At 37.2% G+C, this 103,141-nt stretch carries 94 protein-coding genes and 2 tRNA genes (1 of these 96 cut by a window edge); 58 read left to right on the top strand and 38 right to left on the bottom strand.

All coding sequences use genetic code 11. The annotated features are described in order from the left end of the window. Positions 1-2,181, top strand: a 2,181-nt coding sequence (locus ACY2RT_RS11890) for a T9SS type A sorting domain-containing protein (RefSeq protein WP_490156133.1), incomplete at its 5' end; no start/stop codon positions are given. A gap of 143 nt (positions 2,182-2,324) precedes the next feature. On the opposite strand, the gene ACY2RT_RS11885 is transcribed toward ACY2RT_RS11890, so the two are convergent. Beyond that, on the bottom strand, positions 2,325-4,073 hold the full coding sequence (locus ACY2RT_RS11885) for an aromatic amino acid hydroxylase (protein ID WP_490156132.1): 1,749 nt from the start codon (positions 4,071-4,073) through the stop codon (positions 2,325-2,327). A 208-nt stretch (positions 4,074-4,281) separates the two neighbouring features. Between ACY2RT_RS11885 and ACY2RT_RS11880 the strand changes: the two genes are divergently transcribed. From ACY2RT_RS11880 to ACY2RT_RS11790, 19 genes are all read left to right on the top strand, one after another. After that, entirely contained in the window at positions 4,282-4,860 is a 579-nt protein-coding gene (locus ACY2RT_RS11880; protein ID WP_490156131.1) for a TetR/AcrR family transcriptional regulator, read from the top strand. Between the two features lie 53 nt (positions 4,861-4,913). Further along, positions 4,914-5,987, top strand: a complete 1,074-nt coding sequence (locus tag ACY2RT_RS11875; protein WP_490156130.1) for a 2Fe-2S iron-sulfur cluster-binding protein — start codon at positions 4,914-4,916, stop codon at positions 5,985-5,987. 28 nt (positions 5,988-6,015) lie between these two features. After that, positions 6,016-6,972 (top strand): 1,2-phenylacetyl-CoA epoxidase subunit PaaA, encoded by a 957-nt coding sequence (gene paaA, locus ACY2RT_RS11870; protein WP_490156129.1) that lies wholly within the window; start codon positions 6,016-6,018, stop codon positions 6,970-6,972. A 10-nt stretch (positions 6,973-6,982) separates the two neighbouring features. After that, on the top strand, positions 6,983-7,267 hold the full coding sequence (paaB, locus tag ACY2RT_RS11865; protein ID WP_490156128.1) for a 1,2-phenylacetyl-CoA epoxidase subunit PaaB: 285 nt from the start codon (positions 6,983-6,985) through the stop codon (positions 7,265-7,267). Positions 7,268-7,269: 2 nt separating this feature from the next. After that, complete coding sequence (gene paaC / locus ACY2RT_RS11860) at positions 7,270-8,025, top strand: 1,2-phenylacetyl-CoA epoxidase subunit PaaC (RefSeq protein ID WP_490156127.1); 756 nt, start codon at positions 7,270-7,272, stop codon at positions 8,023-8,025. Position 8,026: 1 nt separating this feature from the next. Next, positions 8,027-8,530, top strand: a complete 504-nt coding sequence (gene paaD / locus ACY2RT_RS11855; RefSeq protein WP_490156126.1) for a 1,2-phenylacetyl-CoA epoxidase subunit PaaD — start codon at positions 8,027-8,029, stop codon at positions 8,528-8,530. 267 nt (positions 8,531-8,797) lie between these two features. Further along, complete coding sequence (locus ACY2RT_RS11850) at positions 8,798-9,583, top strand: enoyl-CoA hydratase-related protein (RefSeq protein ID WP_490156125.1); 786 nt, start codon at positions 8,798-8,800, stop codon at positions 9,581-9,583. After that, the gene (locus ACY2RT_RS11845; RefSeq protein WP_490156124.1) at positions 9,584-10,747 is read left to right on the top strand and encodes a 3-hydroxyacyl-CoA dehydrogenase NAD-binding domain-containing protein; all 1,164 of its coding nucleotides are present in this window, start codon (positions 9,584-9,586) and stop codon (positions 10,745-10,747) included. A gap of 32 nt (positions 10,748-10,779) precedes the next feature. Further along, entirely contained in the window at positions 10,780-11,160 is a 381-nt protein-coding gene (locus ACY2RT_RS11840) for a four helix bundle protein (RefSeq protein ID WP_490156123.1), read from the top strand. Between the two features lie 19 nt (positions 11,161-11,179). Continuing rightward, complete coding sequence (locus tag ACY2RT_RS11835; RefSeq protein WP_490156139.1) at positions 11,180-11,587, top strand: PaaI family thioesterase; 408 nt, start codon at positions 11,180-11,182, stop codon at positions 11,585-11,587. Positions 11,588-11,618: 31 nt separating this feature from the next. Further along, the gene (locus tag ACY2RT_RS11830) at positions 11,619-11,984 is read left to right on the top strand and encodes a four helix bundle protein (RefSeq protein WP_490156122.1); all 366 of its coding nucleotides are present in this window, start codon (positions 11,619-11,621) and stop codon (positions 11,982-11,984) included. A gap of 64 nt (positions 11,985-12,048) precedes the next feature. Then, positions 12,049-13,260, top strand: a complete 1,212-nt coding sequence (pcaF, locus tag ACY2RT_RS11825; RefSeq protein WP_490156121.1) for a 3-oxoadipyl-CoA thiolase — start codon at positions 12,049-12,051, stop codon at positions 13,258-13,260. A gap of 4 nt (positions 13,261-13,264) precedes the next feature. Further along, positions 13,265-13,867, top strand: coding sequence for a short chain dehydrogenase (locus ACY2RT_RS11820; RefSeq protein WP_490156120.1), 603 nt, complete (start codon positions 13,265-13,267; stop codon positions 13,865-13,867). A 1-nt stretch (position 13,868) separates the two neighbouring features. After that, entirely contained in the window at positions 13,869-16,364 is a 2,496-nt protein-coding gene (paaZ, locus tag ACY2RT_RS11815; RefSeq protein WP_490156119.1) for a phenylacetic acid degradation bifunctional protein PaaZ, read from the top strand. Between the two features lie 11 nt (positions 16,365-16,375). After that, on the top strand, positions 16,376-17,128 hold the full coding sequence (locus tag ACY2RT_RS11810; protein WP_490156118.1) for an enoyl-CoA hydratase/isomerase family protein: 753 nt from the start codon (positions 16,376-16,378) through the stop codon (positions 17,126-17,128). Next, positions 17,128-17,727 (top strand): acyltransferase, encoded by a 600-nt coding sequence (locus tag ACY2RT_RS11805; protein ID WP_490156117.1) that lies wholly within the window; start codon positions 17,128-17,130, stop codon positions 17,725-17,727. Before ACY2RT_RS11810 ends, ACY2RT_RS11805 begins: the two co-directional genes overlap by 1 nt. A gap of 1 nt (position 17,728) precedes the next feature. Beyond that, the gene (locus ACY2RT_RS11800; protein ID WP_490156116.1) at positions 17,729-19,009 is read left to right on the top strand and encodes a dihydrolipoamide acetyltransferase family protein; all 1,281 of its coding nucleotides are present in this window, start codon (positions 17,729-17,731) and stop codon (positions 19,007-19,009) included. A gap of 1 nt (position 19,010) precedes the next feature. Next, on the top strand, positions 19,011-21,071 hold the full coding sequence (locus ACY2RT_RS11795) for an alpha-ketoacid dehydrogenase subunit alpha/beta (RefSeq protein WP_490156115.1): 2,061 nt from the start codon (positions 19,011-19,013) through the stop codon (positions 21,069-21,071). Between the two features lie 33 nt (positions 21,072-21,104). Beyond that, complete coding sequence (locus ACY2RT_RS11790; protein WP_490156114.1) at positions 21,105-22,718, top strand: T9SS type A sorting domain-containing protein; 1,614 nt, start codon at positions 21,105-21,107, stop codon at positions 22,716-22,718. Between the two features lie 87 nt (positions 22,719-22,805). Here the strand turns inward: ACY2RT_RS11790 and ACY2RT_RS11785 are convergent, their stop codons facing one another. The 4 genes from ACY2RT_RS11785 to ACY2RT_RS11770 all read right to left on the bottom strand — a co-directional run bounded on the left by ACY2RT_RS11785 (position 22,806) and on the right by ACY2RT_RS11770 (position 26,958). Next, on the bottom strand, positions 22,806-23,903 hold the full coding sequence (locus ACY2RT_RS11785; protein ID WP_490156113.1) for a T9SS type A sorting domain-containing protein: 1,098 nt from the start codon (positions 23,901-23,903) through the stop codon (positions 22,806-22,808). Positions 23,904-24,204: 301 nt separating this feature from the next. Then, positions 24,205-24,741 (bottom strand): DUF4136 domain-containing protein, encoded by a 537-nt coding sequence (locus tag ACY2RT_RS11780; protein WP_490156112.1) that lies wholly within the window; start codon positions 24,739-24,741, stop codon positions 24,205-24,207. 10 nt (positions 24,742-24,751) lie between these two features. Next, entirely contained in the window at positions 24,752-26,731 is a 1,980-nt protein-coding gene (gene hutU / locus ACY2RT_RS11775) for a urocanate hydratase (protein ID WP_490156111.1), read from the bottom strand. 53 nt (positions 26,732-26,784) lie between these two features. Then, positions 26,785-26,958, bottom strand: coding sequence for a C1orf53 family protein (locus tag ACY2RT_RS11770; protein WP_490156110.1), 174 nt, complete (start codon positions 26,956-26,958; stop codon positions 26,785-26,787). 33 nt (positions 26,959-26,991) lie between these two features. Here ACY2RT_RS11770 and ACY2RT_RS11765 point away from each other — a divergent pair, with 33 nt between their 5' ends. Then, a complete protein-coding gene (locus ACY2RT_RS11765) occupies positions 26,992-27,318 on the top strand; it encodes a hypothetical protein (protein ID WP_490156109.1) in 327 nt (108 codons plus the stop codon). A 17-nt stretch (positions 27,319-27,335) separates the two neighbouring features. On the opposite strand, the gene ACY2RT_RS11760 is transcribed toward ACY2RT_RS11765, so the two are convergent. The 4 genes from ACY2RT_RS11760 to ACY2RT_RS11745 are packed head-to-tail and all read right to left on the bottom strand — an operon-like array spanning position 27,336 to position 33,145. After that, a complete protein-coding gene (locus ACY2RT_RS11760; protein ID WP_490156108.1) occupies positions 27,336-30,485 on the bottom strand; it encodes a choice-of-anchor B family protein in 3,150 nt (1,049 codons plus the stop codon). A 45-nt stretch (positions 30,486-30,530) separates the two neighbouring features. After that, a complete protein-coding gene (locus ACY2RT_RS11755; RefSeq protein WP_490156107.1) occupies positions 30,531-31,415 on the bottom strand; it encodes a phage tail-like protein in 885 nt (294 codons plus the stop codon). Positions 31,416-31,438: 23 nt separating this feature from the next. Beyond that, on the bottom strand, positions 31,439-32,293 hold the full coding sequence (locus tag ACY2RT_RS11750; protein ID WP_490156106.1) for a phage tail-like protein: 855 nt from the start codon (positions 32,291-32,293) through the stop codon (positions 31,439-31,441). A gap of 15 nt (positions 32,294-32,308) precedes the next feature. Next, complete coding sequence (locus ACY2RT_RS11745) at positions 32,309-33,145, bottom strand: phage tail-like protein (RefSeq protein ID WP_490156105.1); 837 nt, start codon at positions 33,143-33,145, stop codon at positions 32,309-32,311. 277 nt (positions 33,146-33,422) lie between these two features. On the opposite strand from ACY2RT_RS11745, the gene ACY2RT_RS11740 reads away from it, so the two are divergent. From ACY2RT_RS11740 to hemL, 3 genes are read left to right on the top strand one after another with little or no spacing between them, the layout of a single operon-like run. Beyond that, the gene (locus ACY2RT_RS11740; protein ID WP_490156104.1) at positions 33,423-34,361 is read left to right on the top strand and encodes a 1-aminocyclopropane-1-carboxylate deaminase/D-cysteine desulfhydrase; all 939 of its coding nucleotides are present in this window, start codon (positions 33,423-33,425) and stop codon (positions 34,359-34,361) included. A gap of 1 nt (position 34,362) precedes the next feature. Next, positions 34,363-35,223, top strand: coding sequence for a glucosaminidase domain-containing protein (locus tag ACY2RT_RS11735; RefSeq protein ID WP_490156103.1), 861 nt, complete (start codon positions 34,363-34,365; stop codon positions 35,221-35,223). An 8-nt stretch (positions 35,224-35,231) separates the two neighbouring features. Then, entirely contained in the window at positions 35,232-36,521 is a 1,290-nt protein-coding gene (gene hemL, locus ACY2RT_RS11730; protein WP_490156102.1) for a glutamate-1-semialdehyde 2,1-aminomutase, read from the top strand. 49 nt (positions 36,522-36,570) lie between these two features. Here hemL and ACY2RT_RS11725 read toward each other — a convergent pair whose 3' ends face one another. The 3 genes from ACY2RT_RS11725 to ACY2RT_RS11715 form a co-directional block, all read right to left on the bottom strand. Next, positions 36,571-36,921: a hypothetical protein gene (locus ACY2RT_RS11725; protein WP_490156101.1), complete on the bottom strand. Its 351-nt coding sequence runs from the start codon at positions 36,919-36,921 to the stop codon at positions 36,571-36,573. Between the two features lie 79 nt (positions 36,922-37,000). Continuing rightward, positions 37,001-37,453, bottom strand: coding sequence for a DUF4890 domain-containing protein (locus ACY2RT_RS11720; protein WP_490156100.1), 453 nt, complete (start codon positions 37,451-37,453; stop codon positions 37,001-37,003). Positions 37,454-37,596: 143 nt separating this feature from the next. After that, positions 37,597-38,856 carry a fibronectin type III domain-containing protein gene (locus tag ACY2RT_RS11715; protein ID WP_490156099.1) on the bottom strand — a complete coding sequence of 420 codons (1,260 nt, stop codon included), beginning with the start codon at positions 38,854-38,856 and terminating at the stop codon, positions 37,597-37,599. 176 nt (positions 38,857-39,032) lie between these two features. Here ACY2RT_RS11715 and ACY2RT_RS11710 point away from each other — a divergent pair, with 176 nt between their 5' ends. Then, positions 39,033-40,337, top strand: coding sequence for a hypothetical protein (locus ACY2RT_RS11710; protein ID WP_490156098.1), 1,305 nt, complete (start codon positions 39,033-39,035; stop codon positions 40,335-40,337). A gap of 62 nt (positions 40,338-40,399) precedes the next feature. Here ACY2RT_RS11710 and ACY2RT_RS11705 read toward each other — a convergent pair whose 3' ends face one another. Then, positions 40,400-41,860, bottom strand: coding sequence for a hypothetical protein (locus tag ACY2RT_RS11705; protein WP_490156097.1), 1,461 nt, complete (start codon positions 41,858-41,860; stop codon positions 40,400-40,402). A 156-nt stretch (positions 41,861-42,016) separates the two neighbouring features. Between ACY2RT_RS11705 and yiaA the strand changes: the two genes are divergently transcribed. The 3 genes from yiaA (at position 42,017) to ACY2RT_RS11690 (ending at position 44,379) form a co-directional block, all read left to right on the top strand. Then, on the top strand, positions 42,017-42,499 hold the full coding sequence (gene yiaA, locus ACY2RT_RS11700; RefSeq protein ID WP_490156096.1) for an inner membrane protein YiaA: 483 nt from the start codon (positions 42,017-42,019) through the stop codon (positions 42,497-42,499). Between the two features lie 61 nt (positions 42,500-42,560). Then, positions 42,561-43,841 carry a DUF2157 domain-containing protein gene (locus tag ACY2RT_RS11695; RefSeq protein ID WP_490156095.1) on the top strand — a complete coding sequence of 427 codons (1,281 nt, stop codon included), beginning with the start codon at positions 42,561-42,563 and terminating at the stop codon, positions 43,839-43,841. After that, positions 43,834-44,379, top strand: a complete 546-nt coding sequence (locus tag ACY2RT_RS11690) for a GDYXXLXY domain-containing protein (RefSeq protein WP_490156094.1) — start codon at positions 43,834-43,836, stop codon at positions 44,377-44,379. The genes ACY2RT_RS11695 and ACY2RT_RS11690 overlap by 8 nt, the downstream gene beginning before the upstream one ends. 99 nt (positions 44,380-44,478) lie before the next feature. On the opposite strand, the gene ACY2RT_RS11685 is transcribed toward ACY2RT_RS11690, so the two are convergent. Next, complete coding sequence (locus tag ACY2RT_RS11685) at positions 44,479-44,682, bottom strand: SymE family type I addiction module toxin (protein ID WP_490156093.1); 204 nt, start codon at positions 44,680-44,682, stop codon at positions 44,479-44,481. 137 nt (positions 44,683-44,819) lie between these two features. On the opposite strand from ACY2RT_RS11685, the gene ACY2RT_RS11680 reads away from it, so the two are divergent. Continuing rightward, positions 44,820-45,032: a helix-turn-helix transcriptional regulator gene (locus ACY2RT_RS11680; protein WP_490156092.1), complete on the top strand. Its 213-nt coding sequence runs from the start codon at positions 44,820-44,822 to the stop codon at positions 45,030-45,032. A gap of 63 nt (positions 45,033-45,095) precedes the next feature. Here the strand turns inward: ACY2RT_RS11680 and ACY2RT_RS11675 are convergent, their stop codons facing one another. The 14 genes from ACY2RT_RS11675 to ACY2RT_RS11610 form a co-directional block, all read right to left on the bottom strand. Further along, entirely contained in the window at positions 45,096-46,028 is a 933-nt protein-coding gene (locus ACY2RT_RS11675; protein ID WP_490156091.1) for a DUF4238 domain-containing protein, read from the bottom strand. Between the two features lie 204 nt (positions 46,029-46,232). Then, a complete protein-coding gene (locus ACY2RT_RS11670; RefSeq protein WP_490156090.1) occupies positions 46,233-47,096 on the bottom strand; it encodes a DUF5694 domain-containing protein in 864 nt (287 codons plus the stop codon). A 70-nt stretch (positions 47,097-47,166) separates the two neighbouring features. Beyond that, entirely contained in the window at positions 47,167-47,994 is an 828-nt protein-coding gene (locus tag ACY2RT_RS11665; RefSeq protein ID WP_490156089.1) for a helix-turn-helix domain-containing protein, read from the bottom strand. Between the two features lie 204 nt (positions 47,995-48,198). Continuing rightward, positions 48,199-48,642: a nuclear transport factor 2 family protein gene (locus ACY2RT_RS11660; RefSeq protein WP_490156088.1), complete on the bottom strand. Its 444-nt coding sequence runs from the start codon at positions 48,640-48,642 to the stop codon at positions 48,199-48,201. Between the two features lie 22 nt (positions 48,643-48,664). Continuing rightward, positions 48,665-49,342, bottom strand: coding sequence for a hypothetical protein (locus ACY2RT_RS11655; RefSeq protein ID WP_490156087.1), 678 nt, complete (start codon positions 49,340-49,342; stop codon positions 48,665-48,667). 325 nt (positions 49,343-49,667) lie between these two features. Next, positions 49,668-50,285: a T9SS type A sorting domain-containing protein gene (locus ACY2RT_RS11650; protein WP_490156086.1), complete on the bottom strand. Its 618-nt coding sequence runs from the start codon at positions 50,283-50,285 to the stop codon at positions 49,668-49,670. Positions 50,286-50,458: 173 nt separating this feature from the next. After that, positions 50,459-52,474 (bottom strand): serine hydrolase, encoded by a 2,016-nt coding sequence (locus ACY2RT_RS11645; RefSeq protein WP_490156085.1) that lies wholly within the window; start codon positions 52,472-52,474, stop codon positions 50,459-50,461. A gap of 6 nt (positions 52,475-52,480) precedes the next feature. Further along, a complete protein-coding gene (locus ACY2RT_RS11640; RefSeq protein WP_490156084.1) occupies positions 52,481-53,563 on the bottom strand; it encodes a C45 family autoproteolytic acyltransferase/hydrolase in 1,083 nt (360 codons plus the stop codon). 47 nt (positions 53,564-53,610) lie between these two features. Continuing rightward, positions 53,611-54,429 (bottom strand): helix-turn-helix domain-containing protein, encoded by an 819-nt coding sequence (locus ACY2RT_RS11635; RefSeq protein WP_490156083.1) that lies wholly within the window; start codon positions 54,427-54,429, stop codon positions 53,611-53,613. 280 nt (positions 54,430-54,709) lie between these two features. Then, positions 54,710-55,357, bottom strand: a complete 648-nt coding sequence (locus ACY2RT_RS11630) for a hypothetical protein (RefSeq protein ID WP_490156082.1) — start codon at positions 55,355-55,357, stop codon at positions 54,710-54,712. A 302-nt stretch (positions 55,358-55,659) separates the two neighbouring features. Then, positions 55,660-57,999: a S8/S53 family peptidase gene (locus tag ACY2RT_RS11625; protein WP_490156081.1), complete on the bottom strand. Its 2,340-nt coding sequence runs from the start codon at positions 57,997-57,999 to the stop codon at positions 55,660-55,662. Between the two features lie 177 nt (positions 58,000-58,176). Then, on the bottom strand, positions 58,177-59,865 hold the full coding sequence (lysS, locus tag ACY2RT_RS11620; protein ID WP_490156080.1) for a lysine--tRNA ligase: 1,689 nt from the start codon (positions 59,863-59,865) through the stop codon (positions 58,177-58,179). 72 nt (positions 59,866-59,937) lie between these two features. Further along, positions 59,938-60,834, bottom strand: a complete 897-nt coding sequence (locus ACY2RT_RS11615; RefSeq protein WP_490156079.1) for a thioredoxin family protein — start codon at positions 60,832-60,834, stop codon at positions 59,938-59,940. A 106-nt stretch (positions 60,835-60,940) separates the two neighbouring features. Then, positions 60,941-62,002 carry a response regulator transcription factor gene (locus ACY2RT_RS11610; RefSeq protein WP_490156078.1) on the bottom strand — a complete coding sequence of 354 codons (1,062 nt, stop codon included), beginning with the start codon at positions 62,000-62,002 and terminating at the stop codon, positions 60,941-60,943. A 105-nt stretch (positions 62,003-62,107) separates the two neighbouring features. Here ACY2RT_RS11610 and ACY2RT_RS11605 point away from each other — a divergent pair, with 105 nt between their 5' ends. Genes ACY2RT_RS11605 through ACY2RT_RS11590 form a run of 4 tightly spaced genes read left to right on the top strand, consistent with a single transcriptional unit; the run spans position 62,108 to position 64,311 of the window. Further along, on the top strand, positions 62,108-62,266 hold the full coding sequence (locus ACY2RT_RS11605; protein WP_490156077.1) for a YqaE/Pmp3 family membrane protein: 159 nt from the start codon (positions 62,108-62,110) through the stop codon (positions 62,264-62,266). Continuing rightward, entirely contained in the window at positions 62,266-63,006 is a 741-nt protein-coding gene (locus tag ACY2RT_RS11600) for a hypothetical protein (protein ID WP_490156076.1), read from the top strand. Before ACY2RT_RS11605 ends, ACY2RT_RS11600 begins: the two co-directional genes overlap by 1 nt. A 3-nt stretch (positions 63,007-63,009) precedes the next feature. After that, positions 63,010-63,732, top strand: coding sequence for a lipoyl(octanoyl) transferase LipB (gene lipB / locus ACY2RT_RS11595; protein ID WP_490156075.1), 723 nt, complete (start codon positions 63,010-63,012; stop codon positions 63,730-63,732). A gap of 6 nt (positions 63,733-63,738) precedes the next feature. Next, a complete protein-coding gene (locus ACY2RT_RS11590) occupies positions 63,739-64,311 on the top strand; it encodes a hypothetical protein (RefSeq protein WP_490156074.1) in 573 nt (190 codons plus the stop codon). Between the two features lie 70 nt (positions 64,312-64,381). Here ACY2RT_RS11590 and ACY2RT_RS11585 read toward each other — a convergent pair whose 3' ends face one another. From ACY2RT_RS11585 to rnhB, 7 genes are all read right to left on the bottom strand, one after another. Further along, on the bottom strand, positions 64,382-65,074 hold the full coding sequence (locus ACY2RT_RS11585; RefSeq protein WP_490156073.1) for a TapB family protein: 693 nt from the start codon (positions 65,072-65,074) through the stop codon (positions 64,382-64,384). Positions 65,075-65,100: 26 nt separating this feature from the next. Beyond that, the gene (locus ACY2RT_RS11580) at positions 65,101-66,633 is read right to left on the bottom strand and encodes an OmpA family protein (protein WP_490156072.1); all 1,533 of its coding nucleotides are present in this window, start codon (positions 66,631-66,633) and stop codon (positions 65,101-65,103) included. A 1-nt stretch (position 66,634) separates the two neighbouring features. Further along, entirely contained in the window at positions 66,635-67,972 is a 1,338-nt protein-coding gene (locus ACY2RT_RS11575) for a hypothetical protein (protein WP_490156071.1), read from the bottom strand. 5 nt (positions 67,973-67,977) lie between these two features. Next, positions 67,978-68,130 carry a T9SS type A sorting domain-containing protein gene (locus ACY2RT_RS11570; RefSeq protein WP_490156070.1) on the bottom strand — a complete coding sequence of 51 codons (153 nt, stop codon included), beginning with the start codon at positions 68,128-68,130 and terminating at the stop codon, positions 67,978-67,980. A gap of 138 nt (positions 68,131-68,268) precedes the next feature. Next, the gene (locus ACY2RT_RS11565; RefSeq protein WP_490156069.1) at positions 68,269-71,208 is read right to left on the bottom strand and encodes a hybrid sensor histidine kinase/response regulator transcription factor; all 2,940 of its coding nucleotides are present in this window, start codon (positions 71,206-71,208) and stop codon (positions 68,269-68,271) included. 90 nt (positions 71,209-71,298) lie between these two features. After that, positions 71,299-73,749, bottom strand: coding sequence for a hypothetical protein (locus ACY2RT_RS11560; RefSeq protein ID WP_490156068.1), 2,451 nt, complete (start codon positions 73,747-73,749; stop codon positions 71,299-71,301). A gap of 74 nt (positions 73,750-73,823) precedes the next feature. Further along, complete coding sequence (gene rnhB, locus ACY2RT_RS11555) at positions 73,824-74,423, bottom strand: ribonuclease HII (protein ID WP_490156067.1); 600 nt, start codon at positions 74,421-74,423, stop codon at positions 73,824-73,826. A gap of 62 nt (positions 74,424-74,485) precedes the next feature. On the opposite strand from rnhB, the gene ACY2RT_RS11550 reads away from it, so the two are divergent. Next, positions 74,486-76,372, top strand: a complete 1,887-nt coding sequence (locus tag ACY2RT_RS11550; protein ID WP_490156066.1) for a putative porin — start codon at positions 74,486-74,488, stop codon at positions 76,370-76,372. Positions 76,373-76,463: 91 nt separating this feature from the next. Here the strand turns inward: ACY2RT_RS11550 and ACY2RT_RS11545 are convergent, their stop codons facing one another. Further along, positions 76,464-77,606: an acyl-CoA dehydrogenase gene (locus ACY2RT_RS11545; protein ID WP_490156065.1), complete on the bottom strand. Its 1,143-nt coding sequence runs from the start codon at positions 77,604-77,606 to the stop codon at positions 76,464-76,466. 92 nt (positions 77,607-77,698) lie between these two features. Here ACY2RT_RS11545 and ACY2RT_RS11540 point away from each other — a divergent pair, with 92 nt between their 5' ends. After that, positions 77,699-78,763, top strand: a complete 1,065-nt coding sequence (locus ACY2RT_RS11540) for an anhydro-N-acetylmuramic acid kinase (protein ID WP_490156064.1) — start codon at positions 77,699-77,701, stop codon at positions 78,761-78,763. A gap of 52 nt (positions 78,764-78,815) precedes the next feature. On the opposite strand, the gene ACY2RT_RS11535 is transcribed toward ACY2RT_RS11540, so the two are convergent. After that, positions 78,816-79,808 carry a DUF1028 domain-containing protein gene (locus ACY2RT_RS11535; protein WP_490156063.1) on the bottom strand — a complete coding sequence of 331 codons (993 nt, stop codon included), beginning with the start codon at positions 79,806-79,808 and terminating at the stop codon, positions 78,816-78,818. Positions 79,809-80,091: 283 nt separating this feature from the next. Between ACY2RT_RS11535 and ACY2RT_RS11530 the strand changes: the two genes are divergently transcribed. From ACY2RT_RS11530 to ACY2RT_RS11490, 9 genes are all read left to right on the top strand, one after another. Beyond that, positions 80,092-81,318 (top strand): Glu/Leu/Phe/Val dehydrogenase dimerization domain-containing protein, encoded by a 1,227-nt coding sequence (locus ACY2RT_RS11530; RefSeq protein WP_490156062.1) that lies wholly within the window; start codon positions 80,092-80,094, stop codon positions 81,316-81,318. Between the two features lie 28 nt (positions 81,319-81,346). Further along, a complete protein-coding gene (gene nhaD, locus ACY2RT_RS11525) occupies positions 81,347-82,723 on the top strand; it encodes a sodium:proton antiporter NhaD (RefSeq protein ID WP_490156061.1) in 1,377 nt (458 codons plus the stop codon). Positions 82,724-82,770: 47 nt separating this feature from the next. Continuing rightward, positions 82,771-83,472 carry a MotA/TolQ/ExbB proton channel family protein gene (locus tag ACY2RT_RS11520; RefSeq protein WP_490156060.1) on the top strand — a complete coding sequence of 234 codons (702 nt, stop codon included), beginning with the start codon at positions 82,771-82,773 and terminating at the stop codon, positions 83,470-83,472. After that, positions 83,472-83,864: an ExbD/TolR family protein gene (locus ACY2RT_RS11515; protein ID WP_490156059.1), complete on the top strand. Its 393-nt coding sequence runs from the start codon at positions 83,472-83,474 to the stop codon at positions 83,862-83,864. The genes ACY2RT_RS11520 and ACY2RT_RS11515 overlap by 1 nt, the downstream gene beginning before the upstream one ends. Before the next feature lie 93 nt (positions 83,865-83,957). Beyond that, entirely contained in the window at positions 83,958-84,779 is an 822-nt protein-coding gene (locus ACY2RT_RS11510) for an energy transducer TonB (protein WP_490156058.1), read from the top strand. A gap of 58 nt (positions 84,780-84,837) precedes the next feature. Then, positions 84,838-87,327: a T9SS type A sorting domain-containing protein gene (locus ACY2RT_RS11505; protein WP_490156057.1), complete on the top strand. Its 2,490-nt coding sequence runs from the start codon at positions 84,838-84,840 to the stop codon at positions 87,325-87,327. Between the two features lie 18 nt (positions 87,328-87,345). Next, the gene (locus tag ACY2RT_RS11500) at positions 87,346-88,563 is read left to right on the top strand and encodes a bifunctional folylpolyglutamate synthase/dihydrofolate synthase (protein ID WP_490156138.1); all 1,218 of its coding nucleotides are present in this window, start codon (positions 87,346-87,348) and stop codon (positions 88,561-88,563) included. Positions 88,564-88,628: 65 nt separating this feature from the next. Further along, a tRNA-Val gene (locus ACY2RT_RS11495) sits at positions 88,629-88,703 on the top strand. Between the two features lie 61 nt (positions 88,704-88,764). Further along, positions 88,765-88,839: transfer RNA gene (locus ACY2RT_RS11490), tRNA-Val, on the top strand. 163 nt (positions 88,840-89,002) lie between these two features. On the opposite strand, the gene ACY2RT_RS11485 is transcribed toward ACY2RT_RS11490, so the two are convergent. Continuing rightward, on the bottom strand, positions 89,003-89,215 hold the full coding sequence (locus ACY2RT_RS11485; RefSeq protein ID WP_490156056.1) for a hypothetical protein: 213 nt from the start codon (positions 89,213-89,215) through the stop codon (positions 89,003-89,005). Positions 89,216-89,352: 137 nt separating this feature from the next. Between ACY2RT_RS11485 and ACY2RT_RS11480 the strand changes: the two genes are divergently transcribed. The 14 genes from ACY2RT_RS11480 to ACY2RT_RS11415 form a co-directional block, all read left to right on the top strand. After that, on the top strand, positions 89,353-89,568 hold the full coding sequence (locus ACY2RT_RS11480; RefSeq protein WP_490156055.1) for a helix-turn-helix domain-containing protein: 216 nt from the start codon (positions 89,353-89,355) through the stop codon (positions 89,566-89,568). A 31-nt stretch (positions 89,569-89,599) separates the two neighbouring features. After that, positions 89,600-90,013, top strand: coding sequence for a very short patch repair endonuclease (locus ACY2RT_RS11475; protein ID WP_490156054.1), 414 nt, complete (start codon positions 89,600-89,602; stop codon positions 90,011-90,013). Next, positions 90,006-91,244, top strand: a complete 1,239-nt coding sequence (gene dcm, locus ACY2RT_RS11470; RefSeq protein ID WP_490156053.1) for a DNA (cytosine-5-)-methyltransferase — start codon at positions 90,006-90,008, stop codon at positions 91,242-91,244. Before ACY2RT_RS11475 ends, dcm begins: the two co-directional genes overlap by 8 nt. Beyond that, positions 91,201-92,382, top strand: coding sequence for a type II restriction endonuclease (locus tag ACY2RT_RS11465; RefSeq protein ID WP_490156052.1), 1,182 nt, complete (start codon positions 91,201-91,203; stop codon positions 92,380-92,382). Before dcm ends, ACY2RT_RS11465 begins: the two co-directional genes overlap by 44 nt. A 204-nt stretch (positions 92,383-92,586) precedes the next feature. After that, positions 92,587-93,291 carry a hypothetical protein gene (locus tag ACY2RT_RS11460; RefSeq protein WP_490156051.1) on the top strand — a complete coding sequence of 235 codons (705 nt, stop codon included), beginning with the start codon at positions 92,587-92,589 and terminating at the stop codon, positions 93,289-93,291. A gap of 181 nt (positions 93,292-93,472) precedes the next feature. Next, positions 93,473-94,072, top strand: coding sequence for a hypothetical protein (locus ACY2RT_RS11455; RefSeq protein WP_490156050.1), 600 nt, complete (start codon positions 93,473-93,475; stop codon positions 94,070-94,072). A gap of 193 nt (positions 94,073-94,265) precedes the next feature. Then, positions 94,266-94,748 (top strand): Cif family virulence factor, encoded by a 483-nt coding sequence (locus ACY2RT_RS11450; RefSeq protein WP_490156049.1) that lies wholly within the window; start codon positions 94,266-94,268, stop codon positions 94,746-94,748. 158 nt (positions 94,749-94,906) lie between these two features. After that, entirely contained in the window at positions 94,907-95,974 is a 1,068-nt protein-coding gene (gene rsgA, locus ACY2RT_RS11445) for a ribosome small subunit-dependent GTPase A (protein WP_490156048.1), read from the top strand. A gap of 137 nt (positions 95,975-96,111) precedes the next feature. Next, a complete protein-coding gene (locus ACY2RT_RS11440) occupies positions 96,112-96,600 on the top strand; it encodes a hypothetical protein (RefSeq protein ID WP_490156047.1) in 489 nt (162 codons plus the stop codon). A 141-nt stretch (positions 96,601-96,741) separates the two neighbouring features. Then, complete coding sequence (locus ACY2RT_RS11435) at positions 96,742-98,220, top strand: alpha/beta fold hydrolase (RefSeq protein ID WP_490156046.1); 1,479 nt, start codon at positions 96,742-96,744, stop codon at positions 98,218-98,220. Between the two features lie 180 nt (positions 98,221-98,400). After that, the gene (locus tag ACY2RT_RS11430; protein WP_490156045.1) at positions 98,401-100,080 is read left to right on the top strand and encodes a tetratricopeptide repeat protein; all 1,680 of its coding nucleotides are present in this window, start codon (positions 98,401-98,403) and stop codon (positions 100,078-100,080) included. A gap of 204 nt (positions 100,081-100,284) precedes the next feature. Next, entirely contained in the window at positions 100,285-100,641 is a 357-nt protein-coding gene (locus tag ACY2RT_RS11425) for a hypothetical protein (protein ID WP_490156044.1), read from the top strand. A gap of 463 nt (positions 100,642-101,104) precedes the next feature. Beyond that, the gene (locus ACY2RT_RS11420) at positions 101,105-102,253 is read left to right on the top strand and encodes an FAD-dependent monooxygenase (RefSeq protein ID WP_490156043.1); all 1,149 of its coding nucleotides are present in this window, start codon (positions 101,105-101,107) and stop codon (positions 102,251-102,253) included. A 104-nt stretch (positions 102,254-102,357) separates the two neighbouring features. After that, positions 102,358-103,141 carry the 5' portion of a serine hydrolase domain-containing protein gene (locus ACY2RT_RS11415; RefSeq protein ID WP_490156042.1) on the top strand. 611 nt of this gene lie beyond the right edge of the window, so the window shows 784 of its 1,395 coding nt (coding positions 1-784); the start codon lies at positions 102,358-102,360; its stop codon lies off the right edge, out of view.

The following is a 103,141-nucleotide window of genomic DNA, read 5'->3' as shown; positions in this document are numbered from 1 at the left end:
CAATTGGATGCAACAGGAAATGCTTCTATTACAGCAGCAGATGTAGATAACGGATCGAATGATGCCTGTGGAATTGCTTCATTGGCGGTATCACCAAGTACATTTGATTGTAGTGATGTAGGAGCCAATACGGTAACCTTAACAGTAACCGACAACAACGGAAACACTTCTACCTGTACTTCAACAGTTACAATAGAAGACAATGTAGCTCCTGTAGCACTTTGTCAGGATATTACTGTTCAATTGGATGCAACAGGAAATGCTTCTATTACAGCAGCAGATGTAGATAATGGATCGAATGATGCTTGTGGGATTGCCTCACTGGCTGTATCACCGAGTACCTTTGATTGTAGTGATGTAGGAGCTAATACGGTAACCTTAACAGTAACCGATGTGAATGGAAATTCTTCTACCTGTACCGCTACAGTTACTGTGGAAGATAATGTAGCTCCTGTAGCTATATGTCAGGATATTACTGTACAATTGGATGCATCAGGTAGTGTAACAATTGGTGCTGCCGATGTAGATGGCGGTTCAACAGATGCCTGTGGAATTGCTTCTCTGGCTATCGATATTGATACCTTCACTTGTGAGGCAGATTTAGGGCCAAACAATGTTACCTTAACTGTAACTGATGTGAACGGAAACGTGAGTACTTGTGTGGCAATTGTAACTGTAATTGATGACATCGATCCACTAATTGCTTGTCCTCTGGATAAAGTTGCAGATACAGATCCCGGTCAGTGTAGTGCTGAAGTGTTTTTCCCGGATGCTATTGCGCTTGACAATTGTACGGTAACTGTAGCTCAAACGGGTGGCCTTCCAAGTGGTAGTGCCTTCCCGGTAGGAGTATCTACAATTGAATATACAGCAACAGACTCTAGTGGAAATACTACAGTATGTACTTTCGATATCACAGTAACCGATAACGAACTGGCTATGGCTGTTTGCCAGGATATCACCATTCAACTCGATGCCAATGGAGATGCAACGATAGTAGCCGGCGATGTAGACGGTGGTTCAACAGATAATTGTGGCATAGCATCATTGAGTATTGATATTGATACTTTTGATTGTAGTGATGTTGGAGACAATCCTGTAGTACTTACCGTAACCGATGTCAACGGGAATGTATCTTCCTGTACTGCTATCGTTACCGTAGAAGATGTAACAGCACCTGTGGTAGCATGTATGGATATTACCGTACAATTAGATGCTGCCGGAACGGTAACTATCTTAGGTAGTGATGTTGACGGTGGTTCTACAGATGCTTGTGGTATTGCCAGTTATGATCTTGATGTCGACACTTTCGATTGTGATGATATAGGTGATAACACGGTAACTCTTACCGTAACGGATGTCAATGGAAACTCATCTACCTGTACCGCTACAGTAACAGTAGAAGATATAACTTCTCCGGACCTTGTCTGTATGGACATTACTCTGGAACTGGGAGCTGATGGTACCGCTACTATTACTCCTGCTGATGTGATCGCTTCTAATGATGATGCTTGTGGTATTGATACCTCGGCAGTAGATATTACTGACTTTGATTGTAGCGATATTGGAACTCCGGTAACCGTACAGGTATTTACACAGGATGTAAACGGAAACCTAAGTACTTGTACTGCTGTAGTAACTGTAGTGGATATGCTGGAACCAGAACTTACCTGTCCGGCCGATCAAACTGTTGATCCGGGACCAGGAAATCTGTTCTATACAGTACCGGATTATTTTGCTACAGGACAGGCTACAGCAACAGACAACTGTACCGACCCTGTAACGATCTTTACTCAAGATCCGGCTCCGGGTACACTGCTACCTGACGGTACTTATACCATCACACTAACTGCTACAGATGATGAAGGAAATACAGCTACCTGTACTTTCGAGCTCACTGTAGATACTACTTTGGGTATTGGTGATAGCAATGCAGATATCTCAAGTGTGGTATTATATCCAAGTCCTGCAACAGACTATGTGATGCTTAGCAATCCGCAGAGTCTTGATCTGGAAAATGTAGCTATTTATGACCTTATGGGGAGATTGATCAAAACGGTCAACCTTACTAATATGGGTGTAGAAAAAGAGCTTGATATTTCTATGTTAAGTTCAGCTACCTATGTAGTATTGATCCAAGGGCCGCAAGGTCAGGTTACAAAACAATTAATCAAAGAATAGTTGTTTTAACACGATAGATTAAACCTAAATAAAAGCCTCTCTCAAATAAATGAGAGAGGCTTTTTTAATGATAGCTGCTTCTTTCTAAAAGACTCCGGCTTTTTTGTTCTTATTTTCAAATAAAAAACCGAATATTCCCATAATTACAATAAAGGCTTTGTAGCTTGTTTTTCAATAAGTAAAAGGCCGTCATCAATTAAATGAGCCACTTTTGGCCAACGGGTTTTTAGATCTGTCAAATACGCTAAAACGGTTTCTGAATGTGTTAACTCATAGATTTCCAGTGGTAATAACCAATCATCGGGGTGTGAAACTTTTATCTTTTCGAAAACTTCTAACGCCTTTGGAATGTCAAGTCGGTTTTCTCGGTTTTCCCTAATCTCTTTATACATTCCGTTCAACTCTTTTTCTTTTTCAGATAGTTTTACTCTAATGGTTTTATTACTACTCACATGATTTACCAGATCAAAGGACAGATAATCTGCCGCACCTGCAAATGCCGAGACTATTTCTTTCCCTACCGCCATATCAAAACCTCCCATTTCAGGAGAGAATAATATTTCATCGTTATATTTTACGGTACAATCTGTAAACTGGATCAACATCAATTCTCCTCTCAGGTTTCGCATTCCTGTAACATTAAGCCCTTCCACGGTAATTCCGCTTTCAAATTCAAAAGCAATAGGTTTTCCGTCATAAAAATCATAGGCTTGTAGATCTCTGGGGCCCATATTTTCAATGGCCAAATTAATGCCCTTCAATTTTCCCAATGGAGACCGAAATCCGTTCGTATGCCTGCTTACACCATGGCCAATCACTTCTTTTTCCCGGTAAGAAAGTGCCGTTTTTCCTTCTGTTTCAAAATACACCACCTCATTATCTTCATTTTGGATCATTCTTTTAAAATGACCACTTACCTGCAAACCGGTACTCAGCTCTATGGTACCCAACTGCCTGGACTCTATAAGTTTTTTTAATCCGCGCCACCCACCTTTTCGCACTGCCATAGTATTGGCGAATTCTTCCAGAACTTCCTGTAAATAAGCAAAATCCGGAGTAACATATAGTTGAGGTTGAGGTTTGGTAATATCAAAATCCTGATATGCAGCGTTGATGGAATAGGGAATTTTTTTCACTTCTTTCTTCATACACCATTTACTTTCACCAATAGAAGAAAGCAACCCCGCACCATAGATCTTTGGATTTTCAACACTTCCAACCATTCCGTATTCTACAGTCCACCAATGTAGATTCCGGATCAAAGATATTTCGGAAGATTCCACTTTTTTATTTTGTAAGGCTTCCACTTTTCGTTCGGCTGCATCAATTTTTTTCTGAGGGATTCCATCTGCTTCTTTCAAAATAGATAATTCACGTACTGCTTCATACATGTCTGTATCATGAGCACTCGAAATGGCCTTAGCGCCTACTTCCCCAAACCGTCGCAAATATTCAGCATAATCAGGACTGGCAATAATGGGGGCATGCCCTGCACCTTCATGAATAATATCCGGTGCCGGGGTGTATTCAATGTTTTCCAATTGACGAATATCACTGGCAATTACCAAAACTTTATATGCCTGAAATTCCATAAAAGCATTTGGAGGAATAAACCCATCTACAGCAACAGCTGCCCAGCCAATCTCTTTCAGAATACGATTCATTCCATACATAGACGGAATTTCATCAATAGAAATACCTGTTTTTTCAAGCCCTTCCAAATAGCTTTCATGAGCTACCTGGCTTAGGTAATCAACATTTTTTCGCAATACAAACCGCCACACAGCCTGATTAATGGGCGTGTATTGCTCATAATCCTGAGGTTTAATATATTGCTTCAGATGCGGGGGGAGTCGTTCCAGCAATTCGTTGGTTTCTATTTGCGTTTTCATAAGCTTTCAAAAGTAGCAACTTATCTTTAAACCGAATAATAAATAGTAAAGTTTTGGGCGTTTCCTCTGTTTGTTTTAAAAAAACAAAAACAGAGGACCGGGCTTTCAGTACTACGCGTCTGTCTGGCTGCATCCTTTCTGTGAAGACGGGTAGTTTACTTCAATCCCTAACGCAAATTTCGTCGTAGAATTAGTATCTTGCATATCCATGAAAACGCAATCTAGAAAAGAAGAAATAATTAAAATTGCTTCCCATCTTTTTAAAGAAAGAGGATATAGTGCTGTTTCAATGAGGGATATCGCCCAGGCAATGGGAATTAAAGCTGCAAGCCTTTATAATCATATAAACAGTAAGCAAGAAATTCTTTCTACATTGGTTTTAGAAGTGGCTCATGAATTTACAAATGGAATGAACACAGTTGTAGAGGAAAAGACTTTTCCAATTCAAAAGATCAAAAAGATCATAGAGCTACATATCGATATTACGGTAAATCATTCAGAAGGATTAGCCGCACTAAACAATGATTGGATGCATTTGGAGAATGAAGATTTAAAGGCCTTTGTGAAAATGCGGGAAGATTATGAAGAAAACTTCCGGAATATTATCAGGCAAGGGATCAAAACAGGTGATATTAAACCATGTCATCCCGAAGTGATCCTTTTCTCTATCCTTTCAACATTGCGAACGTTATACCTTTGGTGCCAAAAACGCGGAAAGCTTGATGTCAATGTCTTAAAGAAGGATATGGTGTCTGTTTTTTTAAACGGAATCGTTAACAAACTTTAACTTGCAAATCTAACTAACAAACGTTAGTTTTGTGTTCCAAACAAAAAAATAAAGTGGCAAAATTTCATAAAATAAAAGTCAAGGAAATCTACAAAGAGACCAGTGACTGCTCGGTAGTTACATTCGATATTCCCGAAGAACTTACTTCAGAGTTTAAATTCCGCCAAGGGCAACACCTTACTTTAAAAGCGGATATCGATGGTGAAGATACCCGGCGTTCCTATAGCTTGTGTTCAAGTCCGCTGGAAAATACATGGCAGGTCGCCGTAAAACAAATCCCGGAAGGTAAGTTCTCTACTTACGTGAATACTAAATTACAGCCCGGTGACAGTTTGGAAGTGATGTCTCCTAGTGGGACCTTTGGGGTGGAAACACAATTGGGAAAGCCTAAGAATTACTTGTTTTTTAGTGCAGGAAGCGGAATCACTCCTATACTGTCTATGATTAAGACACATTTGGCAGTAGAACCAAATGCAACTTGTAAGTTGTTTTATGTAAATAAAACAGCTAAATCGATTATCTTTAAAGAAGAATTGGAACAGCTCCGAAATACCTATTTCGGAAGGCTGGAGATTTATTATTTCTTAACAAAAGAAAAAAGAGATATAGATCTGTTCAATGGACGTTTTGATGATGAGAAGATGCAAGTGTTAACTAAAACATTTATTGATATTCCGGATACCAGTGAGGTGTTTTTATGTGGGCCTGAGGATATGGTAAATTATGTGAGTGACTATTTGGTAAAAGCAGGATTGCCTAAGGACCTAATTCATTTCGAATTATTCATTACAGGACTTTCCGAAGAAGATAAAAAGAGAGCAGAACGTCTGGCGCAGCAGAATGTGGAAGGTGTTAAGGTGACCATTGTAGACGGAGGGAAAGACTTCCATTTTACTATGACCAAAGAGTATGATAACATTCTGGATGCAGCTTTAGGAGCAGGGGCAGATCTGCCTTTTGCCTGTAAAGGAGGCGTTTGCAGTACTTGTAAGTGTAAAGTTGTAGAAGGTAGTGTAGAGATGAAAATTAATTATGCGTTGGAGGAAGACGAATTGGCACAAGATTTTGTGCTAAGTTGTCAATCGGTTCCAACATCTGAAAGTGTAAAAGTAGACTACGACGTCTAAGAAGTAAAAAGTTCTAAATAATAGGATTATGAGCGAAAAAGAAGTAAAGAATTTAGAAGAGATCTTTGAAGCACGGATTGCACGTGATGAAAAGATCGAACCAAAAGACTGGATGCCAGAGAAATACAGACAGACTCACATTCGTCAAATATCACAACATGCCCATTCAGAAGTAGTAGGGATGTTGCCAGAAGGTAATTGGATCACGAGAGCCCCTTCATTAAGAAGGAAAGTCGCTCTTTTGGCAAAAGTGCAAGATGAAGGTGGCCACGGCTTGTACTTGTATTCTGCAGCTGAAACTCTGGGAATTTCCAGAGAAGAAATGTATGAACAACTTCATACGGGTAAGGCAAAATACTCCTCTATTTTTAACTATCCGGCAATTACGTGGGCAGATATAGGTGCTATTGGGTGGTTGGTAGACGGTGCAGCTATTATTAATCAAGTTGCATTATGTAGTACATCATTTGGCCCCTATGCACGGGCAATGGTTAGAATATGTAAAGAAGAAAGTTTTCACCAACGTCAGGGATATGAGATTATGCTGACACTTTGTAATGGAACTCCAGAACAAAAAGCAATGGCGCAAGATGCACTCAATCGTTGGTGGTGGCCGAGTTTAATGATGTTTGGTCCAAGAGATGCAGAATCGCCTCATACAGCGCAATCGATGAAATGGAAATTAAAACGTAAAACAAATGATAAATTACGTCAACAATTTATCGATCAAACAGTTCCGCAAGCAGAAATATTAGGAATTACAATCCCAGATCCGGACCTAAAATGGAATGATACATCAAAGAAGTATGACTTTGGAGAAATTGATTGGGATGAATTCTGGCAAGTAGTAAAAGGACATGGTCCCTGTAATAAAGAACGCATGAATGCACGTGTAAGTGCTTGGGAAAATGGAACCTGGGTACGCGATGCAGCAATGGCCCATGCCGAAAAACAAGAAAAGAAAAAAGTAGCAAAAGCAAGTTAAAATATAAATTATGAAAAAAAACTGGCCTTTATGGGAAGTATTTGTTCGAAGCAAAAATGGTTTGGAACATAGGCATTTTGGAAGCCTGCATGCTACCGATGCAGAAATGGCATTGGAAAATGCCCGTGATGTATATACACGTCGTAACGAAGGAGTAAGCATCTGGGTAGTGGAAAGTAAACATATTACTGCTTCAAATCCGCAGGATAATGGAGAATTATTTGAACCTGCACAAGATAAAATATATCGCCACCCTACCTTTTATGAATTACCGGATGAGTTAAAACATATGTAATTATGAAAAACGGAAATTTATATAATTACATTCTGGGTATAGCAGATAATTCATTAATCCTGGGCCAGCGTTTAGGTGAGTTATGTGGTCATGGCCCTAATCTGGAAACAGATATTGCTTTAACCAATATTTCCCTTGACTTATTTGGACAAACACGAAGTTATTATCAGTATGCGGCTAAAATAGCTGGGAATAATAAAACCGAAGACGATGTTGCTTTTTTACGCATTGAAAGAGAATATAGAAATGTTTTGTTGGTGGAGCAGCCCAATACTCATTTCGGTTATGTAATAGCACGCCAATTTTTGTTTGATACTTTCCATTTGCTATTGATGGAGAAACTACAAAATAGTAGCGATGAACAATTAGCGGCCATTGCCAAAAAAGGAATTAAAGAAGTAAGTTATCACCATCGTTTTTCGGGAGATTGGATCAAACGATTAGGAGATGGTACTGATGAGAGTCATGAAAGAATGCAGGAGGCTATTGATGAATTATGGCGTTATACAGACGAGCTGTTTCAGGTGACAAATGATGATGCGATTGTGATTGAAGCAGGAATAGGAGTGAATGTCTCTCAACTCAGGGAAGAATATTATAAACAAGTTTCAGAAATACTTACAGAAGCCACGCTTACGGTGCCTGAAAATAAATATTTTGCTAAAGGAGGAAAAGAAGGTGTGCATACAGAGCAGATGGGCTATATATTAGCCGAATTACAATATATGCAACGAACATACCCAAATATGAATTGGTAATATGACGATCGATCTACAGCCAAATATAGACACGACATTGATTCCTGTTCTTGAAACAGTTTCAGACCCGGAAATTCCGGTGTTAACGGTCCTGGATATGGGTGTTATTCGTGAAGCTATTGAAATTGACAAAATTGTATATATAAAATTAACGCCTACCTATTCCGGATGTCCGGCTATGGATGTGATAGGAGATGACCTAAAAGCAGCTTTTGCCAAAGTGGGGAAAGAGGCTAAAGTTGAATTGGTGCTTTCTCCTGCCTGGACTACAGACTGGATGAGTGAAGCAGGTAAGCAAAAAATGGAAGCATATGGAATTGCCGCTCCTTTAGAGGAGACAGCAGATAAAGATGCTTTACTCAGAAACGCAAAAATTGTAAAATGTACCAATTGTGGAAGTACAAATACTCGATTGGTAAGTCAGTTTGGTTCAACAGCATGCAAAGCATTGTTCCAGTGCAATGAGTGTCAGGAACCTTTTGACTACTTCAAATGTTTGAAATAGTCATAAGCCACTTTGTTGTTAGATTTGTATCTTATCAATAGAAGGTTAAAATCAAATCCAATATATGTTGGTGTTATAATTTGAAATTTTGAAACCCTTTTCCACAGAATAAATGTGCAAAAGCTCCGAGATTCAGGAAACAAAGCAACGCGGAGTTTTGGAATTGGTTTTTTCAGAAGTAATTCTGAAAAAAATTCCTTGGAAAAGATGTCCTTTTTTGATTCATTTTTTGGACAAGCAAAAAATGAATAAAGAAAAATAATAGGTATGAGCAATAATTCAATTGAACTTAGAATTGAAAACAAAACAGCGTGGATAACACTCAACAGGCCGGAGGTATTCAATAGCTTCAATCGTGAGATGGCATTACGACTTCAGGATGAACTGGATACTTGTGAACTCAATCCCGAAGTAAGAGCAATAGTGATTACAGGAAGCGGAAAAGCATTTTGTGCAGGTCAGGACCTTAAAGAAGTTACTTCACCCGAACTTAATCCCGGCTTTAAAAAAATACTTGAAGAACATTACAATCCTATTATAAAAAGGATCAGGGCCATTGAAAAACCTGTCATTGCAGCAGTGAATGGAGTTGCAGCCGGTGCGGGAGCCAATATAGCTTTGGCATGTGATGTAGTGGTAGCTTCAGAAAGAGCAAGTTTTATACAGGCATTTAGTAAAATAGGGTTAATTCCCGATAGTGCCGGGACGTTCTTTTTACCTAGACTGGTGGGCCTTCAAAAAGCATCTGCACTTATGATGCTGGGAGACAAAGTCTCTGCAGAAGAAGCCGAAAAATTTGGGATGGTTTACAAAGTTTTTAGCCCGGAAGATTTTAATGCTGAAGTTCTGGTTCTTGCAGAAACAATGGCATATATGCCTACCAAAGCATTGGGAATGACCAAAAGACTGTTGAATAAATCATTGACAAATGACCTGAATACACAATTGGAAATGGAGTCAAAACTTCAAATTGAAGCAGCTCAAAGTGACGATTACACAGAAGGCGTTACAGCATTTGTTGAGAAAAGAAAACCTGTTTTTAAAGGCAAATAAATGATCAAAAACATTGGAATAATTGGAAGCGGAACTATGGGAAGTGGTATTGCACAAGTGGCTGCTACTGCAGGATGTTCAGTTAAAATATACGATACCAAAACTGAAGCCTTAGACAAAGCAAAAAAGAGTTTGGATAAAATTCTGAACCGCTTGGTCGAGAAAGAGCGTATTGACTCTACTGAAAAAAATCGTATTCAAAACAACATTCAATACGTAGATGCATTGAGAGAACTGTCAGATTCTGACCTCACAATAGAGGCCATTGTTGAGGATTTAGATATCAAAAGAGAAGTATTTCAGGAATTAGAAAGTTATGTCTCTACAAATTGTATTATAGCTTCCAATACTTCATCATTATCAATAGCTTCTATTGCTTCAGTATTACAGAAACCGGAACGCTGTGTGGGAATTCATTTTTTTAATCCTGCTCCTTTGATGAAACTGGTTGAGGTAATTCCTGCTATTCAGACTTCTGAATCTGTTTTGAAAACTTCAGTGGAAACTATTAAGAATTGGGGTAAAACAGTGGCTGTGGCTAAAGACACTCCCGGGTTTATTGTAAACCGGGTAGCACGACCTTTTTATGGAGAATCCTTACGAATTTATGAAGAAGGGATTGCAGATTTTGCTACTATAGATTGGGCCTTAAAGACTAAAGGAGGTTTTAGAATGGGGCCTTTCGAATTGATGGATTTTATTGGGAACGATGTGAACTATACCGTTACCGAGACCGTATTTAAAGCATTTTATTATGACCCGAGGTACAAGCCTTCATTCACTCAAAAGCGGTTTAGTGAAGCAGGCTATTTAGGAAGAAAAACGGGAAGAGGTTATTATGATTATTCAGAAGGAGCATTAAATCATCAGCCAAAAGAAGATAATTTATTGGCAAAAAGTATCTTTGATAGAGTTTTAGTAATGCTCATCAATGAAGCGGCAGATGCTTTATTCTTGAATATTGCTTCAGCAGAAGATATTGATAATGCCATGACGAAAGGGGTTAATTACCCGAAAGGATTGTTAGCTTGGGCAGACGAAAAAGGAATTGATTGGTGTGTATCAAAAATGGACGAATTATACCATGAATATCATGAGGATCGATACCGTTGCTCTTCGTTACTTCGAAAAATGAATAGTGAAGGAAAAACTTTTTTTAGTTGAGGAGTTATTGAGTTTTTAGTTTGTGAGGAGTAATGAAGAGTAAATATTATTTTAAATTCGAAGAACTAAAGATATACCAAAAGGCTATTTATTTTGGAGAATTAGTAAATGATCAAATAAATACTTTTCCGAAGGAAGAGAGGTATAGATTAGGTTCTCAATTTATTAAAGCAGCTGATTCTATCGCTAATAATATAGCCGAAGGCTCTGCAAGTTCTGATGCGAATTTCAATCGTTATTTGCAAATGGCATGGGATAGCGCTCATGAATGTGTTGTTTGTAGTACAAAAGCGAGGCTTAGAAATTTTATTACTGAGGAACAAGATGAACAGAATCGAGAATTAATAACAGAGTTGTCAAAAATGATAACCTCATATAAAAATTATTTGAAGAAAAAATTAAATGGAAGATGACTCAAAGGCTAAAAAACTAATGGACCCAAAGGCTATTCCATATAGAATGTTGTCTCAGGACGCTTTTAGTCAGTGGTTGGGAATAGAGATTTTAGAATGTGAGATTGGGCGATGCAAGGTGGGAATGGCCATCAGGAAAGAAATGCTAAATAGTATGTACAAGGCCCATGGAGGTATTAGTTATTCATTGGCAGATACAGCTTTCGGTTTTGCAGCAAATACTCATGGAAAGTATGCGGTTTCCATTGAAACTTCTGTAAATCATATAGAAGCCCTGGAAGAAGGAGATTATCTTACTGCAGAATCGGTTATTGAAAAAGTAAATAATAAATTGGGCTTTAATGTAATCGAAGTAAAAAGAGGAGAAGAGTTAGTGGCTTTGTTTAAAGGTATTGTATATAGAACCAGTAAAGATTGGGAAGATTGAACGCTAAACCGAAAAATGTAAAATATACTAAGTGAAAAGTAGTAAAAAATATGATTTGCAAGATAGATTGGTGAAGTTTTCAGCAAGCATTATTTTGAATACAGAAATGCTTAAAAAAAATTTTGCAACAGAACATTTGATCAAACAGCTTATTCGTTCGGTTACTTCTGCGGCGTTGAACTATGGAGAAGCTCAGAGTGCAGAATCACGAAGAGATTTTATTCATAAGATGAAGATTTCTTTGAAAGAGCTAAGAGAATCTCAGGTGAATTTACAAATATTAGCAGAGGCTAATTTGATAGATGAAAAGACTATATTTAATAGTATAACAGAAGAATGTAAAGAGCTTGTTGCTATTTTTACAGTGAGTATAAAAACAACTAATAAAAGACTCTAAAATTTAAAACTTTAAAGTGATTTATAACTTTGACCTTTTAAATTTTACATTTAAAATTTAGGATTTGAAGAAAGCATATATTATAGATGGAGTACGAACTCCAATAGGAAATTATAAAGGTACTTTGAGTACCGTACGTACAGATGATCTGGGCGCTTTGGTGATTTCTGAAATTGTAAAAAGAAATCCGAATATTCCCAAAGAAGCATTTGAAGATGTGATCATGGGATGTGCCAATCAGGCCGGTGAAGACAATCGCAATGTTGCACGTATGGCGCTGCTGCTGGCAGGACTGCCATTCACCGTTCCCGGTGAAACAGTCAATAGACTGTGCAGCAGCGGACTTTCTGCTATTATTCATGCCAATAGAGCCATTAAAGCAGGAGATGGAGATTTATTTATTTCGGGTGGAGTAGAGAATATGACACGTGGTCCTTATGTTATTGCCAAGCCTACATCTGCCTTTGGGAACGATTCTAAAATGTACGATTCCAGTTTCGGATGGCGTTTTGTAAATCAAAAGATGCACGAACTCTATGGAACGGATGGAATGGGGAATACAGCTGAAAATTTAGTGGAGAAATACAATATTTCACGGGATGACCAAGATGCCTTTGCATATTGGAGCCAGATGAAAGCAGCTAAAGCGCAACAAAGTGGAAGATTGGCAAAGGAAATAGTTCCGGTTGAGATTCCGCAGCGTAAAAAAGACCCGATCATTTTTAAAGATGATGAATTTGTTAAACCGGGCACAACAAAGGAAATATTGGGAAAATTGCGTCCGGCCTTCAAAAAGGAAGGAAGTGTAACTGCAGGAAACAGTTCAGGATTGAATGATGGCGCTGCAGCAACAATTATTGCTTCTGAAGAAGCTGTTAAAAAATACAATCTGAAACCATTAGCAAGGATAGTAACTTCAGCAGTTGTTGGAGTAGAACCTCGCATTATGGGTATTGGTCCTGTAGAAGCTTCAAATAAAGCCTTGAAAAAAGCGGGATTGACGATCAATGATATAGATATAATTGAGTTGAACGAAGCCTTTGCTTCACAAGCCTTGGCGTGTATTCGCGAATGGGGGCTGGCTGATAATGACCCTCGCATTAACCCTAATGGTGGCTCGATTGCCATTGGGCATCCATTGGGAGTAACAGGTGCGCGTATTGCCTATTCAGCAGCTTTAGAGCTTCAGGAAACGGGAAAACGCTATGCCTTGATTACCATGTGTGTTGGTGTTGGACAAGGCTATGCTTCCATAATTGAAAATGCAAATCTGTAAAAAAATGAAGATTCTGATCATTGGCGGGAATGGAACTATCGGGAAAAAAGTGACACAACATTTTTCCGAAAAGCATGAGGTGATTGTAGCAGGAAGAACTTCGGGAGATGTCACAGTGGATATTGCATCTTCAGATTCGATCAAAGAATTATTTCAGAAGACAGGAAAAATTGACGCTATTGTCAATGTTGCAGGAGATGCCAAGTGGGATAAATTTGATAATCTTTCAGAAGAAGATTTTTACATTGGGATAAAAAGTAAAATGATGGGGCAGGTAAACCTGGTTCGTTTAGGTCGCGCTTACCTAAATCAGGGAGGTTCAATCACTTTGACCACCGGAATTTTAGCCGATGAACCTGTAGATATGACTACAAGTGCGGCTATGGTAAATGGGGCAATTCAAAGTTTTGTGAAAGCAGTGGCTTTGGAGCTTGAAAGTGGTATTCGGGTGAATGTAGTATCAGCAGACCTGGTAGAAGATGCCTATGAAAAGTATAAAGACTATTTTCCCGGTAATACCCCTGTTTCTATGCGAAAAGTGGTAGATGGCTATGTGAAATCTGTAGAAGGAAAAATTAATGGTGAAATTATTAGAATAAGAGCTTAGTATGGACAAAACACAACATTACGTAACAGGACAGTGGCTGGACGGTAAAGGTGATGGCGCTCCTGTATACGATTCGATAACAGGAGAGCAATTTACCTCTGTTACTGTTGAAGGATTAGATATTCCTTCTATTTTACAATATGGTCGGGATAAAGGTGAAGCCCTTCGGAAGATGACCTTTCAGGAACGTGGAAATATGCTTAAAAAATTGGCATTATACCTGGTCAAAAGAAAAGATGCTTTTTATGAATTAAGTTATCGCACCGGAGCCACTAAAATTGATAGCTGGATTGATATTGAAGGAGGTTTTGGAAATTTGTTTGCCAATGCATCCCTCAGAAAATTATTTCCTAATCAATCATACCACGTAGAAGGCGATCCTATTGATCTCTCACGGGGAGGACGTTTTATGGCACACCATATCATGGTGCCTAAAGAAGGAGTAGCAGTTCATCTTAATGCATTTAATTTTCCGGTATGGGGTATGTTGGAAAAATGCGCGGTGAACTGGATGGCAGGAATGCCGGCAGTAGTGCTACCTGCTCCACAAACAGCCTATTTAGCTGAAGCGGTTGTGAAAGAGATTGTAGCTTCAGGAATACTTCCGGAAGGTGCTATTCAATTAATTAGTGGCACTGCCCGAAATATTTTGGATACCGTACAATCACAGGATGTAGTAACATTTACAGGCTCAGCAAGTACCGGAAAGATATTAAAGAATCATCCACAACTTATTGAAGAATCGGTGCCATTTACAATGGAAGCCGATTCGCTGAATGCTTCTATCCTGGGAGAAGATGCAGTCCCGGGAACCCCGGAATTTGATATATTCATTAAAGAAGTACGGAAGGAAATGACCGTGAAGTGCGGACAAAAATGTACCGCGATCCGAAGAATTATTGTGCCCGAAAAACTAGTCGAAGATGTTCAGATCTCTCTTGGAAAAGAATTGGATAAAGTTACCATTGGAGACCCACGTTTAAAGGAAGTTAGAATGGGTTCTCTGGTAAGTGATGCACAACGCAATTCAGTAAGAGAACAGGTAGGGAAAATTGCTAAAACCGCACAGATCGTCTATGGAAGCTTAGATGATGTGGAAACCATAGGGGCAGATGCTAAGAAAGGGGCATTTATCAAACCTATTTTACTTCGGGAAGACAATCCGTTGACAAATGAAGCGGCTCATATAACCGAAGCTTTTGGACCGGTAAGTACTATTATGCCTTATAAAAATCTGGAGGAAGCTGTTCAGCTTTCAAAAATGGGAAAAGGATCTCTGGTAAGTTCAATTATTACCAATGACAATGTGATTGCCAAAGACTATACAGTTTCAGCAGCTACCCATCATGGACGAATATTGATCCTCAATCGAGAAAATGCAAAGGAAAGTACCGGGCATGGTTCGCCTTTACCCGCATTGGTCCACGGTGGCCCCGGACGTGCCGGAGGGGGTGAAGAAATGGGTGGAATGCGTGGAATAAAACATTACTTACAGCGATGTGCAGTACAAGGAACACCCACCACTTTGACCGAAGTTACAGGAATTTATCAAGCCAAAGGCGCATATAAAGAAATAAGCAATCATCCGTTTGCATATCACTGGGAAGACATCCAGCCGGGAATGTCTTTAAGAACACATAAGCGTACCATTACCGATGGCGATATAGTGAATTTTGCAAATCTCACCTGGGATCATTTTTATGCCCATACCGACATTACTTCACTCGACGGAAGTATTTTCGAAAAACGTACAGCTCACGGATATTTCATTCTGGCAGCAGCAGCGGGATTGTTTGTATATCCTAATAAAGGGCCGGTAGCAGCCAACTACGGATTAGAAGAATGCAGATTCTTACGTCCAATCTATCATAACGATACGGTATACGTCCGTTTAACGTGTAAACAAAAAATTGACCGAGATCAACGAGGAAAAGAACTACCAAGCGGAATCGTGAAATGGTATGTAGAGGTTTTTGATGTGGAAGATGAATTGGTAGCTATTGCCACTATTTTGACGATGGTTCAGAAAAAGCAAATTGTTTTTACTGAAATGACTTTGGAAAAAATAACAGAATGTTTAGGAAAACTTACTGAGGATAGTAAAACTCAATGGGGCACAATGAGTGCTCAGCATATGATTGAGCATTTGGAATATACCTATAGGATATCAGCAGGACAGATTCAGGATTTTGAATTTTCCACACCTGAAAAATATATGGATAAGGTACAGGAAACACTCTATAATTACAAGCCAATGCCAAAGGAATATGATTTTCCCTTAGCTGAAAAATCAAAAATAGAAGAGTTGAAACATCCAGATATGGAAACTGCAAAAAAGATGATGTTGGAAGCCAGAGAAGAATACCTTCAGTTTTTTAAAGACAATCCAGAAGCAACAACTAAAAATGCTGTTTTTGGAAATCTAGGAAAGTTTGATTGCTATTTGCTGGAGCGAAAACACCTCAATCATCACTTCGGACAATTTGGTTTAATTTAAAATAAAATACATTGACAAAACCTTACGTAACACAAGACATACAAAATGGAATTTCAACCATAGAGTTTTTTCATCCTGCACATAACAGCTTACCTGGTGATATTTTGGAAAAATTGGTAACTGCTATCAATGAAGCCGGAGCTAATGAAGAAGTAAAGGTTATCATTTTAAAAAGTGGTGGAGACAGGACCTTCTGTGCAGGAGCAAGTTTTAAAGAACTCATCAATATTAATGATCCTGAAACGGGACGGGTTTTCTTTAGCGGATTTGCCAATGTGATAAATGCTATGCGTAAATGTCCAAAGTTTATCATAGGCCGTATTCAGGGTAAAACAGTTGGAGGAGGAGTTGGAGTGGCTTCGGCAACGGATTACTGTATGGCTTCAAAATTTGCTTCCATCAAGTTAAGTGAGTTGAATGTAGGTATTGGACCTTTTGTTGTAGGACCTGCCGTTGAACGCAAGTTAGGTTTAACAGGAATGTCACAGATCGCTATTGACGCTAATAGTTTTTACGATGCTGAATGGGCACGCCAGAAAGGGCTATATGCACAAGTATATGATTCTACAGAGGAACTCGATGAAGCTGTTCAAACATTTGCTGAAAATTTGTGCAATTATAATCCTGAAGCGATGAAAGAGATGAAAAAAGTGATGTGGCAGGGAACTGAAGATTGGGATCAATTATTAGCTGAAAGAGCTGCTATTAGTGGGCGGTTAGTGCTTTCAGAGTTTACCAAAGAAACCTTGAAGCGATTTAAATAATGATATATTCATTCAAAGGACATATTCCCGTTGTACATGAGAGTAGTTTTATACACCCTCTGGCAGCAGTAACCGGAAATGTTATTATTGGAAAGAATTGCTATATAGGGCCCGGCGCTGCCATACGTGGTGACTGGGGGGAGATCATTTTAGAGGATGGTGTGAATGTACAGGAAAACTGCACAGTACATATGTTTCCGGGGAAGTCGATTATACTTAAAGAAGGTGCACATGTGGGTCATGGAGCAGTAATTCATGGTGCCAACCTGGGAAAAAACTGTTTGATAGGAATGAATAGTGTTGTTATGGACGATGCTGAAATTGGTAATGAATGTATTGTAGGTGCCATGAGTTTTGTAAAAGCTGAAACTGTTTTTCCGAAGCGAAAACTAATTATTGGAAATCCGGCGAAAGTCATCAAAGATGTTTCAGACGAAATGATCACATGGAAAACTGCCGGAACCAAGCTATATCAGCGATTACCCAGTGACTGTCATGAGACTTTACGAGCGGTAGATGCACTTCGGGAGATTCCGAAGATTAGACCCTTACAGGAAGATTTTTATAAAACACTACAGGAGATTAAGAGAAAAGAATAGGATGTCAGAATTTGAATTTAAAATGCCCAGAATGGGCGAAAGTATTACTGAGGCTGCCATTATTACTTGGTTTAAAAGTGCTGGAGATACTATAGAGATTGACGAACCCTTATTGGAAGTTGCAACAGACAAAGTTGACTCTGAAGTTGCTTCAACGGTTTCAGGAGTAGTTGAAAAACTCCTATACAACCCCAATGATGTAATACAAATAGGAGAGGTAATTGCAATTATAAGGACAGATGCAGAGGCAAGGTCCTCACGAGGACAGAAACCTGATAGTAAAAAAGAAGTTGTAAAGATACCTTCTAAAAGAAAAGAAGTAACCACTTTAAGTGATATAAAGGAAGCAAAACAAAATTCAAACTTGTTTTTCTCTCCATTGATAGTAAGTATTGCAAAAGAACATCATATTAGTTATGATGAGTTGGCCCGTATACCGGCTAGTGGCAAAAAAGGACGATTACGTAAAAGTGATGTAATGACCTACATCACTGATGGACGCCCCTACAAATTTGCAACACCTGTTACGGAATCGTCAGGACTTAAAATTCCGGACCTAAAATTTGATAAAGGAAAAGGAAAAGTTGTGGAGATGGACCGTATGCGACAAATGATCGCTGACCATATGGTATTCAGTAAGCATACTTCGCCTCACGTAACGGCCTATGTAGAAGCAGACCTAACCGAAATGGTAACCTGGAGAAATGCAGTTAAGAGTGATTTTCAAAAAAAATACAACGAAAAACTCACCTTTACACCGTTGTTTATTGATTGTGTTGCAAAGGCAATTAAAGATTTTCCAATGATCAACTCCTCTTTAGATGGAAAGAATATCATTGTTAAAGAGGAAATCAATATAGGTATGGCAACTGCTTTACCTTCAGGAAATTTGATTGTTCCGGTTGTTAAAAATGCAGATAAAAAGACCTTATACGAACTTACAGTAGCAACGAATGAGCTTGTTAGAAAATCAAGAGATAACAAATTGCAGGCAGATGACACCTCCGGAAGTACTTTTACAATTAGTAATGTAGGAACCTTTGGGAGCTTAATGGGAACTCCAATTATCAATCAGCCGGAAGCAGCAATTCTCGCAACAGGAACCATTAAGAAACGAGCTGAAGTAATGGAAAAAGAAGATGGAGATACTATAGAGATCCGCCATATGATGTATTTATCATTGTCGTTTGATCACCGTATTGTAGATGGTTACTTGGCAGGCTCTTTTTTGCGAAGGATTGCAGATTATATGGAACAGTTTGCTATTGACAGAAAAATTTAGAATGAGCAAAAAGATCAACAAAGACATACTTAAAAAAGCGTTTACAAATCTTTGTACCGCAAAAGCGATTACTGAGGTCTATGAAGAAAATTTCAAAGTAGTTTCAAAATATGTACATGCTACTTCCCGTGGCCATGAAGTAATTCAAACTGCATTGGGGATTCAGCTACTGCCTCAGGATTATGCTTTTCCATATTATCGGGATGATGCTATGTTATTGTCCATAGGGATGAAGCCATATGAGTTGATGCTTCAGGTATTGGCAAAACGAGATGACCCTTTTTCCGGTGGAAGAACCTATTATTGTCACCCAAGTTTACGGGATGATGATAAACCTAAGATTCCACATCAAAGCAGTGCAACGGGAATGCAAGCCATTCCGGCGACCGGAGTAGCTTTGGGGTTTTGGTATAAAGAATCTGAAAATTTACACAATACTAAAGAAGAACAACCTTTTGTTGTTTGTTCTCTTGGTGATGCTTCAGTGACGGAAGGAGAGATTGCAGAGGCTTTTCAAATGGCGGCGTTAAAACAGTTGCCTATACTTTATTTGGTGCAGGACAATGGCTGGGATATTAGTGCTAATGAAGCAGAAACCAGGGCGCAAAATGCTTATGAATATGCAGCAGGTTTTCATGGTTTGGAAGCCGTTTCAATTGATGGAACCGATTTTGAAGAAAGTTATACCACTCTTCAAAGCATCATTCAAAAAATTCGTACAGAGCGAAGGCCATTTTTGGTACACGCCAAAGTTCCTTTGCTCAACCATCATACTTCAGGAGTCCGAATGGAATGGTACCGGGATGATCTGGATGAAGCTCGAAGTAGGGACCCATACCCAAAACTGAGAAAGTTGTTACTTCAGAATGGTTTTTCAGATAAAGAACTTTCAGTAATTGAAAATTCAGCTATAAAAGAAGTAAAAAACGCCTTGGATAAAGCATTACAGGCGGAAGATCCTAAACCTGAAGATTTATTCACTCATGATTTTGCTCCTACCAAAATTACTGAAGAAGTAGGGACCCGTACTCTGGAAGGAGCAGAAAAGGTAGTTATGGTAGACTGCGCTTTGTTTGCCATTGAAGAATTGATGGCAAAACATAAGGAATGTTTATTATATGGACAGGATGTTGGTGGAAGACTTGGCGGTGTGTTCCGTGAAGCAGCAACCTTAGCACAAAAATTTGGGGATAACAGGGTGTTCAATACACCTATCCAGGAAGCTTTTATTGTTGGTTCTACGGTTGGGATGAGTGCTGTTGGATTAAAACCTATTGTTGAGGTTCAGTTTGCGGATTATATTTGGCCGGGACTCAACCAATTGTTTACAGAAGTTAGCCGAAGTTGCTATCTCTCTAATGGAAAATGGCCTGTATCAATGATTCTGCGTGTACCAATTGGAGCCTATGGAAGCGGTGGTCCTTATCATTCATCTTCTGTAGAAAGTGTAGTAACAAATATTCGTGGATTGAAAATTGCTTATCCAAGTAATGGAGCAGATTTAAAAGGCTTACTGAAAGCTGCTTATTACGACCCAAATCCGGTGGTGATATTTGAACACAAAGGTCTTTATTGGAGTAAGGTGCCGGGCACCAAAGGAGCTACTTCGGTTGAACCGGCAGAAGATTACATACTACCTTTTGGGAAAGCGTGGGTATTACAGGAAATTTGGAAACAAGAAGAAGCGGAAACATTATCTATAATTACCTATGGCATGGGGGTACATTGGGCATTAAATGCTTCTGAAGAATTAGGAATGAACGACAGTATTGAAGTTGTTGATCTTAGAACTCTGCACCCATTGGATTATGATACTGTTTTTAAAAGTGTGAAAAAATGCGGAAAATGTTTAGTAGTTACTGAAGAGCCTTCAGAAAATAGTTTTTCAAGAGCACTGGCGGGTAAAATCCAAGAGGAGTGTTTTCAATCTTTGGATGCGCCAGTGATGGTAATCGGTTCAGAAAATATGCCTGCGATTCCATTGAACTCAACTTTAGAACAAACCATGATTCCTTCCGTAGAAAAAGTGAAGATGAAAATAACTTCCTTATTGGAATATTGAGTACATTACATCTCATAATCAGAAAATAGGCTTATGAAAACATTAATTACACTTTTTGCATTGTTTGCATTTATTATTGCAAATGCTCAATGGACTACGGATACAGCCGCTAATATACTGGTTGTTGATTCTGCAGGAGGCGATATGAAAGCAATTGGAACCTCAGATGGAAAGACATATGTTGTTTTTTGGAAAGCTTTATCATTACCAACTAACTTCGAATTGAGGTTACAAATATTGGATGTAGACGGAACGCAAATGCTTGGAAGTGATGGGATGCTTGTTAGTGATACTGTTCCTATGAGTACTTTTACCGTTATATGGAGTATTGTAACTGATGAAAATGACAATTTGTATATAGGTGTTACAGGAACAGGAGGGGGTGACCCTGCTTATGTTTTTAAATTAGATAGTAACGGGAATCACTTATGGGGTCCAAACGGGGTTAATGTGGGTTCCGGATTTGCAGTTACAGTACTGCCATTATCCTCTGGTGAAGCGATTGTATCCTGGTTTCCTTCAGGAGAAAGTGTCATGCAGAAATATGATGCTTCCGGAAATGCTGTTTGGGGGGCAACTCAACCGGTAGTAAATGGAGGTAATGATACAGTTCCGGCGAATATGTTCGAATTATCCAATGGAGATTATATTATGGTTTTCCATAGCCTCACCTTTGGTATAAACTCTAATCTTTACGCACAACGTTATAATAGTGATGGAGTACTTCAATGGGGTACGCCCACACAGCTATCAGATAAAGGAACTGTATTCAATACTACGTATAGTGGTTTGCAAGATGGAGATGTAGTATATATGGGGTATAAGGCATCACCGGGACTTCGTTTTGATTCCTACCTGCAACGCATAAATGCAGATGGAACTTTACCATGGGGGATAAACGGGGTGGATTTTGATACAAATGAAACTGATTACGAAATGGATACCGAGATTGCATTTAGCCCGGGCTCTCAATACATTTGGGCAATTTGCACCTATACAGATACTTCTCAAAGTGACAAAGGCGAACGAGTACAGAAATTTGATAAGGATTCTGGTGCTCGCCAATTTACTGACAATGCAAAAGTAGTATACGCATTAGGAGAAGATAAAGTTCATACGGGGCCTCTTCATTTAAAAAATGAGACTCCTTTATTCTTATTGAAGAGTGGAATTGACAACGGAGTCTCTCCTGTAGAACTTGGTGTAGTGTATTTAGACGATAGCGGAAATTTTGTTTGGTTGGAAGAATCCAGACCTGTTGCTACTTTTGCTGCAAGTAAAAGTAGAATTCATTATACAAAACCGGTAAACAATCAGAGTGTAGCAGTTTTTATTGAAGAAAAAAGTGTTGAGCCTAAAATTTATGCTCAAAACTTTATAGATGAAGTTCTTGCTGTAGACGAATTTGGACTGAATACATCTATCTATTACAATAACCCTATAAGTAATGAATTGCGGATTGAAAGTAATACAGAAATAATATCTGTTTCAGCTTATTCTATGATAGGGCAGCAGCTCTTTTCTGAAAATTATAACAACCAACTACAATTAACAATGGAAACATCTAATTGGAATAGTGGTATATATCTTGTAACAATTACTACTGAAAACGGTTTCAAAAGAGCAGTTAAAGTTGTAAAGAAATAATGTATTGGTTTTAGGCTAATATAATTGTAATAAAAAAGGAGTGCCATGGCACTCCTTTTTCTTTGGTTAGTTAGTCAATTTGCAAAATTATATTTTGATGAGTTTAACTGTTTTAACAGTATCTCCTACCTGAACTTTTGCAAAATAGCTCCCAGAAGTATAACTTGATAGGTCAATAACCATTCTGTTACTGTCACCTTCTATTTGTGCAACTTCTTGTCCAAGAACATTAAATATGGATACTTGCGTAATCTCATCCTGAGTTTCGATATTTACCTCATTTGATACTGGATTAGGATAGTAACTAAATCCTTCTATGGTAACATCGTCAACTCCTAAAGAAGGATCATATATCATTAGATCAAATTCTGCATCTACCGGCATAGCAGATGAGTCTTCAGTATAAATAGCCCAATTAGTACCTGTATACCAAACTCCTAATGCTTTATCTAGTATAACATTTGAAGTATTACCTGAAACACCCCAGTTGTGAGACATTACAAAAACAGCATTTGGATTCCCGTCTAACAGTGGATGAGAAATATTTGTCCAATTACTATTAATGTTTCCAGCGTTGGCCTGGTGACGCATTGTTTGAACTCCTGAACCTCCAACTGCTACAAAAAATGCTGCATCTGTTGGAATAGGAGAAAGGTCTTCTGTATAGATAATCCAATGATTATTTCCTCCTGTATCATCATACCAGAAACCATAATTAAAAGGATTGTAAATACTATTGGGGTTGTAGTAACTGGTTAAAACAGCAGAGGCATTAGGATTGCCATTAAGTATAGGGTCATTTAAAATTGTATATGCTGGCGAGGAACCTTGATTGCCGACATTAGATATGTGTGTCATAACCTCTGTTCCCTGAGCAATATAGATATTGAAAGACACATCAGGCTGCATTGCAGTACCATCCTCGTTAAATACAGACCATTTATTTTGCGTAGTACTGTAAAACGCTCCTGTTACCTTATTGTTAAATACGCCTGGACTTCCGGGCGGATTCCAGTTATGGGTTACAATAATCTTTGCAGCAGGATTATTGTTTAGGTCGGGATGATCAATGTAAGTTACCGCGGCGGATATATTTCCCGGAGTTGCGGTATGTACAAACATATGTGCTTGTGCAAATACTATTGTTGTAAATAATATTAAGCAAAAAGTAAAAATTGTTTTCATAAAATGTAGTTTTAGTTAGTAAAAGGCTTTAATTATTAATATTAAACAAAACTATGATTCAACTTACTGGTAATCAAGGGTAAAAAACCTAATTCTATATGGGGTATATACCCGTTAATTTACTTGGGTAAAAATTTCTTTAGGTAAAATTAAGCAGCTTGTAAAATGGAGAATAGTACTATTGTAACAAAAGATATAAATTATGTAACAGAAGCTATATTTGTAGTTATTCTATCTATTAAAATGTGCCGGGAATAGTTTTAGGGCATAAAAAAACCCTCAATATATGAGGGTTGTAAACTTATTTTTCTATCATACCGGGAGGGTATTTGGCTAGAATTTCCCGAACTATTTCTCGAATGCGTTCTTCTTTTTTTTCAATATTATGAGTGACCAGATTTGCGGTACCCATTCCTTGCCAGACTAATTCGTTAGTTTTAGCGTCAATGAGGTCAATAAATAGAGTGCCTTCGGTTTTGGTAGAAACCGAACTTCCGTAGTAACCGCCATACCACCAGGGATTCCACCCCCAACCATAACCAAAGTTCCTTTGGTAAACATCAACACGTTCCCGTTCTTTTGTAAAAATACTTATTAATAAATCCGGAGTTTCAGATTTGGTCATTCCTTTTACAGATAGTTCGCTATCGATCGATCGAAGAATACGTTTTTTGTCTAGATCAGAAATTTGTGCTTTATCAATTCCCGGCTTATAAAAAGCATAAGAATCGTAAGCACTAAAATTTGCTTCACGGTCATAGTCTGCTGCCACACGGACGGTAACACACGATGTAAATACCAGAAGTAAAAGGACAGGTAAAAATTTGATGATTTTCATAGCGTTACTTTTAATTGAATAATCTTTTATCAACGAAATTTGGAAGTGTAACTTGTAACTGAGAATTGTTTTTCATCGCTCTTTTAATAGCGAAGACAGCTTCTTCATTTCGTGCCCAACCACGACGTGCAATTCCATTATTTACATCCCAGAAAAGCATTGATTCTAATCGTCTTTGCGCATCATTACTACCATCAAGAACCATACCAAATCCACCGTTTACAACCTCTCCCCAGCCAACACCACCACCGTTATGAATACTTACCCAGGTAGCACCTCGAAAACTGTCTCCAATTACATTCTGTATTGCCATATCTGCTGTAAAACGGCTACCATCGTAAATGTTTGAGGTTTCCCGGTAGGGAGAATCTGTTCCCGAAACATCGTGATGATCCCGTCCCAGAACAACCGCTCCAATTTTACCTTCAGCTATTGCTTTGTTAAAGGCGGAGGCAATTTTTATACGTCCATCACTATCTGCATACAGAATACGTGCTTGCGATCCAACCACCAGTTTATTTTCCTGAGCACCTTTGATCCATTGGATATTATCTGCCATTTGTTGCCGGATTTCTTCAGGAGAATTTTTCATTATCTCTTCTAAAATTTCACAGGCAATAACATCTGTTTTTAGCAGATCTTCCTGTTTTCCCGAAGTACAAACCCATCGAAAGGGGCCAAAACCATAATCAAAACACATAGGGCCCATAATATCCTGAACATAACTCTGGTATTTAAAATCGATGCCATTTTCAGCCATAATATCTGCTCCTGCACGGGAAGCTTCCAGAAGAAAAGCATTTCCATAGTCAAAGAAATAAGTGCCTTTTGCTGTATGTCTATTTATTGCTTCAGCATGGCGACATAATGTTTTTTGTACTTCTGTTTTAAAAACTTCAGGTTGATTTGCCATCATCTCATTAGCTTCTTCATAGGTCATCCCAACCGGATAATATCCACCGGCCCAGGGATTATGTAAAGAGGTTTGATCACTTCCCAGATCAATATGGATGTTATCATCAGCAAAACGCTCCCAAACATCAACGACATTTCCATTATAAGCAATAGAAACGGTTTGTTTTGTTGCTACAGCCTTTTTCACACGGGCACTCAATTCATTTAGATCAGAAATGATTTCATCTACCCATCCTTGAGAATGACGGGTATGTGTAGCCTTTTTGTTTACTTCGGCACAAACTGTAACACAGCCGGCAATATTCCCTGCTTTGGGCTGTGCACCACTCATTCCTCCTAAGCCCGAAGTAACAAATAATCCACCTTTAGGGGACTTTTTAATTTTTCTGAAACCATTTAATACCGTAATCGTCGTTCCATGAACAATCCCCTGCGGACCAATATACATATAACTTCCTGCTGTCATTTGCCCATATTGAGTAACTCCTAAAGCATTGAATTTTTCCCAATCATCCGGTTGCGAATAGTTGGGAATCATCATTCCGTTTGTTACAACGACACGAGGAGCATCTTTATGTGAAGGGAACAAACCTAATGGATGCCCGGAGTATATTACAAGAGTCTGTTCGTTGGTCATTTCTGAAAGATACTTCATCACCAGGCGGTATTGAGCCCAATTCTGAAATACTGCGCCATTACCACCATATGTAATTAACTCATGAGGATGCTGTGCTACAGCATAGTCTAAATTGTTTTGAATCATTAGCATAATTGCTTTTGCTTGCTCACAACCTCCTGGATATTCATCAATAGGGCGTGCATAGATTTTGTGTTCCGGACGGTACCGATACATATAGATCCTTCCATAAGTGTCTAACTCTTCACTGAATTCAGGTAGGAGGGTAGTGTGATGCTTTGGATCAAAATACCGAAGTGCGTTGCACAGCGCTAATTTTTTTTCCTCCACCGAAAGTATTTTTTTTCGTTTAGGCGCATGATTTATAGAAGGGTCATATGCTTTTTGTTTGGGTAATTCTGAAGGGATTCCTTGTTTTATTTCTTCTGCAAAAGTCATATTTTTCGGTGTTCAGTATCTTTTATTTATTAAACAGAAGTAACTACCAGCAGTTACCTCTTTTGAGAGTTTGTTTTATTATTGAATCCATACGGGCAATGTCTACAGGCACTTTCACAGCAATAGCCACGTTTTAAATGATATTGTTCCGTAAAACATTTATAGCCTTCCGGAGTTAGGTAATAATCACCTTCTTCCGGTTCAATTTTTTTCTTAAAAAATGTCATCTTACAAAAATAACATTTTCTTACCTTGAACCTATGATAGTTTTAGTGAATCGTTATTTGTTTCAGAAGAAATTTTCAGGAATTGCATTTTGGCCGTTTATTATTTTGAAGCATAAAAAGTTTAAAAAAGATGTGGTTTTTTTGAATCATGAACGAATTCATTTAAGGCAACAGATAGAATTATTGATCATTCCGTTCTATGTATGGTACAGCGTTGAATTTCTTTTTAAGTTCTTTCTTTATAAAAACAGCTATCAGGCTTACCGAAATATAAGTTTCGAGCGAGAAGCATATACCTATGAAAAAGACCTCGATTATTTAAAAAAGAGGTCTTTTTGGAAATTTGCAAACTATATTTAGTTATTGGGAGTAAATACTTATTCTTTAATTATTTTTTTGGTTATAGTTCCTGCTTGGGTGTATATTTTGACGAAATAGATTGCTGTTTCTAGTTCAGATAGGTCAAGGGTAACATTATTTTCTTCTTTGTTAATAATATCCACGACTCTTCTTCCTCTCAGGTCATACATTTCAATATTGTTTATGATCGCATTTGGTGAATATACATTGATGATATGATCTGTTGGATTAGGGAACACGGCAATAGACCGCAAAGCACTTTCATCGGGTCCTAATGTAACCTGGTCTTCAAAAAGCAGTGTAAACCTTTGGTTGAAGGTACCTTTCCCTGCTTTGAACTGGTAGTCTTCATCGGTTAGGTTATGTACGATGTTCTCCAGATTGTCTATTAACAACACCTTGGTATTTGTAATATGCTCTCCTTCCATATTTGCAATGGATATATTAAAGAGCAGGTCTGCCTCTATTTGAGAAGCAAATCCCATAGGGATCTTAATAGCAGGATCAAATGCCTCTCTTGTTTGAATTCCCAATTGTTTGTTTCCCCCTTCGAGGTGAGAATACAGAGCAATGGCAGTTGCCAGTCTGTTACTGTCATATCCCGGGTCGATTTGTGGTGTTGCCATTGGATTGAATGCTATCAAGGTATTGCTTTCAATTTCGTAGGCCGTATTTGATACATTGATCCAGATACGGTCTATGTCTTTTTCATCCGCCGGGTTTCTCAGGGTGGTATTTCCTGAGGTGAGTCTCATGGAGTTTGTAAAGGTGATATTTCCTACAGCTATTGCTTTGATACCAAATCCTTGTCCTGTAGCGATGACTCCGTTAGGTTGTGTAGAGGTTCCTGGATCGTTGGCGGCTTTTACTCCCCCCGATAGGTTGTACATAGAGATATCATCCATGCTAAAATTGATACTGTTAGAACCGGGAATGGATGTACTTGGAGGGGTTAAGTGTTCCCAGAAATAGACCTCGTTGATAAGTGGATTGTCATTAATCAGGCTAACGGCCGATATAGCCGAGGCATATGGATTGGCCAGTGTGTTTGGTGTCCCGTCCGGGTTAGGGCCGGCTCCATTGTAAACGATGGGTCTTGTCACATCTCCATTGTTAAGAGTTCCTTTACTATAGGTCATATCAAAGGCAACGTTGGCCGGGTCTGTGTATCCGGATTGAGGCCTTACGATATATCCTTCTCCCACATTGATGGGTCCACTTGCAAAAGAGTTCCAGTAATCTCCATTGTCATCGGCGAAGTTGGTACCTCCTGAGGGTACTCCCGGGTGTGGTAAGAAGTTGGCCGGAGTATGTGCCAGTACCAAAAAGGCACTACCAAATACATCGGTACGAGTTTCACCACTCATGGGGCTTCCCATAACCATAAAGTCACGGGTCTGTAAAACGGGTGTGGTAAGTTCTACATTGATGATCCCATTGTTGGTCACAGCGGCAGCTCCATCAGTTTGGACCACACTTCCTGTATGTTCCACGATCAGGCTTCCGTTTACTGTAATGTCTTTAGTTATATTGATATAATCACCTGCAGCAACAGTAAGTGTTCTGGAAGCATCCACTTCACAGGTACAAGCATCTATGTTTCCGCTTGAAGTGTTGTAGTCTAGACTTATTTTAGCATTGGAACCTATGTTTGGAGCACCGTTATCCCAACCTCCTCCTGAATAGGTAGTAGTTTGTCCTTCAACGGTAACAACGGCAACACAGGATGATTTGTTTCCGTAGTCGTCTTCAACGGTTAGGGTAACGTTGTGTGTTCCTACATCGTCACAGGTAAAGGAGGTTTGTCCTGTTAATGTTCTTTTTACAATTCCGAAGTTATCGGTAGATCCTCCGTCGAGGTCTGTTGCATCAATAGTGACGGTTCCTGTTACAGGGTTCAGTACAGCAGTAAAAGGCTGACAAACAACTACAGGATCAACATCGTCATATAAAGGGTCTCTCAAAATGAAAAGCCCTCCGTCTCCATTTATATTTGCATTTCCAAAACCGGTAGCAATTAAATTCCCACTTTCAAAATAAGGATATACATTCCAGGTTCCATTAAAGGCGGCAGTATTATTTGTTGGGTACATGTCAAAGTAATTGATCTCTGTCATGCTAGGAGTAGCATCGTAAAGGCCGTCTACTTTTAGAATTCTCATTCCTGCAGCATAATTTGCAAGGTAGAAACGATTGCCTCTTACATAACCATTATGATCGATAGCAGTAGTAGCGCCATAGTGTGTATAGTGTAAAACCGGATTATCAAGATCTTGCATATCGTATACAAGGGTTCTAGTATTAAAACCTACATTTTCTTCATCTACTTCATCTCCAACAATAAAGAACCGCTTGTCTTCTGTAAACCATCCCTGGTGGGTATAGTATTTGTTTGTATAACTTACGGTACTGATTTGTGTAATACTACTTTTATTTGTAACGTCAAGAATTTTTACATAATCGGAACCGCTAAAACTTCCTATTAAAAGTTCTCTTCCCTGATAGTCCGGGTCCGGACCGTCATAGACAACTACCTGCGCATCATGGCAATACCCCAGGCTGGCACTAACGTCACCTGCTAACGTTGGGTTGATAAGACTACTGTTAAGGTTTAAGATTCGAGGTGCTCCTGAGTTTACGTTTGACCCAAGAATATAAGCGTATCCGGTGTCTTCATTAATAATGATATTGTGAGCAGACCCAACTCCACTATAACGTCCATCCACCTGCGCTTTGGTATAGGTCACAGCCGGACTTCCTGTTAAGCTTCTTAATCGGGTAAGGTCAAATATCTGTAACCCATGGCTTCCGTTACTGTCACTAACAATATAAGCATGGTTGTTGTATACTTTAACGTCTCTCCATAGGCTACTTCCTGTATGTGTATTTAACCTTGCCAGATATACAGGACTGGTAGGGTTGGTAATATCTACAAAAGCAGTTCCATTGTCAAGGGCGACAATAGCATATTCTTTTCCACCTACAGGGTCTGTCCAGCCCCAGGAATCCTGCCCTTCATTTGCACCCATAGTTGAAGCAGAAATATAAGCTTGTAAAGTGATTCCATCACAAGGATACGAGCCTGCCGTTCCACCGGAACAGGGCGTTTGTGCATACGTTAAAAATCCACTTAAAATAAATACGATAGAAAATAATTTTTTGGTCATTGAGTAGGGGGGTTTAAATTTTCGGCTAATGTATATTTAATTTTGTTAATCATCAAGAAATGTAAATTCAACACTGCAAGGAATAGTATGCCCAACATGGCCTCTTCCATCTCCGGTATCTCCATTATTTAAAAAATAACTATGCCCGGTAGTAATACAAACACTTAGATTGAAAGTATACGCAGTATTGGCAATTAGATACTCATAATATACTAATGAACCATTATGAGTGACCGTATTATCTTCCAGTGCCGGTGATTCAATACTGTTGTGAGTAGAGTAGGAATGTGTATAGAGCCATCCTTCCGAATAATCATAGATCGCACTTGTAGGGTCTATATCTACTCCTGACCCTGAAAGGGTAAAGAAAAAAGAACCTTCAGAAGTAGCAAGTGATATTGCATCCGAGCTTGTGAAGTCATCTATTTCACCTGCTGCAAAGTTTGCCTTTACTTCTATTCTATAGGTTCCCGAATATTTTGGTTTGAAAGTACGGTTTGTCAATCCGCTAATGTCTTCATCATCATTAGGATTGGGGTTAGAATTACTATTTCTGATCGTAGTTCTTTGACAACCTCCGCTTTGCTCAAATTTAACAGACTCTTCCATCATGAACTGAGGAGCCCATATAGAGCCATTCCATGAGTAAATCCCGGGGTAGACATTATTTGAAGCATTTGTTGTTAGACTTGTATTATATACTGTAGTACCTTCAACAATACTTCCGCCATTTGGGTTAATAACAGGCGCCTGCACGTTTGATGCTGTTAAGGCTACACGAGGAAATACAATACCTTCTGAGGTTGTTTTCAGGTCTAAGATCCCTTCAGGCGTTACTGTTCCAACTCCTACTTGAGCATACTGAACTTGTACCAAAAGAAGACTTACCAAAGTAATGCAAATACTATATTTTAGATTGAATAGTTTCATAATCATTGTTTAAAAAAAATTACTTATTCTCCTACGTAGTTTATTTCTACAGAACACTTAACGCTATCGTTGATTGTTATATATCCTCTACCATCTCCTGCAGGAGAAACGATGATATCTCCATCCCCTTCAAATCCGGGAGCGTCTTCTTGGTTGAATGTGAGTGTAAATGAATATGGAGTTCCCGCAGTTAACGTTTCTTGAAAATCAATGGAAGTTTGATTAAAAGCATTGTTATACAACTTTAGGGTACCATTGTCAAACATTTTATCATCATTACTTCCTGAATAGGTGCTTAAACTAAAGGTATGTGTAGTCCCGTTAAATGTAAAATCAAATTCACCTTCCTGCTTTGCAAAATTCACAAACTGTGGTGACGAAGGAAGGTTTACTGCTCCTGCTCCGTAATGCACAGTTAATGTAACTTTATAAGGACCTGAGTAAATGGGTGTGATACTATTACTATCAAAACTAATACTTTGATCACCGGCTACTCCATTCGTTGCATTGTCTGATCCTGTTCGTAGGTCTGTATCTTGCAAAAAGAGCTTATTGTCTTTCTTTTCACGCTGAGCGATCCATTTGGACCCGTTCCAAAAATAGATTCCCGGATAGATACTATCTGCTCCATTGCTGGTGGTATTTGTATTGTATACTGTAGTACCCGCAACGATACCACCTCCGTTAGGGTTCGTAATAGTTTCGGTATTAAGGTCTGTTAACGAGACCACCGGGAATATTACACCCTGTGTGCTCGACTCAATATCCAAAGCTCCTTTAGGCGAAGTTGTACCTATTCCTACCTGCCCCGTCATAAACGATACGGAAAAAAGGAAAATGGATAAGCTTAAATATTTATGTATAGTAATTTTTTTCATGTTTTCGGCTTTTTATTATTCTCCAACGTATATTATTTCAACAGTACAAGGGATATCATATGCTATATGGCCACGACCACTACTGCTATTCCCATCATTTACATATTCCGGGGCATCATCCTGGTCAAAGGTCAAATTGAAACTGGTTACATCTCCGGCGTCAAGCTGGACATATATTGTCATTGAAAATTCCTGCCAAATAGCAAAGTAATTTGTAGCACCTACAGATGAGTCATAAGCTGTTGAATATGCATGTGCAGGAATATCGTAATTGGTTCCTCCAAAGTTAAAACGGAATGTGCCGGATTGTCTGGCAACATTGATAAATCCGTCAGACGAATTGCTAGATTCATCAGGGACCTTAGCACTTCCTCCGCCATAATTTACATCCACTTTAATTTTGTAGTATCCTGTATAATCTGCGGTAAAACTTTGTCCGGTCAAGCCAGTAATATTTCGGAATCCTTCAGATGAAGTTGGCCTGATATCTAATGAGCTTTGTTCGTACAGAACTGCTTGTTTTCTTGAAAAGTTTATAGCCCACTTAGAACCATCCCATACATACATTCCCGGTGAAACATCATTTGTGCCGGTTGATGTGGTATTAGTATTATAGACGGTGGTTCCTACAGGAATATTACCTGTTTGCGGATTTACGACTGGAGCCTGGACAGTGGTAGATGTGAGACTGACCCTAGGCAATACTATACCGCTTGTACTACTATTCACGTCCAGAATTCCGTTGGGAGTAGTTGTATTTATACCTACATTTTGTGCACTAACAGATATGAAAGAGAACAAAAGCAGGCTACAAATAAAACTCCATAACTTCGAAATATAAGTAGGTTTCATTTTTTTTGGTTTAACTAATTGGGTAGCGCAAGTATACTGAAGAAATTCGACAAAAGTTGTCGAAAATCGACGAAATGCATAAAAAATTAACATATATCAGAAAAAGCCTACAAAAATTGAAATTAATTGTCTTTTAGGAGATTATGGCAAACAAATATCTCCGGAAAGGTCATTCGTTTGTTATTTTTAAGATAGAATTCTTATTTTTCAGCATATTTAGCAGGAGTTTTTGCATTATTTTTAAAAATTAAGAAAAGCATACATTTTTTAAATTTCAATGACTAAAAAGAAAGATTTTTTTACAAAAAAATTTAATTCAAGGATCCAAAAGATCTCTCTAACAGGTTTTTTGCCAAAAACTACTACTTTATCTATAGTAAGAGAGGACCAAATTCATCCTTTTGTTTCAGGAAATAAATTCCGAAAATTAAAGTACAACATTCTTGAAGCTCAAAAACTCAATCATACTAAGCTTCTTAGCTTTGGTGGTGCTTATTCAAACCATATTGCAGCGGTAGCTGCTGCCGGAAAAGAATGTGGATTGAAAACCATAGGTGTCATTAGAGGGGAAGAGCTTTCAGAAAAGATATCTCAAAACCCTACACTCAAATATGCACAAAGCTGCGGAATGCAACTATATTTTGTTTCACGTGCCAAGTATAGAGATAAGACCGAACCGAACTTTATAGAGGGCCTGAAAAAACAATTTGGGGAGTTTTATCTTATTCCCGAAGGAGGAACCAATACACTCGCTGTAAAAGGCTGCGAAGAAATTTTAACCGAAGCACATGCAGCATATGATTACCTATGTGTTTCAGTCGGGACGGGAGGTACTATTACCGGATTAGTGAAAGCATCGTTGCCACACCAGAAAGTCATTGGATTTTCAGCCTTAAAGGGAACCTTTCAGGTTTCAGAAATACAAAAATATACGTCAAAGGCTAATTTTGAGATTTTAGATACCTATTGTTTTGGAGGATATGGTAAAATAGATTCGGATTTAGTTCGTTTTATGAATGAATTTACAGAAACCAGTGGAATTCCACTTGATCCTATTTATACAGGGAAAATGATGTTTGGTATCACTGACCTTTTAAAAAAAGGGTATTTCAAAGAAAATAGCCGTATTTTAGCCGTGCATACCGGTGGATTACAAGGAATTACCGGCATGAACCAAAAACTGAAAAAGAAAAACCTGCCTCAAATCATAATGTGATATGCTATACAGAATAATTACTTTAGTGCTAGTAGCTGTTGTTTTGCTAAGTAGCTGTAAGTCTAAAAAAAGAATTGCGGAAACTAAGAAAAGGACCAAAACTGAAAAAGTTGTCGTTGATTCTACTCCAACAAATACTGTCAATACTACCAATACTACCAATACCAACAATACCTCAAATCCGACCAAAATAACAAAACCAAAACCAAATGCTACCTATGCAGAAATAGTTTCAAATTATATAAGCAATTACAAGACCATTGCTAAAGAGGAAATGCTGCAATACGGCATTCCTGCCAGTATTACCCTGGCACAGGGAATCCTGGAAAGCGGGGCAGGGCGTGGTGAGCTTACCAGAAAAGCAAATAATCATTTTGGCATAAAATGCCATAGGGACTGGAATGGAGAACGTGTCTATCATGATGATGATGAGTTACAGGAGTGTTTCAGAAAGTATAAAGACCCTAAGTACTCGTTTAGGGACCATTCCTTATTCTTAACGGAAAGAAGCAGATATAGAGATCTCTTTAAACTTAGAAAGGATGACTACAAGGGATGGGCAAAAGGGCTAAAAAAAGCCGGTTATGCTACAGACCCGAAATATCCTAATAAGCTGATAAGTATCATCGAGCGTTATAATTTGGATAAATATGACAAACAGGTCCTGGGGAAAAAAGCCAGTCCCCTCAAACCGGATAATTCTAAAATAGGTACACATACTGTACAAAGAGGAGATACTTTATATAGTATTGCCCGCCGTTTTAATATTACGGTAGATACCTTAAAAGAATATAATGGTTTGGAATCTGATACCATTTCTATTGGGCAAGTGTTATATTTGCATCCAGTAAAAAATCAATAATATTCTTTATGATATACAAAAGAAGTAGTGCTTTATTTGCTGAAGCACAACACGTCATACCCGGTGGGGTAAATTCTCCCGTAAGGGCATTTAAGGCAGTGGGAGGCGATCCCATTTTTGTTGAAAAGGCTGAAGGAGCCTATCTGTTTGATGCAGATGGAAATAAGCTGATAGATTATATAGCGTCCTGGGGGCCAATGATCCTGGGGCATGCGCACGACGCTGTTGTAAATGCTGTAATTGAAAAAGCCCGAAAAGGAACTTCTTTTGGAATGCCTACTGAAATTGAAACGACCATAGCATCTCTGGCTGTAGATATGGTGCCTAATATTCAGAAGATCCGTTTTGTAAATAGCGGTACGGAAGCCTGTATGAGTGCGGTACGTTTGGCTCGCGGATTTACAGGCAAGGATAAGATCATAAAATTTGCCGGTTGTTATCACGGCCACAGCGATTCTTTTTTAATACAGGCCGGTAGCGGTGCTGTTACTTTTGGAACACCTAATAGTCCGGGAGTAACACAGGGAACCGCTAAAGATACTTTATTGGCAAGGTATAATGATTTGGAGCACGTCGCTGAAATTATTTCTGAAAATAAAGATGAGATTGCCTGTATTATATTAGAACCCGTTGCAGGGAATATGGGTTGTATTCCTCCTTCCGAAGGCTTTTTACAGGGTTTACGAGACCTTTGCAATGCCAATGATATTCTCCTTGTTTTTGATGAGGTGATGACCGGTTTCCGTTTGGCAAAAGGAGGTGTACAGGAATTGTATGCCGTAGCAGCAGATATTGTTACTTTCGGGAAGGTGATCGGTGGTGGCTTACCGGTGGGTGCATTTGGAGCCCGTGAAGAGATCATGAACTATCTTGCTCCGGTCGGGCCTGTGTATCAGGCAGGTACTTTAAGTGGAAACCCTTTGGCAATGGCTGCAGGACTGGCTATGTTGACCGAGTTAAATACACGCCCCGAAATATTTACAACACTTGGAGAAAAAACGGAATACTTACACAACGGACTTGCCAGAGTACTTTCGGAAAATAATATTGCACATACGATCAACCGGGTAGGTTCCATGATCTCGGTACATTTTTCTGAAACACCTGTAACCGATTTCCAAACGGCAGCGAATGCCAATAATGATATGTTTAAGCGTTTCTTCCACGGAATGCTGGCAGAAGGGATTTACCTGCCACCCAGTGCATTTGAAAGCTGGTTCTTAAATGATGCACTTACGTATAAAGATATAGATGCAACCATTGAAGCCTGTGAAAGAGCTGTTAAAAGAATGTCATAAAAAAAGCCTTCTCAATTGAGAAGGCTTTTTTCTTGTATTTCTGTTCTACTTATATTTTTTGCAGTTCGAGCCATTTTTTATATTGCTCGTCGGTAAGTGCTTTTTTTACACTTGCATATAAAGTTTTGTCAAACTTTTTCTTATTTGCCGTTACCGTAGGATCTGTTAGATCTTTACCTGTTACATGTTTTCTGTAACTAGCTTCTTTGGCAGTGTAAGCTCTAAACAAAGCACGTTGTTGGTCTCCGTTCAATCCTAGCTGTTTGCTATAATGATCTGCCATTTTTTTAGCGACAACTTCGGGTCTGTCCTGGTCTTGGGTTAAACCCTGAGCATTCATAGTACTAATTCCAAATAGCATAACAAATGCAACAGCAACTACTTTTAATAGATTTTTCATTGTTTCAAAATTAAATTTAGGGTTACTAATGTAACTATTTTCAAAACAATTAACCAAGAACTAAGCCAAAAATTACTTTTTACCTGTTTTTTTCGGGACGCCCTTCTTTTTTAGTGTGTTTGCGCATTCTTTTATGTTTTCCGCGGAGCCCTTTTTCCCACTTCTGGTATTGTTCCTCTGTTAAAATAGATTTCATTTGAGTTTTCATGGCTATTTTACCGTCTAACATTTCTGACCGCTTTTCGAAGAGTTCATCTGATGTTAGTTCTTTTCTGTCTTTTTTATTTTCGAAATGTTCTTTTCGTTTTTTAGCAATTTCTAACTGCAATTTTTCTACTTTGGCTTGCTGTGCTTCGGTAAGGCCCAATTGTAAGGTCATTTGCTTTGTTTTCAAAGTAGCTACTTGTTCTGGGGTGAGGTCCTTCATTTTTTGGCGCATTTCTTTTCGGGATTCCTTTTTATCCCCCTTCGGACTTTGAGCCGTTATAGCAAAGCTACATAGCAGCATTGCGATCAATAATACATTTTTCATTTTTTTCATTTTTTAAATTCAACACTAGTTTGACGCTAAAAGTCACACTTGGTTTAATTCGTTTTCTATAATTTTTTGTTAATGTAACTGCATAAAAAAAGCTGCCCTAGGGCAGCTTTTGTATTTACTATTTTTAATTCTAATTAAAGCGAATCAATATAATCGATCAACATTGCTACAGCTTCCTCATGAACAACGGTTCGTCCTAATTGTGGCATTCTGTAGGTAGGCACTACACTTTGTACGCGCATCTCGATCTCACCACGGTTGGGGTAGATGGCGGTATCGTCAAAAGGAGTCTCATATCTAAAGTCCAGAGCGAAATTTATAACCGCTCCTCCGGGTTGATGGCAGTGCGCACAATTGATATCAATATAGGCACGGCTTCGTTCTTCAAGAGAATAGGTGGCATCATCCTTCCAATCGGGTAAGACACTTATATCTGAAGCACTGGTCAATCCGTCCAGCAGGCCATTGGCTTTAAAGTATTCCAACTGGTTCATACTGGTATAACTGGGTACAAAATTCATACTACGCAACTTTGGGCCTATTGGGACAATGGTATTCGAGTTGCTGTGGCAGGTAATACAATCTTTATTTGAAGGAATTATATAACTAACATTTTGAGTATCCCCATTTATATCGGTATAGCTAATAGGAATCTCACTTCCGGTATCGCGATAGGTGGCTTCGGTCTGGTCTCCGTTCCATATATAATTTCCTATCAACCATTCTCCGGCAACCTTCAACTGGATACGGGTTTCAATGATCTGTTTTCCCAAACCGGGGTTTTGGTCGTCAATATTGTAATAAAATGTTTTTGCAATAAGTGTATTGTCCGGAAATGTTGGAAACAGGTCACTGTTGTTATAACGCATGGCCTGTCCTTCGGGAAAGCGAATTAAACGCTGCTTGGCTGCATAGTCTGTAAAGAGGGCGCTGTTAAGCTCATATAGCTGAACTCCGGCAGCAGGAACCAGATCTTCCAGTGTCCCTGAGTAAACACCCATTTCAGATAGAGTTGGGAGAAACTCCAAAGGTGCTATATTGGTAGTAACATCTACGGTATTACTTCTTCCGGATTCGTTTGCTGCAGCATCCCAGGCGGTTACAGAATATTGGTAGACAGTACCCGGAGCAAGGTCGTTTATGGTAAGTGTGGTTGTAGTAGCCTGTATATTGGTAAAGGTTCCGGAAATTTCTTCATATACCCTATATCCGGTCACAGCGACATTATCGGTAGCTGCTCCCCAGTCCAATTGTACAGAGGTATCTGTAATATTAGAAGCCGATAAATTTAAAGGAGTCGATGGCCTTTCCTTGTCGCCACCGTCGTCATCGCTAAGGCATCCGTTTACCAGAAATAATGCTGCTAGTAGCATAAAAGGGGTGAATTTCTTCATTTTGGGTCAAATTTTCGTTAAAAATATGAAATTAGCTTGAAACTCAAATGCTTCTCGCATTAAATTACAAACTCTTTATATAGTAACATTCACTCAACGAAAAACCCTATTCCCTAAAGCTACTTTTTTATTTTACTGACCTTAACCTAGTTTCGGATGAATTTAAAATTAAAAAGATGAAAACAAAAATGCTTTTATTGGTATTCCCGGTCATGATTGCGGGAGCCTTTTTTTCAGTATTCAATTCTGAAGGCGATACTTATGCCGAAACAAAACGATTTTTAGAGCCTATTGAAGGGTGTGTATTCATGACCCTAATGGGAGAACAGTCTTCCGAAGATTTTGATATTTACAAGACTGGAGAGAACAACAGTATGTCTGTACGTGACGGACTTCATTGGTTGTCTGATGCACAATTGCCCAATGGTGGCTACGGTGCCGGAAGCCATAGTGCGCAGCACATAAGAGACCCTCATGCGGTAAAAGCGGATCCTGCAACTACCGCTATGGTAGGAATGGCGTTTTTACGAAGCGGAAATACCCTAACAAAAGGGAGCCGTTCTAAGAACCTTAAAAAGTTGATCAACTATTTGCTGGAAACAGTGGAGAGCTCCCCAAAAAACGACCCGTATATTACAGATGTGCGCAATACTCAGATACAAAGCAAATTAGGACAGAACATAGATGCGGTACTAACGGCGCAATTTCTTTCCAATTTACTGGACCGTAATTTAAAAGGGGTGAACGAAAGACGTGTGGAGCGTTGCCTGGATATTTGTGTATCTAAAATTGAAAAAGGAACCGATGCTTCCGGAAGACAAACCGGAGCCGGTTGGGCAGGCGTACTGCAAAGCGGTTTGGCAAACAGTGCATTGGAAGCAGCGCAATCTGTAGGGGCCAATGTAGATGAAGAAATATTGGATCGAACCCGTAATTACCAGAAAGACAATTATGACTCTACAACAGGAGATGTAAAGACCGAAGACGGAGCAGGGATCATGCTATATGCGGTAAGCGGAAGTGTACGAGCAAGTGCCAAAGAAGCACGTAAAGCGCAGGAAACGATCAATAAAGCAAAGAAAGAAGGGAAATTGAAAAAGAGTGCCGAAGTAACGGTAGAGAATTTAAAGAATGCCGGCTATTCCGAAGAAGAAGCCATTGAGTATACCGCTTCTTATAATGTATACAATGCTGCAAAGGTAACGGCACAGCGCCAGGATGTATTAAATGGTTTTGGTAACAATGGAGGAGAAGAGTTCTTAAGCTTTTTGCAAACAGGAGAGTCTTTGGTAGTGAACCAGGACAAGGACTGGAAGAAGTGGTATGACGATATGAGCGGACGTATCTTAAAGATCCAGAACCCGGATGGAAGCTGGAACGGGCACCACTGTATTACCAGCCCGGTGTTTTGTACGGCTACCAGTATATTGCTGCTTACAGTAGAGAACGATATTGACTTTTTAAGTAAAGTAGGGGAATAAAGATAGTTTTTTAGGTTGGTGGAGCACCGTTCTTAATTCTTTTGAGTTGAGGGCGGTGTTTTTTATTTGTGATTCACCAATTCTAATGTGGTTTTATACAAAGGAGATTTTTTCATCTTGGATTTTAGCCAGGCATAAAAGCTCATTACAAAAATATCTTCCTGTTCGGTCGATTTCCACTTGAAAGATGCTTCCACTTTGTCATTGAAAGGTGAAGTGGTAACAATAGCGGGATTGTCGAAATAAAGATGCACCAGCTTTACAAAATTAATCACCCTGTGTTCATCAAGTTTCTTTAATCTTGAATTGAATCTGCGATTGAAACTTTGAAGTCTGGACCAAACTAGTTCCAACTTGTCGAGTTCGATCAATAACAGGATCTCGATGATATTTTTCTGAAGTACCCAGATAAGGCCTTCTTTTTTCTCATAAAAGATATCACTATGATTAAATTCTTTCATCACTTGATAGGCAGCTTTGAAGTGCTGCTGCTGAAAAAGGCACATTACTAATGCTAATTTTGTCTTTGGAGATTTCTTCGGAAAGGATTCCAGCAGATCGATTGCAATTTTTCCTTGACCTGTGTAGTTCTGGTTGAGTGCCTTTAATAATAGTAGTCCTTCAGAAAACCTATTGTAAAAAGCATTGTCTTTTTGAAGCATCTGAGTCTCCATCTGTTTAGTAAACTCAAATGAGCGCTTAAAATCTTTGTTTCTAAAACTTACCAATGCCATTAAATTTAATATCTCTATATGATAGTAGAGGTGTTTATGTACAGTAGTTTTTTTCGCATTTACGATGCTATAGATATTGGTTGCCAGCGGAAGTACTGTAAAATAATCACTTTTTAATTGTGCCGCACTTGAGAGTATCTTCAAAAGCTGAAAAAGGGATTTGTAAGTGAGATTGGTGTCGATGTCTATGTCAAATGAACTAAACGAATTCGAGATGATCTCTTCAACTGATCGCTCCCCTTTGTTTAAACGATCCTTGATGGTTGCATAAGCCATGTTCAATTGTAACTCTCGTTGAAATAGCTCCATGTTCTTGTTGGATGCAGAGATGATCTCGGTTAAACTATCGGTTGGATGTAAATGTGCATATTGAATTTTAGTATGAAAGATCTCCGTCAGGATTGAATACAGATCCAGATCTAAAGCCAGACGTTCGGCTTTGGTTAAATATTTAAATGCAATCTTAAATAGTTTGTGTTCGAAAAATATCCTGCTGGCCAGTAACAGTTTTAAGATTTCCATCTCTTCCGAAGTCTCACCTTCAAAACTTTTTTGAGCAATAAAGTCGATCAAACTATCCTGTAGCCTTTTGCATAAGGCGTGATAAGCATTTTTTGAAGGTTTGCCATACAGTTTTAAATCGAGGTCTGTTGTCTTTCCTTGATCGATCAATTTAAACAATGTCACATTTTTAATGTCACCCCGGCGTGTATTTCGTCTTAGATTGAGCAGAAAATCTTTCTTTTCTTCTTCGGAAAGTGTCGCAATTATTGCAGATAAATTGTTCATTTAATAGTAAGTTATTTTACTAAAATACTCATAATTATATGAGTTTTATTATAATATTGATAAAATAATAACATAAGTTTTTAGTTAAAATTGAATTTTCTGTTCAATGGATACTTAACATATTTGTACCATCATAAACATCAAAACTATATGATCATGGAAAATCAAATTTCAACAAAAAAGAAACCTGTAAACTCTCCACTAATTGAGAAAATACAGAAAAAGAAAGACGAATTTAATTGTGCGCCTACACCTGCTTTTATCTCTGCCTCATGGACCGCACTTTTTATAGGGATGGTCTCCTATTGTATTGGCCTATGGAATGCGGGTGCCATGGAACTGAATGAGAAAGGCTACTATTTTACCATTTTGTTGTTCGGGTTATTCTCTGTGGTTTCGGTTCAAAAAAGCGTACGTGACCGACTGGAAGGAATTCCGGTAACCGAAATTTATTATGGAATTTGTTGGTTCACAACCATTGCATCTATACTCCTTTTGATTATAGGGCTCTGGAATGCAGATCTTGACCTAAGTGAAAAAGGTTTCTACGGAATGGCTTTCGCGCTTAGTTTATTTGCCGCAGTGGCCGTCCAAAAGAACACCAGAGATGTAAAATTCTTACAACGTGTTAAAAAATAATCTTCGATCTGAAGATATCCGACTAGGTTAATTTTAAATTAGTAGGAGAAATTCAATTATTATGAGTTCAAAAATAGAAAGAGACCTTCAGGAATTACGTTCACAGAATGTGATTTCTGATGAGGTCTCACAACATATAGCTAACTATTACGCCACTAAAAAGGTTCAAGGCCCTAACAAGCTCTTTACCATCTTTGGCGTATTAGGATCTTTGCTCGTTGGATCGGGTATAATTCTGATCCTTGCGCATAACTGGGATGATTTCAGTAGAACGACTAAAACAATATGGGCATTTATTCCCCTTGTTTTGGGGCAAGCTTTGGCTGCCTTTACCTTACTAAAGAAAAAGAGAAGAGCATGGCGGGAAACGGCTGCTACCTTTTTATACCTGGCAATTGGAGCAAGTATTGGCCTTGTGAGTCAGATCTATAACATTCCAGGGGATATGCCTGAGTATTTATTTATCTGGATATTGTTAGGAGCGCCATTGGTTTACCTTTTAAGATCGTATTCGGCAGTACTTTTGCATTTGGTTTTTACAACAAGCTACGCTTGTAATCTGGGTTATTTCAATGAAACTTCGCCCTGGCTGTATCTTGCCATGCTGGCTTTTTTGGTCCCCATCTATTACAACCTACTAAAAAAGAACCCGGAAGGGAACTTCACCGGGGTGATGAATTGGGTATTACCCCTAAGTGTTGTCATAGTATTAGGAGCCTACGGAGATGAAGCATTCTACTTTATATTCCTTGCTTACATTGCATTGTTTGGCGTGTTTTATAATATTGGCAAGTTAAAGCGCTTCGATAGCGGAAAGCTTCGGAAGAACGGCTATGCTGTCATTGGGTCGGCAGGAACTATATTCATGCTAATGATGGCGACTTTTAAGTGGTTCTGGACAGAATCTTTTCATGCCGGGCATGCCACTCAGGATCTGGTGATCACATTATCATTGTTCGTCATTGGAGGGATCTTATTGGTCTATTTATTTCAGAAGAATAAATTGATGTCATTCAACCTGTTTCAATTTGCCTTTTTGATCTTCGGAATTATATTCCTAACCCATGCCTATGGTAGTGTATTACCTGTTGTTTTAACTAATATACTTGTGTTACTGCTTGGTGTTTACGCTATTAGAATTGGTAATTTGAGAAACAATTTTGGTGTCCTTAATTATGGATTGTTAATTATAACGATCCTCATTGTTTGTAGATTTTTTGATACCAATATTGACTTTGTGATCCGGGGGCTACTGTTTGTTGGAATTGGAGCAGGTTTCTTTGGCGTGAATTATTTAATGTACAGAAAACAACAAAAATTAAAAACAAAAGATCATGAATAAGATACTAATAGGAGGGTCGTTTGCCCTTATGGTTTTGGGACAATGGTTTGTGCCGGGAAATATGATCTACCAGGAAGAACAAGTACTTAAAGAAGGAACCGTTTATAAATTTAAGACGGAGCCTATAGATCCCAGCGACCCTTTTCGAGGGAAATATATTGTATTGAATTTTGAAATGAACTCTTTTGAAACTAATGGCGCTCTATGCGGTTACAATGAAAAGATCTATGTGCAATTAGGGACAGATTCATTAGGTTTTGCAACTGCCGTTGGTCTTAGTACGGAGCCACCAGAGGAAAAGGATTATGTGGTAGCAGATTGCCTGGGATACTACGGAAACGCACAAACCTTTAGGCTTCCTTTTGATAGATTTTACATGAACGAGGATAAAGCACTGGACGCTGAAATTGCGGTTAGAAACGTTATGAGAGATTCGTTGCCAACAAATTGTTATGGTGTAGTATATGTAAAAGAGGATCGTGCGGTCCTTGATGATGTGCAGATAGACGGAGTTTCAATTAAAGATTATGTAGAATAGCTTAAAGGAATGCGGGTGTATCCCGTGTTTTGATGTTGATGAAAACAACCTTCCGGCCGGGGGTTGTTTTCCAATTGTTGTTGTGATTGAAAAATAGTTTTATTTAATTAGGGTAATAGTGAGTTTGTTTTTTTGTACCCTAACCAACACCTTTTTTCCTTCCTCAAAGCCCGAGGCTCTTAGCCATTTGCCTGCCAGCCGGATCTCCGGGACCGCAATGATCTCACTATAAGGACGTGTTTGGTGTTTGGTAACTACTTTTAGATGCCTTTCACTTTTAATAATTTTCTTTTTTTGCTCCATGACGATAATTTATTGCTTTAAAAATATAATAAATTGTATTATAAATGAAATAAATGTGCATGAGATTATAATTATGTGTAAATCTGAAGCAATCTTAAAGACATTATATTTGCGTAAGAAGTCAATAAATTTGCATAGTGTCAAAACAAAATTTAAACAGAATCAAATCTGTTCTTGCTGAAAAGAATACTAATAATAAAGAGCTGGCAAGTCATTTAGGAAAAACAGAATCTACAGTATCTCGTTGGTGTACAAATGAGGTTCAACCTTCCGTTAAAATGTTATTTGAAATTTCAAAATTCCTGAAGGTCGATATTCGGGAGTTGTTGGTTTCTACAAAAAAGGATTAACGATCTTTGTTTTAATCTTAATTGTAAATAGTAGTTGTCAACTTTATATGGTGCTGTGTGCAGTTATTGTCTGCCTAATTTTTTTATAATCATTGGCTCTTCTTTCAGGTTTGAAATGATTAATTCAGTTGCGTTAAACAAAGTAGCTTTGTTAAGCTCTAAAACTAAATTATTGTTGATGTTTTTTGTTGAATAAGTTTTGAATACATCTAAGTCAGTCTTACATGATTTGCTCAATTCTAGCATTGTTCTTGGAGATATTGGAAAGTAAAAATTTGTTGCGCTCCCAAAATTTGAGTTATGAATCTTTTTATTCGAATCGATTGTAAAACCTGGATTGTCCGACGTTATAAAAGGATTTGAATAGGTTGTTCGTAAAATTCTTAAATTCCAACTTTTCAAATGTTTAGTAAGATTTGACCTTTTTTGAAACTTGTCCAATACACCTTTTAAATAAGCATTGTTGCGATAGTTCCTATCTTGAAATTTCGTTCTGACATTTTCTATAGCTTTGTATACAAGATTTGGATCATATCCCATAATTTTGCAGTATAGCAAAGCTTCTGATTTCGTTTTGTTGAATTCTGTTTTAAATTCTGCAGTATCCTCAATCGATTCAGATGTTACAGCGTCTCTAAATCTCGGATTCCTAAATTTAATATCGATCAGTATATCAATTAGACTATAAAAATCAGTTTTAACGATTTTCAGATTATTAAATTCAATTTTATCAAATAAATCAGTTAAGAGTCTTTTCTCATAGTTAAAATAGTTTTTCTCAATTGTATTAGGATCTTTTAGTTGAAGATCATTAATTATTTCTTGATTGTCAAACTTATACAATTCTTTTAAGTAACATATTTGAGATTTATTTCTAGAGATGACCTTGCTATAAGGTAACCGGAATTTTAAAGTAAATAAATCACCAACATTGTTATAAGAAAAACGCTTTAAATATACTTCTGGAACAAAGTGGTGTTTCTTTGGCTCAATCATATAATTACACACAACATGTTATATTCCTATAAATTTAACACTTCTCCTCAATATATTCCTGGGTACTAGTAGTTTTTGTTATTCTTTCTTTTAACATGATATGTATGGGTTGGATGGAGTGAGGGTTTTTCGCCAAGAAGATTGGAAGTGACCCGCCTGAACGAAACAGTCGCGTAGGTTGTTCATAGCTGCTGTATGCTATAACTAATTTTGTATGACCTCTTGTAGTTCTTTGACCTTCCAATCGCTGTTTTGGTCAATAAAAAGCTCAAACATTGCGGCATGGCTTGCTCCTGCCAGAACCATGATCCTTTCATCAGCCCGGGTTGTTTTCTTTTGAATTAATGACCACATGAACAGATTTCTCTTGAACCATTCGGATGTTAATAAAGGGCCGGAAAAATCATGAGGTTCTCCCGCCAGTAACATCAAATTATTGTGCCATTCATTTGAAAAATTGCGAAGCTCGGGGCTGTTTAAATAATACGTTAGCTCTAAGAGAGAATACCCCGATTCAATTTTATTGTCGAACACCATAGTAAATTTAGAAATACCTTCTTCGATCTTTGTTTTAAGTTCTGTTTGATCACTCTCTTCAATGTCTTTCATAACCTCACCAAACGGAAATTGGGTCTTGTAATCAATCCCGTAAACCGTTTTAAGGTTGTTCTCTTTCGCTACCCTGAAAGCTAGCTGAAATATTTCATTTTTGAGGTAGAAATCAGAAAGGCTGTCGTTTGTAAAATACCTATTATTACGATATAATTGGTACAAAGAATCTAGTTCTTTTTGTTCGTCATAGGGCCATTCTACAAATATCTTAGTTGGATTGTATGTTGTAATAGCTGTACTTATTTTTTTTAGTTCTTGTTGAGCGCTTTCATTTAGTATGTCAAAGGATTTTGTTTTAGCTACGTCGGCACCAGGGTTGTTATAATGGAATGTACCAACTAGTAAAACCTCTTTGGTGTTAGAATTTACATTGGGTTTGGTGTGTGCGTTCTCTTGTTTGTTGTTGCAGCTAAATAATATGATCGCGAATATGAGTAAGAATAGATAGGTCTTCATTGTTAAATTTTAAATTGATGAGCTGTAAAATTCCTGAATTATAAACGTTTAAAATTGTAAAAGATTTACCCTAATTATAGATCCAATGGATATTGCTTTTTTCTACAGTTGAAAGGTTTTTAAAGAATACTTTTGGTGAGAGGCCGGTCAACATCTTAAAGTTGGAGACCATATGTGATTGGTCAAAGAAGTTGGTTATATAACTTAATTCGGTCAATTTTGTTTTTTTGTCAGAATGTTGCATTTCCATTAGTGCTTTTCTAAAACGCACTATTTTTTTGTATTCTGTAGGAGTTTTGCACAAATGCTTTTTAAAATGTTTTATGAATGTCTTTTGGCTTACAAAATACTTATTTGCCAGGTAGGATGTTTTAATGTTTGGGTTTTCTTGAATTTCATGAATGGCTTTGCCTAAAAAAGGATGTTCAAACCCAATGATCTTGTCCAGCCAATACTTTTCCAAGTTTGCTGCTAACAAGTTCTTATCTTCTGTTTCTATGATTGTTCTCATAGACTTTTCATAGTCCGGAAAAGGCACAAACGGATCAAAATGGCTGCTACTGTAATTTTCCAATGACTCTTTTAAAAAAGCATTGAGTCCTAAGGGCTTAAAGTAAATACAGACTTCTTTAATATCTCCAAGATATTGAAAGCAAATGGGTTTGTTGAATCTACAGACTAAACTTGTTTCCAAAGGTTTTGACCGGCAAGATCTGGTAGTGATATGTTGAGAAGTGACACTATTCTCTGCATTGATGGCAGTTGCAACAATTGAGAAAACGGAAGGGAAGGTTAAATAACTAGCCTTTTCTTCATTTTCAGTATGCGTAAGAATGTAAAAACTTTCAATATATTCTTGAAGTCTTTTGTGTTTAGGTCTGAAAGTTTCGATCTTCATTTATTTTGCTTATTATTTTATATATATAAGCATTAACTCAAAAGCATACAAATATGTATAAAAAAGCAAATAAAAGAATACTTATATGTATATTTTTCAAAAAAGTCTTTACCGGAAAAATAAGAAGGGGCTCTTGTTTGTGAATTACAAGCAGGCTTTTTAGAACCCGTGGACTCTTTTCGCACTTTCAAAATGATAATAAAATTACTTTTCCAGGGGCCCTTCCCAGATCACCTGTTCGATCATCCATTTGCCATCGGTCTTTGAAAGCAGTAAATAATCGGTCCCCCACCAGGCAACTACCTTGGCGGATGCTATGGAATTTTTAACCTCAAATACCTCCACTATTTTAGGAGCATCGCCCTTAGCAAACTTTTTTTTCTCCATCACATTTTTTGCAAAAGCTATCGCTTGTTCAAAAGACATGGATCCTGCATGCTCATATACCCCGGACTCCTTATTTTTCCAAAACCCGAATTTATAAAGCTCCGGTTTCAAACTCTTCTTTAGTTTTAAAGTATCTCCTTCATAAAAGCCTTCTATATATCCCAGACAGGCAGCTTTTACTTCTTTTATGTCTTCATCGGTTTGTGCATTAGCAAAAGTTCCAATAAAAATGGCCATTACAAATACTAAAATAAGTTTCATAGCTTTCTTGGTTTAAAGGTTATTATAAAGAATCAACATGAGAGACTATTTGTATCAGGTCTTTCTCCGTATTGAGATTTAATTTGTTTTTTTTAGCGTAAGCCTTTACTTCTTTCTTCAGGCTTCCAAAGGCTTTTATCTTTCCGCCCTTGGATGGTGGCAATTCTGTAAACATACCGTTTTCATCTACAAGATATAAAATTTCTTTTTCACGATACATGGCTTCTATATCTTTACCCATTGAATTTACAGCCTTTTGAGAAGGCAGGTATTTCTTTTTTATTTTTTTGAATAAAGAATAGTTGTCTCCCTTGAATAAAGCAATAAAATATCCTCTAAGATTGTTTTTTGAAGAAGAAATATATTGAAAAAGAACATCTCCGATCTTTATTTGAAGGTCCTCATTTCTGACCACTGTCTTTACAATCTTGCTTTTTTGATTAACAGCGTCTTTTATTTCAAACTCCTCTTTACTTGCATTATATCTTACATACTTATTAAAGGCGATTATTTTTCCTTTCATAAGGATGCTGCCCTTTAAAAAATCTTTATTGTAATAGGGCGAACCTGTATAATCATTTGGATCGTCCATTAGATCTACGGTTCTGTTAGAAATGTATTCTATGACTGGTGATTCCTGAATTGCCTGTTGAGCGATCGTAACTGAAGAAACTAATACTGCTAAAAGAAAGCAGTACATAGTACTAAAATTTTTCATGAAATATAGTTGTTTAGTATGATAGAAGAATAAAGTGTTTAATTACCTCGAGTTTTTTAATGATATTCTTTGTCACTGTAAACTAACTATTTTTAGAAGGTTTAAAGGGAAATTCCTATCATCATTAACTTATCCGACAAAAACTTACTCGTTTCAAAAACACAATATGTGGCTATAAAAAAACCTATCCGCTTCCGTATATGGGTAAAAAGGATTAATAGTTATAATAAAAAAAGAAAAGCATAATCTTTATTTGAGAGGAGATTCGGCATATTAAATTGCCTTTATACATTGCAGATAACAGACCTTATTTCTTTATAAGCTTCGTAATTTGACCATTTATTTTTAGGAAGTAACAGCCAGTATTTAAATTTTCAAATTTGATTTCCGAATTTGCCATTACGTTATCCTGGTATATTAACTGCCCAATTGAATTGTATAACTCAATTATAGAAAAATTTTCATTGTTTATTATTTCTATTTTGTTTTCAAATGGATTTGGAAAAATAACCAACCCGTATGCGTCATTAATCTCCTCAATGCCCATTGTATTATTAATTTCAAAAATGCATTCAGGATCAGACGTAATTATTTGTCCTATAAAATCATTTCCAATTGTCTCGAAACCGGATTCAAACTCAAAAATATATTCCCTTATTTCATAATCTGGGGTTGTTGGCATCCAATAATTTGGCCTTTCAGAATAATTAACAATTGTATCATTCAAACTGTTAATGATAATGAATGATGTATATCCCGTTTCAATCGTATTCTCTAGAGTTGACAGAACTAATTTAACGGCGGGAACTCCATTTGTAGTAAGGGTATCTGTTATAGATTCTACCTTGATTAAGTCACAATCGAATTGTGCATTTAAATGCATCGAAAGAAGCATTATGATCACTATTCCAATTTTAGGTTTCATGTTCTTTATTTTTTACTTGTTGTTACTCAAGTTTATGTAACCTTACATTGACTAAGTCATAGATGTATTAAGTTCCTTTGGGAATTCCGGCTACAAAAATCACACTATGGGTTTGGCTATGATTTTGTTCGGGTCACAAAACTTCATCATTCTTTTTTGGCAATTGATCATCTTCATTTCCGCAACAAAAATTGCTCGAAAGCTCTCACAAACTCATCACCTAAATTACTGTTTGTAAATACAATATATGCGTATTTTTTTTCAGGGTTGTAGGCAAATTTACTATCGTAATCTCCATTGTTACCTCCATGTGCAATGAGTTTTCCAGCTGTAGTGTCTTGCACGAAAAAGCCATGTGATACATATTGCGGAATATCCGGGTCGTACACTTTCTGTTCAGGTTTCAACACGGTATAAGGTGTATAAATAAGTTCAAAAGATTCCTTATTCATTTCTTTTTCATTCATTAGAGTTAAGACAAAGTTTTTAAATAAATGTGCATTTGTGGACAGACTCGATGCCGGACTGGCAATACGTTCCTTTTCTTTTATCTGTATATATTGGTGCATGTGCCCTAATGAAAAACGTTTTTCCAGTGCATCTGTATAATAGAAATAAGACTTCCTGACATCAAAAGGTTTTTCTATTTCTTCCTCGAAAATGGTTTGAAGTTCTTTTCCGGTAATATGTTCAACAACCCTACCTAAATAGTTGAAGGCTTCACCGGAATATCCAAAATCGGTTCCCGGGTTAAAATTTAGCTGAATTTCACCACCATCTTTCCAGGTTCCCGGTCCACCCCAAACCCAGTTTGGCAATCCGGATTGATGCCCAAGAATGATTCTTGCTGTTAACAGTTTTGAACGCTCATCTTTTTCAATATTAGGAAAGGTGAGATATTGGTATAACGGTTTATCAAGGTCTATCATACCTCTTTCTGCCAAACGGAGCATGATTACTCCAAAAACAGATTTGGTGATAGAAGCTGCTTCAAATAGCGTTTCATCGTTAACTTTTTCGTTGGTAACATTACTTTTTACACCTATTGTTTTATCATAAAAAACCTTGTTGTTTCTTAAGACAACAACAGATACGGCAGGAATTTCAAAATAATCTTTCCAGGTACTTATAAAATCATCAATATCTTTTGTTGTTACATATTCAATTGGAAGGCCTTTTCCCTTGGTTTTAGTTATTGTAGGCTGAGGTATAACCTTTAGCTGAACAGGTTTGAGTGTAGTGGTTTGATCTGCTTTTATTTGAAAAGGTTGAATGTTAGAATATTCAAATTTACGAGTGTTTTGTAAGAATCCTGAAGAATATACAGGCGATGTAAAATGCCGATTTGGAGCTAATGTATATGTTCCCAAAGGTAAAAAAGCCTGAAAGTATCCTGTTGTATCTACTTTGGTTTTGATCCATATTTTCGGGTTCTGTTGTGAAACAATGTCAATAGAGTTGATTCTATCTTCTGCTTCCAGAAATTTAAAGTCTATTTTCCCTTTTAGTTTACCGATAGTTACATTATTGTCAACCAGTATGACATCTCCCAATTTTTGAGAGCCATAACTTTTTCCAAACCCTTCTTTCCATAGAAGAATGGTTTCGTTGTCACTTTCTTTATCATGGTCTATCATCATAAAATCCAAGCCAAGGGTATGGTTGGGCCTTATAGATCCATCCAACATCACTTTCCACTCATATTGAATGGTATTTCCTGTTCTTTTACGCGCAACCTGTGCCTTATCTATAGTCAAAAAATGATTCTGGGTTGCAAAATTTCCGGGCTTATGCTGTACCTCTAATATGCGGTCTGTAGCAACATAATATACCGGTGCCCCTCCTTTTGTATTATGTGCTACATCCAAATACAATAACATATAGTCCTGTGTAGTATAACTTTTTCCGTTTTCACCTATAAAATCATCATCTAAGACCTTTACTGCTATGTAAAGCGCTTGTTCCAACTCATTATAGGATGCAGCAAATTGAGCAGAGAAGTCCTCATTGGATTGATCGTCATTGCCAAAAAAATGACTCATACGATACCAATTGACCGACTCTGACCAGTCCGCAAAACTTCCATCTACCGTAATGCTCTTTTCAGGATAAGCAAAAGCGACTTCTTGGGCACTTACTGTATTGATCATTAATAAACTAAATAAAAATAGTGACAGAAATTTATACATGGGATCTTAAAATTTTAGAAGAATTGATTCTTGTGTTTCCGGGTTTATGAATTTAATAGTTGGTTTGGTGTTTTCATTATATACAGCGATAAACCGTAAATAGGTTTCTTGGTTTTGTATGGGAGGTTGTGCGCAAATATCTTCTAGATTGACTGCAATATCAAGATTGGATCTGAGCATTAATTGAGTTTTCATGGAGTCTAAAAATTCAAATCGCCGACAAACATTGTGCTTATAATCAGACAATTTAAAATCGGTATTTTCAATTGGAAAATTAGTGTGGTAATAAAACCCTCCGGTTTGAGGAGGAACCCATTTAATCTGGTTTTTGGATATTTCGGCATTGCGAACTTCCTTGTTTGAAACAAGCATTAAATTTTGAGGAATCGCTAAGGGCGTTTTTTCTATAAATTGCTGCGCTTTTTTCATTGATGTTAATTGCAATAGTTTTCTAACAAAAAACGGTAAGGGCAATCCTTGTTTATTCATTTTCAGCATTGGTAAGGAATTACAGCTAATTGTAAGATCTTGTGAAGCCCCACTTAGTGCAACACTGCCTGGCATGGTAAATACGTAATGATCTTTATGGTTAAGAATTACAGGACGATGTTTTCCATGCAAAAAATCGGGCAGATCCTGATTGTATGCCAGTACATTTTCTTTTTCCCCCTGAAAAGCAATATTCGAGCAACTTTCAAAATTTGCTGTGCAAAAATTATAGATCTCTTCTCCAAGATTGAAATATAGCACTAAGTCCCGGTCTAATTCTGCTCCGTCTGCTATACCGTTTATTTCTTCCAGTAACTCTGGCGTATATTGTTTTACGGCATTTAAGAAACCGGTATGCTTATAGACGATATTATGCATGCTGTCTCTATCAATGTTTAAATACGATGAAATCCCTTCTTCCCAGTTTTTTATTTGAAAACGAACGGCATCTTTTAATTCTGCTCCGTGCTTTTTTCCATTTTGGTAAGGAGATTGAGTTTGCAAAAGGAAAGAAATGGAATGTAAAGATTGGGTTTTTTCTTTTTTGGAAACACATCCCATAAATGCAATTAAAACGAAAATAATTAAGTATCTATTCATTTATTAGAATGATTATTACCAGACAAAGCTAACTACTGTGGCGTAAACTAAATTGTATAATAGCGAAACGGTTCTTTCTCATTGGTAATAAAAGTTTTATTGTCTGTAAGTTTTTTTGGTGAAAACCCCCAATATTGCTTAAAATCCTGATTAAGATGCGATTGGTCGTAGTACCCGTGTTTGTAAGCCAAATCTGTTAGTAACAGATCATCTCCTTGATATTTTAGCTCTTCAGTGAATTTTCTGAATCTGATGCCTATAGAATATTGCTGTGGTGTAAGGCCAATACTTTTGGCAAATTTAGTTTCGATGGTCCGCGATGATAAATTGAGGCCAGAGAGAAGTTTGTTTTTTGCAGATTTAAAATCTGTGTAATCGATATCTAGAAGTGTACAGCCATACTTTATTAGCTCCCAGTCTTTTGTATTTTTCGAACAATCATCCAAAACATTATTAACTACTTGAATAATTTTATCAAATTGAGCAATGGGATGAAATACAGCAAGTTTATTAAATAGCTTACGATTAATCTCTTTTAAAGGGACGGTTTCATTTAGGCTTTCCTTAAAGTTGAATCCCGATAGAATTCCCACCGCCCAGGGTTCCAGTTTAATGAAAGTAATATGTGTTTCTGGCAACAACTCCACATCAAGAGGCTTATTCATTTGTCCACCCAGATAGATTCCTTTTGGAAATGTATCTATTTTGTTATTCCGAAACGTTCTATATCCGTTCCCGACAACAAAGGCCAACTCAAATCGCCCGTCTCCAACAAGCATCCCTGTATTTCGTTTAAATATTGAAGAAGAATTCTCCAATATCCATATCTTCTTAATAAATGGATGATCTCTGTTTGTTGCTCTCATACTTTGTACTAAAGAAAACGTGTTCGTGTATAATTCATTGTTGAACACGTGCAACGGATTTTTCGCTGTGGCTGAAAGATAGTAAATTGCAATGAACCTCTATTAGGGGTTCAGTTGCTAAAAGTAATAAGCTAAATAAATATGAGAGGTTGTATAGGCAGGGATTTTACTTAATATCAAAGGGGGTAATGAAGGTGCAAAACCCCGACCTATTCTATTTATATGATACGAATATCATTAGTGGATGATCGTATGCTCAGTCCAGTATGTATAGTGTCAATTAATTGCTGTGTGCCGCTTCCATTTCGTAGGCGATCCATCTTCCTCCTCCCAGATTCTCATCGGTAGAATATACTAGACTTATCGAACCTTTTCCGGCTTTGGTTTTGCTGGCACTTGTTTTTACCCGAATCCTGTTCTGAGGTGAAGAATTGGCCTTTTCGTTATAGATCCTTAATTTTTTATTACTGGTCATATTGACCAGGACGATCCTTCTACCTTCGGTGCCTCCGGAAATTCCGGTTATTTTAACGTCGTTAAGGTTGTCTAAGAAAAAGATCACAACACCTTCTTCGTCTGCATCAATTCCCAGGTCCAGATTATGTTGTTCTCCGTTGGTTTTTAAATTAATATACTTAGAACGTACATGCCTTCCGGTATTCAGCTTTACTTTGTTGTCATCTATCATAAAATCTGAAGAAGCATCAATTCCAACTACTATATTGTTATTGTTAGCATCTGCTACCATTAATTGAAGCCCGTCAGATCTGTTCAGTGAAGCAGCACCGGAAACGTCTCCGATTCTCATCTTACCGTTAACATCTAATGCGGTATCTGTATTGGGTGTCGTGGTGTTTATTCCAACCTGAGCACTTGCAAGGCATGGAACTAATAGAAGTATAAGTAGGTATCTATTAAATTTATTCATAGTATTCATGGGGCGAACTATTTTAAATTTTACGAGGCGAAACTATAGTAAAGAAAATTCCTACAAAAATGTTTTCGATTAGTTACTCAAATACTCGATTATCGTATGCAATTAATATTTTTATCGATGAAAAGCTATTTTTCATCGATAAAATAAATTGATAATCATATAGTTAGCGGGAAGATGCTTACAATTTATTGTAATTAGATTTTGAAAAAATAGCTACAATATGCTCTTTTTTACACCAGAGGTCTGCTACATATCCTTTTGTATCGTATTTCTTGTATTTCAGTAAGCAAAATTTACTTAATAAGTATCTTTTGAGTTTCAGAAAAAGCATTGTCTTCTAATTTTATAAAATAAAGTCCTGAAGATAAGTTCTCTACATCTATGCTAAAGTCGCTAAGATCTTTCAGAGTAAAATCACGTAGTTTTTGCCCCTGTGTATTATACATAATAATTCTAGAGTTTGATAAACTAGATTGATTTAACGAAATTAAAATTCTATTTGAAGCTGGATTTGGACTTAACGTAAATAAATTTGAAAAATTAGTATCATCTACTCCCAGGGTGATACATGACCCCGGAGCTGTACCTGCATTAGAATTAGTAAGTGTACACGTTGTTTCATCTGAAAAAGTAGCTGTCGCATCAATAGGGCCACCGTCTGCACTCATAATAACTCCCGTAAATGTGTGAGGAGATGTTAACCCTGAAACCGATACAGAAGCAGTACCGTCACCAGTAAGATCTAGTGTACCAGTTGTAGGCGCATCATTAAAAGTAACGATTACATCAACAGAAAAGTTATCATCACTAGGGTCTGAGGGAGTTCCATTGTCGTCGCAAGGTGATATATTTGATGCTGTGATATTGGTGACCATACAGTTTGGCGGTGGGGAGCTACATGATCCTGGAGCTGTACCTGCGTTAGAATTAGTAAATGTACACGTTGTTTCATCTGAAAAAACGGCTGTCGCATCAATAGGGCCACCGTCTGCACTCATAATAACTCCTGTAAATGTGTGAGGAGATGTTAATCCTGAAACCGGCACAGAAGCAGTACCGTCACCAGTAAGATCTAGTGTACCAGTTGTAGGCGCATCATTAAAAGTAATGATTACATTAACAGAAAAGGTATCATCACTCGGATCTAAGGGAGTTCCATTGTCGTCGCAAGGTGATATATTTGATGTTGTGATATTGGTGATAGCACATGAACCTATACTTAAGTTAGCTGCTTGAACAGCCTGAAAAGCATCTATTCTCCCATATCCCAGTTCCCTGGAGTGCCCAGGGTCGCTAACATTCCAATTGTAATTATAACCACCAACTTTTTGGGCAGTATCAAGTAAAATTTGTTTTACCCCGCCTGGAGTTAAACTTGGATTTACCGAAAACATTAAACCTACCACACCACTTACAATAGGTGAAGCAAAGGATGTTCCGCTACTGCTGCCATATTGAGAATTCAGTTGAGTACTCCAAATACCTACACCAGGAGCAGACATAAAAATGTTTGAGCCATGATTGGAAAAACTAGCTCTACTATCTGTTTGCGTAGTTGCTCCAATTGCTAATACTTTTTCATGACTCGCAGGGTAAGAAACTCCCGATGAACTAGATCCATTTCCTGAAGAATTAATTACAACTACCCCAAAAACATCATATGCCATATCAATTGCATCATCCAAGGCAGTACTTGGCCCGACAGATAAACTAAGTTGTACCACTTTTGCTCCTATATCTGCTGCATACAAAATGGCATCGTCTAATATTGAACCATTTGGTCCTGAAATACCAACAGCACAAGTAAGAACTTTAATCCCTTCACTATTAAATCCTCCGGCAACTCCAGCAATACCTTCACCGTTATTTGTTTTTCCAGCAACAATACCAGCTACGTGAGTACCATGGAAAAAAGTATTTCCTCCCGGGCTTTGACGTGCGTCATTATAATTGTCACCAAAATTCCACCCTTTCCAATCGTCTATAAGCCCGTTACCGTCATCATCAATTCCATTTCCCGTAGCAGGATCATTCGGATCTGCCCATGCATCTTCTCCAGAGTTTAAAAAGATGTTTTGATAACTATCTGCTCCTAAGCCTAAGTCTTGATGAAGCCAATCTGTCCCGGAATCTAAAACAGCTATTGTTACTGAATTATCTCCTGTAGTTATATTCCAAGCATTTTCAATATCTATGTTTATACCATTGGTTTGATTTAGAGACCATTGATTACTATATAATGTATCGTCTGGGACAAGTGTATAAAACCCTAGCGTAGGTATTTCCAGTTTATTTACTAATGAAGAATTTAATAACTGTTGGGCAATTGTAAAAACATCACTATTTTCTGAAATTTTATAGTCATGCCATCCTGTTAGTGCCTTTCTAATAAAGACTAAATTATTTTGTAATTCGAAATTAGTCTTTTCATTTTCAGAAATTGTACTGTCAAATTTTAGAGAAATTGTTTTGTCAACTATTGGAAATGGTCTGATGTCTGTATCAGATAACAAGTGCCATTTACCATCTATCATTTTGTAGGTGTTCTCTTGAAACTGTCTTGTTTGACTATAAATAACCAGAGGAAGTAAAAAAATAACAATTGTAATAAAGGGAAAGAATCTTTTAATCATGGTTAGTTATAGTTTATTTATTAAACCTCGTCCAATAAATGGTTAGCTGCAAACTTAAGAAATTAAAAACAACTATATAATAAAGACCCAACCTATAATAAATAGATTATTATTTCCTTATTTACAATAGGGTTTTACCAAGAATCAAAAATCTAAAAAAGAAACAATTGACATCTTTTATAACACTTCCACAAATAATCCTTCTTCTGTTTTTTCAACTTTGGCAAGTTTGTTCTTGGTAAGCTCTTTAATGGTTTTATCCCATTTCTTGTTGGACAATCCCGACTGTACTTTCAAGTCATTCAAAGGAAGCTGCTCGGTCTTTTTAAGATATTCAAGTACAACTTTGGCTTCATCACTTAGAGCAACCTGTTTTTTCTCCGGTTTCATTTGTGGGAAGAACAATACTTCCTGTATGGATTCATTATTGGTCATGAACATGGCCAATCTGTCAATACCAATACCTATACCACTCGTTGGGGGCATCCCATATTCCAAAGCACGTAAAAAGTCATGGTCAATGAACATGGCTTCGTCATCTCCTTTTTCAGATAGCTTCAATTGGTCCTCAAAACGTTCGCGCTGTTCAATTGGGTCGTTCAGCTCAGTATAAGCATTTGCCAGTTCTTTTCCGTTGACCATGAGTTCAAAGCGTTCTGTTAACCCTTCTTTAGTTCGGTGTTTTTTGGTAAGCGGGCTCATCTCTACGGGATGATCAATAATAAAAGTAGGCTGAATGTAATGATGCTCACATTTCTCGCCAAAGAGCTCATCGATCATTTTCCCGATTCCGAAACTTTCATCCACCTCAATATTCAAAGCTTTACAAGCTTCGCGAACTTCTTCCTCACTTTTTTGATAGAGATCATAGCCTGTATGTTCTTTGATAGCATCTAAAATTCCAATACGTTGGTACGGTGCCTTATAATCAATTATGTTATCTCCAAATTGAACTGTAGTGGTACCGTGTAAATCTAGCGCTACTTTTTCCAGCAACTTCTCGGTGGTATCCATCATCCAGTTATAATCTTTGTAAGCGGCATACATTTCCATTACAGTGAATTCGGGGTTGTGGGTACGATCCATCCCTTCATTTCTGAAATCTTTCGAAAACTCGTACACTCCGTCAAAACCACCAACGATCAATCTTTTTAAATACAATTCATTGGCAATTCTCAGATACAATGGAATGTTCAACGCATTGTGATGCGTCACAAAAGGGCGCGCAGCAGCACCTCCCGGAATAGGTTGCAGAATTGGGGTTTCCACTTCCAGAAAGCCCATATCGTTATAAAAATCCCGAATGGTATTTACAATTTTAGTACGCTTGATGAAAGTATCTTTCACCTTAGGGTTTACGACCAGATCTGCATACCGCTGGCGGTAACGCATTTCGGGGTCATTGAATTCATCGTGAGTGTTCCCTTCACTGTCTGTTTTGGGAAGCGGAAGTGGTTTTAATGACTTTGAAAGCAACGTAAATGCTTTTACCATTACCGTTTTTTCACCAACCTGTGTAGTAAATAATTCACCTTCGATCCCAATATAATCACCAATGTCCAATAGTTTTTTATAGACCTCGTTGTATTGGGTCTTATCTTCTCCGGGGCAAATTTCATCGCGGTTAAAATACACTTGTATACGACCTTCGGAATCCTGCAATTCGGCAAAAGAAGCTTTTCCCTGAATACGGCGGGACATCAAACGCCCTGCAATAATTACTTTTTTTCCTTCAGCAAAATTCTGTTTTATATCCTTAGATAAATGATCCACAGGGTATAAGGCAGCCGGATACGGGTTGATACCTATATTTCGTAATTGATTGAGTTTTTCTCTACGTATGATTTCCAGTTCAGAAAGTTGCATGCTTAATTATTTAAGCTGCAAAATTAGCCTATTTGTTAAATTTATTTCCTAAATCCATCAAAAAATACATGCCTATTGTGCATCTTTTTCTCTTATCTCTATAATTTTACTTTTTAATTGCTCGTTTTTGGGGTCCAATTGCAATGCTCTTTCGTAAAGACCCAGTGCTTCATCGATCTTTTCTGCTTCATATAACTTATTGGCTAAACCGGAATAGGCCCTGGATTCCTCCGGAAAAAGTTTAATATTTAAACGGGCTACTGCAATGGCTTCTTCTTTTCTTTCGGCAAAGAAGAGTACATTGACATATGTATTCAGTTCGTACATATTTGTGGCTTTTTCTTTTAGCTTCGGAAGCAATTTCTTTCCCTTTTTTTCAAATTTGTGAAGCGGAACATTCTGTAATAAGTTATGTACCATATTCACTGCCTGGTAGTTTGAAGTGTATACTCCATTTAGAATAGCATTGATATCTGCTTCTAATGTAGTAACGGGAGATTCTACAATCCGATTGACCTCTTTTCCGTTTTTGTAAAAAATAAAGGTAGGAACCCTATGGATTGTTAGCCCTTCCTCTTCACCTCCAGGGCTTTGTTTATAGGTGTCCCTTTCACTGCTTACCGCTATAAGGGTAAGGCGTTCCAATGGAAAATCTGCTGTTTCAAGAATTTTATAGAATCGGGGAACTTCACGTTTACTGTCGCCACACCAGGTTCCCATAAAAGCCTTGATGGTGTAGTTTTTTAACTGGTTTTTAAATTGATCTACAAGAGTAGGGTCGGGCTGATATTCGTTGTGGTTTTTTGTAAACCATTCAGAATAACTTTCCAGAGAAAGTCCCTCCTTATTGATCTTTCCTAAAAGTACAGGTGATTTTCCTTCTGTGCTGATTTCATAATTAAAAGATTGTGCAGAGACATAAAAAGAAGCTGCCAGTAAAATGATAGTGGTTAATCGTATGGTTTTCATGGTTGTTGTTTTTTGAATTAGGGTATCGAAGATTCAAAAAACGAAAAGGAAAACAGAGTAATATAGGGTTGAAATGAGGACTAGACCCTAGTTGAAATTTTTGTAACTACTTAGAAAAAAGCATTTTTACTTCTTCTCTGGAGGTGACGTTCAATTTTTTATATAGATTATTAATATGTGTTTTAATGGTACTTACACTTAAAAATAATTCTGAAGCGATCTCTTTATTGGTTTTATCTTTTAAGATAAGGTCCAGCACTTTTTGTTCTTGCTGTGAAAGTGAATTCTCAAGAGAAGGTAACTGTTGTTGTACTTTTTTTAGTTTTCCAAAGAAATATAGATTTCCCAAAATTGAAAGCAATGCAACAGCTCCCAGTACATATACCCACCACGGAAAGGCTTCTCCATCCACGGCATTGATCAAATACTTATCCGAAGTAAGTTCTGCCTGGTATTGTTTTGCATAAGTTGAATTAGGATATCGATCTGTAAGTCGTTGCAGGAGGTCTGTATAATACGAATTGGTTTTAAGGTCTTCCAGATAATAGGAGTGCAGGTCATTGGCTCTATCCGAAAGGAAGGCATAACTGTATAATTCTGCCAGAGGTTCCTCTAATTGCTCTCCGTATTGCTGAAAAATACCAAACCATTTTTCAGAATTGATCTTACGGTTGGCTTCACTTCGGTAGGTTCCAAAGGCAAAACGCATATCGTTTTTTAAAGAATCTATTTTTAAAAAAGCGTTAGCCTTCTCATTTTCTGAAATAACACTACAAAACATCTCATTGTCAAAAGAAAAGGGGAGTGAGATCGCATCTTTATTATTGGCGATAAAAACTATTTCCCTGCTATTAGGGCAATGGCCGTTAAAATGAGAAGTTGCTTGGTCTTCTTCGGTGCAAGTATCTACATGAATACGGTAGATTCTGTTTTCTATGGGCAGGTTATTCCCGGAGAATATAAAATAGCCGGTTGAATCGGGATTTGTTTTGGTAATGATCTGTTCAGGGTGTACCCCGGATATTTTCCGGTAGTCTTCCACTACAGAAAGATACACTTCACCGGTCCAGCTGTCTTTGTCAACATAACCGGAAAAAGAATACTGTCCTTTACATACAAAGGATAATAGCCCGATAGCAATGCAGAGAAAGAGGAGGTATTTTTTCATAAAACAGAATGCTAATATAAAGACAATGATTTTGGAAACCAATACTTGTAACAAAAGCAAAAAGCAAAGACCTATAAATAAACTATTAATCGTAAATTTGCATCTATGAGTATTTGGAGGGTATTGCTTTCTATTTTGTTTCCACCGCTGGCAGTAATTGATAAAGGCTGTGGTTCTATCTTAATTGTATTGATATTAACTATTTGCGGGTGGATTCCCGGTGTTATCGCAGCGTTGATAATACTTAATAATCCGGAGAAATAATGATACTAAAAAAAGGCTTTTTTTACATTTTACTGGCCATCTTTTTAACAAGCTGCCAGTTTACCGAAACTTTAGTACTTAATGAAGATGGTAGCGGAAGAATGTCACTTGAGATGGATATGAATGAAATGATGGCATTTGGTGCTGGAATGGGAGATTCAATTACCACTAAAATTGATACCATCATTTCAATGAAGCAATTTCTTATTGAAAAAAAGGACAGCATTTCACAACTATCCAAAGAACAACAAAGGAAGCTCAAAAAAATAGAAAATTTTAGTATCCATACCGTTATGAATACCGAATCCGGTGAAATGCTATTTAATGTTTTTACAGATTTCAAAAAGGTAAATGAAGCAAATGAACTTTTCAATGGGTTTAGTGAAACATCCAAACTTATGCCACGAATGGGGAATGATATAAAGATCGACAAAGACGAATCCTCTGATGATATTATTGGAGTTTCTTACAGTTTCCATAAAGGAAAATTTAAAAGAGACGCATATATTAAAGACAAAGAGAAACATTTGCAGCAGGTAGATAGTCTGAAAGGTTCCGAGGGTTTTATGGGTAGTATGGTGTATACGTTGAAATATACCTTTCCCCGCAGGATTGTTAAATCTTCTATTGAAGACGCCAGATATTCCTTAGACGGAAAAACAATCGAAGTTGAAAGAAGTTTTATAGAATATTTTAAAGACCCGGATGTACTGGACCTTCAGGTAGAAATAGAAAAGTAGACATTGAACAAAACTGTTGAAATACAAGATCTGGGCAGTCAGGATTACAAAGAAACCTGGGATTATCAGGAAGAACTTTTTAAAAGGATCCTGGATATTAAGATCAGGAATCGGAGAGAAGAAACCCATCTTACAACTCCTAATTATTTCTTGTTTGTGGAACACCCTCATGTGTATACATTAGGAAAAAGCGGAGATGTTTCCAATCTTTTGATCTCAGAAGAGAAACTTGCTGAGATCGATGCTACTTTCTACAAAATAAACAGAGGAGGAGATATTACTTACCACGGACCGGGACAGGTTGTTGGCTATCCTATTATTGATCTTGAAAACTACTTTACCGATATCCATAAATACCTTCGTTTCCTTGAAGAAATGGTGATCCTTACTTTAGCTGAATACGGTTTAAAAGCGGAGCGTTCAAAAGGTGAAACAGGAGTTTGGTTGGATGTAGGAACTCCCTTTGCCAGAAAAATATGTGCCATGGGCGTACGTGCCAGTCGTTGGGTAACTATGCATGGTTTTGCATTGAACGTGAATGCAAATCTGGGCTATTTTGACCATATGATCCCATGTGGCATTAAAGGCAAGGCTGTTACTTCTTTAAATGTTGAATTGGGTAAAACCGAAGTTTCCGTAGAAGAAGTAAAAGAAAAATTACTAAAACATTTTGCACAGCTTTTTGAAGCCGAGTTGAAATTAAATGATACACTAACCTTAACATAAATCTAAATGAAGATTAAAACCACACTTATTTTCTTTTTGTGTTTTACAACTTTGGTAATGGCCCAAAAGAAACAATACACAATTGAAACACAATCAGGAAAAACCTATGTTGTAAAAAAATATACTTCCAAGAAAGATAAAATATCTTTTAAAGGTAAAGGAGGTAAAGAAACTATTTCTTATCAGGATATAGATAAGATAGTAGCTACCGGCAAAAAAGAGAAAGACAACTATACGCTTAAATATATTAAGTTCTCAGATGATAATGGCGAGTTAATGAAAGAACTGGCAACTGGAAAGGTATCCCTGTATTTGCGAACAGTTATGGTTGTTACCGGATCTGGAATGTACGGCCCCACCACATCGACAGCCACAAGTTATTATACATTGAGAAAAGGTGACCCCATAGCAACAGAAATAAAATCGAATAACATCTTTAAGAATTTTAAAAAAGAAGCCAGCTATTTCTTTTCAGACTGTAAAGCTTTGGTTTCTAAGATCGAGAATAAAGAATTTCGACGTAAAGATATTACTGAAGTAGTAGAGTATTATAATACCAAATGTGTTGCTGCAAAATAGACTCTGATCTTTATATATAAAAAATTGCCCTTATAATTCGTAAGGGCAATTTTGTTAATAGGTCATCGTATTATTTACTAAAATTAAAGAGAACGCTACTTCCCATTAGTTTTCCTTTCTTGTTATAATCTTCATTTTTGACAACACCTACGCCTTCTGCAATCCATTGTTTTGAGTTGCTAATGTGAGAGCCCATAGTCTTCATTGTCATTGTCTGAGTAATAATATAGCAGTTAAAAGTTCCGGCTGGAGTGGTAAGGGTTTCCGTTCCAGCTACTTTTCTATTGGTGATAGTCGTATTCATATTTAAATTCAACCCCTCAATGCTTATTTTTATATTCATTCCAGCATCCGGTAAGCTTTGGCCTACCGAAAGATTATTGGGTAGGTCCAGGTTGGTTCCGGTAACATCATACTTCATATCTTTATACTGTTCTAGCATTTGTGGCCGCATCAAAGACCTGAAGTCCATAGATACAACTCCATCACGGCATGTAACTTCGTATTCAGACCCGGATAGTGTATTCCCTTTGTCGTCTATTAGCTTATAGACCATTGTAGCCTTATCCGTACCTCCGGTAGCGCTTACATTTTTAATATGATATTCAACCATACCACTTTCCTTTCCTTTTTCATCATAAAGCGATAGTTGTGATGTGACTCCTTCCGAAAAAGGGTAAAATTTACTGCAATTATACTGTGCAACGACTATGTTTACAGAGAATAGGCAGAAGATCGTTAAACTGAGAATTATTTTTTTCATTACTGTATTTTTTAGGGTTTATAAATTTATTTTGACGGAATTACAAGTATTTCAACACGACGGTTCTTTTGCTTATTTTCATCTGTGTCGTTAGCTGCAATTGGCTGGCTTTCGCCATATCCTTTCACTTGGAATGTATATTGACCTGAAAGCTTCTTTTTCAAATAATCACTTACTTCTCTGGCCCTGTTCTCTGAAAGTATTTTATTGCTTCCCGGATCACCAACATTATCTGTGTGACCCTCTACAATAATATTTCCTGCAGGTAATTCTTTTATAGCAGCGACCAGGTTTTCTAATTCTTGTGAAGCACTTTCTTTCAGCTTAAATTTTCCAGTATCAAATAGGACTGCACTATCCAGGTTAAGTCGCATAGCGCCACCAATGGCAGCTACCGCATCTACATCGGCACCGGGAAGGTCACTGAAAGTTGCAAGGTCGGTAAGTCTAATGTAATTAAATGTCTCTCCGGGTTTTACGAAAGGGGCTATATCTACCATGGCAGTACCTCCTTCAATTTTACCAATAGCGACCCAATCCTGTCCGTCCTTTGAGATTTCCAGATTAGTAGGTTCTATAGCACCTAATTCAAAAACATACAGGTCAGGGCCATTTACATTGGCGATTGCATTATCCACAAATGCTAAGGTCAGTACTCCTCTGGTTCCTAAATTGCAAATATTTGGATGACTTCCTTTGAAATTTTCTAAGGACATGTCCGGTATCCCAATTGCCCCCTCAGCATTATATCCGTTTTCAATTTTCAATTCATGAGATATCATCTCATCTGCAAAAGAAAGTTTTCCCAGAGGTAAGTGTATGTAATTACGATGAGAATCCAGATAGGTGTCCCCAATAACATCATCATTACTGTGCCATCCCGGATTGATTTTATAAAACGCTTCTCTGGAAGGCATCGCTTTTTTGAGAAAGTCCCTCGATCTTGATTTTCTTTTGGTATTAAACCTTTTAATGAGATCTGTAAAATTTTGAGAAACCCCTGCACTTTGGAGATGTGATGTTATTGCTGAAGGCATTTCATAATCAAGAGTATATTTTGCCTGAGATTCGGAGATAATTCTTTCAGATACCGGAAGGATCTTAAGTAGTTCCAATTCTTCCGGACTTATTTCAAAAAATTCAAGTAAAATAGAATCTGTTTTAGGTCTCGAAATTGAAGTTGATGCCAACCTTCTGTGTGCTCTCTTTCGTTTTTCTCTACTATAATTAAACCACCCGCCAACTTCTTCTTCAATATATTTAGGCCCTTGGGTTTCCAACATATTTCGTAAGTTTTCCAACCCTCTTACCTTTTCAGTTTTAAAGCGTTGCGGCGGTTTTATTACAGCCCCTTCCACTTCTTCCGTGGATTTTTGCAGCTCTTCCAGAATATTATTAAGGCTACTCTCAGATGCTTTGCTATCATCACCTTCTCTGGAATCATTTTCTAATTTATTTTCTGAAACTATTCCGGCGTCATTTTTTTCAACTCCTTCTTCGGAAGAATTTTTACAGGAAACAACAGCTAAGAATAGTAGTATTAGGATGGAAGCTCTCATATCAATTAGCTCTTTTATAGTTCATAGCGGTAAATTCATAATACATATAGCCAAACCGGTCATACCAATCCGGAATACCATGTTCTGCTTCGCAAGCGTCTAACATCATTAATGCCTGTTGTTGTTTCTCTAACAGTTCTATATACTTATCATCATATGCCTTTTGAAGGTCCTTGACAGATTTCTCTATTTTTCTTTTTTCCGATTGCCATGCGAGTCCGGATACACCATGTACTCCGGAGACATTATCTCCAAAAGCAATTGCTCTGTCCGTAAAAGTTTTAGTACAACTATAGATGGTTTTTAACCTTTCGAAAGAATACCTGTTTTGATTGAATATCTCCCGCGCTTCCAGAAAACAAGCTCCACAATCACTTGTTTCACAAAAACTGGGAATTCGAGGCATTCCCGGAGGGGGCGTGGCGCTAATACAATCGCCTAAGCCTGTATAGGAGTCGTACAGATCTCTTACTCTTCTGTAGCGTTCATCATCTTCTATAATGTCTCCAACCTCATCGAGTCTTTCCAGGCCATCATCTATCAAATCCCCGGCATCGTCAAATAACTCACCAGCTTCATCACGAAGATATTCTTCGTATTTCAAATCTCTGATATCATCTATATCAACCTCTTCTATATCGAGTTCAAGTTCAATTTCTCCCTGTCCTAATGCTACATCCGGAAAGGACATAGACAAAGTAATAAGAAGGAGTAACATACCTGCTTTATTTTTAGAAAGTACTTTGGAAGCTAAAAATCCAATGACCAAAAGTGCTACACCAATTATAATATACAGGAGTGTGTTAGGTGACCCGGATGAGCCTGATGATTTTTCGGTATCGTTACCAGTTTTGAGATCACTTTCACTTGCTTTTTTAAAGGCAGAACCTAAAAACTCATGAATTGGGGGACTTGCATATACTATGATCGTATAATTAATTTTTTTACCTGTAGGGGTTATTTTAAACCCAAAATCTCCTTCGGCACGAAGCTTAAAATTAATGATCCCGTTTTTTGAAGCTCCTGTACTTTCAGTTTTTTCAACATCTTTCCAGGTGTTTCTCACCAATTCGGCTTTAAAATCAGGATTCCCAAAATTGCTGAAGATATAAACATCTATAAATTGGAACATATTACAGCCGGCTACGTAGAAATATTGTATGTTATCAGTAATAGTTACATTAGCAGCTACAGCTTTGGCACCTTCTACTTTCTTATCATCTGAAAGCTCTAATCTATACGGCTTTATTTTTTCATCCAACGAATAGGGTTGAGCAAAAGTTGAAAGAGAGAATAAAATAAAAAATGCCAAAAAAGGTATCGATTTAAGTGTTTTCATAATGTCTATTTTTTAAAAGTTGTCTGTTTGATGACTTTATTTTTATGTGTTATTTTTAAAGTGTAAACACCTTTAGCCAAATGGTTTATATTGAGATAGATTTGTTTAAATGGTTCTATCTCAAGAGCCCCTGAATACACTTTGCGTTTTTTTTTCATTTTGGGGAATCAATTTTGATGAGGTAAAAGTAACTTGCTGTAAAAGGGAAGGCTGGTAGTATTGTAACTAATAGTATAACATATGTAACACCCTCTGATTTTTAGGTTTTTGTGAAGAAAATAAATGTGTTGGTTGTATTACGAGATGTATTCTGTTGGGGTACAGCCAAACTCTTGCTTAAAACATTTTGCAAAATAGGAAGGGTCATTAAATCCAGCCAGATAACCGATTTCTGAAATGGGCGCCTTATTTTTTTTGAGAAGATTTGCAGCAAATTTTAAACGTTGTGACCTAAGAAATTCACTTGTGGTTTGCCCTGTAATGGCTTTTAATTTTCTATGAAGCTGCATGCGACTTACACCCATTTCTATGCTAAAACTATCTGCTGAAAAACTTGGCTCTACCAGATGTTTGTCCATCACTTTTTGAAGACGTTCCAGAAATTTCTCATCGGCAGATGAAATGGCGATATCCTTTGGCAACAAAATAACTTCCTGGGAAAAACGCTGCTGAATCTTCCTCCTGTTTTCAAGTAAATTGTTGATAGTAGCTTTTAGAAATTGCGAACCAAAAGGCTTTGTAATGTAAGCATCTGCACCAGAATGTATTCCTTGTAATTTGTCTTTGTCTTCAGTTTTTGCTGTTAGTAAAGTGATTGGAATGTGAGAAGTAAGTTCATTGTCTTTCAACTTTTTGGATAGTGAAAAACCATCTTCATAAGGCATCATGACATCACTGATAATAATGTCCGGAATAAATTCTAATGCCTTCTCAAGTCCTTCTTTTCCATCTTCGGCAGTATGAATCTTATATTCAGTTTCAAAAATAGAAGTGATATAGCCCCGAATATCATCGTTATCATCTATTACTAAAAGAACAGGGGCGTCTTCTTCGGTAGTAATTATATTGTTTTCATTATTTTCTTCGGAAAAAGCAGTGGTGAGATTTTCACTTTCCTGAAGTGAGGCAGATAGAACTTCTGAAGTGTCAAAATCCTCTTCAGTAATCGGAATCCTGACAGTAAAACTCGTATTTCCTTCCTTTTCACTTTCAACTTTAATACTGCCTTTGTGTAGTTCAACTAATTCTTTAGTGAGTGCCAAACCAATACCGGTGCCTACATTTTGAGACCCGGTCTGATAGAAGCGGGTAAAAATATTTTGACGTTCCACGGAGTTGAGATACGCCCCCGAATTAATAACGATAAACTGGTAATTTGTGCCATCCCGTTCCCCTACAAGTTCAATTGTTCCATGTTCAGGGGTAAATTTAACAGCATTCCCTATTAAATTAAATAATATTTTTTCCATAGCATCCCGGTCAAACCACTCTTTGGTGTCTTTGTCTTTAAGGTGTATGGAATAATCAATTTGCTTTTCCTGACTGCTAAAAGAAAAAGCCTCGGCCTGGCTTGCAATAAACCTGGAAAGATTGCCCGGCTGTACCTGAAGTTTAAAATTCCCGCTTTCCAGTTTTGAAAGTGCCAGTAATTGCTCAACAAGATGTTCTAAACGCTTAGTATTGCGTTGAGCATTTAAGAGATTTTTACGCTGGCTTCGGGAAAGACCATCTGCAGCCAGTTGGTCTTCAAGCGGTCCTTTTATAAGAGTTAATGGAGTTCGAAACTCATGAGATATATTGGCAAAGAAGGTAGATTTTGCTTTGTCAACTTCTTTAAGCTTTTGATTTATTTTCTGACGGTTTCTATACTGAAAAAAGAAAAATAACCCAATGAGACCTGTTAGTCCAAGTACACCCAATAGAAGGTTCTTTTGATTTTTCTTCTGTTCCTGTACCAATTCATTTTGTGAAGTGAGCAGTTTTATTTCCCTGTCTCTGCTCTCCGTTTGGTAAATGGCTTCTATCTCTTTTATTTTTTCGGCACTTTGTATTTGTTGTAAGGAATCTTTAATGTGAGCAGCCTTTTCACTATACGAAAATGCTTCCTTAAAGTCCCCCTTTAAAGCATAGCTTTTTGCAAGCAGGCTATTGGTCTCCTGTGTCACCAGGCTATTCTGGCTGCCAATATTTAAATTTTGAGCCTCTTGAAGATATGCAATAGCAACATCGGGCTTTTCTTTTTTTATGGATAATTTGGCCAATTCCAGAGCATTTAAAGATGCTTCATAGTTTCTTTGATATTTCTTGTGTATAGATAGACCTTCTTTAAAATAGGTTTCACCTTCTAAAAATTGATCATTTTTAACCTTCACCTGCCCCAAAAAAGTACTGACTTCTGCAATATTTCGTTCGTCTTTAATGCCTGAAAAGAAATCATGACTTAAAGTAAGTAGGCTATCGGCCTTTTTGAGATCATTCTTATAAAAATAGACACGTCCCAAATGTATGTGAGTTGTATTAAGATAGTAAGATACATTTCCCGGAATTTTCTTGAACTCATCATTTGCTTTAATGTAATAATCTTCGGAAGCATCATAATTTTTTAAATCCAGATAGATGTTTCCAAGATTCTGGTATGAAGCGGCAATAACATCGGGACGTAAAGGTTCTACCTTGTGAACCGAGTCTACAACTAAAAGCATTCTAATAGCTTCCTGAAGCTTATTCTGTCGTGTATAGGCAATGGATAAAGCAATATGAGAATCTGCAAATACCAGGTTATTGGGGTCATCAAAGCTATACGTGCTTTCAATTGCTTTCTCACAGGCGTCTATAGAAGCCTCCATTTCACCTGTTAAATAGTAAGTTCTGCAAAGACTGTTATAAGCTCTTGCCATTCCTATTTTGTGATCTATGGTTGTAGAAAGGGTTAACGCTTCTTTGAAATAATATATAGCAGAGTCATTTTGCTGTATGCGCTTATGGCATTGTCCTATAAGATAATCTGCATCAGCGATTCCTACACCATAATTTCTTTGAACAGTTAATGCTTTTATTTTTCTGGAATAGTAAAAAGCACTATCAGGATAAGGATTAATATACTGTGCCAGTTTAATTCGGTATGTTGCAATCGAAAGTGAATCTTCTTTAGAAATTGCTGAAGCATATTCACCATTTTCTTGTGCATAGGAAAACGATAAAGAAAAGAGTACTAAGAAACATATTACTTTTTTCATTATAACATATTGCAGATGATTAAAGATAATCAAATATTTGCAAATCAATATGTTACTAAAACTGTAGGAAAATAATTACAATACAATGACTTATTGGACCTGATACAACAATACCTCTTTTTCTGAACCTTTTACAACCAGATTCATCTTTCTTTTATTAGAAGAAGAATTTCCTATGTCAGCAGAAGAAGTGCCATACACCGGAAACCCTTGTAATAGATCCCCGGAATCATAAAAAATATAGGCCTTATTCTCTTGGGTTTCTGTTACTGATATATATGTGTTCCTATTGATATTAAATACCCTTGGAGTGGTATAAATACCATAAGGTAATTCTACCAGTTTTCCATTAATACGAAGCAAATTATCATCTAGTGTAACTTTGGTATTTCCTTTAATTGTAAAATAATAGCTATTGGAAACATTTAGTTTTCGGGAGGCTATTTTTCCGTTTTGAGAAATACTTTTTTTAGTATGATCCTCTGTGATCACCACAAATTTACCAGATTCTTTAGCGATAGGAACCTCAGAGAACTGAAAAGATCCCGACACATTTACACGTGTCTTCCCTACTCTGCTTAAAATATTTAATTTGCCGGTATCTTCAGCAATTAGCAGAAAATCTTTGTTCCCCATACGTATATGTTGCGGCGGTAGTGCAATGTCAGATTTTGTTTTTTTGAAAGTAAATCCGGTTACAATCTTTCCTTTGCTGTTATACATAAGAACTTCTTTTCCCTGAGTTATTATAAATCGATATTTGCGATTATTGTCATAATCAAAAACCGAAAGCGGTTGCGTGATATCATCTCTAAACTTTAGTGGAAAAGGAGCTACCGGTTTCCCATTACGATCCAGGATATGAAAAGTGTTTTTTGTAGTAAATGCCAATTGTTTTTTGCCGTTACGCAGTAAATCCACAGCATGGACCTTTCCTAAGATCGGACTCTCCAGATTTTTGGACCAAAGTATTTTTCCGCTTTCAGAAATTAAATATAATGTATTGGTGATATCCTGTACTACAATGTCATTACCTCCGGTACGGTGATTACTAAACAATTGTGGATCTCCCAGCATTTCATTATCCAGATTCAGGCTGAATCGCTGTGAAATTCCTCCGGGGCTTAGGATGCTTTTTGAAGCCTCTTTACACACCATATTCACATGTGCAAAATCACGGTCGTAACTAAACTGAAGTGCAGCAAACGGATAATTCTTTAAAGAGGTCTTTTCAAGCTGAGAAGCAGTTTCAGAAGTAAAAAAGTTTGAAATTCCTTTTAAAATAGCACCATTCATCTTATAGATCAATAAAGATGAAGAAGTACTTAATTGAGAAGAAGCATCTTCAAAATACAAGGCTTTAGATAAACAACTATTATTCTTGTAGGCAGTAATTATTTGTTCGGCGCTTGAAACCGTTTCAGTAAAAACAAAGAAATCATCCAATTGAAACACATACTCCGGAATCGTTGAAGAAATTAATGGAAAAAATACTTCAGTGAATAAACCGGATTCACTAAATGTACTAATATTAACCTCTCTAAAAGAGTTGTTTTCAGAAATATATTTCAGTAAACCTTCTTTGGTAAGCATGGGGTCAATACTTTTTAAGATAATGACACGCCCTTCTTTTAACTGAATAGAGCCAACTTCATTGATAGATTCAAACAAAGGATCAAAAACACTATCCAACACTTCATCTTTTCGAAAATCCTGAAGATTCTTTTGAAGTTTTTCCGGATTATTAAAAGTAAATGATACAGCACCAAACGCTCCATTTGGAATTACCCGGGCAATATCATTTTTTTGAGGAATCTGCCCATCAAAAACCGACAATAATTGAGGGACACTATCCCTTGCCAGTACTACACCTGTAGCTGTAATAGCATCCTGAAGAATCTCGGTATCCAGCGCCATCCATGAAGCAAAATTTGTAGCAATTGAATCTGAAAGAGGAATTGCAGTATTTTTTATGATGGTAGACAGCTCACTTTCACTGTTGATAGTTGCGATTTTTTTGAATGTCGGGTCTTTCTCGGTTTTACCTTCTAAGATCTGTTGTAAGATCAGTTGCGAAGAAGATACAATAAAGACACTATCCTTTACTGCGGTAAAAGCAATTTGCTTGTCAATAGTGATACGCTGAAGCGACAGGTCATTGTAAGTCAGCGTCTCGATAGTTTTATCTTTTATAGAATCTGTTTCAAATAGATTTGGGGATTCTCTTGTAATAAATGTGTATGCAGTAGTACTATCTGTTGGAGTATTAACACAGAGGATACCTGGGGAAGAGGACTTTAAATACTTTAGAATAGTTGCTTTTTCTGAAAAAAAAGAATAAGGTTTCGTTTTATCGAAAGCCGATAAGAAACTATTTGTTTTCGCATCTCTCTGTAAGGTTTCAAAATTTGAAATTCTTAAGACTACCGAAGCATTTTCAGGAATAAAATCTATTAATTCTCCCTTCTTTGAAGTAGCATTCTCACAAGCCCAAAACAGAAATATGACTGCAATCCCAACAATTTTTTTTAGCAGTGTCATAGATACAAAAATAGGAAGGAATTATACCAATTTAAGCATCACTCAAGATTGTTTATTGACGTGTTTTCAACAAATCATAAATCGAGTTTCAGCTGCTCCGGAAGCAATCTAAAACTCTTGCGATGATAGGGTGTGGGGCCATATTTTTTTATAGCTTCACGATGTTCGGTTGTAGGGTATCCTTTGTTTTGTTTCCAGTTGTAGGCAGGAAATTCTTCATGTAAATTGGCCATAAAAGCATCGCGATATGTTTTTGCTAGAACAGATGCTGCTGCAATGTGTAAATACTTTCCGTCACCCTTTACAACACATTCATAAGGAATTTTGGCATAGGGTTTAAATCGATTTCCATCAATTGCAATAAACTGTGGCTGCTTAGAAAGTTGGTCTATGGAACGGTGCATTCCCAATATAGAGGCATTGAGAATATTAATTTGATCGATCTCATCCATCATTACGTGTACAACCCCAAAAGAAATAGCTTCGGCTTCAATAATTTCTTTTACGGCCAGGCGTTTTTTTTCTGAAAGCTGCTTCGAGTCTGTTAGAAAAGGATGGCTAAAATCATCCGGAAGGATCACTGCAGCAGCGGTTACCGGACCTGCAAGACAACCGCGTCCAGCTTCATCTGTACCACATTCTAATAAATTTGAATGAATTTTTAGTTGCAACATGGAAAATTAAAAATAAGGAATTCCGTTTAAAAATATACCTTTGCGGTGTAAGATAATAACAAATGAAAAAAACACTTTTGCTACTTCTTTTTTTGTGCGCTTCGGCAATTGTGTTTTCACAAAATGATCCTTCCAAAAAAGTAAAAAAACCTCCTATTGATTTATACAAGATCATTTCGGCAGATAAAGACACTACGTATGTAGATACGACACTCTCTATAAAAAAAGAATATAATTTCAATTACTTACGCAGGGATGCTTTTGAGCTACTTCCTTTTTCAAATGTGGGTCAAGCCTATAATTCGTTAGCTTATAGTTTTGACAAATTAAACCTTCTGCCATTGTTTGCTGCACAATCGCACCATTTCAATTATCTCGATACCGAAGATATGAAATATTACCGGGTGCCAACTCCGTGGACAAACATCTATTTTAAAACAGCATTTGAACAGGGGCAGCAGATGGATGCTTTTTTTACGGTAAATACTTCGGAACAATTTAATTTTTCGCTGGCTTATAAAGGAATTCGCTCTTTAGGGAACTACCAAAATATCTTAACAAGTACGGGAAACTTTCGGTTTACTACAAATTACCATACCAAGAATGAACGATACAAGATCAAGGCTCATGTAGCGGCACAGGATATTTTGAATGAAGAAAATGGGGGGCTGACCACAAATTCAATTGAATTATTTACAACTGACGACCCCGAATTTGAAGACCGCGGAACATTGGATGTAAACTTTGAAGATGGAGAAAACAAATTGGAAGGCCTCCGGTTTTACGGAGATCACGAATACGAATTAATTAGTCAGAAGGATAGTTTGAACTATGCTGTCGTAACTATAGGAAACAGCCTTAGCTATGAGGATAAATTCTATCAATACAAACAAAGTTCTGCTTATACCGGTTTTGGAGATTCGTATGAATCTTCAAACCTGAAAACAAAAACAAAATTAGAAGATTTTCAAGTCAAGGCATATGCCAGATTCGATAATTCAATTTTGGGAAGTATCACAGGATTTGTGGGTTATACGGATTATAACTATGGTTACAATTCCGTTTTAATTTTGGATGATGGCAGAATTGCCAACAGGATACAAGGAAATTTGGTGCAGGCAGGAGCAGCTTACAAAAAAGAGTATCGAGGGTTTGAGCTTTCGGGAAAAGGAGCGATCAATGTTTCGGGAGATCTTGATGGAAATTTTATAAACGCAGCGGCATCATTTGCATTAAATGAAGACAATAAAGCAAAAGCTTCTATTACAGTTCATTCAGTAGCCCCTAATTTCAATTTTTTATTGAACCAGAGCGATTATGTGAATTACAATTGGGAAAACAGTTTTGAGAATGTAAAAACACAAGAGCTTAAATTTGAACTCAGGTCGAAGAAACTATTGGATGCCACAGTAAGCTATACAGGTATTGATGATTATACGTATTTCACTATTAAAGAAAATGATTCAACACCTACACCACAACAATATGGAGAGCGTGTGGACTATTTAAAAGTAAAGGTCGAAAAGGAGCTTCGTTACGGAAAATTTGCTTTGATGAATACCGTGTTGTTTCAGCAAGCAGTAAGTGGCGAAGAAGTATTCAATGTACCCCAAATAGTAACCCGAAACACTCTGTACTATCAGGATCACTGGTTTAAAAAGGCTCTTTATTTACAGACCGGGGTGAACTTTAAATATTTTACTTCCTACAATATGAATGCATACGATCCGGTATTAGCAGAGTTTTATGTACAAAACGATCAGGAACTGGGCGGCTTCCCTTTAATAGATATCTTCTTTAATGCAAAGATCCGGCAAACTCGCATCTATTTTAAATACGAACACATCAATTCACTGTTTACCTCTAAGAACGAATATTTTTCGGCACCCGGCTATCCCTACCGGGATGCAGTGATTCGCTTTGGATTTGTGTGGGATTTCTTTTTATAAAAAAACCCGACACTTGGCCGGGTTGATATATGGTCTAATGTAGTCTAAATCTAAAAAAGATTCCTCGGTTTCACTCGGAATGACAAACGGATTAATCTCTCAATAAGCCTCTTGAAATAACGATCTTTTGGATCTCACTGGTGCCTTCGTATATCTGTGTGATCTTTGCGTCACGCATTAAGCGCTCTACGTGATATTCTTTTACATAACCGTTTCCACCATGTACCTGTACTGCTTCTACAGTTACATCCATGGCAACCTGCGAAGCATATAATTTTGCCATTGCCCCGCTCATGTCATAATTATTTCCGTTGTCTTTGTCCCAGGCAGCTTTCATAACCAAATGCCGTGCTGCTGTGATAGAAGTATGCATATCTGCCAGTTTAAAGGCGATAGCCTGATGGTTACAAATCTCTGTCCCAAAAGCTTTACGTACCTTAGAGTACTCACGTGCCATTTCATAAGCACCTGCTGCAATTCCTAAAGCCTGAGCAGCAATACCGATCCGTCCGCCACTTAATGTTTTCATGGCAAATTTAAATCCAAAGCCATCTTCACCAATTCTATTCTCTTTAGGAACCTTTACATCATTAAAGATAAGTGAATGCGTATCACTTCCGCGGATTCCCAATTTATCTTCTTTAGGGCCAATTTCAAATCCATCCCAGCCTTTTTCAACAATTAAGGCATTAATCCCTTTGTGGCCTTTTTCTCTGTCAGTTTGTGCAATAACCAGATAATAATCTGCGGTTCCTCCGTTCGTGATCCAGTTTTTGGTACCATTCAATACATAGTGATCTCCTTTATCAATAGCAGTGGTCTTCTGCGAAGTAGCATCACTTCCTGCTTCCGGTTCACTTAAACAGAAAGCACCAATACTCGCTCCGGTAGCAAGCCTGGTCAAATATTTTTGTTTCTGCTCTTCAGTTCCATATGCCTGTAGCCCATAACATACCAAAGAGTTATTTACAGACATTACAACAGATGCAGAAGCGTCTATTTTGCTTATCTCTTCCATAGCCAGCACATACGAAATGGTGTCCATACCACCACCATCGTATTGCGGGTCTACCATCATTCCTAGAAAACCTAATTCCCCCATTTTCTTAACCTGTTCATGTGGAAATTTTTGATGTGTATCACGTTCGATCACACCGGGTAATAACTCTGTTTTTGCAAAATCACGCGCCGCATCGCGTATCATTAAGTGCTCTTCGGAAAGACTGAAGTCCATAGTATTAAACGAATTATTGATTGTTTAAAAAAGTGATGCAAAGATACTTGATTACTACCATATTTTCAATAAATCGTGTTAATTTTACGAAAATGAAAAAAAATCAATATCATGTGATAGGAGTAATGAGTGGTACCTCACTCGATGGTATTGATATCACTGAACTCAGCTTTAATATTTCTGAAACAGGCGAATGGGATTTCAGGATATTACAAGCTGAAACAATTCAGTATTCCGAAACCTGGAAGACCACTTTACAACAAGCCGTTTCTTTTTCAAGAGATGCGTTACAAGATTTGAATGAACGTTACACAGCCTACCTTTCTGAAGTTATTTTTACATTCATTACCAAATACGGTATTAAAAACCTCGATGCGATTTGCAGTCACGGACATACCATTTTGCATCAGCCTGAAAAAGGGATCACACTACAGATCGGTAATCTCCCAAAGCTTGCCCAATTATTACAACAAACAGTAGTATGTGATTTTAGAATACAAGACGTAGCTCTTAACGGACAGGGAGCACCTCTGGTCCCTATTGGTGACCGGCTCCTTTTTAGTGAATATGACTATTGCTTAAATCTGGGCGGTTTTGCGAATTGCTCTTTTGAAAAGGCAGCTAATAGAATTGCCTATGATATCTGCCCGGTTAATATTGTACTTAACAGATATGCAGAACAGTTGGGAAAACCTTTTGACGAAGGAGGGAATTTGGCAAAAAAAGGGAAGCTTAATGCATCATTGTTGGACCAATTAAATGATTTGGATTTTTATAAAGAGAAAGCTCCAAAATCATTAGGATTGGAATGGGTGCAGCAACACATTTTTCCAGTATTGGATACAGTTAAAATTTCTACAGAAGATAAATTACGAACCTTTACCGAGCATATTGCCATACAAATTGGTAGGCAGTTTCAAAAAGGAGCCTCTGTTTTGGTTACCGGAGGAGGAGCTTACAACGATTATATGATCTCACGAATTCGATCTTATAAAGAAGTGGGTATGGTGCTCCCTTCACACGAGATCATAGAATACAAAGAAGCATTAATCTTTGGATTGTTAGGTGTTCTAAAACTGCGAAATGAAGTAAATTGTCTGGCAAGTGTGACAGGTGCCAAAAAAGATCATTCCAGTGGAGTTATATTCCGGAATTAAAAAAGCGTACTATATCAGGTACGCTTTTTTAATTTTAGTTTTTGCCAACCTGTTATTGAACTACGATCTTTTCTATATGATCATTCCCAAAAGTATCAGTTAGTCTTAAAAAGTAGATGCCTGCGGGCTGATGTATATCTAAATAAATTCGATTACTGATATTTGGTAATGCGGTTTTTAAAACCTGTTGCCCGGAAATTGTTATGAGTTCGTATTCACGGATCATTGTTTTACCACTATTTATATTAATACTGTTTTGAGTCGGATTTGGGTAAATTGAAATAATAGCGTCTGTAAATTGATCAACCCCTAAAGTGGCATCATATGCATCTTGCAATGCATCTATAGGTTCAAAAACATCCGTTGTGATCCAAACGTTCAGATCCAGGGATAAATTTCCATAAGAACTGTCGGTATCTGTTGGATCTGCAACTCTAATAAATGCCGATGCCGAACTTACACCATCTGAAAGACAACGGGAATCTGCACCTGGTCTTTTTGCACCCTGAAGGGCACCCATAAGCTTGTCTGCTAAACTTCCAGACGTATTTAGAAATCCGGTTTCCATATCATTTACAACATCTTCCGAGATCAGGATATTTCCGGCTATTGCATAATTAGGACCTGTGATATGAATGAATTCTGCAAAACAATTGGCCCCTGTGAATGCAGCACTTCTAGGTGAACCACTGTTAAGGTCCACAATATTGTATTGACGCGCAGAAGGATCTCCATTTACATCGTTAGCCTGTAACCAATTGATGATCTCCTGGGGAGAATCTCCGGCTTCCATACGGGTCCTTGCATTTGCCTGATTGATAGGGCTCCAAAAAGACTGTGTATGAATTGCCCCTACACCTAATACAATATCACTGATAGCCAAAGCTCCGTCTTCGGCTGCAATACAAGTAGCCCCGGCACTACCAATTTCACCGGTGGCAGTATCCACTGCAACTATTGAAAAGGTATGTTGTGAAAATAGAATGGTGCAGTTAAAAAATACTATTGAAAATAATAGTACATGTAGGTTTAGTTTTGCTTTCATGATCTGGGTTTTATGTAAATAATTTAATAATCATATAACAGTTTATTTATAGTATACCCTACATATTTATTTAAAACCATTGCTCATGTATTCTTTAATAGCTTTATAAGCTGCTAATTCAGAATTGATTATACTTACTAATGCTTAAACTTGTAACCTGTTGATACTAAGGCTTGAAAAATATAATTATGAATATTCACTATTACAATAATGTAAATTTTCTCAAAAGCTAGTTATTACCCTTTTCCATTTTTTTATATTTGTTCCTTTAACTTGCCAATTAATGAAGGAACTACTTACCAAGTACGAAAACAAAGATCCCGAAATAGTTTTTCACTGGAATGACCCCGAAACAGAAGCCGAAGGCTGGACGGTCATTAACTCACTTCGCGGCGGTGCCGCTGGAGGAGGTACGCGTATGCGTCAGGGATTGGATATGAATGAAGTATTATCACTTGCCAAAACCATGGAAGTGAAATTTACGATTTCCGGTCCTGCTATTGGAGGAGCCAAATCCGGAATTAATTTCGATCCACTCGATCCTCGTAAAAAAGGAGTGCTGGAACGTTGGTATAAAGCCGTTTCTCCTTTATTGAAAGCATATTATGGTACCGGAGGCGATTTAAATGTAGATGAGATTCACGAAGTGATTCCTATTACCGAACAAAGCGGTGTCTGGCATCCACAGGAAGGAGTGTTTAACGGACATTTTTCGCCAACAGAAGCAGATAAAATCAATCGCATTGGCCAATTGCGCCATGGAGTTATTAAAGTATTGGAAAATGCCAAATACTCTCCGGATATTTCCAGAAAAATAACTGTTGCCGATATGATCACCGGGTATGGTGTCGCCGAGGCCGTACGCCATTATTATGATATTTATGGCGGAAATGTTGAAGGAAAACGTGCTGTAGTACAAGGATTTGGTAATGTAGGAGCTGCTGCGGCCTATTATTTGGCCCAGATGGGAGCGAAAATAATTGGAATTATCGACAGAACCGGAGGAATCATCAATGAAGAAGGGTTTTCGTTCGAAGAAATAAGACAATTATTTCTTCAAAAGGATGGAAATAAGTTAAAGGCAGACAATATGTTGTCCTTTGAGGAGATCAATGAAAAGATTTGGACCATGCAGTGTGAGATATTTGCACCATGTGCCGCTTCCAGATTGATCACCAAAGAACAAATATCCTCTATGATCGATACCGGACTGGAAGTAATAAGCTGTGGTGCAAATGTGCCCTTTGCCGATAAAGAGATATTTTTTGGACCTATTATGGAATATACGGACGACCGCGTGAGTTTGATTCCTGACTTTATAAGTAATTGTGGAATGGCACGAGTATTTGCTTATTTCATGGAACGCAAAGTACAGATGACAGATGACGCGATCTTTAGTGATACGTCTATGACCATTAAGAATGCCATTAGAAATACTTTTGATAATAACAGTACAAAAACAAACATTAGCCGAACTGCTTTTGAAATTGCACTAAATGAGCTAATTTAGAAGCTTCGACTAAAGAATCTGTCAATATATGGAATCAATCATTATTTTAATTTTTATTATCGGATACCTCTCCATTACACTGGAGCACCCCTTAAAATTAGACAAAACCGTACCCGCTTTGATCATGGCAGCTTTAATATGGGCGGTATTGGCGGTAGGGTTTTATAGTGGTTGGTTTGATGTGATCAATACCGAAGAACAAGCGTTCAATTTTCTGAAAGGAGGAGAACATGCCGAAGAAGGTTTCAATGGGACATTACTCCATCATTTAGGGAAAACAGCAGAAATTCTGATCTTTCTTATTGGAGCCATGACCATTGTAGAGATCATTGATCTGCACCGGGGTTTCGAGGTGCTGAAAGGAGTGGTTAAAACCCGTAGCAAGCGTAAATTATTATGGATCATAGGAATACTTGCATTTATACTTTCTGCAATTATCGATAATCTTACTGCAACGATTGTATTGGTAACTCTGTTGCGTAAACTCATTCACAAAAAAGGAGACCGCTTGTGGTATGCCGCGATGGTGGTAATTGCTGCTAATGCAGGAGGAGCCTGGTCACCAATTGGAGACGTGACCACTACCATGCTTTGGATCGCAAACAAAGTGACTGCTTTGGGCTTAATAGAATTTGTAGTGCTTCCTTCTATTGTATGTTTTGTGCTTCCGTTCTTTGTAGCAAGTTATTTAAAACCTTTCCGGGGGGAAGTTGAGGTAGATGCTTCAGAAGATATGGAAGCAGAGAGATTGCTAAGTAGCAGGACGATGCTCTTTTTAGGACTGGGAATGATCGTTTCGGTACCTGTATTTAAAACATTAACGCATTTACCGCCCTATATGGGGATGATGCTGGCGTTGGGAGTAGTTTGGCTGGTCTCAGAATATATTCACCCTGAAGAGGATTTCAGCAAAGAACGTCGTCATCTGTATTCGGCACATAAGGCCCTGTCACGAATTGAAATATCCAGTATTCTCTTTTTCCTCGGAATATTAATGGCAGTAGCCGGATTAGAGAGCTTGGTATATGGAGTAGTTCACGGAGAAGAAGTGGGAACACTTCGATATCTCGCTGAAGTATTGCAAGCCGCTATTCCAAATCAGGATATAGTTGTGATGCTTTTAGGAGTTCTGTCTGCAATTATCGATAATGTGCCATTAGTTGCTGCATCTATTGGGATGTATGAATCACCTACAGATTCTGTTCTATGGCATTTTATAGCATATTCTGCCGGAACCGGAGGAAGTATGTTGATCATAGGATCTGCTGCAGGAGTAGCTGCAATGGGAATGGAAAGAATAGACTTTATCTGGTATCTTAAAAAAGTAGCATGGTTAGCTTTCATTGGTTTTGCAGCGGGAGCAGCGGTATTTCTTTTATTCGAAAGAGTTTTATTCCCCCATTAACAATTTCTGGTAACGAATCTCGTTATTCATTTAAATCAAAATAATCTATGCTTAACTTCTTAATTCAAGAAGGTGTTGACCCGGCATTACAGGATTTAGAACCTGAAACTACCGAAAAAACACTTTCGATCATGGAATTACTAATGAACGGTGGCCTGGGAGGTCAAATTATTATTGGTGTTCTTTTCGTACTTCTATTTGTAGCTGTCTATATCTATTTTGAAAGGCTATTTGCTATTAAAGCAGCTTCCAAAATGGACAGTAACTTTATGAATCAGATCAGGGACAATGTGGCCAGTGGAAATATCCAGGCAGCAAGAGTATTGTGTGCACAGCAGAACAGTCCTGTTTCCCGCCTTACCGAAAAGGGGATTTCCCGTATAGGCAGCCCGTTAGAAGATATTAATACGGCAATTGAAAATGCCGGCCGTCTTGAAGTTTATAAACTGGAGAAAAATGTAAGTATTTTGGCAACTATAGCGGGTGCTGCACCTATGATCGGTTTCTTAGGAACCGTAATTGGTATGGTTTTGGCATTCCATCAATTGGCAACCAGTAGTGGACAGGCAGAAATGGGAACTCTTGCAGAAGGAATCTATACGGCTATGACAACCACAGTTGCAGGTTTAATTGTAGGTATTATTGCCTATATGGGGTATAACCATATTGTAGTGAGAACAGATAAAGTGGTACACCAAATGGAAGCTAATGCTGTAGACTTTTTAGATATGTTAAACGAACCGGCATAATGAATTTACGAGGAAGAAATAAAGTAAGTGCGGATTTTAGTATGAGTTCCATGACAGATATTGTATTTCTGTTATTGGTATTCTTCCTGCTTACCTCTCCTGCGATCACACCGGATGCTTTGGACCTTATTTTGCCCAAAGCAAAAGGGAAGAGTACTAATGCCCAAAAAGCTTCCGTAAGTATTACAAAAGATGGGGCCTTTTATGTAAATAAGGAAAGAGTTTCAGAATATAATATAGAAAAAGAGTTAAAAAGTGCCTTATCGGGCCAGGAAGAACCCACTATTATTTTACGCGCCGAAGAAGGCGTGCCTATTGAAGATGCGGTTTTTGTAATGGACATAGCCAATAAAAATGATTATAAGGTAGTATTGGCGGTACGACCTAATTAAGATGAGGGCGTTCCCTTTTCCCGGGTGTCCGGGAAAACGTCAGGCTTTCGTTGCTACATGGTAGCTTAACTCAATCCTTAACGCAAAAAGAAGATGAGTCTTTTAGACACCAAACATAAAAAAAAGAGTATGACCATCACGGTAATTCTACACGTGATCATACTCCTTTTGTTATTTTATGTAGGGATGACCTATCTGGACCCACCCCCTGAAAGCGGTATTGCTGTTAACTTTGGTACTACAGATACAGGCTCCGGAAATATTCAACCCACAGAAGCCATTAAATCGGCGCCCAAACAGTCCGAACCCGAACCGGTAACACAACCCAAATCCGAGATCAAGGAAGAAGTGTTAACTCAGGATACCGAAGATGCTCCGGTGATCAAAAAAGAAGAAACTAAAAAAGAGCAAAAGGAAACCCCCGTAGAGGAGAAACCTAAAAAAGATCCCCCAAAAAAACCGGACCCCAAACCCGATAAGTCTACCAGCGATGCACTCTCCAATTTGATCAACGGTCCCAAAAGTGATGGTGTTGCCAAAGGAGGGGAAGGAAATGATGATACCCCCGGTGATAAAGGAAACCCTAATGGAGACCCCAATGCTCAAAGCTATTACGGAACAGGAAAAGGACTTGACGGGGACGGTAACTATTTGTTGGGTGGACGAAAAGCACTTAACAAAGAGAAGTTCGTTCAGGATTGTAATGAGGCCGGAACCGTGGTTGTTAGTATAGAAGTAGATCGTAATGGTAAAGTAATAAATGCAACCGCAGGGGTACGCGGTACTACAAATAATTCAAGGTGTCTTTTAGAGCCGGCAAAACGCGCTGCGCTGGCAACCCGTTTTAACAGTGATGATAAAGCTCCTGCAAAACAGATAGGAAAGATCATCTACCGTTTCAGACTTTCCCAGTAGTATTTTGTGATACTTCCAACCTTATTTTTCAGTATCTTAGCTCCAAAAAATAGATGCTATGATTCGCTATATAACCCTTTGCCTGTTAGTTCTTTCTATAATAGGCTGTAACAACTCCTCAAAGAAAGAAGTATCTCAAGATACCGAAGAGAAAATTGAAAAGCGACCACATGATCTTATGTTCATGCAACGTGCCTATCCAACAGGTACACTAAAGACCGATGCCTACGCAAAAGCAGTTCAGTGGAAAAAAAATGTAGCAGAACGTAACAATGCAGCGATCTGGGAATTCTCAGGCCCTACCAATGTTGGCGGTAGAATTAGCGATATCGAAATTCCGTCAACCCAGGGACAAACCTATTATGTAGGTGCTGCTTCGGGAGGTATTTTTAAAACTACCGATGCGGGAGCCAACTGGACCCCGATCTTTGATAGTGAAGAAGTATTATCGATTGGAGATATCGAAATTTCAAAGAACAATAATGATCTTATCTGGGTAGGAACCGGAGAAGTAAATGCCGGTGGAGGTTCCTTGGCCTATGACGGAAACGGAATGTATAAAAGTACAGATGCCGGACTCACTTGGGAAAGTAAAGGTTTACCGGATGTGGGAAGCATTGGAAAAGTACTGATCGATCCCAATGATGACAACACTATTTTTGTAGGAGCTATGGGACCTCTTTTCAGAAATGATGCCAATAGGGGAGTGTATCGCTCTACCAATGGAGGAGATACCTGGGAACAAAAACTGTTTGTAAGTGACTCTACCGGGGTGATCGATATGGTGATCCACCCAAGCAATAGTGATATAGTATACGCAGCGAGTTGGGAGCGTATCCGCAGACCTAACAGAAGGCAATACGGAGGTGAAACCTCACGGATATACCGCTCTACGGATGGAGGCGATAACTGGGCAGAGTTGACCGTTGGTTTGCCAAGTGCCCCTTCAGATAAAGGACGTATCAGTATTGATATCTCTCAATCCAATCCTAATGTATTGTATGCAAGATATGCAGATGCAACGGGTAGTATTCAGGGAGTGTACCGTACGGCAAACGGAGGTGATTCCTGGACAGAGGTAAATTCAAGTCAATTGACCAATGTAGGGTTTCACTGGTGGTTTGGAGGCGTTTTTGTGGACCCAACCGATGAGAACACCCTTTACAATGTAGATTTTGTAGTGGAAAAATCTACAGATGGAGGAAACAACTGGTTTACTGCTTTTCCAAATGTTCATGTAGACCAACATGCAATGGCTTTTAATGCCATGGTGCCAGGAGGCGTACTTTTAGGGAATGATGGCGGCTTGTATAAAAGTACCAATGATGGAACTTCTTCCACCAAAGATGTAACGTTACCGATCACACAATTTTATGAAGTTCATGTAGACGCTCAAAATGCTGATAAATTTTATGGTGGATCCCAGGACAATAGTGTTATTCGTACTACTACCGGGAGTTTAAATGATTGGTCCTATGTGTATGGAGGAGATGGTTTTCAAGCTATAGTAGACCCAACAAATACCAATATTATTTACGGAATGTCACAAAATGGCAATATGGGTAAATCCATTAACGATGGTGCAAGTTTTGATCAAGTGGCAGGCGGATTTGGACGTAACAACTGGAATACGCCTATCGCTTTAGATCCGTTCAATCCACAAGTTGTGTACTATTCGGGGCATCAATTGTATCGTTCTACAGACGGTGCTGCAAACTGGACAGCAATAAGCCCGGACCTAACAAATGGTTCTGGAGGAGGAAACCTCACCTTTGGTACCATAACCTGTATTAGTGTCTCTCCTATACATACAGATACTATCTATGTAGGGACAGATGATGGTAACGTCTGGGTTACACAAGATGGAGGAGCCAACTGGACGAAAATCTCAGATTCCTTACCCAATAGATGGGTAACCGGTGTGCTGGCTTCCCGGGATGATATCAATGCAGTATATGTAACCTTTTCAGGGTACCGCTATGGTACGGACGACGGGCATGTGTACAGAAGTTTGAACAACGGAGCTTCTTGGACCAATATTTCTAACAACCTTCCGGATATTCCTATCAATGATATTGAAAAAGATGTAAACGGAAACCTGTACCTGGCAACCGATATTGGAGTGATGGCTTCCGGTAATGAAGGCTTTTCATGGGAAGTGATGGGAGACAATATGCCGGCTGTTGTGGTGACCGATCTGCACATCCATGAAGGAATCCAATACATCTATGCAGGAACCTATGGACGTTCCAGTTATAAACTGAATTTGAGTGATGTAGTGCTGGGAACCGGAGAAACTGGTTTTAATGCTGAGGTTGTGTTGTATCCTAATCCGGCTTCAGAATATGTGAATATAACATTGCCGGAAGCTTCAGTAAAAACATATATTACAATGTATGATCAATTGGGAAGAGAAGTCTTTCAGCAGCATTTTTCAGTAGCAGGGAGAGAACTTCAGATTGCTGTGGATGCTATTCCGCAGGGTGTGTATTTTGTAAAAGTGAAGCAAGGCAATAAACAAACCACTAAAAAGTTGCTCGTCAGGTAAACAAATAAATTTTCAGGTATCAACTATTCAGAAACCATAGCGTGGTTGTTTGCACAACTACCCATGTACCAGCGTGTGGGGAAGCAGGCATATAAGGCCAATCTGGACAACACCATTAAGCTTGCTAACTATTTAGGGAATCCTGAACAGGATTTTAAAAGCATTCATGTAGCAGGTACGAACGGAAAAGGCTCTTGCAGCCATATGCTGGCTTCGGTATTGCAGGAAGCAGACTATAAGGTTGGGCTTTATACCTCGCCACATTTAAAGGATTTCAGGGAACGTATCAAGATCAACGGGAAGCCCATACCCAAGCGAACCGTTTCCGGTTTTGTGTCTAAGCACAGATCCTTTTTTGAAGCCAATGCACTATCTTTTTTTGAAATGACTGTGGGACTGGCCTTTGATCATTTCAAGAAAGAAAAGGTGGATATAGCTGTTGTGGAAGTTGGGTTGGGAGGCAGGCTGGACAGTACCAATATCATTACACCGGAAGTTGGGATCATTACCAATATCGGACTGGACCACACCCAATTTCTGGGAACTACTTTAACTGAAATTACTACAGAAAAAGCTGGGATCATAAAACCGAATATTCCTGTTGTCATTGGTGAGACACAGCCTGAAACCCAAGCCATATTCAGGAGGATCGCTAAAGAAAAAGGAGCCCCTATTTGTTTTGCTGAAGCGGAAACATTTGCAGACTACAAAACAGACCTACAGGGAAGCTACCAGCAAAAAAACAAAAGAACCGTTTTGGCAGCTTTACAGGTTTTAAAGGATAAAGAATGGAAACTGCCGGAAGCTGCCATTAAAAGAGGATTGCAAAAAGTGGTTGAGAATTCCGGTTTACTGGGACGTTGGCAGGTATTGGGCGAAAATCCGAAGATAGTGTGTGATACGGCACATAACCGTGAGGGCCTGACGCTGGTGCTGAAGCAACTACAAGAACAATCCTATGAGAAATTGCATATAGTTTTAGGAATGGTGAACGATAAGGAAGTAAGCAATATTCTGTCACTATTTCCCAAAGAAGCCGTCTATTATTTTTGTAAACCGGATGTTCCGAGGGGACTTTCGGAAATAATTTTAGCAGAAGAAGCAGCCTTATCCGGACTAAAAGGGAAGCATTATAGTAGTGTAAAAATGGCGTACCGATCTGCGGTAAAAAATGCCTTAAAGAACGACTTAATTTACGTGGGAGGAAGCACGTTTGTAGTGGCTGAAGTTTTATAACATTTTTTGAATTATTTGTTTGTGTTATATAAAAACTAGCTTATATTTGCATCCGCTAACTGCAAGGGCGCTTAGCTCAGTTGGTTCAGAGCACTTGGTTTACACCCAAGGGGTCGGGGGTTCGAATCCCTCAGCGCCCACAAAAAAATCCCGAAAGCACTTCGGGATTTTTTATTTTGTATATATTTATTAATCATTTTAGGGTCATTAACTCAGTTGGTTCAGAGTGTTACCTTGACAGGGTAGAAGTCACTGGTTCGAATCCAGTATGACCCACATCAAGCACCATCCCGGCGCAGTAGCGCCGGGTTTTTTATTTTGAGTCCCGAAAACTTGTTTTCCAGGGACAAAAAATAAAAACCCTTATGAGCGAAGCTCATGGGATGGTATTTGCAGTAGCGGGTTTATTCTGGATCACGTTAGTAATCCACAACTCAATTCACTTTTTCCTGCTATTTGTTTTCCTCCTGGGAGTGGTAGGATACAATTTTACCTTTACATCTCCCAGTTCATTTTTTAATTTCTTGTTTGCTTGCTCTATGAGCTCGCTTTGTAGTTTTATGATCCTTAGCAGGTCGTGTATGGCGTCCAGGTTTGCCAGTTGTGTGTACACCAATTCTTGCAGGTCGGCTTTGGTATATCTTTTTTGCATGATTTTAGTTTTGAAAAGATTTCTTTAGACTATCTAAACAAATCTATATATTTTCTATCAAAATTAAAATAAATATTTAGAAATTCTAAATTTTACTTTATTGAAGCTAAATTTATCTTGACAAATTCGAAAGACTTATGACTTCTTTAGGACTATACTTGACTAAAAAATCTGTGAACAGAGCAATGGTTTCAAGACGAACTGGGATCAGCCAAGCACGACTCTCTCAATTGAGTTCAAACAAATCTACGCGACTACGAGCTGATGAATTATATTTAATTGCTTTGGCGATTGACATAGATCCTGGGGAAATGTTCAAAGAAATTTACTCAAACTTAAAACTTCAGAGCTAAGAAGGGTGAATCAAAAGATTTTATATAAGGTATGGATGTATTGACGAAAGAACAGAGAAGTAAGAATATGAAAGCCATAAAAAGTGAGGGTACTAAAATGGAAGTAAGACTTGCTAAAGCTTTATGGGCAAAGGGGTACAGGTATAGGAAAAATGATAAATCTGTGTTTGGAAAACCTGATCTCACTTTCAAAAAATATAAAATAGCAATATTTGTTGATAGTGAATTTTTTCACGGGAGGAACTGGGAAATAGAAAAATATAGAATTAAAACTAACAGAGAATTTTGGTGGAAAAAAATAGAAGGAAATATAAGAAGAGATAAGACCGTTAATGATACTCTTGTTAATAAAGATTGGGTAATTTTAAGATTTTGGAGTCAAGAAATTAAAAAAGAATTGGAACTTTGTTTATTACGAATAGAAGAAGCAATAAGGAATGCCTAAATATACCGAAATAAGAAATAAGCTACAATTCGTCATAGATAAAAAAACCACGAACGAATTGGCCCATCTTACACATTATTTTCAAAATCAAAAAAATGGTGTTTCTCATTATTACAAAACAACTGCAAAAGAATATTTAGTAGAATTACATGAAAAATTAGAAATTTTAGAGGAACCAGAGTTTCAATACTATTTGCCTATAAAATGGGATATTCCATTTCCGCCCCCCAAAAATCCAAAATTTAAATTTATTGACTTATTTGCTGGAATTGGCGGTATTCGACTTGCTTTTCAAAATAATGGAGGAAAATGTGTTTTTACCAGCGAATGGGACTCATTTGCAAAAAAAACATATGAAGCCAATTTTGGAGAAGTCCCATTTGGAGATATCACACAAATTTCTGAAACGGAAATTCCTGACCATGATATTTTATTAGGAGGTTTTCCTTGCCAACCTTTTTCAATAGCTGGAGTTTCAAAGAAAAATTCGTTAGGTAGAAAACACGGATTTTTAGATAAAACACAAGGAACATTGTTTTTTGATATTGCTCGAATAATCAAGCATAAAAAACCAAAGGTTTTTATGTTGGAAAATGTAAAAAACCTTGTTTCTCATGATAAAAAGAAAACTTTTAAAGTAATAACAGAGACATTATCTGAATTGGGTTACTCACTTCATTACAAAGTTTTGGATGCAAAATATTATGTTCCACAACATAGGGAGAGAATCATAATTGTTGGGTTTAACAAATCTCTTTTTAACGGGAAAGAGAATTTTGAATTCCCAAAACAACCAGAAGTTGGATTTGCAGTTAAGGAAATTTTGGAAAGTAATGTTGATGATAAATATACTTTGTCAGATAAGCTATGGAACTATCTTCAAGAATACAAGAAAAAGCATCAAGCAAAAGGAAATGGATTTGGCTACGGATTGACTGACTTAAATGGAGTTTCACGAACTTTAAGTGCAAGATATTATAAAGATGGAGCTGAAATTTTAATACCGCAAAGAGGAAAAAATCCAAGACGGTTAACGCCTCGAGAGTGTGCAAGGATTCAAGGGTTCCCGGATAACTTTATAATTCCTGTTTCTAACAATCAAGCCTATAAGCAATTTGGTAATTCAGTTGCAATGCCATTAATACAAGCGGTTGGAAAGAACATTGTAAAAGAACTTTCAAAAAGAGATGAGTACTTTAGAAAAGGCAATTCAATCAGCACAACAGGCTGAAATAGCATTTAGTAAATTCATTAAACCAAATGACACAGGCTCGACTGGAGGACACCAAGCTGGTTTTCATTTACACAAAAGTTCTTGGCCATTATTTTTTGAAACAGAAGGACAAAAAGGAGCTAATAAAGACCATTTCGCTACAATCAAGTGGCAAGATGATTTTGAGACTTCAAGCAGATTTATTTACTACGGCAAAGGTACACGGAATGAGTACCGATTAACTCGTTTTGGTAGAGGTTTTCCATATTTAACAGATGATAATGTTGGTGATTTACTTGTCATTGTTAAAAAGTCTAAAGATTATTTTGAGGCATTTGTTTTAAGTAGTGATGATGACATTGAAGACTTTTTCGCAGCCTTAAACATTTCTTCGACGGAAACAAATGGAATTATTCCTAAGCAAACTGAACAAACTGCCGAGGACAGGCTAGTTGAATGCTTCTTAAAATATATCAAAGCTCTAACCGTTGATTTTCCACCAACTTTAGATATAGCTTCAAACGCAAGGAACTGCTATATAAATTCTTACGGTATAACAGTAAATCAAATTAAATCAAATCCTGATAGAGAGATACTTAAATGGCTTGAAGCAGAATATGATCTTTTCAAAACATTGGAAAATGATCGATACGCAGAACTTATTAAAAACCCCTTCCCATCAGTTTCGGAATTAGTCATTTCTGCAAATACCATTCTCAATAGGCGGAAAAGTCGTGCAGGAAAATCTCTTGAGCATCATTTAGAGGAAATATTTCGGATTTCAGAACTTATCTTTCAAACTCAAGTAACAACAGAAAACAACAAAAAACCTGATTTCCTTTTCCCTAATATTGAAGCATATAACAATCCGAACTTCGATGAAGCTAAACTGATTTTATTAGCCTCGAAGACCACTTGCAAAGACCGTTGGCGACAAATACTAAATGAAGCAGATAGAATAAAAACAAAACATCTGTTCACATTGCAACAAGGAATTTCAAAGAATCAACTTGAGGAAATGAAACAATATGATGTTCAATTAGTAGTCCCAAAAGCATATTTATCTAGTTTTCCTCAAGAGTATCGAGCAAATATTATAATATTAGAGCAATTTGTAAAAAGAGTGAATCAAGCGCAAAAATTGCCGAAGCCTTAGAGGTAGATGTGAGAGAGATGCTTGTGTCTACTAAATAGATAAATTGATCCTACTATAAAAAATAATTGTATTGGATAATGATGTAAAAGTTTAGCAAAAACAATCATTAGCACACATATTTAGTGGTATAATGATGTAAAATACATCAGTATATTCAAGTTACCTGTAAGCCCTGATAAACAGTGTATAAATTATACTTGAATAATGAAAAATTATAATACCAAATTTTCCATAATCTTATCAATTATTCTAGCTGTTATAGGTTTTTTTATTGCTTCAGCTTTCAATAATTTTTTACTACCATTATATAAAGGGGCTGGAGGTTTTTTCCTGCTTTTATTAGTCATACTTCAGTTAATAGCTTGGGTTTCTTATATAGGCCTTCCCATCTTAGGGGCTATTCTAGGGTTAACTATCTTTAGAAATGATAATAATCAAAGATCATCGTCATCAAGTTATAAATCAAATTACTCATCGAATAATTATCAAAGTTTTTCGGATTCATCTAACAACGATTATTCAAATAGTATTGAAAGAAAAAAAAGTATTATTCCAGGAAAACGAGGCGAAATTTATAATCAAGAAACTGGTAAATTTGAAAAAGAGTTAGGTCCATTTTATCAAGAAACGGGTAATAGAATTGATTTAGAAACTGGAAAATATCAAGAAGAAACAATTTTCGGAATCAATTTAGATACAGGAAAAAAAATCGATTTAGAATCTGGTGAAATTTATGAAGATGGTATGCTGGGTTACCAAAAGACAGGTACAAGGGTAAACCAAGAAACTGGAAATATTCAAAAAGATGGATTATTTGGTTGGGAAGATACCAACGAACGTATTAATCCTGAGACAGGCAAACGACAGGAACAAGATTGGCTTGGGATTTGGAGTGATAAAGATGATTAAAAGCCTACAGGTAACAACGGCTATAAGTAACCAGCCTGACCCTGTCCTTCAGGTAGATTGCCAGATTCCCTTTTAGTTAGTTTTCTTTTGCTACTTTAGTGGCTGACCAATGTAACTACTCATAGCCGAGACCGTTGTACAACATTTGAAGAACCCGAAATTTCAATTAAAATACATTCCATTGGAAACAAAAAAAGAAGAATTTGAATATGTTTATGTTGAAAATGACGGAACGGTACGTGAATTGGATAATGAAGAAATTGAGTATTTACAAACTAAATTTGAACCGACAGATGGAGCGAGACCTTATATTAAAAGTAGTTATAATCAACTAACACCTGACAATAAAGTTTTAGGATTTATTCAAAGGAATAAGGTTCCAAAAGATGTTGAAATAATAAATACTGATTTAAGGTATTTAGAAATGAGATTCCCAATTAGTATTTATGATTCTGGTAAGGCTATAGAAATACCTGTTGGAATATATAGTGTAAAAGTTCTTGGTGGTTGGAGTGTTTCGGTTGGTGATTTTATATTCACTTTAAAAAATAAGGACAACGGAAAAATAGTAATTCCAAGAATTACAAATTGGAGAGTTCAATCCTATGAATTTGGAGAAAGAGCAAAAAGGATAATGGTTCTTGATATTCCAGAATATGGAAAGTATATTATTGAATTTAAGAATCAGAAGAGTTTAAAAGTGAGACGTTCTAATTTAATAATTACAAGAATATTCGAAAAACATATTCCAAATGAACAATTACTAATTTGGATTGGCTGAAAAATAAAAAAACGGAGCACAACAATGGTTATAAGTAACCAGCCCGACAGAATCGTTCTGGCGGGTTGCTTGGTTCTTGCCTATTTACGAAAATCCTCACGGATTTTCTATCTGTGATTTATTTGCTAAATTAGGTGCTTAACCACGCAACTATCCATAGCCGAGACCGTTGTAGCAAATTAAAATCACTGTTATGAAAAAAATATTAATCTTATTAATTGTTCTTGGAGGATTTAACACAATCAATTCACAGAATATTTCTAAAAAAGACAGTTTAGAAATTAATGAAAAGATTGGTGACTGGAATAAAGCTTGGAAAATTAAAGATGCAAGTTTAGCGGCAAAGTGGTATTCTAATGATGCCGATTTCACGAATGCTTTTGGATTTAATATGATTGGGAAAAACAATATTGAATCATATTTATCGCGAGTATTTAAAATGGATTTTGTAATGGCTGGAAATTCAGAACAGACATCTTTGAAACTCAAATATATTTCCTCAAATGCAATACTTGCTATATCCACAATAGAGAGAAAAGGACAAAAACTAAGTGACGGAAAAGAATTAGGACAACGTAGGACAACCCATCACAGACTGTTTCACAAAAAAGACAATTGGGAAATTGTTGCACATTTGATTTCTGACGCACGAAGTATTGAAACGAATAAACATTAAAACTTGCTACATCAAAGTATAACCACAATTACGGCGGATTCGGACGTAGTCGAATCCATTCGGAATTGCTAAAGTCTGTGCTAAACTGAAAATTAACACATATAAAGCCGTAACTGACGGTTATACGAGACCGTTGTGCTTAAAACAGAACAAATCTAATGACACTTGAAGATTTAGGATATAATATAGATTTGGAAAACTATCGGAATGACCAAAACCTTGATTCATTCGAAGTCGGACGAGTTATTTCTGAACACAAGGAAAGATATGTTGTAAAAAATACTGAAAATGAATATGATGCAGAATTAATTGGAAATTTAAGGTTTTCGGCAGACAAAAGGTCTGATTTTCCTGCTGTTGGAGATTGGGTTGCTATTTCCGAATATGATGAAGGTAAAGTACTTATTTATTCTGTTTTTCCAAGGAAGACAGTAATTGAAAGACAAGCAGTTGGAAAACAAGGAGAAAAACAAATCATCGCAACAAATATTGATTTTGCTTTTATTGTACAGGCAGTTGACAGGGATTTTAACATCAACAGAATAGAAAGATACCTGACAATTTGTAATACATCCAATGTAAGGCCTATTATCATTCTCAATAAAATTGATTTGATAAATGACATTGAGTTAAAAAAGTTGATTCTTGAAGTTCAAGAAAGAATAAAGCAAGTACCAATAATTGCTATAAGTAATGAGACCAAAAAGGGTATCGAAAAGCTCAAAGAATATATACTAAAAGGAAAAACTTACTGTTTGCTAGGTTCATCAGGTGTTGGAAAATCAACTCTTTTAAACAATCTTTCAGATAGACAGTTGATGAAAACAAGTACGATTAGCTCAAGTACAAATAAAGGACGACACGTTACAAGCCACCGAGAATTAATAGTTCTTGAAAATGGTGGTATTTTAATTGACAATCCAGGAATGAGAGAAGTAGGAATTGCGGATTCAACTTGTGGATTGGAAAAGACATTTAAAATAATAGTCGAGCTATCCAAGGATTGCAAATTCAAAGATTGTACTCATACGACAGAAATTAATTGTGCCGTTTTAGAAGCTCTTAATAAAGGAGAAATTAACACGAACTCTTATGAAAACTATTTAAAAATAGAAAGGGAAAAAAAGCATTTTGAATCGACAGTTGCTGACAAACGTAAAAGAGATAAAGATTTGGGGAAAATGATAAAACATTTCAAGAAGACAAGAAAATCAAATAAGTACTAAGCACAACAACGTATATAATTAATTGCTGTAGCTGGTTAAGAGGAGGATCTTTTCTTACGTTTCACTATATTGTATTGAGGAAAATGAATCGTGTACTTTTACGCAACTAACCATACACGAACACGTTACCTACAATTATGAGAAACCGAATTTTAATAACATTTCTGCTAGCTATTGGAATTACGAATGCCCAAGAAAAATATTCGGAATTGATTATTGGTACGTGGGAATTAGACAAAACCTGTGACTTAAGAACGGACGCTGAAAAGAACGAATTTGAGGAAATTCCTTGGTGTCCACCAGAAACGGAAAACGGAACTGGATATCCAATTCGGACATATAAAGAAAACGGAGAATATTCGGATTATTTTACAGCGGAACATATTGAATACGGAAAATGGGAAATCAAAAATGAAACCCTAATTTTAAAAAGCCGAATATCAAAACAAAGCGATGAATCAAGAAAAGAGTTAATTGAGCGATTCTTAAAAAAAGGCTTGATTACAAAATACAATGATGGGTTTTATTATCAAAAGGCGATTGAAATTATTCTAAAGACCTTGACTGAAAACCGACTCGAATTCGGAAATGAAAAAGTATATTCAATACACGAAAGAATAAAATAACTGTAGGTAACAATGGCTATAATTCATTGCGGTTGAATTTCGAATTCATTGTAATTTGCTATCTTTCGGTTACGTCGGAAAATCATAGCTGATTTTCCGCAACGAGCCATACACAAGACCGTTGGCGGTAATTTGAGCAATATGAGAAGATTTAAACTTGGAATTGGAATATTCTTACTCTTTTTGGCCACTTGCTTCAGTTGTTCCAAGAGGAATCAAGAACCGAAAATCTTTGATAAATTATCCTATTATCAACCAGAAGGATTTAGGGACTCTCTACTTGTTGGAACACTTCAGGTCTTTGAAAATAGTGATGAGCAGGAAGGGAAGAAAATCAACCTTTTTGTAGCTGTAACACCGGCAATTGTAAGAGATAGCCTGATGGAACCTATCTTTGTTATAGAAGGTGGACCTGGCGCACCTGCTAGCAATCAGAGCTATTTTTACACAGAAATTGACCAAAGTTACAGACGTTATCATGACATAGTGTATGTTGATGCCCGAGGAACAGGTAAGTCGAATCCACTGCATTGCACTGAAATCCAAACCAAATATACTCCGCAAGAATATTTTGACCATCCTTTTCCACAGGCAAAACTTGAAGCCTGTATTCAGAAATATCAAGATTCAGTAGATTTTAATTTCTATCAGTCAAAGTATATGGTTGATGATCTAGAGGCTGTCCGTCAATGGTTGGGATATGATAAAATCAATCTAATGGGTATTTCTTTCGGTGGAAAGGTTTCGTTGATGTTCATGGATCGTTATCCAAACTCCATTCATCATGTGGTTTTACACGCCCCTGATGCCCCTCATTTTGAATACGTTTCGAAACGTGGCAGCTATAGCCAGCGAGCCTTAAATGAACTCTCTAAGTTATGTGAAAACGACAGCCTGTGCTTCTCAAACTATCCCTATTTCAGGAATGAATTGCAAGTGGTTATGGATAAGCTTAAGGCCGGTAAGGTTGTCCAAAACATAAAATGGAATGGGAATGAACAGGAGGTAGAATTAACATGGCCCCCAATTGCATATAAAATTTCAAAAATGCTTTACAGCGATGATCAGTATATTCAAATACCCTATTTGGTTCATGAGGCCTTTATAGGAAATTATACCCCACTAATTGAAGTAATGGATATTGCGAATACCGATACAGATTACTTTTTTGCTGATGGTTTATGGCTTTCCAACATTTGTGCGGAGGATTTACCGGCTGCTTTGCGAAATTACGATGAAAGTGAAAAAGAATCATTCTTAGGTGATTATGTGTTTGCTACAAGAAAATACGCCTGTGATCATTGGCCCGTGCAACCTTTAGAATCATCAGACCTTACTGCGGTTGTTTCTGATATTCCCACTCTCCTAATTTCAGGTCACTTCGATCCTACCCTTCCTCCAGAGACAGGTACTGAAATTGTAAAACACCTTTCAAACAGTCAACACATTGTCATTCCATATATGGCACATATGCTAGGCGATCTCTCTAATATCGAATGCTACGATCGCTATATTCTTGCTTTTTTTGATGGAAAAGAAGATCAATTAGATACTGAATGTTTTAATGAGATGAAGCCAGGGCCATTTAAACTACCGCCAACAACGTATAAAACCCATTGAAACGGGTTTTATACTAGACCGTTGTAGCGCATCCCACATCAGAAACCTATTAGTTTCTAAAGCTAACGACAGTGTGGGGTTAGAAAAAGCAGAAAAATAATTGATAATTTTGAAAAAATATAAACTACTGATTATCTACGACATAATTTGGCCTTAATCTCAGTTTAAACAAAACTAAAAATGAAAATTCATCTACTCTTATTACTATTTACTCTAACAATAGCATCGAATGCTCAAGTTATAGAATTAACAACAGACCAGTGGTTAGAAGATTTAGATTATGTAGTTACTCAGTTAAATGAGACTCATCCTAGTATTTACTATCAAATAGAGCGAGAACAGTTTAAAAACATTATAGAAATTGCTAAAAACCAAATTACTGAATCCAATTCAGGTATAGAATCATATTTAATCTTGAAGAAATTAGTAGCATCAATTCAAGATGGTCACACACGTATTATTGATAACGGTATTTTTGACATTGATGATTTAAGATTTCCATTTCGCATTGACAAGTTTTCTGATGGTGTCTTTATAACCGTGATTCATCAGGATTATGCAGAATACTTGGGCAGTAGAGTTATTTCCATCAACAACAGACCCATTGATGAAGTTATTGCGAAAGTCTCTGAAATTATTAATTGGGATAATAAGTTTGGACGCCTGCACCCAAGCTTAACCCATTGCTCATTTGCAAAAGTTCTGTTTGGTTTAGGAATTATTGAGAATGAAAATAAAGCCAATATTACTATCAAAACAAAAGATGGAAAAAAAGAAACTCTGATTTTCAATGCTGTAGCGAACAATCCATCAGAACTACGAACAGCCAGAATCAATATGATGCCGACGACTACGAATGAGTATAAAACCGTTACATCTCTGTTAAATAATAAAACACCTCTATATCTAAGAGAAAGTAATGAGAATGCAAAGTTCTATTGGTTTGAGCATCTAAAAGATAAAAGAGCTTTATATTTTCAATACAATCAAGTTGCTAATCAGCCAGGACATTTTGAAACTTGGATGGAATTTAATAATAGATTATGGAAATACATTGATAATAATGTAGACAGTATAGATAAGCTAATTATAGATGTCAGATTTAATGATGGCGGAAATGGATTAACCATGTATCCTTTTATTAATCAAATCATCAAAAGAGAACAATTTAACCAAGAGAATAGTTTGTACGTTATAATGGGTAATAGAACCTACAGTGCACCGGTCATCTTAATCTCAGAATTATTAATGCATACTAACGCTGTTTTTGTAGGTGAACCTCCTGCTAGTTCACTGAATTTTTTCAGTAATCAAAGAAGAGTTGGAAGGTTGCCAAATTCTAAAGCCTTACTAGGTATCGCAACGAGGACTATATCAAGTGCTGTTTTTCCCGATTCAACATACTTTTCACCAGACATTGCTGCGATAACCAATAGCTATGAGTACTTTAATGGTATTGACCCTTGTTTAAAAGTGATTCTTGATGATGATTTTTTATCAATAACTGCTTTTGCTGTAAAAAATGGAGCAGAAAAAGCAATAGATTATTACAATAATCTTAAAAAAGAATATGCAACAATCAAGTGGTGGAGAGAACTACAACCTCAATTTTTAGAAAGAGAAATAAATAGAAATGCCTATCAATTAATGAATGATTTAAGGATTAAAGAAGCCTTTGAGTTATTCAAACTAAATACACTAATTTTTCCAGATTCATACAATGCATGGGACAGTTTTGCTGAATGGTTTTATAACTCTAAAAAGTATCAGGAGGCAAAAAAATATTATCAAAAATCCCTTGAGTTAAACACAAATAATAGGAATGCATTGGATATGATTGAGCAAATAAATAATAAGTAATCCCATAGATTATCTAATTTGGATAAAAAACGTACTACAACAATGTATAAAAATAATAGCCAAAAAAGTAGTGAATTTAAGGGTTGTAAGCCGCTTTAACTTTCATGTAATTTGACAAGAATGAAGCCTACAATCGGCTACTATTCTTATACGAACCGTTGGCAATAATTTGAAGAGCCGAAATCCGAAACTGAATTTATGAATATGACTGAAATTCCTAAATTGACTTTTAACAAATTATTTGACTTGGTTGAGGAAAATAGATTTATAAACGAAGCTGACAGAAAGATTGCGGAAAAGATACTCGAAGCAGAAAATGATTGGGGAGATTGGAAAACCTCTGTCAAGAATTTAAATGAATTTATTATTGCATTGGAAAAAGAAGTTGGAGGAACCGTAACCAAAACTAGTCTGAACAAATTCTTAAAAAAATATAATCAAAGTATTTCTAAGAATGCTTGGAAATCAGAAAGCGTAAGTTATTTATTAGATATCTTTGAGTTAACTAAAGAAACTGAATTAAGGAAAATTTTTATTGACTTATCTAAAAAAATAAAATGAAACAAATCTATTTTCTGTTTTTTAGTCTTTACAATTGCTACTTCTTGTAATCTCAAAGAAACTTTTCAAAAAATACAAAAAATCAATACTGAATTGAAAAAAGAATTTGACCATTCAGAAATAAGTTCTAGTTATCATTTTCGGCACTGAAGAGAATGATGATTATTTTCAGATAGACTTTTACGAATATAATTTGTCAGATAAAACTCATCCAGAATATGATGATTTGGATTTTATAGAAGTAAGGTTTTCTAAATCTAGTAAAGAAAATTCTGATTCATTTGTCAATTTTAAATTTGAATAAAAAACTATTACCAACAACGTGTATAGCCAATTGCTGGTTCTAAGTGTACTCGGAAAATCCTACGGATTTCCCTCCGGTTCGTTTTCTTTTGCTAAATTAGTTGCTGGCAACATAGCAACTCATAGCCGGAGCCGTTAGCTATAATACTACAATACTCAAATGAAATACTCGATAATTGGTGCAGGAATTGGAGGCTTGACCACAGCTCTTGCATTTGAAAAAAAAGGAATAGATTATCATATTTTTGAGCAAGCCTCTGAGTTATCTGAAGTTGGAGCAGGAATATGGCTTGCTCCAAATGCATTACAAGTTTTAGAACATTTGGGAGTATTAGACGGTATTAAAGAAAAAGGGAACTCAATAGACAGAATTACGCTTGGCAAAGCAGATTTAAGTTCATTATCTGACAATTTTCAAGACAAAATTAAAAGAGAGTTTGGATATTCGACTATCGCAATCCACAGAGCAGAGCTTCAAAAGTTATTATTTGATAAAATTCCTAAAAAGAAAACATCTTTAGGAAAAGGGTTTCAATCATTTGAAAAATTAAATGATAAAAATATCAAAATAAAGTTTGATGATAATTCAGAATTTGTAACAGAATTTTTAATTGGAGCTGATGGTATTAACTCAAAAGTAAGAAAGCAGTTATTTCCTCAGAGTGAAATCAGGTTTTCAGAGCAGACTTGTTGGAGAGGTATAGCAAATATTAAACTAGACAAAGAATTTGAAAATAGAGGAATGGAACTTTGGGGGAATCAAATTCGCTTTGGAATATCAAAAATTGCAAAAGATAAGGTTTATTGGTTTGCTGTAGCTTTAGATAAACCGAACCAAAAAGATGATAAAAATTTAGTAAAACAAAAGCTTTTAAAAATGTTTGCCAATTTTCACCCGTTAGTAAACAAATTAATAACAGCTACTCCTGAAATCAATATTTTAAGAAATGACATTAATGACCTTAAACCTCTTGAGAATTGGCATAAAGGTAATGTTTGCTTAATTGGAGATGCAGGACACGCAACTACACCTAATATGGGACAAGGTGGTGCACAAGCGATTGAAGATGCATATTACCTTAGCAACTTAATTCAAACCAATCCAAATCAAAATGTTTTTAAGTTGTTCCAACAAAAAAGACAACCGAAAGTTAATACGATTGTAAAACAATCTTGGACAACAGGAAAAATGGCTCATTGGAGGTATGGTAAAAACTTAAGAAACTTTCTATTAAAGAATATACCAAAAAAAGCATTGGAAAATAAAATGCTGGAAATGTATCAAATTGAAAAAACAATTCAGATTTGAAGAGAAACAATATGAAATTTAAATTATTTTTTGTTCTTGTTTTTACGGTGACTATTTTAAGTTGTAATAGCAAGCCAGATAAAAATAACAGCTATCATACCCGGATGGAAAAGTCAATTGATTCAATTTTTAATCAGCTGGCAACCGATGAAATTTTTAATGGTGAACTCCTTGTGGCGCAGGGAGATGAAATAATTGTCCATAAATATTATGGGAATGCAGATCTAATTTCAAAAAAAGATTTTACAGAAGGATCTGTATTCGAATTGGCCTCGGTAAGTAAACCGTTTACTGCACTGGCAGTTGCTAAATTGGTATCGGAAAATAAACTGGACTATGACGATCCTATCACAAAGTTCTTGCCCGAACTTCCGTATGACAGTATCACAATAAAGCATTTGGTTACACATACGTCAGGATTGCCGGATTATAACACGGTTCTGTATCCGGTGTGGGATCCCGAAAAGGTTGCTAATAATGACGACCTGCTTGCTATTTTGGTAGAAAACCCGCCCAAACTGGTATCAGATACAGGTGGAGAATGGAAATATAGTAATATTGGATACACCCTTTTGACAATTATTATAGAGCGAGTGCAAAGCCAGACATTTCCCGAATATTGTAATGATTTTATATTTAGACCTTTGGGGATGGATCACACTACAATTCCAACCTTTGAAGAAACAAAGACCAATGCTAAATATGTGAACGATTATATCTTTAGCTTTGGAAAGGCAACTTATATTGACCCAAATGTATATCCGTCATTTGATAATGCAACCTTTACGGGTGATATGTACGGTGCACAAGGTATTTGCTCTAATGCTACTGATCTCTACAATTTCACCAAAATATTTTCATCTCAGGATATTTTACCGGAGGCATCCT

The organism is Ulvibacter sp. 2210JD10-4 (genome assembly GCF_058148525.1).
This window is presented reverse-complemented; position numbering and strand designations above follow the sequence as displayed.

Coding starts and splice junctions, on each gene's coding strand:
- ACY2RT_RS11750 (WP_490156106.1), bottom strand. CDS start 32,293: ATGAAAAAAATTACTATACATAAATATTTAAGCTTATCCATTTTCCTT.
- ACY2RT_RS11805 (WP_490156117.1), top strand. CDS start 17,128: ATGATATATTCATTCAAAGGACATATTCCCGTTGTACATGAGAGTAGT.
- ACY2RT_RS11690 (WP_490156094.1), top strand. CDS start 43,834: ATGAATAAGATACTAATAGGAGGGTCGTTTGCCCTTATGGTTTTGGGA.
- ACY2RT_RS11670 (WP_490156090.1), bottom strand. CDS start 47,096: ATGAAGACCTATCTATTCTTACTCATATTCGCGATCATATTATTTAGC.
- ACY2RT_RS11660 (WP_490156088.1), bottom strand. CDS start 48,642: ATGAAACTTATTTTAGTATTTGTAATGGCCATTTTTATTGGAACTTTT.
- ACY2RT_RS11795 (WP_490156115.1), top strand. CDS start 19,011: ATGAGCAAAAAGATCAACAAAGACATACTTAAAAAAGCGTTTACAAAT.
- ACY2RT_RS11770 (WP_490156110.1), bottom strand. CDS start 26,958: ATGACATTTTTTAAGAAAAAAATTGAACCGGAAGAAGGTGATTATTAC.
- rsgA (WP_490156048.1), top strand. CDS start 94,907: ATGACACTTGAAGATTTAGGATATAATATAGATTTGGAAAACTATCGG.
- ACY2RT_RS11880 (WP_490156131.1), top strand. CDS start 4,282: ATGAAAACGCAATCTAGAAAAGAAGAAATAATTAAAATTGCTTCCCAT.
- ACY2RT_RS11485 (WP_490156056.1), bottom strand. CDS start 89,215: ATGCAAAAAAGATATACCAAAGCCGACCTGCAAGAATTGGTGTACACA.
- ACY2RT_RS11725 (WP_490156101.1), bottom strand. CDS start 36,921: ATGAAAAATCTATTAAAAGTAGTTGCTGTTGCATTTGTTATGCTATTT.
- ACY2RT_RS11645 (WP_490156085.1), bottom strand. CDS start 52,474: ATGTATAAATTTCTGTCACTATTTTTATTTAGTTTATTAATGATCAAT.
- ACY2RT_RS11460 (WP_490156051.1), top strand. CDS start 92,587: ATGAAAAATTATAATACCAAATTTTCCATAATCTTATCAATTATTCTA.
- yiaA (WP_490156096.1), top strand. CDS start 42,017: ATGGAAAATCAAATTTCAACAAAAAAGAAACCTGTAAACTCTCCACTA.
- ACY2RT_RS11785 (WP_490156113.1), bottom strand. CDS start 23,903: ATGAAAACAATTTTTACTTTTTGCTTAATATTATTTACAACAATAGTA.
- lysS (WP_490156080.1), bottom strand. CDS start 59,865: ATGCAACTTTCTGAACTGGAAATCATACGTAGAGAAAAACTCAATCAA.
- ACY2RT_RS11475 (WP_490156054.1), top strand. CDS start 89,600: ATGGATGTATTGACGAAAGAACAGAGAAGTAAGAATATGAAAGCCATA.
- ACY2RT_RS11685 (WP_490156093.1), bottom strand. CDS start 44,682: ATGGAGCAAAAAAAGAAAATTATTAAAAGTGAAAGGCATCTAAAAGTA.
- ACY2RT_RS11440 (WP_490156047.1), top strand. CDS start 96,112: ATGAGAAACCGAATTTTAATAACATTTCTGCTAGCTATTGGAATTACG.
- ACY2RT_RS11550 (WP_490156066.1), top strand. CDS start 74,486: ATGAAAAAAACACTTTTGCTACTTCTTTTTTTGTGCGCTTCGGCAATT.
- ACY2RT_RS11675 (WP_490156091.1), bottom strand. CDS start 46,028: ATGATTGAGCCAAAGAAACACCACTTTGTTCCAGAAGTATATTTAAAG.
- ACY2RT_RS11715 (WP_490156099.1), bottom strand. CDS start 38,856: ATGAAGAAATTCACCCCTTTTATGCTACTAGCAGCATTATTTCTGGTA.
- ACY2RT_RS11665 (WP_490156089.1), bottom strand. CDS start 47,994: ATGAAGATCGAAACTTTCAGACCTAAACACAAAAGACTTCAAGAATAT.
- ACY2RT_RS11835 (WP_490156139.1), top strand. CDS start 11,180: ATGGACCCAAAGGCTATTCCATATAGAATGTTGTCTCAGGACGCTTTT.
- ACY2RT_RS11520 (WP_490156060.1), top strand. CDS start 82,771: ATGCTTAACTTCTTAATTCAAGAAGGTGTTGACCCGGCATTACAGGAT.
- ACY2RT_RS11585 (WP_490156073.1), bottom strand. CDS start 65,074: ATGAAAAAAATAATTCTCAGTTTAACGATCTTCTGCCTATTCTCTGTA.
- ACY2RT_RS11625 (WP_490156081.1), bottom strand. CDS start 57,999: ATGATTAAAAGATTCTTTCCCTTTATTACAATTGTTATTTTTTTACTT.
- ACY2RT_RS11535 (WP_490156063.1), bottom strand. CDS start 79,808: ATGAAAGCAAAACTAAACCTACATGTACTATTATTTTCAATAGTATTT.
- ACY2RT_RS11800 (WP_490156116.1), top strand. CDS start 17,729: ATGTCAGAATTTGAATTTAAAATGCCCAGAATGGGCGAAAGTATTACT.
- paaC (WP_490156127.1), top strand. CDS start 7,270: ATGAAAAACGGAAATTTATATAATTACATTCTGGGTATAGCAGATAAT.
- ACY2RT_RS11450 (WP_490156049.1), top strand. CDS start 94,266: ATGAAAAAAATATTAATCTTATTAATTGTTCTTGGAGGATTTAACACA.
- ACY2RT_RS11790 (WP_490156114.1), top strand. CDS start 21,105: ATGAAAACATTAATTACACTTTTTGCATTGTTTGCATTTATTATTGCA.
- ACY2RT_RS11840 (WP_490156123.1), top strand. CDS start 10,780: ATGAAGAGTAAATATTATTTTAAATTCGAAGAACTAAAGATATACCAA.
- ACY2RT_RS11850 (WP_490156125.1), top strand. CDS start 8,798: ATGAGCAATAATTCAATTGAACTTAGAATTGAAAACAAAACAGCGTGG.
- hutU (WP_490156111.1), bottom strand. CDS start 26,731: ATGACTTTTGCAGAAGAAATAAAACAAGGAATCCCTTCAGAATTACCC.
- ACY2RT_RS11630 (WP_490156082.1), bottom strand. CDS start 55,357: ATGAATAAATTTAATAGATACCTACTTATACTTCTATTAGTTCCATGC.
- ACY2RT_RS11570 (WP_490156070.1), bottom strand. CDS start 68,130: ATGAAAAAAAAACGCAAAGTGTATTCAGGGGCTCTTGAGATAGAACCA.
- ACY2RT_RS11580 (WP_490156072.1), bottom strand. CDS start 66,633: ATGAGAGCTTCCATCCTAATACTACTATTCTTAGCTGTTGTTTCCTGT.
- ACY2RT_RS11710 (WP_490156098.1), top strand. CDS start 39,033: ATGAAAACAAAAATGCTTTTATTGGTATTCCCGGTCATGATTGCGGGA.
- ACY2RT_RS11430 (WP_490156045.1), top strand. CDS start 98,401: ATGAAAATTCATCTACTCTTATTACTATTTACTCTAACAATAGCATCG.
- paaZ (WP_490156119.1), top strand. CDS start 13,869: ATGGACAAAACACAACATTACGTAACAGGACAGTGGCTGGACGGTAAA.
- ACY2RT_RS11565 (WP_490156069.1), bottom strand. CDS start 71,208: ATGAAAAAAGTAATATGTTTCTTAGTACTCTTTTCTTTATCGTTTTCC.
- ACY2RT_RS11780 (WP_490156112.1), bottom strand. CDS start 24,741: ATGAAAATCATCAAATTTTTACCTGTCCTTTTACTTCTGGTATTTACA.
- ACY2RT_RS11745 (WP_490156105.1), bottom strand. CDS start 33,145: ATGAAACCTACTTATATTTCGAAGTTATGGAGTTTTATTTGTAGCCTG.
- ACY2RT_RS11765 (WP_490156109.1), top strand. CDS start 26,992: ATGATAGTTTTAGTGAATCGTTATTTGTTTCAGAAGAAATTTTCAGGA.
- ACY2RT_RS11655 (WP_490156087.1), bottom strand. CDS start 49,342: ATGTACTGCTTTCTTTTAGCAGTATTAGTTTCTTCAGTTACGATCGCT.
- ACY2RT_RS11695 (WP_490156095.1), top strand. CDS start 42,561: ATGAGTTCAAAAATAGAAAGAGACCTTCAGGAATTACGTTCACAGAAT.
- ACY2RT_RS11420 (WP_490156043.1), top strand. CDS start 101,105: ATGAAATACTCGATAATTGGTGCAGGAATTGGAGGCTTGACCACAGCT.
- ACY2RT_RS11635 (WP_490156083.1), bottom strand. CDS start 54,429: ATGAGAGCAACAAACAGAGATCATCCATTTATTAAGAAGATATGGATA.
- ACY2RT_RS11720 (WP_490156100.1), bottom strand. CDS start 37,453: ATGAAAAATGTATTATTGATCGCAATGCTGCTATGTAGCTTTGCTATA.
- paaD (WP_490156126.1), top strand. CDS start 8,027: ATGACGATCGATCTACAGCCAAATATAGACACGACATTGATTCCTGTT.
- ACY2RT_RS11885 (WP_490156132.1), bottom strand. CDS start 4,073: ATGAAAACGCAAATAGAAACCAACGAATTGCTGGAACGACTCCCCCCG.
- ACY2RT_RS11575 (WP_490156071.1), bottom strand. CDS start 67,972: ATGAAAACACTTAAATCGATACCTTTTTTGGCATTTTTTATTTTATTC.
- ACY2RT_RS11705 (WP_490156097.1), bottom strand. CDS start 41,860: ATGAACAATTTATCTGCAATAATTGCGACACTTTCCGAAGAAGAAAAG.
- ACY2RT_RS11435 (WP_490156046.1), top strand. CDS start 96,742: ATGAGAAGATTTAAACTTGGAATTGGAATATTCTTACTCTTTTTGGCC.
- ACY2RT_RS11820 (WP_490156120.1), top strand. CDS start 13,265: ATGAAGATTCTGATCATTGGCGGGAATGGAACTATCGGGAAAAAAGTG.
- ACY2RT_RS11650 (WP_490156086.1), bottom strand. CDS start 50,285: ATGAAACCTAAAATTGGAATAGTGATCATAATGCTTCTTTCGATGCAT.
- ACY2RT_RS11465 (WP_490156052.1), top strand. CDS start 91,201: ATGAGTACTTTAGAAAAGGCAATTCAATCAGCACAACAGGCTGAAATA.
- ACY2RT_RS11755 (WP_490156107.1), bottom strand. CDS start 31,415: ATGAAACTATTCAATCTAAAATATAGTATTTGCATTACTTTGGTAAGT.
- ACY2RT_RS11640 (WP_490156084.1), bottom strand. CDS start 53,563: ATGAATAGATACTTAATTATTTTCGTTTTAATTGCATTTATGGGATGT.
- ACY2RT_RS11540 (WP_490156064.1), top strand. CDS start 77,699: ATGAAAAAAAATCAATATCATGTGATAGGAGTAATGAGTGGTACCTCA.
- ACY2RT_RS11740 (WP_490156104.1), top strand. CDS start 33,423: ATGACTAAAAAGAAAGATTTTTTTACAAAAAAATTTAATTCAAGGATC.
- ACY2RT_RS11610 (WP_490156078.1), bottom strand. CDS start 62,002: ATGAAAAAATACCTCCTCTTTCTCTGCATTGCTATCGGGCTATTATCC.
- paaB (WP_490156128.1), top strand. CDS start 6,983: ATGAAAAAAAACTGGCCTTTATGGGAAGTATTTGTTCGAAGCAAAAAT.
- ACY2RT_RS11735 (WP_490156103.1), top strand. CDS start 34,363: ATGCTATACAGAATAATTACTTTAGTGCTAGTAGCTGTTGTTTTGCTA.
- ACY2RT_RS11590 (WP_490156074.1), top strand. CDS start 63,739: ATGAAGATTAAAACCACACTTATTTTCTTTTTGTGTTTTACAACTTTG.
- ACY2RT_RS11545 (WP_490156065.1), bottom strand. CDS start 77,606: ATGGACTTCAGTCTTTCCGAAGAGCACTTAATGATACGCGATGCGGCG.
- ACY2RT_RS11530 (WP_490156062.1), top strand. CDS start 80,092: ATGAAGGAACTACTTACCAAGTACGAAAACAAAGATCCCGAAATAGTT.
- paaA (WP_490156129.1), top strand. CDS start 6,016: ATGAGCGAAAAAGAAGTAAAGAATTTAGAAGAGATCTTTGAAGCACGG.
- ACY2RT_RS11505 (WP_490156057.1), top strand. CDS start 84,838: ATGATTCGCTATATAACCCTTTGCCTGTTAGTTCTTTCTATAATAGGC.
- ACY2RT_RS11845 (WP_490156124.1), top strand. CDS start 9,584: ATGATCAAAAACATTGGAATAATTGGAAGCGGAACTATGGGAAGTGGT.
- ACY2RT_RS11560 (WP_490156068.1), bottom strand. CDS start 73,749: ATGACACTGCTAAAAAAAATTGTTGGGATTGCAGTCATATTTCTGTTT.
- ACY2RT_RS11510 (WP_490156058.1), top strand. CDS start 83,958: ATGAGTCTTTTAGACACCAAACATAAAAAAAAGAGTATGACCATCACG.
- nhaD (WP_490156061.1), top strand. CDS start 81,347: ATGGAATCAATCATTATTTTAATTTTTATTATCGGATACCTCTCCATT.
- dcm (WP_490156053.1), top strand. CDS start 90,006: ATGCCTAAATATACCGAAATAAGAAATAAGCTACAATTCGTCATAGAT.
- ACY2RT_RS11515 (WP_490156059.1), top strand. CDS start 83,472: ATGAATTTACGAGGAAGAAATAAAGTAAGTGCGGATTTTAGTATGAGT.
- ACY2RT_RS11760 (WP_490156108.1), bottom strand. CDS start 30,485: ATGACCAAAAAATTATTTTCTATCGTATTTATTTTAAGTGGATTTTTA.
- ACY2RT_RS11605 (WP_490156077.1), top strand. CDS start 62,108: ATGAGTATTTGGAGGGTATTGCTTTCTATTTTGTTTCCACCGCTGGCA.
- ACY2RT_RS11615 (WP_490156079.1), bottom strand. CDS start 60,834: ATGAAAACCATACGATTAACCACTATCATTTTACTGGCAGCTTCTTTT.
- ACY2RT_RS11600 (WP_490156076.1), top strand. CDS start 62,266: ATGATACTAAAAAAAGGCTTTTTTTACATTTTACTGGCCATCTTTTTA.
- rnhB (WP_490156067.1), bottom strand. CDS start 74,423: ATGTTGCAACTAAAAATTCATTCAAATTTATTAGAATGTGGTACAGAT.
- hemL (WP_490156102.1), top strand. CDS start 35,232: ATGATATACAAAAGAAGTAGTGCTTTATTTGCTGAAGCACAACACGTC.
- ACY2RT_RS11425 (WP_490156044.1), top strand. CDS start 100,285: ATGACTGAAATTCCTAAATTGACTTTTAACAAATTATTTGACTTGGTT.
- ACY2RT_RS11480 (WP_490156055.1), top strand. CDS start 89,353: ATGACTTCTTTAGGACTATACTTGACTAAAAAATCTGTGAACAGAGCA.